At 64.4% G+C, this 115,343-nt stretch carries 100 protein-coding genes and 1 pseudogene (1 of these 101 running past the window's edge); 60 read left to right on the top strand and 41 right to left on the bottom strand.

Features of this window, described 5'->3' with window-relative positions; all coding sequences use genetic code 11:
- From U5A52_RS18030 to U5A52_RS18015, 4 genes are all read right to left on the bottom strand, one after another.
- A protein-coding gene (locus U5A52_RS18030) for an MDR family oxidoreductase (protein ID WP_321935677.1) crosses the window boundary here: on the bottom strand, positions 1-72 show its start. Its footprint begins 912 nt before the window's first position; 72 of the gene's 984 nt are visible here — the first part of the coding sequence; its start codon is at positions 70-72; the stop codon falls past the left edge of the window.
- A gap of 46 nt (positions 73-118) precedes the next feature.
- Positions 119-754 (bottom strand): TetR/AcrR family transcriptional regulator, encoded by a 636-nt coding sequence (locus U5A52_RS18025; protein WP_321910708.1) that lies wholly within the window; start codon positions 752-754, stop codon positions 119-121.
- A 55-nt stretch (positions 755-809) separates the two neighbouring features.
- On the bottom strand, positions 810-1,826 hold the full coding sequence (locus tag U5A52_RS18020) for an SLAC1 anion channel family protein (protein WP_321935676.1): 1,017 nt from the start codon (positions 1,824-1,826) through the stop codon (positions 810-812).
- 134 nt (positions 1,827-1,960) lie between these two features.
- The gene (locus U5A52_RS18015; protein WP_321910714.1) at positions 1,961-2,893 is read right to left on the bottom strand and encodes a LysR family transcriptional regulator; all 933 of its coding nucleotides are present in this window, start codon (positions 2,891-2,893) and stop codon (positions 1,961-1,963) included.
- A 127-nt stretch (positions 2,894-3,020) separates the two neighbouring features.
- Between U5A52_RS18015 and U5A52_RS18010 the strand changes: the two genes are divergently transcribed.
- Positions 3,021-3,824: a putative hydro-lyase gene (locus tag U5A52_RS18010; RefSeq protein ID WP_321935818.1), complete on the top strand. Its 804-nt coding sequence runs from the start codon at positions 3,021-3,023 to the stop codon at positions 3,822-3,824.
- Between the two features lie 48 nt (positions 3,825-3,872).
- Complete coding sequence (locus U5A52_RS18005) at positions 3,873-5,168, top strand: MFS transporter (protein ID WP_321910719.1); 1,296 nt, start codon at positions 3,873-3,875, stop codon at positions 5,166-5,168.
- Between the two features lie 14 nt (positions 5,169-5,182).
- Here U5A52_RS18005 and U5A52_RS18000 read toward each other — a convergent pair whose 3' ends face one another.
- Entirely contained in the window at positions 5,183-5,770 is a 588-nt protein-coding gene (locus U5A52_RS18000) for a flavin reductase family protein (RefSeq protein WP_321935675.1), read from the bottom strand.
- A gap of 100 nt (positions 5,771-5,870) precedes the next feature.
- Positions 5,871-6,905: a LacI family DNA-binding transcriptional regulator gene (locus U5A52_RS17995; RefSeq protein WP_321935674.1), complete on the bottom strand. Its 1,035-nt coding sequence runs from the start codon at positions 6,903-6,905 to the stop codon at positions 5,871-5,873.
- A gap of 156 nt (positions 6,906-7,061) precedes the next feature.
- Between U5A52_RS17995 and U5A52_RS17990 the strand changes: the two genes are divergently transcribed.
- A complete protein-coding gene (locus tag U5A52_RS17990) occupies positions 7,062-8,099 on the top strand; it encodes a sugar ABC transporter substrate-binding protein (RefSeq protein ID WP_415774022.1) in 1,038 nt (345 codons plus the stop codon).
- A gap of 43 nt (positions 8,100-8,142) precedes the next feature.
- Positions 8,143-9,141: a fatty acid desaturase gene (locus U5A52_RS17985; RefSeq protein WP_321910725.1), complete on the top strand. Its 999-nt coding sequence runs from the start codon at positions 8,143-8,145 to the stop codon at positions 9,139-9,141.
- 14 nt (positions 9,142-9,155) lie between these two features.
- Here the strand turns inward: U5A52_RS17985 and U5A52_RS17980 are convergent, their stop codons facing one another.
- Positions 9,156-10,106, bottom strand: a complete 951-nt coding sequence (locus U5A52_RS17980) for a DMT family transporter (RefSeq protein WP_321935673.1) — start codon at positions 10,104-10,106, stop codon at positions 9,156-9,158.
- Between the two features lie 116 nt (positions 10,107-10,222).
- Between U5A52_RS17980 and U5A52_RS17975 the strand changes: the two genes are divergently transcribed.
- Together U5A52_RS17975 and U5A52_RS17970 are read left to right on the top strand one after the other, a co-directional pair.
- Positions 10,223-11,038: a helix-turn-helix transcriptional regulator gene (locus U5A52_RS17975; protein WP_321935672.1), complete on the top strand. Its 816-nt coding sequence runs from the start codon at positions 10,223-10,225 to the stop codon at positions 11,036-11,038.
- An 87-nt stretch (positions 11,039-11,125) separates the two neighbouring features.
- Positions 11,126-11,344 (top strand): hypothetical protein, encoded by a 219-nt coding sequence (locus U5A52_RS17970; protein ID WP_321910728.1) that lies wholly within the window; start codon positions 11,126-11,128, stop codon positions 11,342-11,344.
- An 84-nt stretch (positions 11,345-11,428) separates the two neighbouring features.
- Here U5A52_RS17970 and U5A52_RS17965 read toward each other — a convergent pair whose 3' ends face one another.
- From U5A52_RS17965 to U5A52_RS17950, 4 genes are all read right to left on the bottom strand, one after another.
- Positions 11,429-12,622 (bottom strand): porin, encoded by a 1,194-nt coding sequence (locus tag U5A52_RS17965; RefSeq protein WP_321935817.1) that lies wholly within the window; start codon positions 12,620-12,622, stop codon positions 11,429-11,431.
- Between the two features lie 132 nt (positions 12,623-12,754).
- Positions 12,755-14,101: a c-type cytochrome gene (locus U5A52_RS17960; RefSeq protein WP_415774019.1), complete on the bottom strand. Its 1,347-nt coding sequence runs from the start codon at positions 14,099-14,101 to the stop codon at positions 12,755-12,757.
- Positions 14,102-14,109: 8 nt separating this feature from the next.
- The gene (locus U5A52_RS17955; protein ID WP_321935671.1) at positions 14,110-15,885 is read right to left on the bottom strand and encodes a GMC family oxidoreductase; all 1,776 of its coding nucleotides are present in this window, start codon (positions 15,883-15,885) and stop codon (positions 14,110-14,112) included.
- Positions 15,886-16,635 carry a gluconate 2-dehydrogenase subunit 3 family protein gene (locus U5A52_RS17950; protein WP_321935670.1) on the bottom strand — a complete coding sequence of 250 codons (750 nt, stop codon included), beginning with the start codon at positions 16,633-16,635 and terminating at the stop codon, positions 15,886-15,888.
- Positions 16,636-16,945: 310 nt separating this feature from the next.
- Here U5A52_RS17950 and U5A52_RS17945 point away from each other — a divergent pair, with 310 nt between their 5' ends.
- The 9 genes from U5A52_RS17945 (at position 16,946) to U5A52_RS17905 (ending at position 28,475) form a co-directional block, all read left to right on the top strand.
- Positions 16,946-17,893, top strand: a complete 948-nt coding sequence (locus U5A52_RS17945) for a dihydrodipicolinate synthase family protein (protein WP_321935669.1) — start codon at positions 16,946-16,948, stop codon at positions 17,891-17,893.
- 32 nt (positions 17,894-17,925) lie between these two features.
- A complete protein-coding gene (locus tag U5A52_RS17940) occupies positions 17,926-19,506 on the top strand; it encodes an aldehyde dehydrogenase (NADP(+)) (protein ID WP_321910733.1) in 1,581 nt (526 codons plus the stop codon).
- Between the two features lie 273 nt (positions 19,507-19,779).
- Entirely contained in the window at positions 19,780-20,880 is a 1,101-nt protein-coding gene (locus tag U5A52_RS17935; RefSeq protein WP_321935815.1) for an ABC transporter substrate-binding protein, read from the top strand.
- Between the two features lie 127 nt (positions 20,881-21,007).
- Entirely contained in the window at positions 21,008-22,087 is a 1,080-nt protein-coding gene (locus U5A52_RS17930) for an ABC transporter ATP-binding protein (protein ID WP_321935667.1), read from the top strand.
- The gene (locus tag U5A52_RS17925; protein WP_321910736.1) at positions 22,084-22,965 is read left to right on the top strand and encodes a sugar ABC transporter permease; all 882 of its coding nucleotides are present in this window, start codon (positions 22,084-22,086) and stop codon (positions 22,963-22,965) included. The genes U5A52_RS17930 and U5A52_RS17925 overlap by 4 nt, the downstream gene beginning before the upstream one ends.
- Positions 22,965-23,891, top strand: a complete 927-nt coding sequence (locus tag U5A52_RS17920) for an ABC transporter permease (protein ID WP_321910738.1) — start codon at positions 22,965-22,967, stop codon at positions 23,889-23,891. Before U5A52_RS17925 ends, U5A52_RS17920 begins: the two co-directional genes overlap by 1 nt.
- A gap of 44 nt (positions 23,892-23,935) precedes the next feature.
- Positions 23,936-25,687, top strand: coding sequence for an L-arabinonate dehydratase (gene araD, locus U5A52_RS17915; protein ID WP_158759603.1), 1,752 nt, complete (start codon positions 23,936-23,938; stop codon positions 25,685-25,687).
- Positions 25,688-25,806: 119 nt separating this feature from the next.
- Entirely contained in the window at positions 25,807-27,015 is a 1,209-nt protein-coding gene (locus U5A52_RS17910) for a porin (RefSeq protein WP_321935666.1), read from the top strand.
- 269 nt (positions 27,016-27,284) lie between these two features.
- Positions 27,285-28,475 carry an amidohydrolase family protein gene (locus tag U5A52_RS17905; RefSeq protein ID WP_321935665.1) on the top strand — a complete coding sequence of 397 codons (1,191 nt, stop codon included), beginning with the start codon at positions 27,285-27,287 and terminating at the stop codon, positions 28,473-28,475.
- 76 nt (positions 28,476-28,551) lie between these two features.
- On the opposite strand, the gene U5A52_RS17900 is transcribed toward U5A52_RS17905, so the two are convergent.
- The 4 genes from U5A52_RS17900 to U5A52_RS17885 all read right to left on the bottom strand — a co-directional run bounded on the left by U5A52_RS17900 (position 28,552) and on the right by U5A52_RS17885 (position 33,127).
- Positions 28,552-29,178, bottom strand: a complete 627-nt coding sequence (locus tag U5A52_RS17900; RefSeq protein WP_321935664.1) for a GNAT family N-acetyltransferase — start codon at positions 29,176-29,178, stop codon at positions 28,552-28,554.
- A 153-nt stretch (positions 29,179-29,331) separates the two neighbouring features.
- Positions 29,332-30,705, bottom strand: coding sequence for an NHL repeat-containing protein (locus U5A52_RS17895; RefSeq protein WP_321935663.1), 1,374 nt, complete (start codon positions 30,703-30,705; stop codon positions 29,332-29,334).
- A gap of 271 nt (positions 30,706-30,976) precedes the next feature.
- Positions 30,977-31,801, bottom strand: coding sequence for an NAD(P)-dependent oxidoreductase (locus U5A52_RS17890; RefSeq protein ID WP_321935662.1), 825 nt, complete (start codon positions 31,799-31,801; stop codon positions 30,977-30,979).
- Between the two features lie 69 nt (positions 31,802-31,870).
- Positions 31,871-33,127, bottom strand: a complete 1,257-nt coding sequence (locus tag U5A52_RS17885) for an MFS transporter (RefSeq protein ID WP_321910877.1) — start codon at positions 33,125-33,127, stop codon at positions 31,871-31,873.
- A 556-nt stretch (positions 33,128-33,683) separates the two neighbouring features.
- On the opposite strand from U5A52_RS17885, the gene U5A52_RS17880 reads away from it, so the two are divergent.
- The 5 genes from U5A52_RS17880 to U5A52_RS17860 all read left to right on the top strand — a co-directional run bounded on the left by U5A52_RS17880 (position 33,684) and on the right by U5A52_RS17860 (position 38,358).
- Positions 33,684-34,418, top strand: coding sequence for a ribonuclease activity regulator RraA (locus U5A52_RS17880; RefSeq protein WP_158759609.1), 735 nt, complete (start codon positions 33,684-33,686; stop codon positions 34,416-34,418).
- On the top strand, positions 34,415-35,377 hold the full coding sequence (locus U5A52_RS17875) for an SMP-30/gluconolactonase/LRE family protein (RefSeq protein ID WP_415774018.1): 963 nt from the start codon (positions 34,415-34,417) through the stop codon (positions 35,375-35,377). Before U5A52_RS17880 ends, U5A52_RS17875 begins: the two co-directional genes overlap by 4 nt.
- A 37-nt stretch (positions 35,378-35,414) precedes the next feature.
- Complete coding sequence (locus U5A52_RS17870; protein ID WP_321935661.1) at positions 35,415-36,329, top strand: aldose epimerase; 915 nt, start codon at positions 35,415-35,417, stop codon at positions 36,327-36,329.
- A 181-nt stretch (positions 36,330-36,510) separates the two neighbouring features.
- The gene (locus U5A52_RS17865) at positions 36,511-37,200 is read left to right on the top strand and encodes a FadR/GntR family transcriptional regulator (RefSeq protein WP_254340484.1); all 690 of its coding nucleotides are present in this window, start codon (positions 36,511-36,513) and stop codon (positions 37,198-37,200) included.
- A gap of 108 nt (positions 37,201-37,308) precedes the next feature.
- A complete protein-coding gene (locus tag U5A52_RS17860; protein WP_321935660.1) occupies positions 37,309-38,358 on the top strand; it encodes an alpha/beta hydrolase in 1,050 nt (349 codons plus the stop codon).
- Positions 38,359-38,491: 133 nt separating this feature from the next.
- Here the strand turns inward: U5A52_RS17860 and U5A52_RS17855 are convergent, their stop codons facing one another.
- Positions 38,492-39,055: a phasin family protein gene (locus tag U5A52_RS17855; protein ID WP_321935659.1), complete on the bottom strand. Its 564-nt coding sequence runs from the start codon at positions 39,053-39,055 to the stop codon at positions 38,492-38,494.
- Positions 39,056-39,655: 600 nt separating this feature from the next.
- Between U5A52_RS17855 and U5A52_RS17850 the strand changes: the two genes are divergently transcribed.
- The 8 genes from U5A52_RS17850 (at position 39,656) to U5A52_RS17815 (ending at position 50,376) form a co-directional block, all read left to right on the top strand.
- On the top strand, positions 39,656-40,273 hold the full coding sequence (locus tag U5A52_RS17850) for a cytochrome b (protein WP_321935658.1): 618 nt from the start codon (positions 39,656-39,658) through the stop codon (positions 40,271-40,273).
- 21 nt (positions 40,274-40,294) lie between these two features.
- A complete protein-coding gene (locus U5A52_RS17845) occupies positions 40,295-41,761 on the top strand; it encodes a glycosyltransferase (protein WP_321935657.1) in 1,467 nt (488 codons plus the stop codon).
- A 633-nt stretch (positions 41,762-42,394) separates the two neighbouring features.
- Positions 42,395-43,801: a circularly permuted type 2 ATP-grasp protein gene (locus U5A52_RS17840; protein WP_321910760.1), complete on the top strand. Its 1,407-nt coding sequence runs from the start codon at positions 42,395-42,397 to the stop codon at positions 43,799-43,801.
- 40 nt (positions 43,802-43,841) lie between these two features.
- A complete protein-coding gene (locus U5A52_RS17835; protein WP_321910761.1) occupies positions 43,842-44,795 on the top strand; it encodes an alpha-E domain-containing protein in 954 nt (317 codons plus the stop codon).
- 52 nt (positions 44,796-44,847) lie between these two features.
- On the top strand, positions 44,848-45,648 hold the full coding sequence (locus U5A52_RS17830) for a transglutaminase family protein (RefSeq protein WP_321910763.1): 801 nt from the start codon (positions 44,848-44,850) through the stop codon (positions 45,646-45,648).
- Positions 45,649-45,701: 53 nt separating this feature from the next.
- Entirely contained in the window at positions 45,702-46,583 is an 882-nt protein-coding gene (locus tag U5A52_RS17825; protein ID WP_321910765.1) for a proteasome-type protease, read from the top strand.
- A gap of 114 nt (positions 46,584-46,697) precedes the next feature.
- The gene (locus U5A52_RS17820) at positions 46,698-48,395 is read left to right on the top strand and encodes an acid phosphatase (protein WP_321910767.1); all 1,698 of its coding nucleotides are present in this window, start codon (positions 46,698-46,700) and stop codon (positions 48,393-48,395) included.
- 577 nt (positions 48,396-48,972) lie between these two features.
- The gene (locus tag U5A52_RS17815; protein ID WP_321935656.1) at positions 48,973-50,376 is read left to right on the top strand and encodes a sugar efflux transporter; all 1,404 of its coding nucleotides are present in this window, start codon (positions 48,973-48,975) and stop codon (positions 50,374-50,376) included.
- A gap of 70 nt (positions 50,377-50,446) precedes the next feature.
- Here the strand turns inward: U5A52_RS17815 and U5A52_RS17810 are convergent, their stop codons facing one another.
- Complete coding sequence (locus tag U5A52_RS17810; RefSeq protein WP_321935655.1) at positions 50,447-51,949, bottom strand: MFS transporter; 1,503 nt, start codon at positions 51,947-51,949, stop codon at positions 50,447-50,449.
- Between the two features lie 153 nt (positions 51,950-52,102).
- A complete protein-coding gene (locus U5A52_RS17805) occupies positions 52,103-52,582 on the bottom strand; it encodes a hypothetical protein (protein ID WP_321910773.1) in 480 nt (159 codons plus the stop codon).
- Between the two features lie 751 nt (positions 52,583-53,333).
- Here U5A52_RS17805 and U5A52_RS17800 point away from each other — a divergent pair.
- The 5 genes from U5A52_RS17800 (at position 53,334) to cyoD (ending at position 59,080) form a co-directional block, all read left to right on the top strand.
- Complete coding sequence (locus U5A52_RS17800; protein ID WP_321910775.1) at positions 53,334-54,878, top strand: NADH-quinone oxidoreductase subunit M; 1,545 nt, start codon at positions 53,334-53,336, stop codon at positions 54,876-54,878.
- Positions 54,879-55,216: 338 nt separating this feature from the next.
- Entirely contained in the window at positions 55,217-56,104 is an 888-nt protein-coding gene (gene cyoA, locus U5A52_RS17795; protein WP_321910777.1) for a ubiquinol oxidase subunit II, read from the top strand.
- Between the two features lie 7 nt (positions 56,105-56,111).
- Positions 56,112-58,139, top strand: a complete 2,028-nt coding sequence (cyoB, locus tag U5A52_RS17790; protein ID WP_321910779.1) for a cytochrome o ubiquinol oxidase subunit I — start codon at positions 56,112-56,114, stop codon at positions 58,137-58,139.
- Entirely contained in the window at positions 58,139-58,750 is a 612-nt protein-coding gene (cyoC, locus tag U5A52_RS17785) for a cytochrome o ubiquinol oxidase subunit III (RefSeq protein ID WP_158759629.1), read from the top strand. Before cyoB ends, cyoC begins: the two co-directional genes overlap by 1 nt.
- Positions 58,751-59,080 carry a cytochrome o ubiquinol oxidase subunit IV gene (gene cyoD, locus U5A52_RS17780; RefSeq protein ID WP_158759630.1) on the top strand — a complete coding sequence of 110 codons (330 nt, stop codon included), beginning with the start codon at positions 58,751-58,753 and terminating at the stop codon, positions 59,078-59,080. It begins immediately after the preceding gene.
- 113 nt (positions 59,081-59,193) lie between these two features.
- On the opposite strand, the gene U5A52_RS17775 is transcribed toward cyoD, so the two are convergent.
- Positions 59,194-59,844, bottom strand: a complete 651-nt coding sequence (locus tag U5A52_RS17775) for an SGNH/GDSL hydrolase family protein (RefSeq protein WP_321910782.1) — start codon at positions 59,842-59,844, stop codon at positions 59,194-59,196.
- A gap of 118 nt (positions 59,845-59,962) precedes the next feature.
- Here U5A52_RS17775 and U5A52_RS17770 point away from each other — a divergent pair, with 118 nt between their 5' ends.
- The 4 genes from U5A52_RS17770 to U5A52_RS17755 all read left to right on the top strand — a co-directional run bounded on the left by U5A52_RS17770 (position 59,963) and on the right by U5A52_RS17755 (position 63,025).
- The gene (locus U5A52_RS17770) at positions 59,963-60,565 is read left to right on the top strand and encodes a TetR/AcrR family transcriptional regulator (protein WP_321910784.1); all 603 of its coding nucleotides are present in this window, start codon (positions 59,963-59,965) and stop codon (positions 60,563-60,565) included.
- A gap of 154 nt (positions 60,566-60,719) precedes the next feature.
- The gene (locus U5A52_RS17765) at positions 60,720-61,403 is read left to right on the top strand and encodes a type 1 glutamine amidotransferase domain-containing protein (protein ID WP_321935654.1); all 684 of its coding nucleotides are present in this window, start codon (positions 60,720-60,722) and stop codon (positions 61,401-61,403) included.
- A 182-nt stretch (positions 61,404-61,585) separates the two neighbouring features.
- Positions 61,586-62,683, top strand: a complete 1,098-nt coding sequence (locus tag U5A52_RS17760; protein ID WP_321935653.1) for an NADH:flavin oxidoreductase/NADH oxidase — start codon at positions 61,586-61,588, stop codon at positions 62,681-62,683.
- Positions 62,684-62,725: 42 nt separating this feature from the next.
- On the top strand, positions 62,726-63,025 hold the full coding sequence (locus U5A52_RS17755) for a putative quinol monooxygenase (RefSeq protein WP_321935652.1): 300 nt from the start codon (positions 62,726-62,728) through the stop codon (positions 63,023-63,025).
- Positions 63,026-63,113: 88 nt separating this feature from the next.
- On the opposite strand, the gene adhP is transcribed toward U5A52_RS17755, so the two are convergent.
- Positions 63,114-64,142, bottom strand: a complete 1,029-nt coding sequence (adhP, locus tag U5A52_RS17750) for an alcohol dehydrogenase AdhP (RefSeq protein WP_321910791.1) — start codon at positions 64,140-64,142, stop codon at positions 63,114-63,116.
- 228 nt (positions 64,143-64,370) lie between these two features.
- On the opposite strand from adhP, the gene U5A52_RS17745 reads away from it, so the two are divergent.
- From U5A52_RS17745 to U5A52_RS17730, 4 genes are all read left to right on the top strand, one after another.
- Positions 64,371-66,725 carry a tetratricopeptide repeat protein gene (locus U5A52_RS17745; protein WP_321935651.1) on the top strand — a complete coding sequence of 785 codons (2,355 nt, stop codon included), beginning with the start codon at positions 64,371-64,373 and terminating at the stop codon, positions 66,723-66,725.
- 213 nt (positions 66,726-66,938) lie between these two features.
- The gene (gene uvrA, locus U5A52_RS17740; RefSeq protein ID WP_415774017.1) at positions 66,939-72,848 is read left to right on the top strand and encodes an excinuclease ABC subunit UvrA; all 5,910 of its coding nucleotides are present in this window, start codon (positions 66,939-66,941) and stop codon (positions 72,846-72,848) included.
- Positions 72,849-73,153: 305 nt separating this feature from the next.
- Positions 73,154-73,384, top strand: coding sequence for an H-NS histone family protein (locus tag U5A52_RS17735; protein ID WP_069267441.1), 231 nt, complete (start codon positions 73,154-73,156; stop codon positions 73,382-73,384).
- A gap of 303 nt (positions 73,385-73,687) precedes the next feature.
- A complete protein-coding gene (locus tag U5A52_RS17730; protein WP_321935649.1) occupies positions 73,688-74,266 on the top strand; it encodes an NnrU family protein in 579 nt (192 codons plus the stop codon).
- Between the two features lie 169 nt (positions 74,267-74,435).
- Here U5A52_RS17730 and pcaG read toward each other — a convergent pair whose 3' ends face one another.
- On the bottom strand, positions 74,436-75,023 hold the full coding sequence (gene pcaG / locus U5A52_RS17725) for a protocatechuate 3,4-dioxygenase subunit alpha (protein WP_321935648.1): 588 nt from the start codon (positions 75,021-75,023) through the stop codon (positions 74,436-74,438).
- A 3-nt stretch (positions 75,024-75,026) separates the two neighbouring features.
- Positions 75,027-75,731 (bottom strand): protocatechuate 3,4-dioxygenase subunit beta, encoded by a 705-nt coding sequence (pcaH, locus tag U5A52_RS17720; protein WP_112177053.1) that lies wholly within the window; start codon positions 75,729-75,731, stop codon positions 75,027-75,029.
- 140 nt (positions 75,732-75,871) lie between these two features.
- Here pcaH and pcaQ point away from each other — a divergent pair, with 140 nt between their 5' ends.
- The gene (pcaQ, locus tag U5A52_RS17715) at positions 75,872-76,888 is read left to right on the top strand and encodes a pca operon transcription factor PcaQ (protein ID WP_321910804.1); all 1,017 of its coding nucleotides are present in this window, start codon (positions 75,872-75,874) and stop codon (positions 76,886-76,888) included.
- A 37-nt stretch (positions 76,889-76,925) separates the two neighbouring features.
- Here pcaQ and U5A52_RS17710 read toward each other — a convergent pair whose 3' ends face one another.
- Entirely contained in the window at positions 76,926-77,588 is a 663-nt protein-coding gene (locus U5A52_RS17710) for an XRE family transcriptional regulator (RefSeq protein WP_321910805.1), read from the bottom strand.
- A 359-nt stretch (positions 77,589-77,947) separates the two neighbouring features.
- Here U5A52_RS17710 and U5A52_RS17705 point away from each other — a divergent pair, with 359 nt between their 5' ends.
- On the top strand, positions 77,948-78,151 hold the full coding sequence (locus tag U5A52_RS17705) for a DUF6900 domain-containing protein (protein WP_321910806.1): 204 nt from the start codon (positions 77,948-77,950) through the stop codon (positions 78,149-78,151).
- A 167-nt stretch (positions 78,152-78,318) separates the two neighbouring features.
- Here the strand turns inward: U5A52_RS17705 and U5A52_RS17700 are convergent, their stop codons facing one another.
- The 3 genes from U5A52_RS17700 to U5A52_RS17690 form a co-directional block, all read right to left on the bottom strand.
- Positions 78,319-78,825: a metal-dependent hydrolase gene (locus tag U5A52_RS17700; protein WP_321910807.1), complete on the bottom strand. Its 507-nt coding sequence runs from the start codon at positions 78,823-78,825 to the stop codon at positions 78,319-78,321.
- 142 nt (positions 78,826-78,967) lie between these two features.
- Positions 78,968-79,333: a sugar ABC transporter ATPase gene (locus tag U5A52_RS17695; protein ID WP_321910808.1), complete on the bottom strand. Its 366-nt coding sequence runs from the start codon at positions 79,331-79,333 to the stop codon at positions 78,968-78,970.
- A 184-nt stretch (positions 79,334-79,517) separates the two neighbouring features.
- Positions 79,518-80,681, bottom strand: coding sequence for a porin (locus U5A52_RS17690; protein WP_321935647.1), 1,164 nt, complete (start codon positions 80,679-80,681; stop codon positions 79,518-79,520).
- A gap of 669 nt (positions 80,682-81,350) precedes the next feature.
- Between U5A52_RS17690 and U5A52_RS17685 the strand changes: the two are divergent.
- Positions 81,351-81,868: pseudogene (locus tag U5A52_RS17685) on the top strand (hypothetical protein).
- A gap of 18 nt (positions 81,869-81,886) precedes the next feature.
- On the opposite strand, the gene U5A52_RS17680 reads toward U5A52_RS17685, so the two are convergent.
- Positions 81,887-82,321: a hypothetical protein gene (locus U5A52_RS17680; RefSeq protein ID WP_321910812.1), complete on the bottom strand. Its 435-nt coding sequence runs from the start codon at positions 82,319-82,321 to the stop codon at positions 81,887-81,889.
- 231 nt (positions 82,322-82,552) lie between these two features.
- Here U5A52_RS17680 and U5A52_RS17675 point away from each other — a divergent pair, with 231 nt between their 5' ends.
- From U5A52_RS17675 to U5A52_RS17645, 7 genes are all read left to right on the top strand, one after another.
- A complete protein-coding gene (locus U5A52_RS17675; protein WP_321935646.1) occupies positions 82,553-83,254 on the top strand; it encodes a CDP-alcohol phosphatidyltransferase family protein in 702 nt (233 codons plus the stop codon).
- A complete protein-coding gene (locus U5A52_RS17670) occupies positions 83,251-84,060 on the top strand; it encodes a 2OG-Fe(II) oxygenase (protein WP_321910814.1) in 810 nt (269 codons plus the stop codon). The genes U5A52_RS17675 and U5A52_RS17670 overlap by 4 nt, the downstream gene beginning before the upstream one ends.
- Positions 84,057-85,067, top strand: a complete 1,011-nt coding sequence (locus tag U5A52_RS17665; RefSeq protein ID WP_321910816.1) for a flippase-like domain-containing protein — start codon at positions 84,057-84,059, stop codon at positions 85,065-85,067. Before U5A52_RS17670 ends, U5A52_RS17665 begins: the two co-directional genes overlap by 4 nt.
- Before the next feature lie 28 nt (positions 85,068-85,095).
- A complete protein-coding gene (locus U5A52_RS17660) occupies positions 85,096-85,875 on the top strand; it encodes a phosphocholine cytidylyltransferase family protein (RefSeq protein ID WP_321910819.1) in 780 nt (259 codons plus the stop codon).
- Between the two features lie 236 nt (positions 85,876-86,111).
- Positions 86,112-87,515: an MFS transporter gene (locus U5A52_RS17655; protein WP_321935645.1), complete on the top strand. Its 1,404-nt coding sequence runs from the start codon at positions 86,112-86,114 to the stop codon at positions 87,513-87,515.
- Between the two features lie 133 nt (positions 87,516-87,648).
- Complete coding sequence (ggt, locus tag U5A52_RS17650) at positions 87,649-89,379, top strand: gamma-glutamyltransferase (RefSeq protein WP_321935644.1); 1,731 nt, start codon at positions 87,649-87,651, stop codon at positions 89,377-89,379.
- A 367-nt stretch (positions 89,380-89,746) separates the two neighbouring features.
- Positions 89,747-90,289, top strand: a complete 543-nt coding sequence (locus tag U5A52_RS17645) for a helix-turn-helix transcriptional regulator (protein WP_321910825.1) — start codon at positions 89,747-89,749, stop codon at positions 90,287-90,289.
- A gap of 18 nt (positions 90,290-90,307) precedes the next feature.
- Here the strand turns inward: U5A52_RS17645 and U5A52_RS17640 are convergent, their stop codons facing one another.
- From U5A52_RS17640 to U5A52_RS17630, 3 genes are all read right to left on the bottom strand, one after another.
- A complete protein-coding gene (locus U5A52_RS17640) occupies positions 90,308-90,499 on the bottom strand; it encodes a hypothetical protein (protein WP_321910827.1) in 192 nt (63 codons plus the stop codon).
- Positions 90,500-90,533: 34 nt separating this feature from the next.
- Positions 90,534-92,237 (bottom strand): FAD-dependent oxidoreductase, encoded by a 1,704-nt coding sequence (locus tag U5A52_RS17635; RefSeq protein WP_321935643.1) that lies wholly within the window; start codon positions 92,235-92,237, stop codon positions 90,534-90,536.
- Between the two features lie 156 nt (positions 92,238-92,393).
- On the bottom strand, positions 92,394-93,212 hold the full coding sequence (locus U5A52_RS17630; RefSeq protein ID WP_321910829.1) for a helix-turn-helix transcriptional regulator: 819 nt from the start codon (positions 93,210-93,212) through the stop codon (positions 92,394-92,396).
- Between the two features lie 229 nt (positions 93,213-93,441).
- On the opposite strand from U5A52_RS17630, the gene U5A52_RS17625 reads away from it, so the two are divergent.
- Positions 93,442-94,464 (top strand): VTT domain-containing protein, encoded by a 1,023-nt coding sequence (locus U5A52_RS17625; RefSeq protein WP_321910830.1) that lies wholly within the window; start codon positions 93,442-93,444, stop codon positions 94,462-94,464.
- 39 nt (positions 94,465-94,503) lie between these two features.
- Here the strand turns inward: U5A52_RS17625 and U5A52_RS17620 are convergent, their stop codons facing one another.
- A complete protein-coding gene (locus U5A52_RS17620) occupies positions 94,504-95,931 on the bottom strand; it encodes an MFS transporter (RefSeq protein ID WP_321910831.1) in 1,428 nt (475 codons plus the stop codon).
- A gap of 286 nt (positions 95,932-96,217) precedes the next feature.
- On the opposite strand from U5A52_RS17620, the gene U5A52_RS17615 reads away from it, so the two are divergent.
- A complete protein-coding gene (locus U5A52_RS17615) occupies positions 96,218-97,243 on the top strand; it encodes an aldo/keto reductase (RefSeq protein WP_321910833.1) in 1,026 nt (341 codons plus the stop codon).
- Positions 97,244-97,270: 27 nt separating this feature from the next.
- On the opposite strand, the gene U5A52_RS17610 is transcribed toward U5A52_RS17615, so the two are convergent.
- The 7 genes from U5A52_RS17610 to U5A52_RS17580 form a co-directional block, all read right to left on the bottom strand.
- The gene (locus U5A52_RS17610; protein ID WP_321910834.1) at positions 97,271-97,447 is read right to left on the bottom strand and encodes a hypothetical protein; all 177 of its coding nucleotides are present in this window, start codon (positions 97,445-97,447) and stop codon (positions 97,271-97,273) included.
- 558 nt (positions 97,448-98,005) lie between these two features.
- On the bottom strand, positions 98,006-98,707 hold the full coding sequence (locus tag U5A52_RS17605) for a carbonic anhydrase (protein WP_321910835.1): 702 nt from the start codon (positions 98,705-98,707) through the stop codon (positions 98,006-98,008).
- Between the two features lie 343 nt (positions 98,708-99,050).
- On the bottom strand, positions 99,051-99,884 hold the full coding sequence (locus U5A52_RS17600) for an ABC transporter ATP-binding protein (RefSeq protein ID WP_321935642.1): 834 nt from the start codon (positions 99,882-99,884) through the stop codon (positions 99,051-99,053).
- Positions 99,885-99,922: 38 nt separating this feature from the next.
- On the bottom strand, positions 99,923-100,699 hold the full coding sequence (locus U5A52_RS17595) for an ABC transporter permease (protein ID WP_321910883.1): 777 nt from the start codon (positions 100,697-100,699) through the stop codon (positions 99,923-99,925).
- An 89-nt stretch (positions 100,700-100,788) separates the two neighbouring features.
- Positions 100,789-101,649 carry an ABC transporter permease gene (locus tag U5A52_RS17590; RefSeq protein ID WP_321935641.1) on the bottom strand — a complete coding sequence of 287 codons (861 nt, stop codon included), beginning with the start codon at positions 101,647-101,649 and terminating at the stop codon, positions 100,789-100,791.
- Between the two features lie 21 nt (positions 101,650-101,670).
- Complete coding sequence (locus tag U5A52_RS17585; RefSeq protein ID WP_321935640.1) at positions 101,671-102,735, bottom strand: ABC transporter substrate-binding protein; 1,065 nt, start codon at positions 102,733-102,735, stop codon at positions 101,671-101,673.
- Between the two features lie 285 nt (positions 102,736-103,020).
- Complete coding sequence (locus tag U5A52_RS17580) at positions 103,021-104,268, bottom strand: MFS transporter (protein ID WP_321935639.1); 1,248 nt, start codon at positions 104,266-104,268, stop codon at positions 103,021-103,023.
- Positions 104,269-104,374: 106 nt separating this feature from the next.
- Between U5A52_RS17580 and U5A52_RS17575 the strand changes: the two genes are divergently transcribed.
- Positions 104,375-105,256, top strand: coding sequence for a LysR substrate-binding domain-containing protein (locus tag U5A52_RS17575; protein WP_321935638.1), 882 nt, complete (start codon positions 104,375-104,377; stop codon positions 105,254-105,256).
- 499 nt (positions 105,257-105,755) lie between these two features.
- On the top strand, positions 105,756-106,151 hold the full coding sequence (locus tag U5A52_RS17570; protein WP_321910844.1) for a BON domain-containing protein: 396 nt from the start codon (positions 105,756-105,758) through the stop codon (positions 106,149-106,151).
- Between the two features lie 161 nt (positions 106,152-106,312).
- On the opposite strand, the gene U5A52_RS17565 is transcribed toward U5A52_RS17570, so the two are convergent.
- Positions 106,313-107,266, bottom strand: a complete 954-nt coding sequence (locus tag U5A52_RS17565; RefSeq protein ID WP_321910845.1) for a LysR family transcriptional regulator — start codon at positions 107,264-107,266, stop codon at positions 106,313-106,315.
- Positions 107,267-107,599: 333 nt separating this feature from the next.
- On the opposite strand from U5A52_RS17565, the gene U5A52_RS17560 reads away from it, so the two are divergent.
- Positions 107,600-109,126 (top strand): CoA-acylating methylmalonate-semialdehyde dehydrogenase, encoded by a 1,527-nt coding sequence (locus U5A52_RS17560; protein WP_321935637.1) that lies wholly within the window; start codon positions 107,600-107,602, stop codon positions 109,124-109,126.
- A gap of 51 nt (positions 109,127-109,177) precedes the next feature.
- Complete coding sequence (mmsB, locus tag U5A52_RS17555) at positions 109,178-110,068, top strand: 3-hydroxyisobutyrate dehydrogenase (RefSeq protein ID WP_321935636.1); 891 nt, start codon at positions 109,178-109,180, stop codon at positions 110,066-110,068.
- A 62-nt stretch (positions 110,069-110,130) separates the two neighbouring features.
- Here mmsB and U5A52_RS17550 read toward each other — a convergent pair whose 3' ends face one another.
- A complete protein-coding gene (locus U5A52_RS17550) occupies positions 110,131-111,186 on the bottom strand; it encodes a phytoene/squalene synthase family protein (RefSeq protein WP_321935635.1) in 1,056 nt (351 codons plus the stop codon).
- Between the two features lie 71 nt (positions 111,187-111,257).
- Between U5A52_RS17550 and U5A52_RS17545 the strand changes: the two genes are divergently transcribed.
- The 3 genes from U5A52_RS17545 (at position 111,258) to bamA (ending at position 115,163) form a co-directional block, all read left to right on the top strand.
- Entirely contained in the window at positions 111,258-112,001 is a 744-nt protein-coding gene (locus U5A52_RS17545) for a hypothetical protein (RefSeq protein ID WP_321935634.1), read from the top strand.
- 312 nt (positions 112,002-112,313) lie between these two features.
- A complete protein-coding gene (locus U5A52_RS17540) occupies positions 112,314-112,712 on the top strand; it encodes a hypothetical protein (protein ID WP_028205068.1) in 399 nt (132 codons plus the stop codon).
- 135 nt (positions 112,713-112,847) lie between these two features.
- A complete protein-coding gene (bamA, locus tag U5A52_RS17535; RefSeq protein ID WP_321910856.1) occupies positions 112,848-115,163 on the top strand; it encodes an outer membrane protein assembly factor BamA in 2,316 nt (771 codons plus the stop codon).
- Here the strand turns inward: bamA and U5A52_RS17530 are convergent.
- On the bottom strand, positions 115,160-115,343 hold a 184-nt coding region (locus U5A52_RS17530; RefSeq protein ID WP_321935633.1), incomplete at its 5' end, for a hypothetical protein. The two genes, bamA and U5A52_RS17530, sit on opposite strands and share 4 nt — an antisense overlap.

The following is a 115,343-nucleotide window of genomic DNA, read 5'->3' as shown; positions in this document are numbered from 1 at the left end:
TGCGTCGTCTAGCTCGGCAATGCGTGCCTCATACGATCCGGATTCCTTATCAATGAGAATGACCTTGAACATGATGCGTCCTGCTCCTGAAACGGTGAATGGTTGGCGTTGTCTCGGCTCACGCGCGAGGCAAGCCGGCGATGAAGCCTTTGAAGAAGGTGTCGAGGGGAGCCGCGCTGCGCACGAGTCGCGCTCTCAGCACGGCGCCTTCCCAGCCAATCCAGAAGAAAGCGGCGAGGGAAGTCAGGTCGATTCGCTTCGCGAGCACCCCTTCGCGCTGGGCCTCGCGCAGGCACGCCACGATACGCGCCTGCCAGCCCTGCAGAATGCGTTCGAGCGTTTCGCGAAAGTCGTCGGGCAGGATGTCCACCTCCACGCCGAGATTGCCGACGAGGCAGCCGCGCGTGTAGTGGTGGCGGGCCATGCCTTTGCTGGCGTCTTCGACAAAGGCGCCAAGGCGCTCCAAAGCGGGGCGCGTGTCGTCCTGCAGCCAGCGGTCGAGCTTCGCGCAGAAATACGTGTCGTACGCGCTCATCAATTCGCGCCCGAACGCTTCCTTGCTCTCGAAGTAATGGTAGAACGAGCCCTTGGGAATGTTCACGCGCTTGAGTACGGCGTCCAGCCCCGTGGCCGCGAAGCTCTGTTCGGTCAGCATTTCCATGCCCGCGCGAATGAGCGTTGCGCGTGTGTCGGCATGCGCGCGCGGGTCTTTCGGCGGCCTGCCGCGGCGCGGTTTGTCGATGGTCGGTTCCATGCCGACGATATTAGACCGATCGTCTATAAAATTCAAGCGCGGTCGTGCTGGCTCGCTAGTGGGCCAGTGCTTCGAGTTCTCCGCGCAGCACGCCCCACAACGTGCGGGCGGCCAACAGGAGCAGCAGCGGCGTGACCGTTGCGAGCAAGAAGATCGCGATGCCATGCGTGACGGGGCCCGGCGCATGGTCGGCGTAGCGTTCGGCGCAACTCACGGAGCCCGCAAGCGGAAAACTCACGGCCCACCACGAGAGCCGGAAAGGGCAGGTTATCGCGATGTAACGCAAGCGGCCCACGAGCACGGTGAGCAGGAACAGCGTGAGCATGTAGAGCGCGTCGGCGAAGCGATCGACTTCGCCCGTCACGGTGACATAGGCCGAGAAGCCCACGGCGAACGGCGCGAGCAGAATGAGGAGCGTCGGCTGCAGATTGTGGGGCATCGGCTCTTCGAACATCAGGCGCGAAAAGATGAGCGTGAAGAGCGGCACAGCGAAAAAGAGGCCTACCGCGAGCGCGAGCAGCAGGACGCCATTCACCCCCGTGATCTGAATGGCCGGCGTGGCGAGTGGAATGTCGATGAGCCCGACGACCGGCACGATCCACGCGGGCGTGGCGTGCGACGGCTGCTGACGCTGACTGAGCCAGCGCGTGATGACGAACCACGCAAATACGATCATGCCGATTGTGCCGACGATCCACACCGCGCGCGCGAATGGCACGCTCAAGTCGGCAAGCGGGATGGGTAGCAGAAGCAGGCTGATGAACACGGTCCCAAAGAGATTGCCGGCAATGGGGTGGTTGAATTCGGCCTTTACGGCATGGGGGCCGGTGACCCATTTGACGGCGTAGCCAAAGCCGATCAACAAGAACGCCAGCAACGCAAGCACGCCGAAGGCCTGGGCGACCCACAGCGGCATGCCATACACGCGGTGCGCGAGCCGCCATGCGGAAGAGAGCCCGGCGAGCCCCATGACCGAACCGAACAGCGCAACGGGCAGGTAGCCGAGTCGTCCGGTCTGCGTGCTCGCCTGCGGACTGCCAAACGAGGTCGGCGTTTCGATGCTATCGCTCATGCGTGGCTCCTGGCCGTTCGAAAAACGCACCGCAGGATGTTTCTAAATGTTTGTCGTGCGAAGTATGGGTGGCTATTTCGCGCCACACGCGATCATAGCGGCCTGATGCAAATGCAAGCGCCAGGGCGCGCGACTCAAAGCCGCTCGATCAGCCGCTTTTCGCTGTGCGCGCAATAGTCGTGACACGCCGCACGCGCGGCGTTCGCCGCGCCGTGCACGAATAGCGGCGCGTCGGTGCGCCGCGACATCGAGACGACGATCGAAGGCGGCGATGGCTGCAGCGGCAATTCGACCACCTCGCCGCGTGCAATGAGATCGTCGACGAAGAGGCGCGGAATGGCGGCGACACCGAAGCCGTCGCGCACGAGCTGCACGATCACCGAGATCGAGGGCGACCCGGTAATGCGTGTGTCGGAGATGTTCACCCCGTTCGCGAGCGCGAGCTTGCTCACGATGTCTTCGAGTGCGCGATGCGGCGCCGTTCCGCGGCCGAAGGTCAGGATTGGATGCTGTAGCACGCGCCGCGCGAGCGAGCTGCGCGAGGGCGGAAAGAGGCCCGCGCGTGCGATCCAGTGCACGGGGTAGTTGGCGAGCGCGTCGCACACCACCGAGGCCTCGTCGCTGCCCTCCACGCGAATGATGAGGTCGAGCTCGCCCGCCATGAGACGCCGCTGCAACACGACGCTCACATCCACAGCAAGCTCCACTTCGAGTTGCGGATAGTCCTGGCTGAGCCGGCGCATGTAATCGGCGAGCCAGCTATGCACCACCGTTTCGATCACGCCGAGGCGCAGCTTGCCTCGCATGGTGCCTTCGGTGGACGCTGCGGCCTGCAACTGGCGCGTCGCCTCGACCACCGCTTTCGCGTAGCCGAGCAGATGTTCGCCATTGGGCGTGAGGCGGAATTCGCGGCTCTCGCGATCGACGAGCACGGTGTGCAGTTCGTCTTCGAGCGCCTTGAGACGCTGCGAAATGGCGGCGGGCGTGGCGTGCAGCGCCGTGGCCGTGGTGCGAAAGCTGCGCAGCTTCGCGAGCGTGACGAAGGTTTCGAGGAATCGCGTATTCATGGCGCGCGTGGGCGAGAGTAACGATGAAACCTCGGGAAAACCCGCGATTCCGTTAAGAAATTCTATTCGTCCGACTGAAGAAAAACTAGTTGGCGTCAATATTTTGTCTTTTCTATGCTTCGGCCTAATCCAGTCACGCCAGTCACGCCCCGAAGCCATGACCCCATACGAATTCCGGCTTGCTGTACGCACACGCGACTTTCGCGGCCCCACGGCCGGACATTGCGGCGAGTACGCGCAGGCCAATCTTGCGATCCTGCCCGAGCCGTACGCGCACGACTTTCTGCGCTTTTGTCATGCGAATCCGAAGGCGTGTCCGTTGCTTGGCGTGGGCGCGCCCGGCGATTTCCGTGTGCCGGTGCTCGGCCGCGATATCGATATCCGCACCGACGTGCCGGCGTACAACGTGTATCGCCATGGCGAACTGAGCGAACGCGTGGATTCGCTCGAAGCGCTCTGGCAGGACGATTTCGTCGTGTTCGCCATTGGCTGCTCGTTCTCGTTCGAGCACATGCTCGCGCTCGAAGGCATTCCTTTGCGTCACGTGGAAGAGGGCCGCAATGTGCCGATGTACCGCACGCGCCGCGCAAACCAGCGCGCGGGCGTGTTCGGCGGCGATCTCGTTGTCTCGATGCGCCCGATGCGCGGCGCCGACGCCATACGCGCGGTGCAGATCACGAGCCGCTTTCCAGGCGTGCACGGCGCGCCGGTGCATATCGGCGATGCGGCGGAGCTGGGCATTGCGGACCTCACGCGGCCCGAGTTCGGCGACGCGGTCACGATCCGCGCGGGCGAACTGCCGGTGTACTGGGCCTGCGGCGTGACGCCGCAAACGGCGTTGATGGACGCGAAGCTGCCGCTCGCGATTGCGCACGCGCCGGGCCACATGCTCATGACCGACATCACCAACGCATCGCTAGCGGTGTTCTGAGCCAGCCGCGCCCGTATTCATCAGCACGTCTATCAAAAGGAGCAACAGATGGACAGCAAGACACTCGCGTCGCCTGCCGCTGACTCGGCGCTATCCTCGGCGCAGGAGCGTTCCTGGTACGCGCACGCTTCGCCGCAGGCGCGTCAGGCGTTCTGGAGCTGCAAGGTCGGCTACATGCTCGACGGCATGGATACGCAAATGCTCTCGTTCGTGATTCCCACGCTGGTCGCGAGTTGGGGCATCAGCCTTGGCAATGCGGGCTTCATCGGCACGCTCACGCTGCTTTCGTCGGCGCTTGGCGGCTGGCTCGCGGGCATCCTCTCCGACCGCATTGGCCGCGTGCGCACGCTGCAGCTCACGGTGCTATGGTTCGCGGTCTTCACGGGCCTGTGCGGCCTCGCGCAGAACTACGGGCAGTTGCTGGCCGCGCGTGCGTTGATGGGCTTCGGTTTTGGCGGCGAATGGACCGCGGGCGCCGTGCTGATCGGCGAGGTGATCCGCGCGAAGGATCGAGGCAAGGCCGTGGGCCTCGTGCAAGCGGGCTGGGCGCTCGGCTGGGGGCTCGCCGCGCTGCTCTATGCGGTCCTGTTCTCGGTTTTGCCGGCCGAACTGGCGTGGCGCTCGCTATTCCTCGTGGGTCTCGTTCCGGCGCTGCTCGTGCTCGTGATTCGCCGGTATGTGAAGGAACCCGAAGTATTCCGGAGCGCCAAGGCGGCACAGGCCGAAGCGGGCGACGCGCCGCGCTTCACGGAAATCTTCGCACCGAAGCTGCGCTGGACCACCTTGCGCGCGGCGCTGCTCGCAACGGGGGCGCAAGGCGGCTATTACGCCATCACCACCTGGCTGCCCACGTTTCTCAAGACCGAGCGCCATCTCACGGTGATGGGCACGGGCGGCTATCTCGCGATGATCATCGCAGGGTCATACGTGGGGTATCTCTCGAGCGCCTGGCTCACCGACCGGATCGGCCGCAAGCCGAACTTCATCCTCTTTGCGGCGGGCTCAATGGTCATTGCGTTCGCCTACACCTCGCTGCCGCTCACGAATGCCTCGATGCTGTGGCTCGGCTTTCCACTCGGCTTCTTCGCGTCGGGCATTTTCTCGGGCATGGGCGCGTTTCTCACCGAACTCTTTCCCACGCGCGTGCGGGGCTCGGGGCAGGGCTTCTGTTACAACGTGGGCCGTGCAATCGGCGCGCTGTTTCCGTTTCTGATCGGCGCCCTCGCCAAGCAGTTCGGTCTTGGCCCGAGCATCGGCATCTTCGCGATCGCGGCCTATGGCGTACTGATCGTGGCCGCGCTCACGCTGCCTGAAACGCGTGGGCGTGAGCTTGAATCGGCGTGACGACGCTTGCGCGCTTACGCGAGTTCGCGCGCCTTGATCGTGTCGCTGGCGCGCACGAAATTGCCGGCGCCCAGATGGTGGATCGTGTGCAGGTCCGCGTTGCTGCTGTCGAGTTCCCAGTGGCCATTGCGGAAGGCGCGCGGATCGGCTGCGGCTGAAACCACTTCGGCGAAGCACGTGTCGTAGGCGTCTTCCGTGTGCCGCTCGGGAATCAGGCGGCATTCCATCCACGCGGAGCAGCCCGTTTCGAGCAAAGGCAAGCCGAGCTTCGGGCCGGTAATGGCGGCGATGTTGAAGCGCTCGAACTTGTCGGTCTCGCGGCCGCTCACACTGCCCACAGCATAGGTCAGGTCGATGGCGGCGGCGCCCGGAATGATCACGCCGAACGTGCCGCTCGCATGGATCAGTTCGCGCGTGAACGTGCGCTTGTCGATGACGATGGCAATGCGCGGCGGCGTGAATTCCACGGGCATCGACCATGCGGCGGCCATGACGTTGTGGCGCTTGCCGTCGCTGCTGGTGACGAGCACCGTGGGGCCGTGGTTGATGAGGCGGCTCGCGTGTTCGAGCGCTACCGGCGTGAAAGTGGAGTGGTTTTCCATCGGCGTTGGATTCGCTGTGAGTCGGAACCCGAGCGACTTTACCTCAGAAAGCCGAAGCTTGCGGGGCGAGGCCGTCACCGCTTTGCGCTTGAATCGCGCATTACGCCGTTGCTGGCGGTAAATTCGCCTGCAGATAAATCGACATCGGCGTTTGCAGCGGCAAGCTCGCGGCGGCGCCGCGGTTGTAGTGCGCGAGAATCACCTCGACGGCGCGTACGGCCTCGACGAACGGGCTTTGATCGAGCACCGCGTCCATCACGCCTTCGGCGAGCAGCGCACGGCTGATAGTCGTGAGTTCGTGGCCGATCAGGGTCGTTGCGTGCTCGCGCTTGAGCGCCTTGAGTGCACGCGCAATGCCTTCGTCGCCAACCGAAAGATTGTAGATGCCGCGTAATGCCGGGTATTTCTTGAAGGCGTCGCGCGTGAGGCGTTCGGTCGAGGCGGCGTCTTCGCGGCTTTCTACCGTGGTGACAACTTCGCAAGCCGGAAAGCGGCTGCGCAGCACCGAGCGGAAGGCGCCGTCGCGTTCCTCGTGCCCCAGGTAGGTGCGCAGGCCCGCGATCACCAGGACCTGGCCGCCCGTCTCGCCGAGAAAGCGGCCCATCAATTCGCCCGCCGTGCGCCCCGCGCAGCGGTTGTCGATGCCCACATAAGCAAGGCGGCCCGTGTCGGGCAGATCGCTCGCAAGGGTGACGAGCGGCATCTTGCGCGCCACGCGCGTGAGCGCATCCACGACCACGGGATGCTCATAAGCGACGACGATCATGGCGTCGGCCTTCTGCGCGGCGCGCTCGATTACGCGCGCGAGCGACTTCGGTTCGAGGTCGTCGAAAAACGTGAGCTGACACATCACGCGGTAGGTTTCGAACGACTTCTGCGCAAGCTCGAAGCCGTGCCGCAAGGCGACGTAGTAGGGCGAATCGGGCTGCTGCGTGACGATGGCAACGCGCAGCCAGCGCACGGACACTTCGTCCAGCGCGCGATCCATCTTGAGCTTGCGCGCCCATTCGAGCACGCGCGCTTCCTTGTCGCGCGCCACGCCGCCGCGCCCGTTCAACACGCGCTCGACCGTGGAATAGCTCACGCCCGAGGCCTTCGCGACGTCTTCCATCGTGGGTTTGCGTCTCGTGTTCATGCGCGCTTTCCGTGCTTTCCAGTAGACGAGTGATTCTGAGGAATTCTCCTCAAGAATCCGTTTGAGAGCGGAAATTCATTCAACTACATTTTAACCATCCAAACGGGCTGTCCGCGCGGACATCGACACGACACAAACTGGAGACACCCCATGAACATGACGAGATTTCGCGTGGGCCGCATGTGCGCGGCCGCGCTCGCGGCAATGGCGCTCTGTAGCGGATTCGCGGCGAATGCGGCGCATGCCGACGAGCGCTTCGTGATGGTGAGTCACGGCTCGGATTCGAACGTGTGGTGGAACACCGTGAAAAACGGCATGCGCGACGCGAGTGAAGACTTCGGCGTGCCGGTCGATTACCGCAATCCGCCCACGGGCGACACCGGCGACATGGTCCGCATTCTCGAACAGGCCTCGGCGCGCAACTACGCGGGCGTCATCACCACGGTGCCGAATCAGGAGATGATCCAGAAAGGCCTCGCGGGTGTGAAGGCGAAGCATATTCCGGTCATCACGATCAACGGCGGCCCGGAAGCGGGCATGAAGCTCGGTGCGATCCTGCACATCGGCCAGCCCGAATACGAAGCGGGCAAAGCCGCGGGCGAGCGCGCGAAAGCTGCCGGCATTCACGACTTTCTGTGTGTGAATCACGGTGCGGACATCCAGGCGCTGTGGGACCGCTGCAAGGGTTTTGCCGACGCCATCGGCGCCGACTACAAGAAGTCCACGATGGATAGCGGCGAAGACCCGACTGTCATCGAAAGCAAGGTGGCCGCGTATCTGCGCTCGCATCCCAACACCCAGGCGATTCTCGCGCTCGGCCCCGATCAGGCGATGGGCGTGCTGCGCGGCGTGACCGACGCGGGCAAGGCCGGCAAGCTCTATGTCGCGACGTTCGATCTTTCGCCGGATATCCTCAAGGCCGTTCAGGCAGGGCAGATCCAGTTCGCAATCGATCAGCAGCCCTATCTTCAGGGTTATCTCTCGGTGGCGGCCATGGCGATTGCGGTGCGCGACAAGACCACTGACCCGGCCCATATCGTCGCCGCGCTCAAGGACGACAAGAAGGTGGCGGCGCGTCTCGCGAAGTACGACCTCAAGCCGGTTTATACCGGTTCGACGGTGAGTTCCGGTCCGAGCTTCGTCACGCGAGACAACCTCGCGCCCGTGCAGAAGTACGCGGGTTCGTACCGGTGAAAGCAGGCATGAAAGAGACAACCTCTCGCGCGGAGCACGGCAAATGAACATCGACATGAATGCGTGGTACCGGGTGGAAATCGACCGCAAGCGTCTCAAGGCATTTTCCACGCGCACCAACGCGCGGGGGCTGATTCAGGTGGGCGGCTTCCTCGCGCTCGTCGTGGCGACCGGCGCGCTCGCGTGGTATTCGCTCGGCACGGCCTGGGCGATTCCCGCCTTCTTCCTGTACGGCACGGTGTTCGCGTTCAGCGAGGCCGCCGCGCACGAGCTGGGGCACGGGACCGCGTTCAAGACGCGCTGGATGAACGAGACCGCCTACTGGATCATTTGCTTCATGTCGTGGCGCGAACAGGTGTACAGCCGCTGGCTGCATGCGCGGCACCACACCTTCACGCATCTGACCGCCGAACCTTATCAGGACCCCGAACTGGCGTTCAAGCGGCCGCTCAGTTACGTGAAGCTCGTGACGGATTTCTTGCGCATTTCGCATGGCATCCAGTTTCTCGGCGCGATCGTGCTGCACAGCTTCGGCATCGTGACGAAGGGCGCGAAAGACGTGGTGCCGCCAGCCGAGTACCGCAAGATGTGCGCGAATTCACGCGTGCTGCTCGCGTGCTACGTGGCCGTGTTCGCGTGGGCGCTGCTCGCGCATAGCGGGCTGCCAGTCCTGTTCCTGTTCGTTTCGCGTGCCTATGGCACCTGGCTGCATGAGCTGTGCGCGCTCACGCAGCACACGGGGCTCAAGGAGAATGTGCTCGATCACCGCGTGTCGAGCCGCACGGTGCTGCTCAATCCCGTGGTGCGCCTTCTCTACTGGAACATGAACTATCACATCGAGCATCACATGTTTCCGAGCGTGCCGTTTCACGCGCTGCCCGGTTTTCATGCTGCGGTAGCTTCGCAAATGCCGAAGCCCTACGCGGGACTGTGGCCAGCGTGGCGCGAGATTCTTGGGATCTTCGCGCGCCAGCAGCGCGATCCGGAGTATGTGGTCGTGCGCGAACTGCCGATGGGCAAGCGCGGCGACGCGGTGGCGTAGCGTACGACTTCCGCTCAGGAAGCCTGCGCGCCGCGCGCGTTGGCGGCGCGGCGGCCGAATGCCTGGCGGACCCAGCTTTGCGCGTTCACCACCAGCAGACCCACCAGCACGAGCGCCGAGCCAAAGAGGAACGCGGGCTCCACGCGCTCGTGCAGCAGCACGACGCCGAACGCCACGCCGAACAGCGGCGTCATGAACGAGAGAATGCCGAGGCGCGCGGCCAGATAGCGGCGCAGCAGCCAGAACCACACGAGATAGCTGACGAACGAGACGAGCAGCGTCTGGAACGCGAGGGAGGCCAAGGCGAGCGGCGTGCCCCGAAAATGCGCCTGGCCGGTCAGAAACGCGAACGGCATCAGCACGACGAAAGCGCCCGCCAGTTGATAGAAGAGCGTTTGCGTGGCGGGCGCCTCGCTCAGGCGGCTCGTGCGCACGACAACGGTGGTGAGCCCCCACGCCGCGCCCGCGCACAGGCCCATGAAGTCGCCGAGCAGCCACAACGGCGACCCCGGTGTGCCGTCGCCCAGTAGCGCGGGTCCGAGGAACGTGATGGCGATGCCCGCGAAGGCGATCGCAATGCCGACCCATTGCAGGCGCGCGAGGCGCTCGTCGGGCAGGCGCACATGCAGGCCGATGGCCGCGAACATCGGCGCGGTATAAAGAAACACGGCCATGTGCGAGGCATTGGTCCAGCGCAGGCCCATGGCCACGAACACGAATTCGAGCGCGAACAGGCCGCCCGTGACGAGCCCGGCGCCGCGCGCCACGCCCGGCAGCCAGCGCTCGCGCGAAACGAGCCGGTTGAAGAGCCACACGAGCGCCGCCGCCACGCCCGAGCGCAGCCCGATCTGCAGCATGGGCGGGATCTCCCCGGCCACCGCCTTGATCGCGGCCTGCTGCAGACCCCATGCGAGGCATAGCGCCACCATGATGGCCACGGCCGTTGCGTCGACTTGCTTTCTCATTGCGGACTCGCTGACTTGAAGGATTCGGCTGAAGTTTGTTGGCAGTGGGCGTAGTATTGATGCGTCGGGATGCGCGCATATAGCGCAAAACTGACAATCGATAGCCCCAGACCGCCATGCCCAACCTGCCCAAAGTGCCTGAACGTGCGCGCCCGGCGCGCCATCTGCGCCTGCCGCCCTTTACCGACGTGCTGCCCACGCCCGTGTTCTTCCGCATGGAGCACATGCCTTCGCACGCCACCTATCCGCAGATGTGCCACCCGTGGGGCGAGTTCGTCTACGCGTTCAGCGGCACGACCGAGGTGAAGGCGGGCGACGAGCACTACATCACGCCGCCGCATCTCGGGCTCTGGATCGCGCCGGGCACGGAACACGTGGGCTTCAACGAGCAGGAGACGGTGCATTGCTCGGTGTACATCAGCCGCGACCTGTGTACGCGCATGCCGGCAACGAGCTGCGCGGTGATGGTGTCGCCGCTCGTGCGCGCGATTCTCGAGCATCTGCGCGTGACGCCGGTGGAAGAAGAGGGGGAAGCGCCGCGCGCGCGTCTGTTGCGCGTGCTCGTGGATCAGCTTTCGACCTGCGCGACCACGGGCAGCTTCGTGCCGCACACCGACGACGCCGATCTCAACGCGATCCTCCAGGTGCTGCGCCAGAATCCCGCCGACAATCGCTCGCTCGCCGAGCTGGCCGATGCGTTTCACATGAGCGAGCGCACGCTCATGCGCCGCGCGCAAAACGAGCTGGGCATGTCGTTGACGGAGTGGCGCCAGCGCATCCGGCTCGTGAACGCGCTGCCCATGCTGCACGCGGGGCGCAGCGTGGAGGCCGTGGCGCTGGATTTGGGGTACGCCACGTCGTCGGCTTTCATTGCAATGTTCCGACGATTGACGGGCACGAGTCCCGGGCAGTTCGTGGCGCGCACGCGTTAAGCATAGGGGCGCGCGCAACCATTACCAGACCTCACGAAACCCCACAAAACCCTAAAGATTCCCCGCGCGTGCGCCGTTAGAGCATGCATGAAAACCCTACTCACCCAGACCGACGCACGCTTCATCCTGTCGATCGCCCTCGAACTGGCCGAAAGCCAGGCCGCCGCGGCCGGGGTTCAGTTCGAATCGGCGGCAGGATCGGCAATTTGCGACGATGTGATCGCCGCCACGCTTTCGCAGTTCGCGCCTACCGTGACGATCGACGAGTTCTACGGCCTGCTGGACCGGCCCGAGGTGCTGCACTGAACGGCAGCGCCGCTGAAAAAAAGCGGGCGCTCACGCCATGAGCGCCCGCAGCTTCGTTGCATCGGCAACGAAGTCGAAGTTTGCTTAGAACTTCTGACGCAAGCCCACGCTCACGATGGCTTGCGACTGCGTGGCCGACGAGTGACCGTTGCCTTTGTCGGACACCGAAGCCGTCGCCGCGACCGGATTGCCGGCGGCGTCGAGCGTCATGCCCGATGCATGCTGGTAGCCCGCGAGCAGATACACCGTCGAGCGCGTCGAAAGATCGTAAGTCGCGCCTACCGAAACGTTGTGGTACTGCGCGTCCTCATCCACGCCTTCCACGGCGCTGCCACGGGTGTAGCTGTAGCCCGCGAACAAATGGGTGCGCGGCTGCACGTTCCACTGCGTGAAAATACCCGCGATATTGAAGATCGCGTTGCCCGAGAACAGCGAATTCGCGCCCGAGCGGTACTGCACGTTGCTGTAGTTCACGCCGACTATGGCCGGGCCGAAGTCCCACGTCGCGCCTGCCGCCACGACCTGCTGCGATTGCGCGCTCGCATAGCCTTCGTTGATTGACGAGTTGAAGGTGCCGTCGTACGTGCCCTGCCACTTGCCGTAGGTGGGATCGTCGAGGCCGGTCTTGCTGTTGTCCGAGCGCTCATAGCCCACGCCCATGCGCAGCGGTCCGTTCGCATATCCCGCGCCCACGCTCCACGTGTTCTTGCGCTTCATGCTGCCAGGCTGGCCGCCAAATCCGTACAGCGCGCCGAACGTGAAGCCCGCATAATTCGCGCTCGTGTACTTGATCGAGTTGTCCACGCGCGTGGTCTGGTCGAGGTCGTCGATGTCGCCCGGATGCGCGCCGAATCCGCCGATGAAGTTCACGGGCGCGACCGGCCCGACGAAGTCGTCGAGCGAGGTGTACTGGCGGCCCATGGTGAGCGAGCCGTAGCGCTGGTCCGCGAGCCCCACGAAGGCCTGGCGGCCGAACAGGCGCCCGCTTTGGCCCGAGGTGCCGTTCGTGATGTCGAAGCCGTCTTCGAGCAGGAAGATGGCCGCGAGCCCGTTGCCCAGATCCTCCTTGCCCTTGATGCCCCAGCGGCTGCCCGAGAGATTGCCGGTGGAGAGCGCCACGTTCGAATGGCCCGTGTACGCGCCCGTGGTGCCCGTACGCTCGTTGCTGCGATACGTGATGCCGGCGTCGGCAATGCCATAGAGCGTGACCGAACCTTGCGCCAGCGCGACGCCGGCCAGCGAGAACAAGACTGGTGCGGCGAGCAGGTGTTTTCTCATCATTTGTTGTTTCAACGTCTATAGATCGCCTCGTGAGCGATTTTCTGGTTTTGCGCGCACGCGCTCGCGGCCTCGTAGACGAGACCGCAAGCGCGAAACGCGGGGGAGGAAAAGGGGGCGGCGCTAAGTGCGTTAGCGCTTGAGCGTTGCGCCGGGCGGTGATTCCGGCGTGCTCACGGTGACGGTCTTGCGGACCTTCGCGACGTCTTCGGCGCTCACTGGCGCGCCGGCGTTGCCCCAGCTCGTGCGCACGAAGGTGGACACGTCGGCCACTTCCTGGTCGGACAGACGCCAGCCGAACGGCGGCATCGTGAACGACGAGGGCGCGGATTTCGTGCCTTCGAGCGCGCTGCCTGCGAGCAGCACGTGAATCAGCGAAGTGGGGTCCTTACCCTGCACGACCGGGTTGCCGCCGAGTGCCGGGAACACGCGCGTGTAGCCGCGTCCGTCGCTGCGGTGGCAGGCCATGCAGTTGTCGCGATAGACCGCCGCGCCGCGTGCGCTCGCATCGCCGTTTTGCAGCTTGTTCGCGGCGGCGGGATCGTAGGCGTACGACGTCTCCTTCGGGTCGCTCGTGGGCAGCGTCTTCAGGTAGCGCGCGATGGCGAGCAGGTCCGCGTCGTTCATGTGCTGCATGCTGTGCTGAACCACGTCGGTCATGCCGCCGAACGCGGCGGTATGCAGATTGCGCCCGGACTTGAGGAACTGCACGATGTCGTCCTCGCTCCAGCTGCCTAAGCCCGTGCGCGGATTGCCGCGCAGGCTCGAAGGCACCCAGCCGTCGATCGGGCCGCCGCCTGCGAGGAAGTCGTCGCCTTCAAGATCGGTGAGCGCGAGTTCCTGCATCGTGCTTGCGCGCGGCGTGTGGCACGCGCCGCAGTGGCCGAGGCCCTGCACGAGATACGCGCCGCGCGCGACGATCGCATCGTTGTAGTGCGCGCCGTCGAACGCCTGCACCTTCGGTGCGAACAGCATGCGCCAGGCGCCGAGCGGCCAGCGCATCGAGAGCGGCCAGGGAATGTCCACGGCGCGGTTCTGCACGTGTACGGGCCCGACGCCACGCATGAAGTACGCGTAAAGCGCCTTCATGTCGTCGTCGCTCAGGCGTGCGTAAGAGGGGTAGGGCATCGCGGGGTAAAGCGTTTCGCCGTTCGGCCGCACGCCTTCGCGCAAGGCTTTGGCGAAGTCGTCGTAGCGCCACTTGCCGATGCCGGTGTTCGCGTCGGGCGTGATGTTGGTCGAGTAGATCGCCCCGATGGGCGTGTCGAACTTCAGGCCGCCCGCGAACGGCTTGCCGCCCTGTGCGGTGTGGCAGGCAATGCAGTCGCCAGCGCGCGCAAGGTATTCGCCATGCGCGACGAGCGCAGCGTTCGGCAGTTCGGCCGCGTGCGCCGCGAATGATGCGAACGCCGCGACAGCCGCACCCGATACCATTGCGCGTGCAACGTTCGCCCGCGCGGAGAAAAGATTCTTCTTCATGCGGCTCTTCACACGCTCACCAGCGGACCGGGGTTCTTCAGATACTGGTTGCGAATGGCTTTCGCGCTCCAGTAGGCGAGGGCGGCGACGAGGCCGGTCGGGTTGTAGCCGATCCCCTGCGGGAACGCGGAGGCGCCCATCACGAACACGTTGTGCACGTCCCAGCTCTGCAGATAACGGTTGATGACGCTGGTGTTGGGGTCGTTGCCCATCACGGCCCCACCCACGAGGTGGGTGGTCTGGTAGCGGCGCGAGTCGAAGTGCGCGCCGAATTCGCGCGTGTACACGTTGATGGCCTTCGGGCCCATCGCCTCGGCAATCTTTTGCATCTGGCCCGTCACGTACTGCGCCATCTTGATGTCGTTGTCCTTCCAGTCGAAGGTCATGCGCAACAGCGGCTGGCCGTACGCGTCGCGATAGGTCGGGTCGAGGTCGAGGTACACGTCGCGGTACGACATGTTGGAGCCGTGCGCATCCATCGAAATGGTGTGCGCGTAGTGGTCCTTCACTGCCTTCTTCCACCCGGCGCCCCAGTTCGGTGTGCCCGCGGGCGTGGCGATGCCGCTGATCGGCTTCACGCCCGCCTGGTTCACCCACAGCGGCGAGCCGCCCACGAAGCCGAGCGGCCCGTGGTCGAAGTTGTCGGCATTGAAGTCGTCCACGGCCACGCCGTTGCCGCCCGCGCCGATGAACGGATTCGTCCAGGTGTCCTTGTCAAAGAACGCCGTGATGGTCGAGAGGTTCTGGTACGCGAAGTTGCGGCCCACCACGCCCTCGCCCGAGACCGGGTCATAAGGCTTGCCGATGCCCGAGAGCAGCAGCAGGTGTACGTTGTGATACTGGAACGCCGAGACGATCACGAGGTCGGCGGGTTGGAACACTTCCTGGCCTGCCGGATCGATGTAGGTCACGCCGGTGGCGCGCTTTTTCGTGCCGTCGAGTTCCACGCGCAGCACGTGGCACTTCGAGCGCAATTCGAAGTGCTTTTCCTGCTTGAGCGCGGGCAGAATGTTGAGATTCGGCGAAGCCTTCGAATACATGTAGCACGCGTAACCGCTGCAATAGCCGCAGAAGTTGCACGGGCCCATCTGCACGCCATACGGGTTCGTGTACGGCCCCGACGTGTTGGCCGAAGGCAGCCGGTACGGATGCAGGCCGAGCGACTTCGAGGCGTCGAAGAAGCGCTGCGCCGAATACGTATTCAGTTGCGCAGGCAACGGGAAGTTGTCGCTGCGCGCGGCTTCGAACACGTTGCCGTCGCCAACCACATTGCCTTTGACCTTGTACGCCTGGCCCGAGGTGCCGAATACCTTCTCCGCGAAGTCGAAGTGCGGCTCCAGTTCGTCGTAGCTCACGCCGTAGTCCTGGATCGTCATGCCTTCGGGGATGAACTTCTTGCCGTAGCGCTCCTCGTAGTGGCTCTTCAGGCGCAGCTCTTCGGGCGTGATGCGGAAATGCACGCCCGACCAGTGCAGGCCCGCGCCGCCCACGCCTTCGCCAGGCAGGAACGCGGCGAGCTGGCGGTAGGGCAGCGCGGTGTCGTTCACACCGTGGCGGATCGAGACGGTGGTCTTCGAAAGGTCGAGGAAGAGCTTCTTGCGGATGTTGTACGTGAGTTCGTCGATGGTGTTGGGGTACGCGCCGTCCGGGTAGGTGTCGCGATACTCGCCGCGCTCGAGCGCGACCACGGTGAGGCCCGCTTCCGTCAGTTCCTTCGAGAGGATCGCGCCGGTCCAGCCGAAGCCGACAACCACGGCATCGACGTGAGGTTTCTTGATCGCCATTTACGTACGCTCTCCGTTGATCGAGACCGGGCCGTACGGGTAAGGCTTGCCGTTCTGGTTGACGAAATCCATGAAGTCGGCGCGCGCGCCGGGGAAGCCGATCATCTTCCACGCGGCCATGTCGCGGTTGCCGCCGTGGATCGGGTCGCAGAAGTAGCCTTCGCGCGTGTTCTGCAGCAACTGGCCGAAGAACACGGAAGCCGGCACGCCGTCCAGTTCGACCTTGCCCGCTTCGAGCGCGCCGAGCACGCTGTCGCGCGTGCTGGCGTCGAGCGCGTCGAAGTCCTTGCCGTACGCCTTCGTGCAGTACGCGTTCACGGCCTGGATGCCGAGCCGGTAGATGTCGCGCGGCACGAGCTTCAACTGGTAGCCGAGTTCGGGCACGCCTTGCTGGAACGGCCCCTGCATGTACCAGAGCGCGCCGTGCGCGTAGGGCGTCTCCATCTGCCGGTCGATGAATTCGGGCACGCCGGCTTCCAGCGCGCCGGGGCCTTCGGAATCGGCGGGAATCAGGCGGTCTGCGGCGGCTTCGACAAAGGCCCACTCGCGCGCGTCGAAGAAGCGCGGCTTGTAGGCGGCGGCCTGCCCGGCTTGAGGCGCTGCGTTCGGCGCAGAGGCGGCGCTGCCCGCCGTGGCGGTTGCGCCCGACGGCGCTTTGCCGCCCTCGCAGCCCGCCAGGGCGCTGGCCGGCACGAGCACCGCTGCCGTGCGTAGGAAGCCGCGGCGTGTCGTGAGAGGAGATTCAGACATTGTGGGATTCTGTATGAGTTCGGCGCGGCGTGATTCGATCGTGTCCGCGTAGCGATCTTGCCCGCTGCGCGTGACATGCCACCGCGACGGCCAAGGAACGCAGATGTTAAATGGAACCGGTTCCACGATTGGGACGCGATTCTACAATATTCCTTTACGGGGCCTGTACCGGCCGCGCAGGGGCGGGGCGGGCCCTGCAACGGGGCTCTCCGAACAAACCCTAACAAATGCAACAAGTTGTTTGACAACTAAGGCGGGCCGATGCTACTGTGCACGGTATTGACAACCCTCCATCCCAGCACGAGGCCTCATGAACGTGTCCCCGATTGTCGAGAGCGAATTCGCCTCGACTGTGATGGCAGTGCCGCCGCTCGCACGCCGCCCCGACTTCTCCCTCGACGTTGAACAGAACGGCAAGCTGATCCGCCATATGGAAGCGGGCGGCATTCGCACGCTGCTGTACGGCGGCAATGCGAACCTGTACCACGTCGCCGTGAGCGAATTCCGTGAGTTGCTTGACATGCTCGCCGACCTCACCGCGCCCGAAACGCGCGTGATCCCGGCCATCGGTCCCGACTACGGCAAGATGCTCGACCAGGCGCGCATCCTCGCGCAAACGTCGTACAAGACGGCCATGGTGCTGCCGCTGTCCGGCTTCACCACGCCCGCAGGCGTGGAAGCGGGCCTCACGCGCATCGCCGACACCGCAGGCATTCCGCTCACGCTCTATATCAAGAGCGAAGACTATGTCGACGTGGACACGCTCGTGCGCCTGATCGACCGCGGCACGCTCATCGCCGTCAAGTACGCCATCGTGCGCCAGGACCCGGCGAACGACCCGTATCTGCGCCGCCTGCTGCAAAGCGTGCCGGCTTCGAAGGTCGTCTCGGGCATGGGCGAGCGCCCGGCGCTCGTTCACGTGCGCGACTTCGGTCTGGCCGCCTGGACCACGGGCTCGGGCTGTATCGCTTCGAACACCATCATGGCGCTCTTGAAGGCCGCGAAGGAAGGCCGTGCGGAAGAAGCGCAACGCCTCTACGATGCCTTCATGCCGCTCGAAACGCTGCGCGACGACATCTCGCTGATCCGCGTGCTGCATGACGCCGTGACGCTCTCGGGCATCGCCGACATGGGTCCGATCCTGCCGCTGCTCTCGCAGTCGCCTGCTGAAGCACTGCCGGCGATCGGCGAGGCTGCCAAGGCGCTGCTCGCATTCGAGCAGAAGCTGGCCGCTTCGGCCCAGACGGCCAACGCGTAAGCGGCGGCGAAAAGCAATTGAACGGAGCGAACATGCAGATTACTGGAGCCATGCTGCTGGGCGCGCAAGCGGTGCGCGGCGAGGCGGGCGAGATGCGCGCCTTCGCGCCGGCGCTCGGTCAGGAGATCGAGCCGTCGTTCGGCCTCGGCGGTAAGACCGAAGTCGCGCGCGCTTGCGAACTCGCGGCGCAGGCGTTCGACGCCTTCCGCGCAGCCCCGCACGAAACGCGTGCGCGCCTGCTCGAAGCGATCGCCGAACGCATTCTCGGCATTGGCGACGCGCTGATCGAGCGCGCGCATCTCGAATCGGCGCTGCCCAAGGCGCGCCTCGAAGGCGAGCGTGGCCGCACGGTTGGCCAACTGCGTCTTTTCGCATCGCTCGTGCGTGACGGTCGCTGGTGCGGCGCCGTGCTCGACTCGGCGCTGCCTGAGCGCAAGCCGCTGCCGCGCTCGGACCTGCGCGCGCATCGCATCCCGGTCGGCCCCGTGGCCGTCTTCGGCGCGAGCAACTTCCCGCTGGCGTTCTCGGTGGCGGGCGGCGATACGGCTTCGGCGCTGGCCGCCGGCTGCCCGGTCGTCGTGAAGGCGCACCTGGCACACCCCGGCACCTCGGAACTCGTGGGCCGCGCGATCCAGCAGGCCGTGGCTGACGTCGGTCTGCCCGAAGGCGTGTTTTCGCTCGTCTTCGGCGGCGGCAATGAAGCGGGCGAAACGCTCGTGGCGCATCCGGCCATCAAGGCGGTGGGCTTCACGGGTTCGCGCCGCGGCGGTCTCGCGCTTTCGCATATCGCGGCCGCGCGCCCCGAGCCGATTCCGGTCTACGCCGAAATGAGCAGCATCAACCCGATGTTCGTGCTGCCCGCGGCGCTGGCCGCGCGCGGCGAAGCGCTCGCGCAAGGCTTCGTCGATTCGCTCACGATGGGCGTGGGCCAGTTCTGCACGAACCCGGGCCTCGTGCTCGCGATCGACTCGCCGGAACTCGACCGCTTCGTGAAGGCGGCAAGCGCCGCGCTCACGCAGAAGCCCTCGCAAAGCATGCTGACGGCGGGCATCGCCTCGACGTATGGCGAAGCCGTTGCCGCGCGCAAGCAATTGCCCGGCATCGAGAACCTGGCCGAAGGCACGAAGACGGACGCGCATTGCGACGCGCTGCCGGTGCTCTTCAAAGCGAGCGCCGAGCAATTCCTCGCGCAGCACGCGTTGTCGGACGAAATCTTCGGGCCGACTTCGGTGGTCGTGGCGTGCCGCGACGAAGCCGAACTCGCGCGCGTGGCGGAGCACCTCGAAGGCCAGCTCACGGCGACCCTGCACATCGACCGCGACGACTACGCAATGGCTGCGCGCCTGATGCCGATTCTCGAGCGCAAGGCCGGCCGCATTCTCGCGAACGGTTTCCCGACGGGCGTCGAAGTCTCGTACGCGATGGTTCACGGCGGCCCGTTCCCGGCCACCTCGGACGCGCGCACGACTTCGGTGGGCGCGATGGCGATCGAGCGTTTCCTGCGTCCGGTCTGCTATCAGGACCTGCCGGCTGAACTTCTGCCGGTCACACTGCAGAACGACAATCCGCTCGCGCTGTGGCGTTTGCGCGACGGCGAGCTGGTGAAGCAGTAATCCCGCGAAGGCGGTCGGGAAAGCGCCTGCAGAAGCTTTGCAGGCGCTTTCTCCAAACGGATGCCGACAAGAGGCTCACAGTAGTCTCACAAAGAGCCTGACGTTGCTTGACAACTTGGTGCGTGGTTCGGCATCCTGTGTCCGGCTTGGGCAATACAAAAAATGGCCGCGTTAGAACAAATTCCATAACAAGTGTGAGGAGATGCGATGTTCGATGGACGCTTGAAGGCCAGCGTGCTGGCCGTGTGTGTGGCGGCCGCCACGGCGCTCGGCATGAGCGCGGCCAAGGCCGATCCCGTTTCCCTGAACATTGTCGACGTGGCCGGTAACCTGCAGCTCACGCAGAAGGCCTTCGAAGCGTTCAAGGCGAAGAACCCGAACCTCGTCTCCAATATCACTTACACCAACGCGCCCGCGCCGCAGTTGCCTGGCAAGATCAAGGCAATGCAGGCCGCCGGCCGCGCCGACATCGATCTCGTGCTGACGGGCACCGACGCGCTCGCCGCCGGCATCGAACAGAATTTGTGGATGAAGCTGCTGCCGGATCAGCAGGCAGCGCTGCCGGGCGTGCTCGACAAGTACGCGCCGGGCCCACGCAAGATGCAGGACCTCGCGCAAGGCTATGGCCTCGAAGTGTCGTACATGCCGGCCGGTCCGCTGATCGAATACAACCCGGCCAAGGTCGCCAAGCCGCCGCAAACGCCGCAGGAACTGCTGGCGTGGTGCAAGGCGAACCCCGGCAAGCTGATCTATGCGCGTCCGGCCAACTCGGGCCCGGGCCGCACGTTCCTGATGGGCCTGCCGTATCTGCTCGGCGACAAGAACCCGCAAGATCCGATCAACGGCTGGGACAAGACCTGGGCGTTCCTCAAGGAATTGAACTCGTGTGTGCCCTACTACCCGGGCGGCACCTCGGCGGTGATGAAGGAACTGGGCGAGGGTACGCGCGACATGACGGTGACCGTGACGGGCTGGGACATCAACCCGCGCGCGCTCGGCATCGTGCCGGCCGAATTCAAGGTGCAGGCGTTCAACAACATGACGTGGGTGAACGATGCCCACTTCATGGTCGTGCCGAAGGGCGTGTCGAAGGAGAAGCTCGCCGTGCTGCTCAAGCTCATGAACTTCATGCTCGAGCCGCAGCAGCAGGCCATGACGTATGACGACGGCTACTTCTACCCGGGCCCCGCGGTGAAGGACGTCACGTTGCAAATGGCGCCGAAGGAAAGCCAGGACGTGATCGCGAAGTACGGCCGCCCCGAATACGCGAAGTGGCTCACGGCTTATCCGCATGTCCAGCCGCTTTCGGCCCAGGCCATGGTCGCCGCGTTCCAGAAATGGGACCGCGAAGTCGGTTCGCAGAAGTCGCAGTAACGAGAGGACGGAAGAGGAAGACTCAGCAATGGACGGACGGTGCTTGTGTCGTTTCGCCTGGCGAGCGCCGTCCTCGATCCCTGCTCACGCAGGTTGATCTCATAGTCTTGTTGGTCAGGAACGTGTCATGAAGCATTCTTTCGATCGTCTGCGCCTCGACTCGGTATGCCGTAGCTTCACCAACGCGGAGGGGACGCAGCTCGCCGCGCTGCGTGATCTCGACCTCGACATTCGCCGCGGCGAATTCATCGCGCTGCTCGGCCCTTCGGGCTGCGGGAAATCCACGGCGCTCAATTGCATTGCCGGTCTGCAACCGCTCACGAGCGGCAGCATCTGGCTGGACGACCTGCGTATCGACGTGCTGCCGCCCGAGAAGCGCGGCTTCGGCATGGTGTTCCAGAACTACGCGTTGTTCCCGCACATGACGGTGCTGGAAAACGTCGGCTTCGGCCTGAAGATGCAGGGCGTGCCGCGCGAAGAGGCAAAGCGCCGCGCGCGCGAGGCACTGCAGCTCGTGCAACTCGTCGGTCATGAAAACAAGCTGCCCGGCCAGCTTTCGGGCGGCCAGCAGCAGCGCGTGGCGATTGCCCGCGCTATCGTGATCGAGCCACCGCTCGTGCTCATGGACGAGCCGCTTTCGAACCTCGACACCAAGCTGCGCATTGAAATGCGCGCGGAAATCCGCCGCATTCACGGCCAGCTCGAACGCGCCACCATCTACGTGACGCACGATCAGGACGAAGCGCTTTCGATGGCGGACCGCATCGTCGTGATGAAAGAGGGCGCCGTGCAGCAGGTGGCGACGCCGAAGGAAGTCTATAGCCGGCCGTCGAATTTGCATGTGGCGCGCTTCATGGGCTTTCGCAACGTGCTGCCGTTTGCGATTACGGGCGAGCAGGGCGACCATATCGCGATGTCGTCGTCGGGCATCACGCTCACTGGCGTGCCGATGGGCGAACTGAACGGCGGCGAGATCTCGGTGGCCATGCGTCCCGAAGATTTCGAGCGCGCGAACGCGGGCGACGCCAACGCGTTCGAGGTGGAAGTGGAAATGGTCGAGTACGGCGGCCGCGATTCGCTGCTGCTCGCCAACGCGCCGTTCGGCAAGTTGTGGGCGCGCGTGGAAGGCGAATTCGCAGCGGGCGAGCGCGCCACGCTGCGCGTTGCGCCTTCGCACGTGCTGGCCTATGCGGAGCGTGCGTCGTGAGCACGCTCATTGCGTCGTTGACCCGGGCGCCGCGCGATTCGCGCGGCTGGCTCATCACGCCTGCGCTCGGCTTCATCATCGCGATGTTCCTCTATCCGTTCGCCTACGGTCTCGTGCTGTCGTTCAAGCCGATGAACGGCGGCGGCATGTTCGCGAATTATCTGCAGTTCATTCACGACCTCGCGCTGTGGCCCACGGTTTTCGTCACGCTCAAGCTGGCGGTGCCCGCGACCCTCATCAACGTCGGGCTTTCGCTGCCGGTGGCCTTTGCGCTGCGCCGCAAGTCGCCGTACCAGAAGCTCGTGACCACGCTGCTCGTGATTCCCGTCACGCTCGGCACGGTGCTGATCGCCGACGGCATGCTCAGCTACTTCGGCCCGAACGGCTGGTTCCCGCAGGCGCTGCACGCGCTGCATCTGTACACGAGCGAAGAGATCCGCCTCACGCACAACTACTGGGGCGTGCTGATCTCGCTGATCGTTTCGGGTTTCCCGTTCGCGTTTCTGCTCACGCTCTCCTACGTCACCGGCATCGACCCGACGCTCGCGCGCGCGGCGGCAACGCTCGGCGCGGGCCCGTGGCAGCAGTTCCGCCAGATCTATTTGCCGCTGCTCGCGCCCGGTCTCACGATGGCCGCGTGCCTTTCGTTCGTGCAGGCGTATTCGGTGTTCCCTTCGGCGGTGCTGCTCGGTGCGCCGGCCGGCCCTACGCGCGTGATCTCCATTGCGGCTTCCGAAGCGGCGTTCGAGAGCTATGACTACTCGCTCGCCTCGACCATCGCCATCGTGATGGGCTTCGTGCAGCTGGTCGTCGTGGCCGCGATGTTGAGCGCGAAGCGCTTCTTCTACTCCGGCCCGGTGAGTGGAGGGAAAGGCTGATGACCGCACATCAACGTAACGCGGCCGGCCTCGGTTCGGGTGCGCAGGTGGGCGAGGAACGTGCCACGCCCGCCGCCAATGCCGCGCCGGCAAAGCCCGCTTCGCGCCTGCCCGATGTGCTCTGGAAAGTGTTCATCTGGGGCGGCGTGGTGTTCTTCCTGCTCAACGTGGTGCTGCTCATCGCCACCGTGGGCGTGAACTCGATCGCCACGCGCTGGTTCGGCACGCCGTTGCCGCAAGGCTTCACGCTGCACTGGTATGCGCAGGCGTGGCGCGACTTCCAGCTTTCGAGCGTGCTGTGGGTGACGTTCGAAGTGGTGGGCTCGGTCGTGCTGCTCTCCATCGCGCTGGGCGTGCCCGCCGCGTACGCTTTGGCACGCGCGCAGTTTCCCGGCAAGCGCATGGCCATGCTCGTGTTCCTGCTGCCGCTCATGGTGCCGCCCGTCACGTACGGCATTCCGATGGCGACCGCCATGTACCAGGTCGGCCTCGCGGGCACGCTGCCCGGCGTGATCCTCGCGAACCTGGTGCCCGCGCTGCCGTTCGTGATCCTCGTGATGACGCCGTTCATCGAGCAGATCGATCCGAATCTGGAATCGGCCGCGCGCATTTTCGGCGCAAACACGCTGCGCTATTTCCGTTATGTATTGCTGCCGCTTCTCGTGCCCGGGATGCTGGCGGCGGGGCTGCTCGTGCTCGTGCGCACGATCGGCATGTTTGAACTCACTTTCTTTACCGCCGGACCCGACACGCAAACGCTGGTGGTTGCGCTGTACTACGCCGTCTTTTCGACGGGCGTGCGTGCGCCGCAATCCATCGACGCCATGGCGATGATCTATATGGCCATCACGCTTGCGTGGGTGCTGGTCGCCCTGCAGTTCGTCAGCCCGACACAGCTCGTGTCGCGCGTGAAGGAGCAACGCTAGGCCAGTGCCGGCGGCTTTACTGGAAACACCTGGAGCAACGCAAGATGAGCAAGAAGCGAAAGACCCCCGAAGAACTGCGCAGCCACCGCTGGTATGGCGTGAACGACCTGCGGTCGTTCGGCCACCGCTCGCGCACCGCGCAGATGGGCTACAGCCGCGAAGAGTACGCGGGCAAACCGGTGATCGCGATCCTCAATACGTGGAGCGAGATCAACCCTTGCCATACGCACTTCAAGCAGCGCGTGGAAGAGGTCAAGCGCGGCATCTGGCAAGCGGGCGGTTTCCCGATCGAGCTGCCGGTGCAAACGCTCTCCGAGCCGTTCCAGAAGCCCACCACGATGCTCTACCGCAACTTCCTCGCCATGGAAGCGGAAGAGACGATCCGCTCGTACCCGGCCGACGGCGTCGTGCTGATGGGCGGCTGCGACAAGACCACGCCCGCACTGCTGATGGGCGCGATCTCGATGGACCTGCCCACGATCTTCCTGCCCGCGGGCCCGATGCTCAACGGCAACTGGAACGGCGTGACGCTCGGCTCGGGCTCGGACACCTGGAAGTACTGGGCCGACCTGCGCGCGGGCAAGATCACGGAAGAAGACTGGAAGGGCGTGGAAGGCGGCATCGCACGCTCGCCGGGCCACTGCATGACGATGGGCACGGCGTCGACGATGACAAGCGCCGCGGAAGCGCTCGGCTTCACGCTGCCTGGCTTCGCCTCGATCCCCGCGCCGGACTCGCGCCATGCGCAGATGTCCGCGAAAACGGGCATGCGTATCGTCGAAATGGTGTGGGAAGACCTGAAGCCTTCGGACATCATCACGCGCAAGTCGGTCGATAACGCCGTGACCACGTGTCTCGCGCTCTCGGGTTCGACCAACGCGATCGTGCACATGATCGCGCTCGCGCGCCGCGCCGGTGTCGATCTCACGCTCGCGCAGTACGACGAAATCGCACGCCACACGCCGGTGCTCGCGAATATCCGCCCGACCGGCAAGTACCTCATGGAGGACTTCTACTATGCTGGCGGCCTGCGCGCGATGCTCAAGGAACTGGGCGACCTGATCGACGGCACGCAGATGACCGTGAACGGCAAGACGCTTGGCGAGAACATTGCCGACGCCGAAATCTACAGCGAAGAGGTGATCTATCGCCGTGCGAAGCCGCTCATGCCGGATACGGGTCTCGCCGTGCTGCGCGGCAACCTCGCGCCGGACGGCGCGGTGATCAAGCCGGGCGCAGCGGAAAAGCACCTGCACGTGCATACGGGCAAGGCGGTCGTGTTCAAGGACTACAACGACATGGCCGCGCGTATCGACAGCGAAGATCTCGACTGCGACGAGAACAGCGTGATCGTGCTCCAGCACGCGGGTCCGGTGGGCGCGCCGGGCATGCCCGAGTGGGGCCAGCTGCCGATTCCGCAAAAAATTCTGCAGAAGGGCGTGCGCGACATGTTGCGTATTTCCGACGCCCGCATGAGCGGCACGAGCTACGGCGCGTGCGTGCTGCACGTGGCGCCGGAGTCGTTTATCGGCGGTCCGCTCGCACTCGTGCAGGACGGCGACCTGATCGAGCTGAACGTGCCGGAGCGCCGCCTGAACGTGCTGATCTCCGACGAAGAGATGGCGCGCCGCAAGGCCGCGTGGGTCGCGCCGGAACCGCGCTTCAAGCGCGGCTATGGCGCGATGTACCAGATGCACGTGATGCAGGCCAACAACGGCTGCGAATTCGACTTCATGCAGCGTGACGGCGTGGGCGGCGCGTGCGCCAGCGCGGGCGGCGAACCCGAGATTCACTAAGGAGACACATTCGGCAAGGAGCGCTTCAGGGGTGTCGCGCTCCCTGCTGGACAGGAGGTAATGTAGCAACCAGGGTTTTAACGAGTATCAAACCACAACGACTAAAGATAGGACTACCGATGAAAAAAACTATCCTCGCTTCCGCGCTTGGACTCGCGGCGCTGGGCGCACACGCGCAAAGCAGCGTCACGCTGTACGGTATCGTCGATACCGGTATTGGTTATCAGAGCAGCTCGGCGAAGCTCGGCAGCAACGCCGGCGGCGCTTCCGTTGTCAAGATGGTGCAGGGCGTGTGGGCCGGCTCGCGTTTCGGCTTCAAGGGTAGCGAAGATCTGGGCGGCGGCACGCGCGCGATCTTCCAGCTCGAAGAGGGCTACAACTCGGCAACCGGTGCGCAATCGACCTCGGGCCTGATGTTCAGCCGCGCGTCGTGGATCGGCGTCGCGAACGCCAACTACGGCACGCTGACGGCTGGCCGCCAGTACGCGCCGTACTACACGCTGCTCTCGCCGTACAGCCCGACCACGTGGCTGACCGGCGCATACGGCGCGCACCCGGGCGATATCGACTCGATGGACACGATCTATCGCATCAACAACTCGCTGGTCTATACGTCGCCGAACATCGCGGGCCTGACCGTGAGCGGCATGTACGCGCTGGGCGGTGTGGCGGGCGCGACCGGTGCAGGCCAGTCGTGGAGCTTGGCCGCGCAGTATCTGCATGGTCCGGCAGGCATCGCAGTGGGCTTCGAGCGCCTGAGCAACGCGGCGAACGGCGGCGGCCCGTGGGATGCGAACTCGACGGCGAACAGCGCCGGCGAGCCGGGCGTTTCGGCGCTCACCAACGGCTTCCAGTGGGCGCAGACGCAACAACGCCTCGCCGTGACGGCCGGCTACCAGTTCAGCTCGCAGTGGGACATTTCGGTGGCCTACTCGAACGTTCAGTACATCCCGGGCGTGAATTCGCACTTCGGCGACACGCAGATCTGGAACACGGGCGGCGTCGTGCTGCACTACAAGCCGATCACCGTGCTCGACCTCGCGGCCGGTTTCTCGTACACGCGCGCGACCAAGGCCAACGGCATCCAGAGCGCCGCTTCGTACGCGCAGTACAACATGTCGCAGTACTACACGCTCTCGAAGCGCACGGGTATCTATTTCGTCGAAGCGTACCAGCGCGCGGGTGGCCAGACACTCGGCACGCCTAGCGCGACCGGCGCAAGCAGCATCATCAACGCGACGGCCGACATCGGCGACGGCCAGAACAGCGCGCCGTCCTCGTCGCGCAGCCAGGTTGCGGGTGCGATCGGTATCGTTCACCGCTTCTAAGTCTTTTCACGCTCCGAAAGCAGTATCTTCGGCGGTGCCGGGTTTGCCCGGCTCCGCCGTTTTTTTTGTGGGGTGGGTCGCTGCACAGCCGCGCCGCTCATTGACGCTGCTGGCCGCCCGCTGCGTCATAAGTCAAGACGAGATATGCTGGAGCCACATGAAACTTCGCTATTGGCTAACCGTCTTCGTCGCGATCAGCGCAATTCAGCGCACACTGGGCACCCGCTTTCCTGGCTCCGTACTGGCTCCGTAGAATCGGCACGACATTCATGACTTCCTCACTTCATCTCTCCAACGTTCGCCTCGCCGATGGCCAGCGCGTTTGCGTCGCGCTCGCCAACGGCCGCATCGAGGCAATCGGACCGCACGTCGCGGCCCAGCCGGGCGTGCCGGTCGTGGACGGCGGCGCGGCCTTGCTCTTGCCGGGTTTCGTCGAAGGCCACACGCACCTCGACAAGAGCAACTGGGGCCGCCCGTGGTATCGCAACGAGGTCGGGCCGCTGCTCACCGATCGCATCTCCAACGAGCGCGAATGGCGCAAGACGTCGGGCCACGATGCCGCTGCGCAGTCGCTCGCACTGTCGCGCGCATTCGTGCAGGCGGGCACGACGCGCATGCGAACCCATGTCGATATCGACACCGACGCGCGCTTGCGTTATCTCGAAGGCGTGCTCGCCACGCGGCACACCATGCGCGATGTCCTCGACATGCAGATCGTCGCGTTTCCGCAGTCGGGCATGCTGATCCGGCCGGGTACGGTCGAACTGCTCGACAGCGCACTGGCGGCCGGCGCCGACGTGCTCGGCGCGCTCGACCCGGCGCTGATCGACGGCGATCCCGTCGCCTCGCTGAACGCCACGTTCGAACTGGCGGAGCGCCATCGCAAGCCGATCGATATTCATCTTCACGAGCCCGGCGAGGTTGGGGCGTTCACGCTTAAATTGCTGCTCGATCGCGTGCAGGCGCTCGGCATGCAAGGTCAGGTTGTCGTGAGCCACGCATTTTGTCTGGGCGCGTTGCCGGAGCGCGAGCGCGACGCATTGATCGAGCGCATCGCGCAACTGCGCGTGGCCTTGCTCACGAGCGCGCCGCCTTCGTGCCCGGTGCCGCCGCTCAAACTGTGCCGCGAAAAGGGCGTGACGGTGTTTGGCGGCAACGACGGCATTCGCGACACGTGGTCGCCATATGGCGTGCCCGACATGCTCGAGCGCGCCATGTTGATCGGCCTGCGCTACGACTTGCGGCGCGACGACGATATCGCGATCGCATTCGATTGCGTGAGCGATGCCGCCGCGCGTGGCTGCGGTTTCTCCGACTATGGCCTGCGCGCGGGCGCGCGTGCGGACCTCGTGGTCGTGGAGGCGGAGAGCGTTGCGCATGCCGTCGTCGCGCGGCCAAAGCGCAAGCTTGTCGTCGCGAACGGACGCGTCGTCGTGCGTGACGGCGAGTTGACCGTGTGAACAAGCGGCAGGACGTTCAGTATGTCGATGGGCAGATCGAGCACGGTTGCGTGATCGACGATGGCGCGCAGAACCATCAAATGCCGCGCCACTCCATCTCAACTATCTGGCGGCCATCCAGGTCGTTGGTCCGTAATCTGTCCAAAGATTGAAAGCCGTTTCGCTGATAGAACGATAGCGGCGGTCCTGTATGGCACCAGAGACGGATTCTCGCAGCATGCGAATCTGCTCTTGCCCATGTGACGACCTGTTGCACCAGCAAGCTGCCCAATCCTTTTCGTCGGTGAACCGGATCGACCCAAAGGCCCCCGACGCTATATGCGTCATCGTCCTTTTTAATGCCGAAAACGAATGCGGCAACGCTTTCAGGATGCTCGACGAGGAACATTCGGGACCCCGCCGGCGTCGTGACTATGCCGGCGCAGGTATTCCAGTACGCGTCGTCGCGAGCGCTGGCGTCTTCCACACTCTCCCAGTAAGACTGAGGGTCGCAAGCAAGCGCCCTCAAACGAAGCGCCTTCAATAAACGCCATTCGTCTCGCTGTAGGCATCTGATTGTGAACTCAGAGGGGGGCACGGCAACACCTCGCGCGGGCGTGCTTTTGGGGTCGGTCACGACGTCGGCGTATTCCACCGGCAACGTTGGAATAGTAAAACTCACAATACCAGGCTCATCAACGAAAATTCGCGAAAGCTGCGCCAAGCCTGTAAATCAATCACCGATACGACAGTGCTAGCCTGATGCGCACTTTCCGTTGACGGGCCGAGTCGTCCACGCGCGCATACCGTGGACGAATACGTCCGGAAGTCGCCAAACCGCTTCTCGAGAACGGAACCCGGCCTGGCCAACGATTCGCTACTTGGCTGCGGCCGCTGGCGTGAGGAGGCGAATTTCGCTGTTGCTGTAGTCGCTGACGTAGAGATTGCCGTTCGCATCGACGGCCACGCCGGTCGGGCCAGCAAACGAGGCAGCGGTTCCAATGCCGTTAGCTGAGCCGCGCGATCCCGAACCTGCGATCGTCGCGACGTCGCCGGTGGGCGTAATGTGGCGAATCGCATAGTTCATGGTGTCGCCAACGTACAGGTTGCCGCTCGCATCGAACGTCACCTTGTACGGCAGGTGGAATGACGCAGCGGTGCCGTTACCGTCTGCCGCGCCGGCAGTCGTGCTTCCGGCAAACGTTGTGACGACGCCTGATGCCGTGACTTTGCGGATCTCGTTGTTCGAGGAATCCGCGACATAGATGTTGCCGCTTCTATCGACCGCCAACCCAAACGGCGTGTTGAACGATGCAGCGGCACCCACGCCGTCTGCCGAACCTGCAGTTGGCGATCCCGCGATGGTCGTGACGACGCCAGCGGAGGTGACCTTGCGGATCTCGTTATTGACGGTGTCCGCGACAAAGACGTTGCCGCCCGTATCCACCGCCACCCCAAACGGGGAGTTGAACGAAGCGGCCGTGCTCGTGCCGTCGGCCGAGCCCGCAGTTGTAGACCCCGCGAGGGTGGTGACGACACCCGCAGGCGTGATCTTGCGGATCTCATGGTTGAACGTATCGGCGACATACACGTTGCCCCCAGCATCAACCGCGAGGCCGTTAGGACCATTGAACGAAGCCGCTGCACCCGTGCCGTCGGCCGCGCCTGCGGCGCCTGACCCGGCAAGCGTGGTGACGTTCCCTTCGGGCGTGATCTTGCGGATCAGATTGTTTCCTGTGTCCGCCACATAAACGTTGCCCGCGGTGTCCACCGCGACGTCGTCAGGTAAATCAAACGAAGCAGCGGCGCCTATGCCGTTGGCCGAGCCGTGCGCGCCGGAACCCGCGAATGTCGCGACATCGGCTAGAGCCGTCGCGCACACGATGTCCACGTTGGACACATTGGCTGTCGCGGTTCCGCTGCCGTTGCTCACCGCGCAATATTGCCAGAGAGGCTGCGTGCCGACAGTCACGGCGTAGGCAGCGTTCAAGGCGACCGGCGCGGTGAAGGTGAAGGCGCCGGAAGCAGCCAGCATCAGCAGATCGGTTCCGTTGTCCAGCAGAGTCAGCTTTGCGTTCGAGGACAGGCCGCTAACGGAACCGCCGATGGTATAGGAGGCAGTCACAGGGGCTGCCGCCGAGGAACCTGTTTTTGAGGCAGTCGAACCGCCCCCGCCGCAGGCGGCAAGCAGCAGGCACAAGACGGAAGAGGCGGCCGTTGCGCGCGACGTTGAAGTTGCAGGGTTGATCACAGGGTTGGATGCGTTGTTATATGTTGGGTGTACCCGATAAGGTCGCCGAGGGCGTGCGCTGTCGACGAGCGTTCGCTGTTTCCAGTCATGTGTCGACGCAGTTCCCGCGACGCTTGCCGATCGCGGCGTGATTCTCTGACTAACGGCGCAGCAGCGCAATTTCTTGAGTCGGAATCGTTCCCGTTGACGCGGTCTCCCCGAAAATCCGCGAAGAACCAAAAAAAAGCGCCCGCATGGGGCGCCAAAACGCAAACACCGGAGAAGCGGCGTTTCACGAATGCTTGCCGCGCTTGTCCACCGGCGTGAAATCGAAGCTGGCGAAACTGCCGCCTTGATAGCGCTGCGCCGTGGCGTCGAGCGGATTCTTTTGCGCGAGAATTTCAGCGGCCCAGTCTTCCGAGTTCTGCTTCGGCTCATAGCCGAGGCGCTTCGCGTCGTCGTTCGCGCCTTCCTGAATCCAGTAGCTGCGCGTGTTGTTCGACACGCCCCACACCACGGCAAAGCCGATCTCATCCACGTTGATCACGCGATCGACGAGATGGAACAGGTCCTCGTGGCCAAACCACGTGCTCAATTGACGGAACTCCGTGGGCTTCGGCAGGCAGCTGCCAATGCGCACGTTCACGGTCTCGATGCCGTGCTTGTCCCAGTACAGGCGCGCGAGCGATTCGCCCCATGCCTTGGAAAGACCGTAGAAGCCGTCCGGGCGGAACGCGCAGTCGAGCGTGAGCTTTTCTTCCACGGGGTACATGCCGATCGCGTGATTCGAGCTCGCGAACAAAATGCGTTTCGTGCCGTGGCGGCGCATGCCTTCGTAGACTTCGACGAGGCCGCGCAGGTTGTTTTCGATGATCTCGGGCAGCGGGCGCTCGACGCTCGTGCCGGCCATGTGGATCAGCACGTCCACGCCGTCGAGCAGGCGGTCGACCACGGCGGGGTCGCGCAGGTCGCCATGCATCACGTCTTCGCCCGCGACGAGCGGTTCAAGCGGTTTCGAGCCGGCCGCGCAACGCAGGTTCACGCCGCGTTCGAGCAGGCCCTTGCGCAACACGGTGCCGAGCTGGCCGGCTGCGCCGGTCAATGCAACTTTCTTCACTGTGATTGTCCTCAGGTAGAAATGCCGAAAGCCGGCACCCTCTCGGGCGCCGGCCGGTGAACAGGGCGATCAGGCCTTCACTTTATGCGAGGACTGAAGCGCCGGGTTGGCCGCGTTGTCGTTCTGCTCGTTCGAGATCAGTCGCCATGCCACGCAGGCGCCGATGATGTCGAACAGCATGAGGCACACGAACAACGGGTTATAACCGATGGTACTGGCCACGATGCCGACGATGAGCGAGAACACCGTCGCGCCGAGGTAGCCGAACATGCCCGAGAGACCCGTGGCGGTGGCGACTTCGTGCTGGCCGAACACGTCCGAAGCCAGCGTGAACAACGCGCCCGAAATGGTCTGGTGTGCGAACGTGCCGACGCAGAAGAGCGCGATGGCAGCGTACGGGCTCGCAACGAGGCCCACGCAGGCCGGTCCGATCATCAGCAGCGCGCCGGTCGTGATGACGAGCTTGCGCGAGGTGATGAGCGAGCAGCCGAACCAGCGGATGAACAGCGGTGCGAGGTAACCGCCCACCAGGCAGCCGAGGTCGGCGGCGAGGAACGGGATCCACGCGAACAGCGCGATTTCCTTCAGGTTCATGTGGCGCACAGTGACCATGTACAGCGGAATCCACGCGCCGAAGGTCTGCCATGCCGGTTCCGCGAGCATGCGCGGAATGCCGATGCCCCAGAAGCGGCGCGTCTTGAGCACTTCCTTGAACGAGGCGCGGCGGCCTTTGGTCGACTTCTGCGCTTCGGTCTGGCCTTCGCGGATGTAGTCGGCTTCTTCCTGCGAGAGCCGCGGGTGTTCGGCGGGCATCTTGAAGAACACGAGCCACAGCGCCACCCAGATGAGCGCGACGCCGCCGGTCAGCACGAACGCGAACTGCCAGTTGAACTTGAGAATGCACCACACGACGAGCGGCGGAGCGAGCATCGCGCCAATCGAGGTGCCGGTATTGAGCCAGCCGGTCGCGACCGAGCGCTCCTTGGCCGGGAACCATGCGCTGATGGACTTCATGCCGGCCGGGAAGATCGCGGCTTCGGTCATGCCGAGCATGCCGCGGAAGACTGCGAGTGCGGGCCAGCTGCCGGCGAGGCCGTGCAGCATATTGGCAATGGCCCAGCCGAACGCGAAGATCGCGAAGCCGATCTTGACGCCCACGGAGTCGAGCACGAAACCGGCGACCGGCTGCGCGAGGGCATAGCAGGCCTGGAAAGCCGTGACCACGTACGAGTACTGCTGCGTGGTCATGTGAAGCGTTTCAGTCAGCGTGGGGGCGGCCACCGCGAGCGAGCTGCGCGCGAGGTAGTTGAAGATGGTGCCGATCATGATGAGGCCGATGATCCACCACCGCACCCCCTTGATTGTCTTGCGTTGCACTGCTCGTCTCCTGCTGTTGGCGGGCTCTGGCGTGAAGCTGTGCCGGAAGGTGAGCCCGAATGGCTGTGTTTCTGTGCGTGGCGTCCGTTGGTAGCCTGGTAGCCGCGTTGCTGGTCTCCCGCTGGCCGGGATGAAGGGCGGTGCCGGTGCGCATCGGGCCCTTCATGTAAGACATCATTCTATTTGGAGCAAAGTTGTAAAGCAAATATTGATGTGCTGGGGGTTTCCCTAGTGTGAAGTCGGGGTCGGACGCCCGCGGAGGCTTCTGGGCGCGGGTTTCTTGACCTGGATCGTGTTGTCTCCCGTCGCGCGCGCCGAATTTTACGATGTATTTCGCGCCTGTCCGAAGGCTGGTCGTCATACATCCTCGTGCGGGCCGCAGGGCAATGGCGGGTTGACAATTTCCGTGTTGTATTACAACAATGCGACCCATCCGCTCGACAGTTTTTTTCGAGCCGCCGCCCGCGCCACGCGCCCCACGACACACGACAACGGACGAGACACGATGAATTCCCCCGCCATCCCCGTGAGCGACGCCGCGCTCGAACAACTGCGCCACGTTTCCAACGCCACGCTCACCACGCAGCTCTTCAAGCGCGGCCTGCGCAATGTCTTCCTGCAGGGCGTGAAGCCGCTCGCCGCACCGGCGCCCGGCGCGCCGAACCTGGTCGGCCCGGCCTTCACGATGCGCAACATCCCGGCGCGCGAGGACCTCGATCAGTTGAGCGCGTTCCAGAACCCCGAGCATCCGCAGCGCAAGGGCGTCGAGACCGTGCCCGCGGGCGCGGTGCTCGTGCAGGACTGCCGCGGCGTGACCGACGCCGCCTCGATGGGCTCGATCCTCGCTACGCGCATGAAGGTGCGCGGCGTGGCCGGCATGGTCTCGGACGGCCCGGTGCGCGACAGCGCGACCATCGCGGCGCTCGGCATTCCGGTGTTCTGCGCGGGCGCCTCGGCGCCGCTCAATCTGTGCAAGCACCACACGGTCGATCTGAACGTGCCGATCGGCTGTGGCGGCGTGGCCGTGTTTCCGGGCGACATCATCGTCGGCGACGCGGACGGCGTGGTCGTGATTCCGCGCCATCTGGCCGAGGAAGTCGCGCGCGACGCCACGGAGCAGGAAACGCTCGAACGCTTCATTACCGAGCGCATCGAGGCGGGCGCGGCGCTGCCGGGCACCTATCCGCCGAACGAGGCCACGCTTGCCGCCTACGAAGCCTGGAAGAAGGAGCAGCGTTGAGCACGCAGCAGGAAGTGACGGCAGACGCTGTGTCGACACCGCCAGTGCGTGCGCTTGAAGCGCAGGATGCGCGCCGCTCGTCGGTGGGCGAGTGCCCCGTGTGGCGCGCTAAGGAAGGCGCGCTTTACTGGGTCGATATTCCCGCGCAAACACTGGTGCGCTATGTGCTCGATACGGCGCACCGCACGGAGTGGGCGCTGCCGGAGCGCATTGGCTGCTTTGCGTTTGCGCGCGATGGCGGCGTGCTCGCGGCGCTGGAGACGGGACTTTTCGCGGTGACGCTGCACGAACCGGCCACGCACGCGCGGGCAGGCGAGGTGAGCGCGCGGCCGCTCGCGAGCGTGGCGCACGAGGCCGCGCGCATGCGTTTCAACGACGGCCGCTGCGACCGCCAGGGCCGGTTCTGGTCCGGCACGATGGTGCAGGACGCGGCGGAGCCGAACCCGGCGGGCAAGCTCTATCGCTACACGGCGCAAGAAGGCTTGTCGGCGCCGGTAGTCGAAGGCCTGTGCACGCAGAACGGCCTCGCATGGTCGCCGGACGGCCGCACGATGTATCTCTCCGATTCGCATGCGTCGAGCCGCCTGATCTGGGCGTTCGACTACGACATCGACGACGGCGTGCCCACCAATCGCCGCGTGTTCGCCGACCTGCACGACTACACGGGGCGCCCGGACGGCGCGGCCGTGGACGCCGACGGCTGCTACTGGATCTGCGCGAACGACGCGGGCCGGTTGCTGCGCTTCACGCCCGAAGGGCGGCTCGAGCGCAGCGTGGCCGTGCCGGTTGCGAAGCCTTCGATGTGCGCGTTTGGCGGTGCGAATCTCGACGTGCTTTACGTCACGACGATCTGCCCGCCGCAAACCGGCGAGCAGGATGGCCTCGTGTTCGCCATCGACGCCGGTGTGCGCGGTTTGCCCGAACCGGACTTCGCGGGCTCGTTGCGCGCGGCTGCCTGACCCTTGCCCCAGACTTTTGCTGATTAAGCGACACGATATGCCGCAATTTCAGAACCAGGACGTCGTCGAACTCGAGCGCGGCGCTTCGCGGCTGCTGCTCGCGCCGCAGGCAGGCGGGCGTCTGCTTTCGTGGACGATCGGCGGCGCGCCCATCATCCATTGGCCCGACGCGCCGGACTGGAGCAAACCGGGGCTGATCCGCGGCGGCAATCCGCTACTGTTTCCGTTTATCGCGCGGCAGTGGGTGGATGGTCAGGTGGGCCGGTGGCGCGACGCGCAGGGCGTCGTGCGGGAGATTCCGCTGCACGGCTTCGCACGTGATCTGCCGTTCGTGGCGCATATCGAGCCGCAAGGCGACGCCGTGCGCATGACGCTTGGCGACAGCGCGGCGACGCGCGTGATGTACCCGTTCGGTTTTCGCTTCGAGGCCGCCTACCGCCTTGCCGACGAAACGACGCTCGACGTGGAACTGACCACGACGAACACGGGCGACGCCCGCATGCCGTACTACGCGGGCCATCACTTCTATTTCGCGCTGCCGCACGCGCAGCGCGGTGACACGACGATCACGCTGCCGCACAACGTGCATCGGCGTCAATTGCCGGACGGCACGACGACCGCAGCCGCGCCGGGCGCGACGCAATACCGCTTCGACGACGCGCAGATCATCGACCGCTTTCACTGTCTCGACGGCGAGCCGGAGGTGCCGGTGCGTATCGAAATGCCGGCGCAACAGCGCGCGATCGAAATCGATCTGCGGCGGCCCGGATCGGCGTCGTGGTATGCGGTGACGACCTGGACGCTCGCGCCCGATTCGGACTTCTACTGCGTCGAGCCGTGGCTCGGCCTGCCCGACGCGATGCATACCGGGCTCGGCCTGCGCTGGCTGGAGCCGGGACAGACACAGAAAGCGGAGTTGCGCATCCGTGTGAGCGCGCTGCGGCAGGGCTAAGCAGTGCAAAAGCGGGACCGGCCGTAAATTGGCCACAAAGTGGTAAAGCGGGCCGCAACGGGCCCGAGCGGGCTGAAACAGCCGCAAAACGGGGCTTGCCGGGGGCGCAAGAGCGCTATCGGCCCGCCATATGACTTACAATTGACGACACTCCTGACAACCCAAAGTGCACCGTCCGATCATGTCTGAGCAGAAAGCGCCGAATATGCCGGCGCGGATTTACAGCGACATCCTCAATCGCATCATCGAAGGCGAGTACAAGGAAGGGGAGCGCCTGCCGACCGAGCACATGCTCGCGGAGCGCTTCGCGACCTCGCGCCCCACGGTGCGCGAGGCGCTCGCCCAGCTGCGCGCGGACGGTATCATCGCCACGCGCCACGGTTCGGGCACGACGGTCATGCGGCGCCCCGATCCGGACGTGCGCCGCTTCGCGCCGCTCGAAACGCTGTCGGATATTCGCCGCTGCTACGAATACCGCGTGGTGGTCGAAGCCGGGGCGGCCTCGCTCGCCGCGCAAAAGGCGGAAGACGAAGACATCGCCGCGATCCAGCGCGAGTGGGACAACCTGCAGACCATCATCGAGACCTCGGGCATTGGCGCGAAGGACGACTTCGCGTTCCATATGGCCGTCGCGCGCGCCTCGAAGAACCAGTTCTTCATCACGGCGCTCTCGGGCATCCAGGAACAGATGGTGTTCAGCATGAACCTGTCGCGCAACCTCTCGCTCGTGAAGTCGATCGAGCGGCAGCGCCTCGTGCAGCAGGAACACCTCGAAGTGCTCGAAGCCATTCAGGCGCGCGACGCCGAGCGCGCAGCGACCGCCATGCGCGCGCATCTCGAGCGCGCCGTGAACCGGATGTTCGGCTCCTGAGCTTTTTGCCGGCTTGTCAGGGCGGCGCGCGTGCCGCCCGTACGCGCTCGCGCGCTTCTCCTCTCGCGCGCAGCTTCCCTTGGGCTGAACTTCGCGGCGAGTGCCTTCATGCGTTCAAACGTTGTGCGGCGACTGGCAGTGGCGCTCGCGGCGAGCGCGTTCGCCGTTGCATCAGCACTCGCGCAGGCGCGTCCCGTGCGCCCCGTCAGCGTGATCGCCGACGCGCGCATGCCCGTCGATACCCCGCAAGGCCACGCGCAATTTCCGCTGTATGTGAGCGCCGACTGGAACACGCCGCAGCCCGCCGTGCAGCGCGCGGTGATCATCGTCCATGGGCGGCTGCGTAACGCCGATACCTACTTTCGCACCGCACAGCATGCGCGCGAGCGAGCGGGCGTCGATCCCGCTAGCACGCTGCTCGTTGCGCCGCAGTTTCTCGCCACCGACGACGTGAGCGCGCACCACGCGCCCAGCGATCTCCTGAGCTGGCGCGGCAACGCGTGGATGGCCGGGTCGAACGCCAGGAGCGGGGCGCCGGTGAGTTCATACGCCGTGCTCGACGACATTGCGCGGCATCTCGCCGACCGGCGTCTCTTTCCCAATCTGAAAACGATCGTGTTCGCGGGGCATTCGGGCGGCGCCCAGGTGTTGCAGCGCTACGCGATCGCCTCTCGCGCGGACGCGCTTGCCGCCAGGGGGATCGACGTGCGTTTCGTGGTGGCGAGTCCGTCGTCGTACGCGTATTTCGATGCGCAGCGGCCCGACGCGAACGGCGCGCCAGCGGCATTCGACGCTTCGCGCTGCGCGGCCTTCGACCACTGGAAATACGGTATGGAGAACCGGCCCGCGTTCATCGGCGACCGCACGCCCGCGCAGCTCGAAGCGGACTACGTGAAGCGGCGCATCGTTTATCTCGTGGGCGGCAATGACGACGACCCAGCCTCGGTCTCACTCGACAAGCGTTGCGCCGCGCAGGCGCAGGGCGCGCAACGCGTGGCGCGCGCGCAGGGGTTCTATCGCTACCTGCAATCCCGTCACACGGACGGCTTGAACCAGACGTTTCACGTCGTCCCTGGCGTGGGGCACGACGGCGCGCGCATGCTCACGTCGAGTTGCGCACTCGCGACGATGTTCGATACGGCAGGCTGCGCGCCTTGACGGCTCACGCGGCGTCGCGCGGAGCCGAATAAACAAACGGGCGTGAACCTCGCATTGCACGAGGTTCACGCCCGTTTTCAGTCCAGCCGGCGGCAGGTGTTGCCGCTCGCCAGCGGAAAGCGAAGCGTAACGCTTAAGCAGCTTGCTTGGTGGCGCGTGCCGACGCTTGGGCGACGGCCTTCGTTGCGGCCTTGCCGGCGGAGTCGAAGTTGCTTTCCGCGAATTCCACAGCCTGCTTCGCAGCCTTGTTCACCGACGAGTACGCGTTGTTGGCGGCGCTCAGTGCCGACTTGATCGCGGCGACAGCGGCTTCCGAGCCGGCCGGCGCATTCTTCGCGGCGTTGTCCACGAGCGTTTCGAGCGCGCGCTGCTGCGTTTCGTACTGCGACTGGGCGGCGGTAGCGAATTCGGCTTGCGCGGCCGAGACGATGCCGTAGACGCTGCGGCCATAGGCGAGCGCCTTTTCAGCGGCGGGCTGGGCAAAGCCGGCTTGCACGGCGAAGAAGCCTTGCGGGTCCTTGGCCGAAAGCGCGCGCTGGGCGTGTTCCTGACCTTCGGCGAACGCCGAGCGGGCCGTTTCGATGTTGAGTTCGGCGAGCTTGATCGCGCCTTCGAATGCCTTGCTCGTCAGGCCGAAGAGGGCCTCGAGACCGGCTTTCTGGTTGGCGGCGAATTGTTCGGGGGTCGGCAGGTTCATGTCTCTTTCCTTTAGATGGACGCTACGCGTCGGTTTCGGTTACGAAAATGCGAAAACTTTCGGTTCGATCACCGGTTCGCGCAGAGAAGGTTTTGTGCGATGCAGCAATCGACTTCATGGTAACCCATCCATAAATCGTGTCAAGAAGTTTTTGTGCGTCGCAACAATTATGTAAACGCCTGATTTTGGGTGGAAATTTCCAACAGGGTGGCTCGCAACGTCTGCAACGACAAGCAGCGCGCCTGAATGGTGTGGGCAGGCCTGTGCGCGAGCGCGTGTTTGGCAGCTGGAAGACGATCGACACCGAAGTGGGGGCGGCCAGATCGAAGCTCGGGCTGCGAACGAACCGGAGCCGACTTCACGACCGATCCGGCTTCTCCTGTGCGCCACGTCATTTCACCGGCGCTACATGACGGTCGACCACCGCCAAACTGGCAGAACCGCCATCTAGCGGATTCTGCAGCGTCAGGGACGAGGGGGCATAATGCGCGGGTCGCTGTGTGGGCAGCATTGCGCAACCCCGCCGGCGTGCCACGCGCGGCCGGAATAAATCTGCCGCGCCGTGCGTTATCCGTACTGATCCGCAACGGCCAAGCCCACGTGAAAACCTCCCTTTCCGCCGAATCCCCGTTTGTCGATGCCGCCACCCGCGCGCAGAAGTACACGCGCGTTGCCGTGCTATTGCACTGGTTGATCGCGCTACTGATTCTCACGAACGTCGCGCTGGGCCTGAGCGCCGCGCTGCTGCCCGACGGCGCGTTATCGGATACAGCCATCCGCTTCGTGATCGACACGCACAAGTCGATCGGCATTACCGTGCTCGGGCTGGCGATCCTGCGCGTGCTGTGGCGTTTCACCCATCGCCCGCCGCCGCTGCCCGCCGAGTTTCCAGGCTGGGAGCGCGCGTCGGCCCACGCCGCGCACGTCGCGCTCTACGTGCTGATCTTCGCGATGCCGCTCTCGGGGTGGCTGCACGACTCCGCCTGGGTCGCCGCCGCCTCGCATCCCATGTATCTGTTCGGCCTCGTGCAATGGCCGCGCATCGGCTTCATCATGAATCTCGATGCGGCCACGAAGGAACAGTTGCACAGCCAGTTCGGCGCGCTGCACACGGCGTGCAGCTACGCGCTTTATGGCGTGCTCGCGCTGCATATTGCGGGCGCGCTCAAGCATCAATGGATCGATCGTCATTCGGTGCTGCGCCGGATGATGCCGTGAGCAACACGAGAAGGGTACGACTTGAAAAACACGCTTGAAGAGGCGCTCGCCCGCACGTCGCCGCGCCTCGTGCCGCCTCGCACGCCATTCGCGAGCATTGCGATTCATCTGGGCGTCATGGCGCTCTGGTTCGTGCTGTTCGCGCGCGCGTTCTTCCTGCAAGGCGTGGTGGCGTGGTCCACCGGCATTGCCTATGTCGTCTATGACACGGTGCTGCTGCTGTTCGTCGCCTGGAAGGCGCGCGTGCTGCTTGCGCCTGCGGCCACGCCGGCCGCCGCGGGCGAGGCGAAGCTGCCGACGCTCGGCGTGATCGTTGCCGCGCACAACGAAGCGGCCGTGCTGCCGATCACGCTCGACGCGCTGTTCGCGCAAACCCGCGCCCCGCAGCAGATCGTGATTGCCGACGACGGCTCGAGCGACGGCACGGCTGCCTTGCTCGCGCAGCGCTATGGACTGGCCGATCCAGGCGTTGGACAGATGAGCGCGCCTTCGCCCCAGTATCCGAACCTGCGCTGGCTGAAGCTCGCGCACGGCGGCAAGGCGCGCGCGCTCAACGCGGCGTTGCTTGCAATCGCAACGGAAACGGTCATGACCGTGGACGCCGACACGCTGCTCGAACCCGACGCCTGCGCGGCGATGGCGAGCGCATTTGGCCGCGAGCCGGCGCTGGTCGCAGCGGCGGGCCTGCTCACGCCGGTTTGCGACCATACCCTCAGCGGCCGCTTTTTCCAGTGGTTCCAGACCTACGAGTACATCCGCAATTTCATCTCGCGCTTCGCGTGGATGCGCGCCGATAGCTTGTTGCTGATCTCGGGCGCGTTTGCCGGCTTTCGCCGCGATGCCGTGATGGCCGTGGGCGGCTTCGATGCGGATTGTCTCGTGGAGGACTACGAACTGATTCACCGCTTGCGCCGTTACTCGGCGCGCAAGGGCCTGGGCTGGGACGTGCGTGTGCTCGGCACGGCCCGCGCGCGCACCGACGCGCCCGGCACGCTCACGACCTTCCTGCGTCAGCGCCGCCGCTGGTTCGCGGGCTTCCTGCAGACGCAGTACTGGTATCGCGACATGACCGGCAATCGCCTGTATGGCAAGCTCGGTCTCATGATGCTGCCCGTGAAGGCGTTCGACACCGTACAGCCCATCTATGGACTGACCGCGTTCGCGCTGTTGATCGGCTTCTTGTTCGACGGCCGCTTTACGATCGTGCTGCCGGTGCTCGGCGTGATCGTCGGCAAGATCGCGATCGACCTCGCGTTTCACATGTACTCGGTCCATCTTTACCGGCGCTGGAGCGGCGACCGCACTCACTCGAGCTTCGGCATGGCGTTCCTTGCCGCCATCTTCGAGCCGTTCTCGTTCCAGTTGATGCGCCACAGCGGCGCGGCGCTCGGCTGGCTGCATTTCCTGCTCGGGCGGCGCAAGTGGGGCGTGCAAAACCGCACGGGCCTCGCGGCTGCGCGCAACCGCGAGAGCGCGGCGTCGCAATGATCTGATTTCCGCGGCGTTCGGATTGCTGCTACGCAAGTTCCCACGTTAGCCGGCCGCGCCAGGCGCGCGGCGGCGTTCCACCACGTACTGCTGTTCCCCAAAGCCGAAGCACAGAACCGTGGCGCCATCGAGGCCGCTCGCAAGGTCGGCGACCCGGCATCGACGTCGCGCGCACGCAAGCGTACGGGCGCGCTGGGCCATCGGCCACAGGGGCGATCGCGGCGGACAAGGGGCCGCCCACATTCGTGCATGCGCCGAGCATGAGCACGAACACGATCGCGCCAAACGCTTGCCACGCAGCGATTTTCGTAGGACGCTCGTTCACGCAGGTCGCTTCGGTCATGGGGGACCAGGGCGCGTTCAGTTGCCCGTCGTTCCTGCATATACCGTGCCGCGTAAGTGCGCTGCACCAGCGTGAAGCGCAAATGTGACACGGCATTGACATGCCCTGTTTCGATACTGCCGATCATGCCCGAGTTGCACCAATCGAGCGCATGAAACAAGGCCCGATCGCGATGGCATACGCCTTGCTTTTTAGCCTGTACCGCAGCGCGCAATGCCTCTCGCGTCAATCATGAGACGAAACGAGGCAGCGCCGCTGACGCAGTTGCACTCACGCGCGAGAACGAACCGATGCAAGTCCATGACGAAATGCGCGACGAGGGCGCGGTGCGCCCGCACTACGAACGCTTCCAGCAATGGCTGGAGAGGCAGACTGGCGAGACGATGGCGCGCAAGCGCGCCGAGGCGGATCTGTTGTTCAGGCGGGTCGGTATTACGTTCGCGGTGAATGGCGACCTCTCCGGCACCGAGCGTCTGATTCCTTTCGACCTCATTCCACGCATCATTCCTGCAGACGAATGGGCGCTGCTCGAGCGCGGATTGCGCCAGCGCGTGCAGGCGCTGAACCTGTTCCTGCACGATGTCTATCACGAGCGCGATATCGTGCGCGCCGGCGTGATTCCGGCCGAGCAGGTCTACACCAATGCGCAGTACCGGCCGGAGATGCAGGGCATCGACTTGCCGCTCGGCGTGTATGCGCATATCGCGGGCATCGACATCGTGCGCGATGGGCGCGACGGTGCGTTCTACGTGCTCGAAGACAATTTGCGCGTGCCCTCCGGCGTCTCGTACATGCTCGAAAACCGCAAGATGATGATGCGGCTCTTTCCCGAGTTGTTCGTCCAGCACAAGGTGGCGCCGGTCGCGCACTATCCCGATCTGCTGCTCGACACGCTGCGCTCGGTGGCGCCCGAAGGCGTGGACGATCCGACCGTGGTGCTGCTCACGCCCGGCATGTACAACTCCGCGTATTTCGAGCATACGTTCCTCGCGCAGCAAATGGGCGTCGAGCTGGTGGAGGGCAAGGATCTCTTCGTAGAGGATAACTACGTATTCATGCGCACGACGCAGGGGCCGCGTCGCGTGGATGTGATCTATCGGCGCGTGGACGACGATTTTCTCGATCCGCTGGCGTTTCGTCCCGACTCCGCGCTCGGCGTGCCGGGGCTGCTCACGGCGTATCGCGCGGGCCGCGTCGTCCTCGCGAATGCCATGGGCACGGGCGTGGCCGACGACAAATCGATCTACCCGTATGTGCCCGACATGATCGAGTTCTATCTCGGCGAAAAGCCGATCCTGAAGAACGTGCCGACGTGGCAATGCCGCCGGCCTGACGATCTCGCATGGACGCTCGAACATCTGCCGGACCTCGTCGTGAAGGAGGTGCACGGTGCAGGCGGCTACGGCATGCTCGTCGGGCCCGCTTCCACGCGCGACGAAATCGAGGCGTTTCGCGCGCGGTTGCTCGCGCGGCCAGGCAACTACATCGCGCAGCCCACGCTGTCGCTTTCCGCTTGCCCGACTTTCGTCGAGGCGGGCATCGCCCCACGTCACATCGATCTGCGGCCCTTCGTGCTCTCCGGCAAGACGATCCAGATGGCGGCCGGCGGCCTCACGCGCGTGGCGCTCAAGGAAGGTTCGCTCGTCGTCAACTCGTCGCAGGGCGGCGGGACCAAGGACACCTGGGTGCTCGAATGATTTCCATTGCCATGATGCACGTACAAGAAGAGGTTCGATCATGCTGAGCCGCACCGCCGATCATCTGTTCTGGATGGCCCGCTACATGGAGCGCGCGGAGAATACCGCGCGCATGCTGGACATCAACCTGAAGGCGCTCCTGCTGCCTGGCAGCGCGGACGCGGAGGCGCGCACGCATCGCGCGATGCTGCGCATCTCGGAGCTCGAGCCCGCCTTCGACGCCCGCCACGAGGAAACGACCAGCAGCAATGTGCTCAAGTTTCTCGTTGCGGACCCAACGAATCCGTCGAGCATTTACTCGTGCCTGCAGGCGACCCGCGAGAACGCGCGCGCGGTGCGCGGCACGCTCACGACGGAATGGTGGGAAACGATCAACGACACGTGGCTGCAGTTCGTCGAACTGTTGCGCGGGAGCGAACTGGAGTCCCGTCCCGATGCGCTGTTCGAGTGGGTGAAGTTCCGCTCGCATCTTTCGCGCGGCGTGCGCCTCGGCACGGCGTTGCAGGACGACGCGCTGTTCTTCACGCAGCTCGGCACGTTCCTCGAACGCGCGGACAACACGGCGCGCATTCTCGATGTGCGTTTCGTCGACGTGGAGAACGCCGACTCGCGCTCGGCCGCGCGTCAGCTCGAAGACTTCTATTACTGGACTTCGATTCTCAGCTCGGTTTCGGCGCTCGAAATCTATCGCAAGGTGTACCGCGACGTGGTGACGCCCGCGCGCGTGGTCGAGCTGCTCATACTCAACCAGCAAATGCCGCGCTCGCTGCTGGCGTCGCTGGACGGTGTCTGCACGAATCTCGCGATGCTGCGCACGGATAGCTCGCGCGAAGTCGAGCGCACCGCGGGCAAGTTGCGCGCCGAGCTGCTTTACGCGGACCTGCGGCAGATTTTCTCGATGGGCGTGCATACGTTTCTCACGCAGTTTCTCGCGCGCGTGTACGAGCTGGGCAACCAGGTTGCGCGCACCTATTTGATGTTGCCGGTTGGTTAGCGCGATTGCGCGCTCATCGATATCCAGAACGTCTCGATGGAGGATTCACCTCATGCAGCTCGCAATCCGGCACGACACGGTGTACCGCTACGAAGCGCCTGTACACTATTCGATCCAGCAGTTGCGGCTTTCGCCGCTTACCACGCCCACGCAGATCGTCAAGCAGTGGCATGTCGAGGCGCCGGGTAAGGTCGACGCGGGCCGCGACGCCTATGGCAATGCACTGATGACGCTCGTGCTCACGCGACCCCATCGGGAGATTCGCCTGAGCGTGCGCGGCGAAGTCGAGACGGTGGCGCTGCCCGATGGCCGCTTGCCCGAAGGCGAGGGCACGGTGCCGATGCACCATTTCACGTCGCCCACGCGTCTTACCGAGGCCGACGCGGCCCTCACGGAATTCGCGTTCAGCCTGCCGCCGCTGGACGACACAGCGGCGATTCTCCACGCGGCTTCGCGCATTACGGAACGCGTGCGCTACGAGTCCGGTGTCACGGATGTGACGCACAGTGCGGCGGACGCGCTGGCGCTAGGGCGTGGCGTGTGCCAGGATCATGCCCATGTGATGCTCGCGGTCTGCCGCGCGCGCGGCGTGCCGGCGCGTTATGTGAGCGGCTATATCGACCCTGGCGACGTGCCCGAGATGGCGAGCCACGCGTGGGTAGACGTGTGGCTAGACAACGGTTGGGTGACGGTGGACGTCACGCACGCGTGCTTCGCCAGCGAAAAATATTGCCGGATCGCGGTGGGGCGCGACTACGACGCGGCCGCGCCGGTTCGCGGCCGTCGCGTTGGCGGTGCGGGGGAAACGCTCGATGTCAGCGTGCAAGTGAGCGCGCAGCAGTCGCAGCAGTAGTTTTCCCGCTATAACAAATACAGCGGCGAAGACAGGGACGGGCAAGGAGGCGCATGACGTACTGTGTGGCAATGGCGGTGGAAGAGGGGCTCGTGTTTCTTTCGGACACGCGCACGAATGCGGGTGTCGATCACATCAGCACGTCGCGCAAGATGGCCGTGTTCGAAGAACCCGGCGAGCGCGTGCTGGTGTTGCTCGTCGCGGGCAATCTGGCCATTACTCAGGCTACGCTCCAGGTGTTGACCGAGCCGCAGGAAGCGGGGCGCGCCACGCTCTGGAACGCGCCAACCATGGTCGAGGCTGCGCGCGTGGTGGGCGAAGCCGTGCGCGAAGTGCACCGGCGCGACGCGGAGGCGCTCAAGACGTTCAACGTCGACTTCAACTGCAGTTTCATCCTCGGCGGCCAGATCGGCGGCCATGCCATGCGGCTGTTCCAGATCTACGCGGCCGGCAATTTCATCGAGACGTCGAGCGTCAATCCGTATTTCCAGATCGGCGAGTCGAAGTACGGCAAGCCGATCATCGACCGCGTGCTGACGCCGTACACGCCGCTCGACGAGGCTGCAAAGTGTGCGCTCATCTCCATGGACTCGACGCTGCGCTCGAACCTTTCGGTCGGCCTGCCGCTCGACCTGCTCGTGTACGAGCGCGACGCGCTGCGTGTCACGCGATACGCGTCGATCGACCAGTCGAATGCGTATTTCCAGATGATTCATTCGACCTGGGGCGAGCGGCTGCGCCAGGTGTTCGGCGAGATTCCCGATCCGCTGTGGACCGACGAAGGCAACGTGCCGCGCCACGAGCGCACGACGCTGCCGAGCGCGCCGCGCCCCGCGCATGACGGGCACGTGAACGAACCGCGGCCCGCGCAAACGCTCGCGCAAGCCCAGCCGCAAGGTGCTTCGACCACGCCGCGCATGCCGCGCGACGGTTAAAAGGACGGCTTCCGTTCCCTTTTGCCGCGCTCACTGCCGAACCGGTATCCTCCTGCGTAATATTCGCGGTATGCCGCGCGTCATGCGCGTCCCCTCGACCATGGAGGCAGGCTGATGAAGCAGAACGACGACCCAAAGAACGGGCGCCCCGAAGAACCTTCCATTCCCGCTGGTCCGGACGACCCCGCGCGCCGCCGTGTGCTCGGCGGGCTGGCGGCGGTTGGCGTGGGCCTCGCGCTCGGCGGCTGCGAGACGCCGGTGCAGAGCGCGGCGAGCGCGCCGCGCAGCGCCGCCGACGCGCGTGTCGATGCGGCGCTGCGCGACCAGGTGCGCCAGATCGTGGTGATCTACGCGGAGAATCGCAGCTTCGTCAATCTGTACGGCAACTATCCTGGCGTGCAAACGCCGCTGGCGGGCGTGAGCGCCGAGCGCTACGCGCAGCTCGATCGCGACGGCAAGACACCGCTGCCGCAACTGCCGAAGATCTGGGGCGGCCTCGTGCCCCAGGCGCAGGAGCTGGATGGCAAGCGCTACATGATTGCGGAGCATCAGATCACGGGCCTCTCGAACGGTCCGTTTCTGATCGTGGATACGCACGGCAATCCGTTGCCGAACGGCATCATCACGCGCGATCTGGTTCATCGCTTCTATCAGAACCAGATGCAGATCAACGCGGGGCGCAACAACCAGTTCGCCGCGTGGGGCGATTCGGGCGGCCTTGTCATGGGCTACTACGAGAATTCCGCGCAGACGCTGCGACTCTGGAATATTGCGCAGCAATACACGCTCTGCGACAACTTCTTCATGGCCGCGTTTGGCGGCTCGTGGCTCAACCACATCTTCCTGATCTCGGCGCAGGTGCCGCAATACGCCGATATCCAAACGAGCGCCGCAAAGCATCTCGCCTCGGTCGTGGAGGGCGACGATCCCACCGGCACGCGCCTGAAGGTCGCGGCGAAGTCGCCGGCGTCGGCGCTCGACGGCCCGCCGAAGTTCGTGAACGATGGTCTTTTCACGCCCGACGGCTACGCCGTCAATACGATGGCGCCGCCGTATCAGCCGAGCAACGTGCGCCCGGCGCAAGACGGCAATCCCGCGCTCGCCGATCCGTCCAATCCGCGCGTGCTGCGCCCGCAGACCTACGCGACGATCGGCGACAGGCTCTCGGCGAAGGGCGTCGACTGGGCCTGGTACAGCGGGGCCTGGCAGTACGCGCTGGATCATCAGGACACGGGCGCGGTGCCCGACTTCCAGTACCACCATCAGCCGTTCAACTACTTCGCCAACTTCGCGCCCGGCACGGCCGCGCGCTCGCGCCACCTGCGCGATGCAGGCGTGGGCGACGATCCGTCGACCAACCGCCTGATTGCGGACATCGACGCAGGGCGGCTGCCTGCCGTCACGTTCTACAAGCCGCAGGGCAACCTGAACATGCACGCGGGCTATGCGGACGTCGAATCGGGCGACCGCCACATCACGGCCGTGATCGAGCACATTCAGCGCGGGCCGCAATGGGCGAACACGATGATCGTGGTGACGCACGACGAGAACGGCGGCTGGTGGGATCCGGTCGCGCCGCCCGTGGGCGACCGCTGGGGCCCGGGCTCGCGCATTCCGGCGCTCGTGATCGCGCCGTTCGCGAAGAAGGGCTATGTCGATCACACGTTCTACGACACGGTCTCGGTCCTGCGCTTCATCAGCCGCGTGCATGGGCTCGCGCCGCTCGACGGCGTGGCCGCGCGCGATCAGGCGTTCGTCTCGCGAGAGCAGACGCCGCCAGGCGATCTTACGGCGGCGCTCGATCTGGCCTGAGTGCTGCGCGCATCGATGGGGAAGGGGCGGTGGCTGCCGCGAAACGTTTGCGCCGCCGCCCCCGGTTGCCCATCGGAAACGCAAATTGATGCAAGCGCGACACAAGCGACGAACTTTCCATCCGATCAATGAGTTGGCGCGCTCTCCAGGCGGTTATCAACAGGTTTGTCACCAAAAACTGTGGACAACTTTGCTGCGCAAAAAACATGCATTTTCTGTGTCGTTTGCGAGCTTTCCGTTTCTAATCAGGGGGTTGGTGCGGATGTCCAGAAGTTGCCCACAGGGCTGTCAACGGAATCTGTGGACAACGCCCCAGCGCGATTTTTCGCGCTGCGCCGTCAGTGCCGCAATCGGCAACTTTGCGGACAAACCGAATCGCGTCAAGCACTTGGCGTAGTCGTCCAAAGGTTACACACAACCCTGTCCACGAAACCTGTGGATAGCGCACCCAAATGTTGATCGTTGCCCAATCAACCTTGCACAGTGTGGGAGTTCGCCCCGATAATCTTCGTCGATATGGCCGTCGCGTGACCGCGCGTGCACGGGCAACTTTCTCCTCGCCACTACCCGCCGCGCCGTGCTCAAAAACTCGCGCTTTGCCGGTCTTCTGCATATTCCTGGTTTCCTGCCGCTCGCCGGCGCCACCCTGATGCTGGGCGTGGCGATGTCCTTCACCGCGCCTTATCTCTCGCTATTCGGCGTCGAGCGCGCCGGCATGACGCCGTTCCGGCTCGGCGTGTTCATGACCGCCATTGCCACGAGCGGCGTCATCGCGAGCACCGCCGCGGGTCGCTGGAGCGACGCCACCGGCAAGCATCGAACCCTGCTGCTCGTCTCGCTGTGCGCCGCGACGCTCGGCTATCTCTGCCTGTGCGTCGTGCGCGACTACCGGCTTCTGCTCCTGGTGGGCGTTGCGTTCATCGGCGCGGGCGGTTGCGCGCTTTCGCTCGTGTTCTCGTTCAGCCGCGCGGCGCTGCCTGCAAGAGACGACGCCGAGCGGACCTTCGCGAGCGCGACGCTGCGCACGATTCTCTCCGCTGCCTGGGTCTTCGGGCCAGCGGTTGGCGCGCTCGTGCTCGCGGCCACGAACTTCTACGGGCTTTTCCTGTTTGCGGCGGCGAGCTTCGCGGCGTGCGGCACGATTGTCTGGCGCATGCGCGAGCCGCGCCACGACGAACACGCCACGCAGCATTTGATGGCGCGTCCCACCGCCACCGAAGTCGCGCAGGAGATGAGCGCCGAAGGCGCTGCGCAGTACGAGGGCCAGCCGCTGACCCAGGCCGAAGTGCAGCCGGGTGCGCCACGTGACTCTGCAACGCTTGCAACAGCGGCGGGCACGCCAAAAGCGAAGGCCAAGGCCGCGCCCGCCGCGGAGGGCTCGCAGAAAGACATCATGCGCGCGATCGTTGCGCTCACACTCATCGGCCTCGCGGCCAATGCGACGATGATCGTGCTGCCGCTCTACATCGTGCATGGCCTGCACGGCACGCGCATCGATGTGTCGATCATGCTCGGCCTCGGCGCGTTCATGGAGATCCCGATGATGCTCGCGCTCGGCGCGCGCGCCTCGGTGCTGAACAAGACATGGTGGCTGGCCGCGTGCGCCGTGGTGCATGCGGTCTACTTCGTCGCGATGTCGCTGGCGCCCGGCGTGCAAGCGTTGATCCCGATGCAGATTCTCAACGCCTTCGTGGTGGCCGTCACGTCGTGCCTCGGTATGACCTTCGTGCAGGATCTGATGCCCTCGTCGCCGGGGCGGGCGACGGCGCTCTTCTTCAATGCGTCGCGGCTTGGCTCGATTCTTTCGGGCGTGCTTTCCGGCATGCTCGTGCAGGCGTTCGGTTATCGCGGCACGTTTGTTTTTTGCAGCCTGCTCGCGCTCTGTGCGCTCGTGTTGTTCGCCGTGCCCGGCGAGCAGTATCCGAAAATGGCGCGCGCCGTGCGGCGTTATCTGCGCGAGCGGCGGAGCAAGCGGAACTAGCGCCTGGCAAGTGCCGCTCGGTCAAACAAAAAAAAGGCGGTGCTCCACATGCACCGCCCTTCATCCACCTTCACTGCACCGTTTCTACGTCCCGCCCGGCTAGCGCTTGCGCGGGCGTTGCGGCGTCGAAGTCTTCCGCGTCGACGTCGTAGCCCGAAGGCTCCCAGCGAATCGACATTAGCGCCGCGAGTCCCGCGAGCGGCGCGACCGCGATGATCCAGAACACGCGCGTGCCGAGCGCGGCGGCGAGCACAGGGAACAGGAACAGCGAGACCGTGGAGCTGGCGCGCATCAGCGTCTGGTTGAAGCCGACGCCCACGCCGCGCAGCGAGGTCGGGTAGCCGAGCGAGGCGAACGTCATGCTGTGCGATCCGGGGCCGACGCCCTGGCCGAACAGAAAGGCGGCGAGCAGGGCGACTGCGCTGACGACTTCGGGCGTCGTCGCCGGCTTGCCGACGATCGCCAGGCCGACGAGTGCCGCGAACTGGATCGCGTAGCCCCAGACGGTAAGCTTCCACGCGCCGAAGCGCGGCACGATCCGCACGGCGATCAGCCCGCCGACGAAGGCGAAGCCGAGATTGAGCACGAGCGAGGCGAGGATCGTCGTGAGCATGGACTGCGCGAGGAAGCTCGAGATGATCACAGGCAGGCCGAACGCGACCGCGTTGTACGCAAACGAAGAGGCCACGCCGATAACGGTGGCGAGCACCGTGCGCCGTGTGTAGACGCCGCGCAGCAGCGCGCCGTAGTTCTTCCACGACGCCACGCGCGCCGGTTTGGCAGCGGTGCCAGCGGCGGCTTCGGGCGCGACCTGCGCGTCGATGCCGTAGGAGCGCTTGAGGATGCGCGCCGCACCCGCGAGATCGCCCTGGTTCGCGGCCCATACCGGCGACTCGCTGATATAGCGGCTGCGGATCGCGATGATGACGAGCGCCGGCACGGCGCCGAAGCCGAGCGTGAGGCGCCAAAGCAGGTGCGAGTGCGAGGCGGGCAAGCCTGCATAGAACGCGAGCACGAGCAGATACGACACGCTGATCGCGGCATACCAGACGGGACACCACATCGCCACGCGCGCGGCCTTGTTGCCGCGGCCCTTGAGCCGTGAGAACTCGGCGAGAAAGGCCATGGCCACGGGCAGGTCGATGCCGACGCCCAGTCCCATCACGAAGCGCGCGCCGCCGAGCACCCAGGCGTTGGGCGCGAGTGCGCAGGCAATCGCGGCCACGACGAAGAAGAACATGTCGGCCATGAATACGCGATAGCGCCCGATGCGATCGGTGAGGAAGCCGCCGAGAAACGCGCCGACGATGGCGCCGAACGTGATGGCCGAAGCGACGAAGCCGGTGCCCGCCGGCGTGAGCGAGAACTCGCGCGCCACGTCCTTGAGGCCGAAGGCGAGGGCGCCGAGATCGTAGGCATCGAGGAACACACCGCCCAGCGCGATGGCCACGACGATGCGCGCGTTGCTGCCAGTGGCGGCCCCCGCGTTGACGAGCTGTGAGACGTCGGCTGCGCTGCGGATCACCGGGCGGCCGGAAGGGCTGAACGAAGCGGGGGAAGCTGAGGCAGACATGCGAGGCGGCGCGAGCGGGCGCGCGATTAGCGGCAAAGCGCGTGATGCTAACCCCCGCGCGGTTCGCGCCCAAATCGTTTTTGGTTATGAGCTCATGCCGTGCCGCGGGTGTCCTGCAACCTTGTGCAAGTTTTCGTGCATGCCAGTGTCCAGTCAGTGCATGTAGGTGACGCGGCGCGAGCGGTCGCTCAACTGCAATCCCGCGTCGAGCAGCGCGATGGCGAACCAGCGCGCGGTCTTGAGCATGCCGCTTACGCTTTGCATCGGCAGCCAGTCGTTGAGGAGTTGCACGGCGGCTTCGCTGCGCGTGGACTGCAAAAGCGCGATTACCTGCAGCAGCGAGCCTTCGTCCTTCGCCAGTTCGGAGGCGCAGCGGCAGCGCGTGTCCAACGGGCGGCACGAGGCGCGGCACAGCGTGCCCATCAGCAGATCGAAATAGCCGAAGCCTTCTGCGCCGAGCCCGGCGTCGGCGAGCACGCCGCGCCAGCTTTCGGCCTTGGCGTAGGCGTCGCAATGCGGGCGCAGCCAGGTGCGCACTGCGCGCAGCACGGTTTGCTCGGCGGTGTCGGGGTGATGGACGAAGGTGTCGTCGATCAGCGTGTCATTTCTTGCGAAAGGGGCGGTGTAGTTCATGGAGCCTCCGGTCCCGCACAAATCATTCGGGTGGCGCCGGGTCGTCCGGCATGAGCGCTATTCTGGGACAAATTTCCAGTAAATGCAAATGATTCTCATTTGTGAAAAGAGATCGAGTGCGGTGAAAACACGGCCTGCCAGAACCGGGAAGGGACTGTTCCAGCCCGCGCCCTTAATGACAGGGACACAAGCCGCTAAAGTGCCGGCCATGCGTGTTCCAGTGTTCTGGCGCAACGTGAGAGTTGGCCCCGGCCCCATGAAGGCCGGGGCTTTTTTTTGCACCGCGCAAGGGCACGCGGGGCGGACCTGGCACGCGTCCTGAAGGCCGAAGGGGGCCACACCCCGATGCATAAGTCATTGAACCGAAAGAAACAAGTAAGGTATTATTCGGGCCGCGCAGCGCGACAGCCTGCCGCGCGTCATCGCGCCCCGGCGGTCGAAAGCGCTGTTTTCGCGATCAAAAATGGGCTGTAACGGCCTGTTTGTTGTTTTTTCTCTTAGTATGTTTCTGAATAAAAACAATGACTTGCGTCAATCATCGATCCGGCCCGTGTTGTTGCGCTGCAAAACTTCCGTATTCCGTTTACCCTCGTTAACCCTTGAACGTGTGTTGCATTTCGCCTCGTCGCTGACAAATACATTACAGCCAGCCTGGTTCGATTTTCACCCCGCGTCAATCTTTCAAGTTGCTTGCGCACCTGAACGTGCGCCGTGGAAGCTATTTGCTCCGCATTTTTGAGGTCCTGTTGAAATGCAATCCGTTCCATTCCTGAGTCTGGCGATCTGGATTCCCATCCTGTTCGGCGTGGCCGTGCTGCGCGTCGGGTCGGATCGTCATCCGCAGCGCGCCCGCTGGCTGGCGCTCGTTGGCGCCGTCGTCGGCCTGCTGCTGACCCTCCCGCTCATTACCGGCTTCGACAACCACGCGGCCGGCATGCAGTTCGTCGAGTTCCGCGAATGGCTGCCTGAGTTCGGCGTGGCATGGCGTCTCGGGATCGATGGTATTTCGATGTGGCTCGTGGTGCTCACCGCGTTCACGACGCTCGTGATCGTGATCGCCTCGTGGGAATCGATCACGGTGCGCGTCGCCCAGTACTTCGGCGCGTTCCTGATTCTCTCGGGCCTGATGGTCGGCACCTTCGCGGCGACCGACGGCATGCTGTTCTTCGTGTTCTTCGAAGCGACGCTGATTCCGCTGTATCTGCTGATCGGCTCGTGGGGCAACGCACGCCGCACCTACGCCGCGGTCAAGTTCTTCTTCTTCTCGTTCGGCGGCTCGCTGATGATGCTGGTGTCGATGCTGTACCTGTACAGCCAGTCGCACACCTTCGACATGTCGGTGTGGCACAACCTCACGCTCGGCTTCATCCCGCAGATCCTGGTATTCATCGGCTTCTTCGCGGCGTTCGCGGTGAAGGTCCCGATGTGGCCGTTCCACACCTGGCTACCCGACGTCCACCTCGAAGCGCCGACCGGCGCGACGGTGATGCTGGCCATGCTGAAGCTGGGCGGCTACGGTTTCCTGCGCTTCACGCTGCCGATCACGCCTGACGCCGCGCACTTCTTCGCGCCGGCCATCATCACGCTCTCGCTCGTGGCCGTGGTCTACTCGAGCCTGCTCGCGCTCGCGCAGACCGACATGACCAAGCTGCTCGCGTACTCGACGGTCGCCCACATGGGGCTCGTCACGCTCGGCCTGTTCCTCTTCAACCAGATCGGCACCGAAGGCGCGATCGTGCAGATGATCTCGTACGGCTTCGTGTCGGGCGCGATGCTGCTCTCGATCGGCGTGCTGTTCGACCGCACCAAGACGCGCACGATCTCGGCTTACGGCGGCGTCGTCAACGTGATGCCGCGCTACGCCGCCTTCATGATGCTGTTCTGCATGGCCAACCTCGGCCTGCCGGGCACGTCGGGCTTCGTGGGCGAGTTCATGGTCATCATGGGCGCGATCCGCGTGAACTTCTGGGTCGGCGCGATCGCCGCGACGACCGTCATTCTGAGCGCTGCGTACACCCTGTGGATGTACAAGCGCGTGATCTTTGGCGCTGTGGCGAACAAGGGCGTTGCGAAGCTGGCCGACATCGGCCGCCGCGAAACGCTGATCTTCGCTTCGCTCGCAGCGTTCGTGCTCGCGATCGGCCTCTACCCGAAGCCGATGACCGACGCGATCGAGCTCTCGGCGGCGAACCTCGTCACCCAGGCCGGTCGCAGCAAGCAACCTGTCGACGAAGCAGCGCCTGCCGACGCAGTGCGCGCGGGCACGGACGTTCGTGCTCAGCACTCGCCGACGTGATCGCTAAAGATTGACGGCGCAACCAACGCGCCGCACCGCCTTTCGGGCGGCGCGGCGCGTTTGTGCGTCCAGATGGTTTCGAATTTCGGTTCGAAAAATAGCCGCGGCGGACTGCTGTCAAGGGCGGAGAAGGGCGCGATGTGCGTGTGTTTCCGAGGCGCGACAAACCTCGCGAACACATGCGACAAAGTGTCTCAATCTTCTTTTGACAAAGGTCATTTTCCACATTCATTGATTGCGAAATATCAAAGCGGCTGTATGATGCGGGCGCGCTTCCTTTGTCGGATGTCAGGGGACGCGTCCGGAACTATTCAATGAATGAAATTCAGGCAAACGTGATGAAAAGAACGACCTTTCAAAGGTTACTGCTTCCCGTAAGCGCCGGATTGGCCTTGTGTCTTTCCGGATGCAACATGGAGCTCCTCGACCCCAAGGGCAGTGTGGGCGTGGCGGAAAAGCAGCTGATCGCAACCTCCACATGGGCCATGCTGATTGTTGTGATCCCTGTGATCGTCCTGACGCTCTGGTTCGCGTACCGCTATCGCGCGTCGAACCGTAGCGCCACCTATGCGCCGAAGTGGTCGCACTCGACGGCGATCGAAGTCGTCGTCTGGACCATCCCGACGCTGATCATTCTGTTCCTCGGCGTACTCACGTGGAACACCACGCACGAGCTCGACCCGTACAAGCCGCTCGAATCCAACGTCAAGCCGATCAACGTCGAAGTTGTGGCGCTCGACTGGAAGTGGCTGTTCATCTATCCGGATCTCGGCATCGCGACGGTGAACCAGCTGGCCGTGCCCGTTGGCACGCCGGTGAACTTCAGCATCACGTCGGACTCGGTGATGAACTCGTTCTTCATCCCGCAGCTTGGCACCCAGGTTTATGCGATGGCTGGCATGCAGACGCGTCTGCACCTGATCGCCGACCACGCTGGCGACTACGCCGGCCTCTCGGCGAACTTCAGCGGCGCGGGCTTCTCGGACATGAAGTTCCGCACGCTCGCCACGAGCCAGCAAGACTTCGACGCGTGGGTCCAGAAGGTGAAGGCGTCGCAGACGCAGCTTTCGATGGATCAATACGCGACGGTCGCAAAGCCGAGCGAAAAGGCTCCGGTTGAGTACTTCTCGACGGTCGACCCGAAGCTCTTCAACAACATCATCGCGAAGTACAACAACGGCCACGTCACGAATTTCAGTGACCCGTCGTGCGTGACCAAGGGGTAAACCAGGCATGTTCGGAAAACTTACACTGGACGCCATTCCGTATCACGAGCCGATTATCGTCGGCACGATGATCGGCATGGCAGTCATCGGCGCATTGGTGCTCGGTGCCATCACTTACCTCGGTAAGTGGAAGTATCTGTGGACGGAGTGGCTGACGAGCGTCGACCACAAGCGTCTGGGCGTGATGTACATCGTCCTCGCCTTCGTCATGCTGCTGCGCGGCTTCGCCGACGCCATCATGATGCGTACCCAGCTTGCGCTCGCGTACAACGCGCCGGGCTTTCTGCCGCCGCACCACTACGACCAGATCTTCACGGCGCACGGCGTGATCATGATTTTCTTCATGGCCATGGCCTTCATGGTCGGCCTGATGAACATCATCGTGCCGCTGCAGATCGGCGCACGCGACGTCGCGTTCCCGTTCCTGAACTCGCTGTCGTTCTGGATGACCGCAGTCGGCGCCATCCTGCTGATGATCTCGCTCGTCGTGGGTGAATTCGCGATGACCGGCTGGCTCGCGTATCCGCCGCTTTCGGAGCTTGCGTACAGTCCCGGGGTAGGGGTGGATTACTACCTGTGGGCGCTGCAGATCTCCGGCGTCGGCACGCTGCTGACCGGCGTGAACTTCTTCGTCACGATCATCAAGATGCGTGCCCCCGGCATGACGATGATGAAGATGCCGGTGTTCACGTGGACGGCGCTGTGCACGAACGTGCTGATCATGGCCGCGTTCCCGATCCTGACCGTGACGCTCGCGCTGCTCGGCCTCGACCGCTACATCGGCACGCACTTCTTCACGAATGACGGCGGCGGCAACGCCATGCTGTATCTGAACCTGATCTGGGCCTGGGGTCACCCCGAGGTGTACATCCTGATCCTGCCGGCGTTCGGTATTTTCTCGGAAGTCGTCGCGACCTACGCGAAGAAGCCGCTGTTCGGCTACAAGACCATGGTCTACGCGACCTGCTCGATCATGGTGCTCTCGTTCCTCGTGTGGCTGCACCACTTCTTCACGATGGGTTCGGGCGCGAACGTCAACGCGTTCTTCGGCATCATGACGATGATCATCGCGATCCCGACGGGCGTGAAGATCTTCAACTGGCTGTTCACGATCTACCGCGGCCGCCTCGAGTTCACCTCGCCGGTGCTCTGGACGATCGGCTTCATGGTTACCTTCACCATCGGCGGCATGACCGGCGTGATGATGGCGATCCCGGGCGCGGACTTCGTGCTGCACAACTCGCTGTTCCTGATTGCTCACTTCCACAACGTGATCATCGGCGGCGTGCTGTTCGGCTACCTCGCCGGCTTCAACTACTGGTTCCCGAAGGCGTTCGGCTTCAAGCTCAACGAAAAGCTCGGCAAGCGCGCGTTCTGGTTCTGGCTTTCGGGCTTCTATGTCGCCTTCACGCCGCTGTACGTGCTCGGCTTCATGGGCGCAACGCGCCGTCTGAACCACTACGACAATCCGGCATGGCATCCGTGGATGGTCATCGCATGGGTTGGCGCCGTGCTCGTGGCAATCGGTATCGCGCATCAGCTGCTGCAGCTGTACGTGTCGATCCGCGACCGCAACCTGCCGGAAAACCGCGACCTGACGGGCGATCCGTGGGGTGGCCGTACGCTGGAGTGGGCGATGTCGTCGCCGCCGCCGTCGTACAACTTCGCGATCATCCCGCATGTGTCGGAACTCGATGAGTTCCAGCACCTGAAGGAAACCGGCCGCGAAACCGTGGACGTCGCGAACACGAAGTACACCGACATTCACATGCCCTCGAACACGAGCGCAGGTCTGTTTATCGGTTTCTTCAGCCTGGTGCTCGGCTTTGCTGGCATCTGGCACATCTGGTGGCTCATGATCGTTGGCTTCGTCGGCATTCTCGGCACGGCCATCGCCTACAGCTTCCAGAAGAACGAAGGCTATTACATCCCGGCCGCCAAGGTCCGGGCAGACGAAGAAGCGCGTAGCCGCGCACTGGTCAAGGCGTTCGCTGAACGCGGTGGCAAGGTTGAAGAAGCACTGGAGGCCAACTGATGTTGACGAAAACTAGTGCGGCCGCACTCGCGGAGCACGATCACCACGATCACCCGCCGTCACACTCGGTGTTCGGCTTCTGGCTGTACCTGATGACGGACTGTATTCTGTTCGGCTCGCTGTTCGCAGTGTTCGCCGTGATGCAGAACCAGTTTGCAGGCGGCCCGACGGGCAAGGACCTGTTCGACATTCAGGGCGTCGCGATGGAAACGGCAGTGCTGCTGCTGTCGTCCATTACGTACGGCTTCGCGATGATCGGCGCGCACAAGCAGCGCAAGGGTCAAGTGCTGGTCTGGCTGGCGATCACTTTCCTGCTGGGCGCAACGTTCCTGTACTTCGAACTGCATGAATTCGCGAACATGATCGCCGAGGGCAACGGCCCGAGCCGCAGCGCGTTCCTCTCGTCGTTCTTCACGCTGGTTGCCACCCACGGTATCCACGTGACGATGGGCATGATCTGGATGATCGTCCTGATGGTTCAGGCCGTGAAGGCCCCGACCTTGGGCGAGCGTGAAATCCGCCGCCTGACGTGCCTGAGCCTCTTCTGGCACTTTCTGGACATCGTCTGGATCTGCGTGTTCTCCTTTGTTTATCTTGCGAGCGTGATCTAAATGAGTGCTCATTCCATCCATGAAGAAGAAAGCCACGGCAGCGTAGGCAGCTACCTGGCCGGTTTCGTCCTGGCGGTGGTGCTCACGGCCGCTTCGTTCTGGCTCGTGCTGCACGGCGGCTTCCCGCGCGAAACCGCGCTGCTCGGCCTCGCCGTGCTGGCTGTGGTGCAGATCGTGGTCCACCTCGTGTTCTTCCTGCACATGAACACGTCGTCGGGCCAGCGCTGGAACGTGACGGCATTTGGCTTTACGGTGCTGACGGTCCTGATCGTGGTCGTCGGTACGCTGTGGGTCATGCACAACGTCAGCATGAACATGATGTCGCGTTAAGCGCGCATCGTTGCTGGACGTGCGCTTCGCTCGCTGCGAGTGAAGCGCAAACGAAAAACGCCGCCAGGCCTTCGGGCCGGCGGCGTTTTTCTTTTTGGCGGCTTGGTGCGCGGTTAGGCGTTAAAGCGCTGGCGTACGACTTCCGCGACGGCCTTGCCGAGGCGATGGTGCTGAGAGGCTTCGTAGTGAATGCCGTCTGTCGTGCTGACCGTGGCGAACTCGCCGGCATCGAGGAACGCCGAGCCGTACTTCACGGCCACGCGCTCGTAGAGCGGCGCAAGCAGGCGCGACCTGGCCGCGCCGCCCGTGAAGATATCGCCGAGGAAGCCGATCTCTTCGATCGGCACCGGCGACATGAGCAGTACGTGTGGCGTGGCGCCGCCCGGACCCGCGCGGCACGCCACCAGCGTTTCGAGCAGCACGTCCACCGAGTTCGCGATGTCGGTGGGCGTGACGGAAAAGCGCGCCTTGAGGTCGTTGGTGCCGAGCATCAGTGCGACCACGTCCACCGGCAACTGGCTTTCGAGGCATGGGCGCAGATAAGCGTGCCCGTTCTTGTGGCGGCCTTCGATGGGGTCGTCGTGAACCGTGGTGCGCGCGGGCAGGCCTTCCTCGATGATCGTCCAGCCCGGGCCCAGCGCTTCGCGCAGCACGCCGGGCCAGCGGTCGGCGGGGCCGAATCGCTCGGACACGCCGGGCACGGTCAGCGGCTTCGTGCCGTGCGTATTGGAGTCGCCGTAACAGAGCAGGGTGCGTGACGTCATGGATTGCCTCTCTCTGGGTTGATGTGACCGGTTGCGATGCGATGCCCGCTGTAATGCCATTACTCGTCATGGGAGATTACTAGACGACTGGTCTAATCGCTCTGTAACATCTCACCTCATGAATGCAGCGGCAGCCGTTGAAGTGCGGCAACACATCCTCGATACCGCCATGCCCATTCTGCTGGGCAAGGGGTTTTCCGCGGTCGGTCTCAATGAGATCCTCGCGGCCGCTGGCGTGCCCAAAGGGTCGTTCTATCACTATTTCGGCTCGAAGGAAGCGTTCGGCGAAGCGTTGCTCACGTCGTATTTCGCCGAGTATGCGGAGCGTCTCGACGACATGCTTCTGCGCGCGCCGGGCACCGCGGCCGAAAAGCTGATGCGCTACTGGGACGACTGGCGCCTGATCCAGTGCGCCGACGACCCCGTAGGCAAGTGTCTCGCGGTCAAGTTGGGCGCGGAGGTGAGCGACCTGTCCGAAGCCATGCGCGAGGCGCTGCGTCTCGGTACCGACGCGACGATCTCGCGCATTGCCGCGTGTATCGAGGCAGGGCGCGCGGACGGTTCGCTCGCGGGGGTGAACAACGCCGCGACGATGGCAGTGACGCTCTACGAACTGTGGCTCGGCGCGACGCTGCTCGAAAAGATCCATCGCGACCGCAAGCCGCTCGATGCGGCCATGGCGACCACACGAATTCTGCTGAACCTGCCTCCGGGCGGTTAATCGAACGCAAAGCGACGGCAGTGCGCAGCGCGTGAACTGCGCGCGATTGTCGCGTATTGTGCGGAAGTGCTAGACGACCGGTCTAATAGCGTATGAAGAGGCCGGTATCCGAAGGGTGCGCGAGCGCCCGAACCTCACCGATAAAGGAACGCCGATGAAGGTACTGATCGTTTTGACCTCGCATGAGGACCTCGGCAACACGGGCAAGAAAACGGGCTTCTGGCTCGAAGAATTCGCCGCGCCGTACTACGCGCTGCGCGACGCCGGCGCCGAACTCGTGCTCGCATCGCCCAAGGGCGGCCAGCCGCCGCTCGATCCGAAGAGCAGCGATCCTTCCGCGCAAACCGATGCGACGCGACGTTTCGCAACCGATACCGAGGCGCAAACGGCGCTTGCCAATACGAAACGTCTCGCCGATATCGACGCGAGCGCATTCGACGCCGTGTTCTACCCGGGCGGCCATGGCCCGCTTTGGGATCTGGCCGAAGATCCGGTTTCGATCGCGCTGATCGAAAAGACCATCGCCGCAGGCAAGCCTGTCGCCGCCGTCTGCCATGCGCCGGGCGTGCTGCGCCACGTGAAGGGTGCGGATGGCAAGCCGCTCGTGGCCGGCAAGTCGGTCACCGGTTTTTCGAATGACGAAGAAGCGGCGGTGCAACTGACCGATGTCGTGCCGTTCCTCGTCGAGGACATGTTGAAGGCGAGCGGCGGCCAGTATTCGAAGGCCGCCGACTGGCAGCCGCACGTCGCAACCGACGGCCTGCTGATCACGGGCCAGAACCCGGCTTCGTCCGAGCCGGTTGCCGAGGCTTTGCTCGCGGCGCTGCGCCGCGGTTGATGCCGCGCGAACGCGGTCGCATGTCTGCGAGCGCGTTCGCTTCCCTCTATTTCCTTTCGGCAACGCTGCGAGCCGTTCTCGCAGCGCGTGTCCGCCTGCGCGTTGCCGCAAGGAAATGCCCATTTTGCCAACCGGCGCAGGCGCCGCGCGACGCGCGACCTGCGCCAAGAAAGGAGCTGTAGATGTCCGCATTGTTTGAACCGTTCAAGCTCAAGGGCGTGACCCTGCGCAACCGCATCGCCGTGCCGCCGATGTGCCAGTACATGGCCGTCGATGGCATGATCAACGACTGGCACCACGTTCACTATGCGCAGATCGCGCGCGGCGGCGCGGGCCTCGTGATCGTCGAGGCGACGGCGGTTTCGCCTGAAGGCCGCATCACGCCGGCTTGCACGGGCCTGTGGAACGACGCGCAGATGGAGGCGTTCAAGCCGACCGTCGCCGCAATCAAGGCGGCGGGCGCCGTGCCCGGCATCCAGATTGCGCACGCGGGCCGCAAGGCAAGCGCGAACCGCCCGTGGGAAGGCGACGACCACATTGCCGAAGGCGACGCGCGCGGCTGGCAGACCATCGCGCCTTCCGCGACTGCGTTTGGCGCGCATCTGCCGAAAGTGCCGAAGGCGATGACGCTCGACGACATCGCGCGCGTGCGCGAGGACTTCGTGGCCGCGGCGAAACGCGCGCTCGAAGCCGGCTTCGAATGGCTCGAACTGCACTTTGCGCACGGCTATCTCGGCCAGAGCTTTTTCTCGACGCACTCGAACCATCGCGACGACGCGTATGGCGGCAGCCTCGAAAACCGCAGCCGTTTCCTGCTGGAAACGCTGGCCGCGGTGCGCAAGGTCTGGCCGGAGCATCTGCCGCTGACGGCGCGCTTTGGCGTGATCGAGTACGACGGCCGCGACGAGGAAACGCTGGCCGAATCGATCGAACTGGCGAAGGGTTTCAAGCGCGAAGGCCTCGATATGCTGGGCGTGAGCGTCGGCTTCTCGACGCCCGCCGCGCAGATTCCGTGGGCGCCCGCGTTCCTCGCGCCGATCGCGCAGAAGGTGCGTCGTGCAGCCGGTCTGCCGGTGTCGTCGGCGTGGGGTATCGGCACGCCGGAACTCGCCGAGCGCTCGGTAGCGAAGGAACAGCTCGACGTCGTGATGGTCGGCCGCGCGCATCTCGCCAACCCGCACTGGCCGTACTACGCTGCGCAGGAACTGGGCGTCGAACGCGCTGCGTGGACCTTGCCCGCGCCGTACGCACACTGGCTCGAGCGCTACAAGGTCGGCTGAAATTTACCTGACGGCAAGACCGTTGATGATGAGGGAGTTCCGATGACTATCTATCTGATTGCAAGCATCACACCCAAGCCCGAGCATGTCGCCGAAGTGGAAGCGTTGACGCGCGACATGGTCGCGCAGACGCGCAAGGAGCCAGGCAATCTGCGCTACGACCTGCTGCGCCGCGCGGACGGCGCGCCGGGCTTTTACCTCTACGAAGCCTATGTCGATGAAGCCGCGGTGCAGGCGCATCGCGACAGCGCCCACTATGCGGCGTACCGCGCGAAGATCGGTGCGTTGGTGGCGCAGCCGCCCGAGGTGAAGACGTTGACGGGCGTGGACGTGGCGGACTGACGCCGCATTCGTCTTCGTGACCGGCTGGCGCCGGACAGCGCGACGTAGCGCTGTCCGGCGCTTTTTTCATTGGGCCGCCGTGCGCGGCCTAGCCTGCCATATCGAGCACGACGCGGCCTTCGATCGCGCCGCGTTCCATGCGCGCGAACACGTCGTTGATGTTCTCCAGCTTGTCGGTGGAGACGGTCGCCTTGACCTTGCCTTCCTGCGCAAACATCAGCGACTCTTCGAGGTCGAGACGCGTGCCGACGATCGAACCGCGCACCGTCACGCCGCTCAACACCATGTCGAAGATCGGCAGCGGGAAGTCGCCGGGCGGCAGCCCGTTCAGCGACACCGTGCCGCCCCGGCGCACCATGCCGAGCGCCTGCGAAAACGCAATGGGCGAGACCGCGGTGACGAGCACGCCGTGCGCGCCGCCAATTTCCTTCTTTAGATACGCAGCCGGATCGGTGGTTTTCGCGTTGACCGTTACGGTCGCGCCAAGACGTTTCGCCAGTTCGAGTTTCGTATCGTCGACATCGACGGCGGCGACATTGAGCCCCATTGCGCGTGCGTATTGCACGGCCATGTGGCCGAGGCCGCCCACGCCGGAAATCACGACCCAGTTGCCCGGGCGCGTGTCCGTCACCTTCAGGCCCTTGTAGACCGTGACGCCGGCGCAAAGCACGGGCGCAATTTCGATGAAATCGATATCTTTCGGCAGCAGCCCCACGTAATTCGCGTCGGCTTTCGCGTATTGAGCGAAGCCGCCGTTGACCGAATAGCCGGTATTTTGCTGCTGCTCGCACAGCGTTTCCCAACCGCCGAGGCAATGTTCGCAATGGCCACATGCCGAGTAGAGCCACGGAATGCCTACGCGATCGCCTTCCTTCACGTGCGTGACGCCCGCGCCTACGCCCACGACATAACCCACGCCCTCGTGACCGGGAATGAACGGCGGCTGCGGCTTCACGGGCCAGTCGCCGTGTGCGGCGTGCAGGTCCGTGTGGCACACGCCGCACGCTTCGATTTTCACGAGCAGTTCGCCGGGTCCCGGGGTGGGAACGGCCACTTCCTCCAGCACGAGGGGTTTGCCAAATGCGCGGACTACTGCGGCTTGCATCGTCTTGCTCATCGTCGGGCTCCTGTCGAAGCGAAATGGCGGCGCGCGGCCGGATGCGTTGCGCATCGCGGTGTCGCCGCACGCCCGCCTGCCTTTCAAGTTTGAAGGAAAGGGTTTTCGCGTGCGATGAACGTGCTCAATGGTCGGTAATAAAAATGAGCAGAAGTTTTCGAAAGAAACTGCCGTTAATATTGGGTAAGGTTTGGTAACGCCCTCTGTTGCACGAATTCAGTGAGCCCGATGCACAACGAGTCCCTCTACGAGCGCGCCAGCGAGAGCCATTTCGCAGGCGACCTGCCGCGTGCGCGTCAGTTGTACGTGCAACTGCTTGCCGTCGATGCAACGCACGCGAGTGCGATGTTTCGCCTCGGCGTGATCGGCTTGCAGGAAGGTGCGCCGGCCGCTGCGATTGGTTGGCTGCAGCGTGCGCTCGACGCAAACCCCGGCGAGCGGCGCTACCGCGAAGCGTTGGGGCAGGCCTATGCCATGGCCGCGCGTCATGCCGAAGCGGCGCAGACCTATCGCGGCCTGTTGACGGAAGACGCTTCGTCCGCCGATCTCTGGTGCGGGCTCGGCTCGGCGTTGCAGGCGCTGGGTGCGCACGCGGAGGCGGTGAAGGCGTGGCGAGGGGCGCTTGAGCGAGAAGTGAACCGGGCCGACATCTGGAACAACTTCGGTAATTGCCTGCGTTTGCTGGGCGACTCCGGCGAGGCTCAGGCGGCGTATCGTCGCGCGCTCGACTTGCAACCGGGCGATGTCAATGCCTTGACGAACCTCGGCACGCTGCTGCAGGAAGAGGGACGGGACGACGAGGCGCTCGAACGTTTGCGGGCGGCGCTTGCTGTCGCACCGGACAGCGCAGTCGCGATGATCAACCTCGGTGTGCTCCTGACACGCCTCGCGCGTCTGGACGAAGCCGTGCCCTTGCTCGAACGTGCGGTGGCCATCGAACCGCAAATCGCGCATGCGGCCTACAACTATGGCGTCGCGCTTCAGGCATGTGGCCGTTTGCGCGAGGCCGAAGCGCAGTATCGCCGCGCGCTCGCGCTCGACCCCGCGCACGCGGAAGCGGCCAATAACCTCGGAAATGTTTGCCGCGATCTCGGCGAACATCGGGCCGCCCAGGCGGCGTACGAAACGGCCATGCGCGCGCGGCCCGATTTCGTCGACGCGTTCAATAACGCGGCCAACCTGATGCGCACGCTCGGCGGCCTCGACGAAGCGCAAGCGCTATTGCGCCAGGCCCTCGACCTCGATCCATCGCGCTCGGCCACGCTCAACAATCTCGGCAATGTGCTCAAGGACAGCGGGGGGCTGGACGAAGGCATCGAATGTTTTCGCCGGGCTGTGGCGAGCGAGCCCGGCAACCTCATCGCGCACAGCAACCTGCTCTATGCGTTGTCGTTTCAGGCTACAGATCCGCAGGTGATTCTCGATGAGGCGAGACGCTGGTCTGCGCATCACGAAGCGCCGCTCAGCGCGGAACGCATGCACGCGCGGGTCGAACCCGCGGCGGGAAGGCGCTTGCGCATCGGCTACGTATCAGGCGATTTTCGTGAGCATTGCCAGGCATTGTTCATGACGCCGCTCTTGACACATCACGACGCTGAGCGCTACGAGATTCACGCGTATTCGAGCGTGGTGCGGCCCGATGCGACGACGGCACGTCTCGCCGCACACGTCGAAAAGTGGCACGACGTACGCACGTTGAGCGATACGGCGCTGGCGGAACAGATCCGCGCGGACGGCATCGATATCCTCGTCGATCTGACGATGCACATGTCCGATGGCCGGCCTCTGCTGTTCGCACGCACGCCGGCGCCGGTGCAGGTCGCCTGGCTCGCGTATCCCGGCACGACCGGGATCGGCGCGATGGACTGGCGGCTCACCGATCCGTGGCTCGATCCGCCCGCGCACGACAGCCACTACAGCGAAAAGTCGTGGCGCTTGCCGCATACGTTCTGGTGTTATGACGCGCTGGCTTCGGAGCCCGAAGTGAATGCGCTGCCTGCATCGAGTACGGGACACGTCACGTTCGGCAGCCTGAACAACCCTTGCAAGCTCACCGATTCGACGCTGAATGTGTGGTCTCGTGTATTCGCCCGCTTGCCAGATGCGCGCCTCGTGCTCATGGCCGCCGAGGGTGAAGCGCGGCGCCGCCTCGTGCAACGGCTCGCTCAGGCAGGCATCGACGCGGCGCGTGTGCGCTTCCTGCCGTTCAGGCCGCGCGCGGATTATCTGCGCAGCTATCACGAGATCGATATCGGCCTCGACACGTTGCCGTACAACGGCCATACCACGTCGCTCGACGCGCTGTGGATGGGCGTGCCCGTCGTCACGCGCATCGGGCCGACGGTGGCGGGGCGCGCGGGTTTGAGCCAGCTGGCGAACCTTGACCTGACCGAACTGGCCGCCGATTCCGACGACGCGTTCGTGGAGACGGCGGTGAGTCTCGCGAACGACCTGCCGCGCCTCGCGAATCTGCGCTCGACGCTGCGCGAGCGCATGACGGCCTCGCCGCTGATGGACGGCGAGCGTTTCGCGCGCGGCGTCGAAGCGGCGTACGAAGGTATGTGGCGCGCCGCGGCAAATTAGGGCGATCTGGCCCGTAGATACGGGGCCTCTGGCGTCCTGTCCTCGGCCAGATGGCCATCCAGCGTCCTGTATAAATATACAGTAGAATCCTAGCCTGACAGCCAGGGCCGCGCGCCGATTTTCCGCGCGCGCCGCGCTGCAAGTTTCCGGGCCGCGCCGGCATTTGCCCCAATTCGCGCGCCGCCCGGCCCCACGCGTGTGATCCCAGCCGGAATGCCAGCGCAAGTGAGCGAAAACCGATCTATCCGAATCCGTGGTGCCCGCCAGCACAACCTCAAGAACCTCGACCTTGACCTGCACACCGGTGAAATGACGGTCGTCACCGGGCCATCGGGCTCGGGCAAGTCGAGCCTCGTCTTCGACACGCTTTACGCGGAAGGCCAGCGCCGCTACGTTGAAACGTTCAGCGCCTATGCGCGCCAGTTCCTCGACCGCATGGACCGGCCGCAGGTCGACCGCGTGGACGGCGTGCCGCCCGCCATCGCCATCGACCAGACCAACCCGGTGCGGAGTTCGCGCTCCACGGTCGGGACGATGACCGAGCTGAACGACCACCTGAAGCTGCTCTACGCGCGCGCCGCGAATCTGTTCGACCGCGTCACGGCGCAGCCCGTGCGGCACGACACGCCTGAGACGATCTACGCCGAACTGATGGCGCGCACGGCCGCGGGCGACCCGCGTCTCGTCGTCACATTCCCGGTCGAGTTGCCCGACACGACCACCGAGGAGGAAGTCGCGCAGTGGCTTTCCGCGAGCGGCTATACGCGCGTGCAGGCGCAGCGCGAGGTGAAGACCGCCGAAGGCACGCGCAAGCTGCTCGATGTGGTCGCCGACCGTTTCCGCATGCAGAACGTGGAGAAGAGCCGCGCGATCGAGGCGATCGAAGCCTCGCTCAAGCGCGGCAGCGGGCGCGTCAACATCTACGTGCTGGAAAGCGGCGACGCCGAAACGGCGGCCGAGCCGCAGATCTGGCGCTTCTCGACCGGCCTGCATTGCCCGGACAGCGATTTGCGCTACGCCGATCCGCAGCCCGCGCTGTTCTCGTTCAACTCGGCCTACGGCGCCTGTGACGCGTGCCGCGGCTTCGGCCGCGTGATTGGCGTGGACTGGGGCCTCGTGATCCCCGACGAGCGCAAGACGCTGCGTGGCGGCGCGATCAAGCCGCTGCAAACGCCGGCGTGGAAGGAATGCCAGGACGACCTGATGCGCTATGCCGCAAAGGCGGGCATTCCGCGCGATACCGCATGGTCCGAGCTTACTCAGGCACAGCGCGACTGGGTCATCAACGGCGCGCCGGACTGGAAGGGAAGCTGGCAAACGCAGTGGTACGGCGTGAAACGCTTCTTCCAGTATCTGGAGTCGAAGGCCTACAAGATGCACATTCGCGTGCTGCTGTCGAAGTACCGCAGCTACACGCCGTGCGAAACCTGCGGCGGCGCGCGCCTGAAAACCGAGGCCTTGCAGTGGCGTCTCGGCACGCAGCAGAACGCCGACGAAGTCCTGGCGCCATCGGGGCGCTTCCTGCCGCACGGCGTGGACTGGACGCGCGCGCAGCTCGAGGCGCTGCCGGGCCTCACCGTGCACGACGTGATGCTGCTGCCGATCGAGCGCATTCGCCGCTTCTTCGACAATCTTTCGCTTTCCTCAGCATTGCTCGACGATGCGCTCAAGCTGCTGCTAGAGGAAGTGCGCACGCGTCTGAAGTATCTCTGCGATGTGGGCCTGGGCTATCTCACGCTCGACCGCCAGAGCCGCACGCTGTCGGGCGGCGAAGTCCAGCGTATCAATCTGACCACGGCGCTCGGCACGTCGCTCACAAAAACGCTGTTCGTGCTCGACGAGCCGAGCATCGGCCTGCATCCGCGCGACCTCAACCGCATTGTCGAGGCGATGCAGCGTCTGCGCGACGCCGGCAATACGCTCGTGGTGGTCGAGCACGATCCGTCCGTGATGCTCGCGGCCGACCGTCTCATCGACATGGGCCCCGGTCCCGGCGAGCGCGGCGGCACGATCGTCTACGACGGTACGCCGAACGATATCCGCTCCTCGGGCACCTTGACGGGCGAGTATCTGGGCGGCCACCGCGCCGTTGCCGACGCTTCGCACTGGGAGCGCCGCCCGGTCGACGCGTCCACGCCGCATCTTCTGCTCGAAGGCGCGAGCGAGCACAACCTGCGCGACGTGACCGTGCAAATCCCGCTGCAGCGGCTCGTTTGCGTGACGGGTGTCTCGGGCTCGGGCAAATCGACGCTCGTGCAGGACGTGCTGTATCCCGCGCTCGCGCGGCATCTGGGCAAGGCGACGGAAGCGCCGGGCACGTTCCGCAAGCTGGGCGGCGCGGAGCAGATCACCGACGCCGTGTTCGTCGACCAGTCGCCGATCGGCAAAACGGCGCGCTCGAATCCGGCCAGCTACGTGGGCGCGTTCGACGAGATCCGCAAGCTGTTCGCCAAGGCGACGCTCGCGAAGCAGCGCGGTTATACGGCGGGCATGTTCAGCTTCAACTCGGGCGAAGGCCGTTGCCCGACTTGCGGCGGCTCGGGCTTCGAGCACATCGAAATGCAGTTCCTGAGCGACGTGTATCTGCGTTGCCCCGATTGCGACGGCAGCCGTTATCGCCCGGAAGTGCTCGAAGTGAAGATCGAGCGCGCGGGCCGCTCGCTTTCGGTGGCGGACGTACTCGACCTTACGGTGAGCGAAGCGGTGCAATGCTTCGCTGAGGATGCCGAAGTATTGCGCGTGCTCCAGCCTATCGTGGACGTGGGCCTCGAATACGTGAAGCTCGGCCAGCCGGTGCCGACGCTGTCGGGCGGCGAAGCGCAGCGTCTCAAGCTCGCGGGCTATCTCGCGGAAACCGCGCAGTCGCGCGGCAAGGACGCAGGCGGCCGGCTCTTCATGTTCGACGAGCCGACCACGGGCCTGCATTTCGACGACATCGCCAAGCTGATGCGCGCCTTCGGCAAGCTGCTCGCAGGCGGTCATTCGCTGCTCGTGATCGAGCATAACCTCGACGTGATCCGCGCCGCCGACTGGCTGATCGATCTCGGCCCCGAAGGCGGCGACGCGGGCGGCGAAGTGGTGTGCGTCGGTACGCCCGCGGATGTGATCGCGTGCCCGCGCTCGCATACGGGCGCGGCGCTCGAACGCTACGAAGCGGCGCTCGGCAGCGGCGCCGAACTGCTCGCCGAAGAAGAGGGTGTGGCGCTGCAAACCGCGTTGCGCGCCGCGCAGGCGCGCCGTGAAGTGCAGGGCGAGGATGTGGTGCGCATCGTGAATGCGCGCGAGCACAACCTCAAGGCGCTCGACGTCGATATTCCGCATGGCCGCTTCAACGTCATTACGGGCGTGTCGGGCTCGGGCAAGTCCACGCTCGCGTTCGATATCCTCTTTCACGAAGGCCAGCGGCGCTACCTGGAATCGCTCAATGCCTACGCGCGTTCGATCGTGCAGCCCGCGGGCCGTCCCGAAGTCGATGCCGTGTACGGCATTCCGCCGACCGTCGCGATCGAGCAGCGCCTGTCGCGCGGCGGACGCAAGAGTACCGTCGCCACGACCTCCGAGGTGTGGCACTTCCTGCGTCTGCTTTATGTGAAGCTCGGCGTGCAGCACTGCGTGCATGACGGCACGCCCGTTACGTCGCAAAGCGTCGATGCGATCGTCGCACAACTGCTGCGCGAACATCGCGGCCAGCATGTCGGCTTGCTCGCGCCGCTCGTCGTCAATCGCAAGGGCGTCTACACCGATCTCGCGAAGTGGGCGAAGGCGCGCGGCAACACGCATCTGCGAGTGGACGGCGAATTCGTGCCGGTCGCGCCGTGGCCCAAGCTCGACCGCTTCCGCGAACACACGATCGAGCTGCCCGTGGGCGATCTCGTAATCGAGCCTGAAAACGAGGCGCAATTGCGCGCCATGCTCGGCACGACGCTAGAAGCGGGCAAGGGCATCGTGCATTTGCTCGCGCCGCTCGACGGTCTCGATCATGTGATTGGCAATGGTGGTTCGACGGCGGGCATCGGCGAGGTGAAGGTGCTGTCCACGCGTCGCGCGTGCCCGGTGTGCGGCACGAGCTATCCCGAACTCGATCCGCGCATGTTCTCGTACAACAGCAAGCACGGCTGGTGCACGACCTGTGTGGGCACGGGCCTCGCGCTCACGCGCGAGCAGCGCGCCGCCTACGACGATACGATCGTGGCCGAAGACGGCCGTGGCCGCGAGCAAACCTTGCCTTCGGAGGAGCAGGAGCCCGAAGGCGTGGTCGACGAGCCGTGCCACGATTGCGGCGGCACGCGCCTGAATCCCGTGGCGCGCGCTGTGACGTTCGACGCGCATCCTATCGTCGACGTCGCGCAGTGGACCGTGGCGGACACGCGCCGCTGGATCGATACGCTGAAGCTTAACGGCCGCGATGCGCAAATCGCCCGTGACGTGGTGAGCGAAATCCGCAGCCGTCTGCAGTTCCTGGAGGAAGTGGGGCTCGGCTATCTGAGCCTCGATCGCGCCGCGCCGAGCCTTTCGGGTGGCGAGGCGCAGCGCATTCGTCTCGCGGCGCAGCTGGGCAGCAATTTGCAGGGCGTGTGCTACGTGCTCGACGAGCCGACCATCGGCCTGCATCCGCGCGACAACAAGATCTTGCTGGACGCGTTGCGCAGCCTCGGCGAGAAGGGCAACACGCTCGTCGTGGTCGAGCACGACGAGGACACGATCCGGCGTGCCGACCACATCATCGACATCGGCCCGAGCGCGGGCAAGCGCGGCGGCCGCGTGGTGGCGCAAGGCAGTGTCGCCGATCTCGCGGCGCAGGCCGATTCGCTCACCGGGCGCTATCTTGCACAGCCGATCCAGCATCCGCTGCAACCGCGCCGCGAAGTGCGCCCTGCGCGCGCCGGGCGTGAAGCGGTGCCGGGACAATGGCTCACCGTCCACGGCGGCAAGTTGCACAACCTGCGCAACGTGACCGCGCAAATTCCGCTGGGCCGCCTCGTGGCGATTACGGGCGTGAGCGGTTCGGGCAAGTCCACACTCGCGCGCGACGTGCTGCTTTCCAATCTGCTCGACGCCGTGGGGCGCTCGGTGCTGTCCTCGCCCGCCGAGCGCCGCGCGCGCAAAGCGGTGAAGGAGAAGGCGCCGAGCGCGGCGGAGCGCCGTTCGAGCGTGCTCGCGCGCACGAGCGCCAAGCCGAAGCTCGAGGTTGCGCATGCGTGGCAGGGCTGCGATTCGATTAGCGGATGGGAAAGCATCGACCGCGTGCTCGAAGTGGACCAGACGCCGATCGGAAAAACGCCGCGCTCGTGTCCCGCGACCTATATCGGCGTGTGGGACGCGATCCGCCGCCTGTTCGCCGATACGCTCGAGGCGCGTGCCCGCGGCTATAGCGCGTCGCGTTTCTCCTTCAATACCGGCGACGGACGCTGCCCCGCGTGCGAAGGCCAGGGCGTGCGCACCATCGGCATGAGCTTCCTGCCCGACGTGAAGGTGCCGTGCGACGTGTGCCACGGCCAGCGCTTCAATCCGGAAACGCTGGCTGTGACGTGGCGCGGCCGGAACATCGGCGAAGTGCTGACGATGGAAATCGACGAGGCCGTGGAGTTCTTCGGCTCGATCACGAGTATTTCGCACCCGCTGCAACTGATGAAGGACGTGGGTCTGGGCTACCTCACGCTCGGCCAGCCTTCGCCCACGCTCTCGGGCGGCGAGGCGCAGCGCATCAAGCTCGTGACCGAGCTTTCCAAGGTGCGCGACGACATCACGCGTCGCGGGCAGAAGGCGCCGCACACGCTCTACGTGCTCGACGAGCCCACCGTGGGCCTGCATATGGCCGACGTGGCGCGCCTCATCAGCGTGCTGCACCGGCTCGCGGACGCGGGGCATAGCGTCGTCGTGATCGAGCACGACCTCGACGTGATCGCCGAGGCCGACTGGATCATCGACCTCGGCCCGGAAGGCGGTGTGGGCGGCGGCACCATCGTCGCCGCTGCCGATCCCGAAGCGCTCGCGAAGGTGCGCTCGAGCCATACCGGCGCGGCGCTCGCGCCCGTGCTGGCGCGTGGCCAGGGCGACGCGAACGGTGCCGAAAGGAAACCTGCACCAGAGCGGCGCGCAAGGGATGCAGCGGGTTCGCGCTAAGAAAACGGAGTGGGCCGCAGAGGCCCGCTCCGCCTTGAAACCGCTTGATCTGTGCCGCGAGCGCAAGGTATCATGGGTTCCGCTTGCAGCAAACGTTCGCTCACCTGTAGCGGCGTCACCTGAGAGCGGAGCAGCGGACTGCAGATCCCCTCCGAACCGGTCGCGGGCTCCACACCCAGACCAACTCATCAGTGCAGCAAGGCTTCGCAGTCTGTTCGCGAAGCCTTTGTCTTTTCAGGGAAGACGATTCTTTGCCGATTGTTGAATCGGTGCCTTGCCCCAGATGAAGCGAGAGGAATTAATCGATGTTCGACCTCGATGGAGAGGCGCGCGAACGGCTCATCGTGTGGATTCGACGCCGCATGGAAGAGTACGGCATTACGTTCGAAGAGCTTGAAGCGTCTATTGCCGAAAGCGAAAAACTACCCAAGTACCGCGACGCATACGGGAATACATGGAATGGCGAGGGCGATATGCCGGCCTGGCTGTTGCGTTATAAGCACGCGGGACAGGATATCGAGCATTTTCGCTGCTAGCCGTGACGGTGCGTGAATGCGCGCCGGTGTTGCCGTTCGACCGCCAGACCGTACGCGGCGCATGCCGCAAAGCCCGCGCATTGGCGCGGCGCCCAGTATTATTCAGCATAGTTTTAAATTGCCTTTCGGTGCGAGCCGGGGATTAATTGCGCCCGCTAATGTGCAGCGCCGGTTTAGGCATTGTTTTTGTTGGCATTTGCACGCGCGTAATTAGTCAGTTTTTTTGAAAACTCGGGTTGGCCACGCGATCAACCTGCGCGACAATCTCGCCCATTCCGTTCTTGCTGCGGCAGGGAGGTTGTCATGGCGATACTCGTGCTGGGCCTCGTGATTTTCATTGGCGTCCATTCGATCCGCATCATGGCGGCGCCCTGGCGCGCCGCGCAGATCGAGCATTTCGGTCCGCGTGCCTGGCGAGGCGCGTTCGCGCTGCTCTCCATTCTGGGTTTCGTGCTGATCGTGTATGGCTACGGGCTGTCACGCCGCTACCCCGTGCCGATCTGGCTGCCGCCGTTCTGGATGGCCCACGTTGCGGCGCTTCTCACCGCCATTGCCTTCATCATGATCGTCGCGGCCTATGTGCCGGGCAATCACTTCAAGCGCGCGCTCGGCCAGCCCTTCGTGAGCGGTGTTGCACTTTGGGCGTTCGCGCATCTGCTCGCCAACGGCACGCTCAACGCCATCATTCTCTTCGCGGTTTTCCTCGTCTGGGCGCTGTTCGAGCTTAGAGGAGAGAATCGCCGCGATCGCGAGGCCGGTGTCGTCTATCCCGAGGGGCAGGCGTCGCGCGATGTGATCGTCGTCGTGGTCGGGCTCGTGGCCTGGGCCGTGTTCGCCTTCTGGCTACACGGCGTGCTGATTGGCGTGCGGCCGCTCGGCTGAGCGCGCCGCAGACCGCACACGCGCTGCAAAAAAAGAAGCCTGCGCATGGCAGGCTTCGCAAGGTACAGCTCGGAGTTCCGCGATCAGATCGCAGCGGCACGATCATAGGGTCAGTTCGTGAAAGCCCCGTGAAAGTCCGCGCGATTCGGCGCGTCTATCAGTCGATGCATTACAGATCGAAGAACACCGTTTCCTGTTCGCCCTGCATGCGGATGTCGAACGTGTAGACGATGCTGCCGGCCTGCTCGCTGCGGCGCGCGATGAGCGTGTCGCGGCGCGCCGCCGGTACGGCTGAGAGCACCGGGTCCGTGGCGTTGGCGGCGGCTTCGTCTTCGAAGTAGATGCGCGTGAAGGTGTGCGTGAGCATCCCGCGCATCATCACGATCACATTCAGATGCGGCGCTTCGCCAGCGTTCTCGACGCCCGGTTTCACGGTGTGCACGACGAAGCGGCGGTGCGCATCCGTGCCGGTGCCTACGCGCGCAAAACCGCGGAAGCCGTCTTTCGCGATTTCCTCGCGCGAAGCCGGATAGCGGCCGTTTGCGTCGACCTGCGAAAACTCGAGCATTGCGTCGAACACGGCGTTGCCGTCGCCGTCGATCACGCGGCCCATCAGCGTGATGTGCTCGCCCGGCGTTTCAGGCCCGACGACGTCGGCGGTGAAGAGGCTCTTCAGATCGAAATCGTATTGCTGCGGACACAGGCCGTAGGCGAAGTACGGGCCGACGGTTTGCGAGGGCGTTTCCTTGAGTGCCATGGTTCAACGCTCCGTAGGGGTTTGGTTCGGGCCGCGCAGCACGATGTCGAATTCGTAGCCGAGTGCGAAGCCTTCTTCGGTGGTGTCGAGCGAGAAGCGCGAAATCATGCGTTCGCGTGCGTCCTCGGGCGTGCCCTGATAGATCGGGTCGAACGCGAGCAGCGGGTCGCCGGGGAAATACATCTGCGTGACAAGACGCGAGCCGAAGTAGTCGCCGAACAGCGAGAAGTGGATGTGATTCGGTCGCCACGCGTTCGGGTGATTGCCCCAGGGATACGCGCCCGGCTTGATCGTCAGGAAGCGATAGCGGCCGTCGTTATCGGTGATCGCACGGCCTGCGCCGAGGAAGTTGGGGTCGAGCGGCGCGTCGTGCTGGTCCTGCTTGTGCACATAGCGGCCGGCAGCGTTGGCCTGCCAGATTTCCACGAGCGTGTTGCGCACCGGCTTGCCGCCTTCGTCGAGCACGCGGCCCGTCACGATGATGCGCTCGCCGAGCGGCGCACCGTTTTTCGCGGCGTTGCGCGTGAGATCGTGATCGAGCGCGCCGAGGTCGTCGGTGCCGTACACGGGCGCATGCTGGTTGCGCAGCTTTTCCTTCAGGGGAATGAGCGGGAGCGTGGGGCCGCGTTTGACCGACGAACGATACGGCGGATAAACATACGCGGGATGCGAGTCGAAGTCGCGCGGCGACAGGATGGACTCGTCCATGGGGTGTCTCCTGGAGTGGATTATTGGGGGAAGGACTCGCCGCCGGAAGCGGTTAGCGCGGCGAGCCGATGCATGCACTTTATCCAAAGCGAAAAGTTATGCAAAATGATGTTTTTTCGCATCTCGTATAACGAACCGTTATGCAAAACCGGCTCGCGGACGGACGCGTCAAATTCCGCCATCTACAGTGTTTCCTTGCCGTGGCCCAGATGGGCAGCGTGCAGCAGGCCGCCGAGAGTCTTTCGGTCACGCAGCCTGCCGTGTCGAAGACGATCGCCGAGCTGGAGCTGGTGCTGGGTGTGAAGCTGTTCGAGCGCGGCCGGCACGGCGCCGTGCCCACGCGCGAGGGGCAGCTTTTCATGCCGCACGCGAGCGCCTGCGTGAGCGCGCTGCGCCAGGGCGTGGCTTTGCTTGCGCGCGACGAGGGTGCGGTGACCGCGACGCTCGATATCGGCGTGCTGCCGACGGTGGCGACGGCGCTGCTGCCCGGCGCGTTGCGACATTTCGGCGAGGAATGGCCGCGCGTGAGCGTGCGGCTCGTGACGGGAGCCAACACCGAGTTGCTCGAGCGGTTGAAGACCGGGGCGATCAGCTTTGCGGTGGGGCGGCTTGCCGACCCCGAACGGATGGTGGGCCTGAGCTTCGAGCAGTTGTATAACGAGCCGCTCGCCGTAGTGGTGCGCGCGGGGCACCCGCTTGCGCAGGGGGCGGGCCTGCCGGCGCAACTCGCATCGTTTCCGCTCGTGATGCCGCCGTTCGGCACGTTGATCCGCCAGGCGGCGGATAGCCTGCTCGCGGCGTGGGGCGCGCCGCCGCTGTCCGCGTTCGTCGAGTTGCTTTCGGTTTCGGTGGGGCGCGCGCTTGCGCTCCAGAACGACGCGGTGTGGTTCGTGCCCGCCGGCGCCGTTGAATACGACCTGCGGCGCGGCACGCTGGTGCAACTGCCGTTGCCTGCGGCTGGCGGCGAAGAGCCGGTAGGTGTGATTCAGCGGACCGATACGCAGCCTACGCCTGCCGGTCGCGCGTTGATCGAGGCCGTTCGGCGCGCGGCGCGCGAGCGTGAAGCGCGGCCGGATGGCTCCGCCGCGCCGCGCAAGCGGCGTGCGCGTGCCGCGAATGCTTCCGCTGACAAGGATTCACCCGGCGCGAAACGTTGAGGCTTCCTGTTCCTGCAGACGCGAAACCGCGCCAGATTCAGCCGGTAGAGAGCTTCGCCTTGGCGCGCGGCTTCGACGTAGCCGATGCTTCCGGCGCGACACCGGGCAGGCGCGCGCTCGTGGCCATCCACAGCACTTCGGCGTCTTCCGCGCTCGTCGAAATGGCTGCGTGGCCGGTGCGGCTGTCGAAGTAGAGGCTGTCGCCGGTCTCGAGGTAGGTGGGTGCGTAAAGCTCCGAATACAGGCACACGCTGCCGCTGATCACATACAGAAACTCTTCGCCTTCGTGGCGGCCCCAGTCGTCGAATGCGTCGAGCGAATGCGCGGTGATGCGGATGCGAAACGGCAGCATCGCCTTGTGTGCGAGATCGGTGGCGAGCAATTCCATTTGATAGCCGCGATAGGCGTGGCGCTGGCCCGCGCCGTTGCGCGTGAGCGCGCGGCGGCCGCCGGCATTGAGCTTGGGCGGGGTACCGAACAGCTCGGCCAGGTCGATCCTGAGCCCGCCGACGATCTTTTGCAGCACGTCGAAGGTGGGCGACATCAGCCCGTTTTCGACCTTCGACAAGGTCGAGCGTGAGACGCCGCACAGGCGGCTGGCCGAATCGAGTGTAAGGTCCTGGGCGACCCGCGCGGCACGCACGCGGCGGCCGAGGTCGGTGGTCGCCGTGCTGGCGGATGGGGTGAGCGTGGAGTCCATGGGCTGCGTTCGGAAACTGACGAAAAGCCCTGGTTGGGCCGCGCAATGTGTTACCGATCATATCAAACGCTTGCCCGCGTGAAAGCCATGTCTGCATCGCACGGTCCGGCCGGAGCCTCGGCGCCGGTGGGCGGCAGACGCTAGCCCGTCGCTCATTAATGCCCTAATTAATTGTGAATTGAAACGACTCGATTTAAAGATTTTTAAAACTTAATCCGCCGCTAATTTGACAAATTTTAAAGATTTATTGAGTTTGATATTAGAGCGGCACTTCAAAATGCGTCCATGCGTCGCGGCTCACACGGAAATTGATATTTATCATTGTAATCAGATGATGTAGATCAAGTGGAGAGAGCAAAATGCATGACGAACGACTCGAATTGTTGCTAGCCATCTCGCGAAGAACGCTTGGGATCGAAAGTTTCGAGCTGACCGGGAAGCCGACGGCCGACGTCCACCTCGTGAGCGTGGAGGACATTGGCCGCGCGCTGGAGTCGGCGTATGACGCCGGGCTGATCGTCGGCTACCGCATGGGCCGCGCGGAGTGCGAAGAGAACGCCTGAATACCGCGTGAAGCGATTTAGGGGGCGGCGTCCTTTAAACGGGACGCCGTTTTTCATTTCCGCCGGTATTCACTCGTTAATAAACCTGGTGCCGAATAGCACATCGGCGTGACTCAATCGCGAATGCGATTGTGCGTTCGCGGCGATTACCTGGGAAACCTGATCAATTAAACGAGCCGGCGCAACGGCGCGAGCGACCAGTCGTGCGGCACGCCATGCACAGCGAAAAACCACGCGGCAATCCACGATGCGGCGACGACGATCAGGTCGCAACTTCCGCTGCGCCACCAGTTCAACGAGTGCCGCTGATAGATCCACGGCACACCGAGCGGATTGGGCCAGTCAGCGAACAGGTGGATCATGCCGCCGCAAGCGAAGCCGAACGCGGGCGCTGCGAGCGGCATGTGCCCGAGCTTGTGATACGACCATACGAGCAATGCAATCCAGCCAATGCCCCAGTGCGTGAGCGTGCGATGCGTGATCCAGAGGCGTCGCTTCTTGCGCCACCAGGCGACTTCCAGCCAGTCGGGAGCCGAACCGCCCGCGACACCGGCCGCGAATGCGAGCGCAGCGTAAAGATGCCAGGCGCTATCGGCGCCCTGATGCGTGACGATTGCGGCGGCGATGACGCCGGCGGCCCAACCCGTGGCGTGATGTGCGGTGCCTGATGCCATGAAGCGGTGTATTGCGAAGTCGAAGGGGGCGCAATCTTCGCAGATGTGTCGCCGTTATGACAGGGGTGAAACGCGGATGACATGCAGGCGACACGCGGTACGTCGTGCGGCGCGGGCGGTGCCCGCGCCTGCTACTTGCGCGTCAGGTCGTGCAGCGCGCTACGTCGAAGCGCAGTTCTTCTTCAGGCGGATCATTCGACGCGGAAGCGCCATGCGTTACGCGAATGACCGAGCCGTGGCCGTTCGGCGTGAGCGTGACGAAGTACGATGCATCCGAGCGCGAGCCCACGCTCAGCTCGGTTGTCGTGCCGTCTCGCGAAGCGTGAACGTGCGGCAAGCGGCCTTCGAGGCAACTCGCGATCGACGACGCCGAACGCGCCGACGAAGCATAGATCATTGGTTCGCCGTTGGAGGCCGTGCCGGACGGCGGTGTCGAACCGCAAGCGGCGATGAATGCGAGCGGGGTAGCGGCAAGAAGTCGTAGCGTGAGCGTTTTCATAAGCGGCATGACAGGATCGAAGCAGCGGATTATGCCAATGAGTATACGCACCCTGATCTGAATCAAGGTCCACGCAGACGTAAAAAGATGCAACAACAAGCAAGAAAAAAACACATGCGCTTGTGGCGCATGTGCGTTTCGCGAAGGAAGGGCAGCGCGGCGGGTCGCGCCGCGTTTGACCGAATCCCGGCGATCAGAAGCGGTGGCGCAAACCGACCGTTGCGGCCACCTGGTTGTTCGTCGAGGAAGGCGAGAGCGTATTGATCGCAGCCACGTTCGCGATGCCCGAGCCGTCGGCGTTGTAGCCGAGCGAGCCCGAAGCGTGCTGGTAGACGCCGGCGAGATAGACGTCCGTGCGCTTGCTCAACGAGTAGTCGGTGCCAAGCACGACGGTGTGCCACTTCGGGCTGTTGTTGTTGCCGTTGCCCGTGACCGTGCCGTCGGTGAACGTGTAGGAGCCGACGAACGCGAGTGCGGGCGTCAGATGGTAAGCGCCGTTGATCTCATAGTTGTCGACGTGCAGGTTCAGGCCGGAGAGGCCCGGCAGCGGCGCGCTGCCGCCACTCGAGAGACTCTGCATGCCGTCGATTTGCGAGTGCGTCCACACGAAGCCAACCTGTGCCGGGCCGTAGGCGTAGTTCACGCCCGCGCCGAACGAGCGCTGCAGCCGTGCCGAGATGTTCTGGTCAGCAGAAGCCGCGCTGTTCGCCGCGCCCAGGCCGCCCGAGTTGTTTTGCTGCGAATAGGCGGCTGCGAAGTTCAGCGGGCCGTTGCCGTACGACGCGCCGACGCTCCATGCGCGGCCATTCGCAAAGCCGTTTGCGTCGTTGCTGAAGCCGTACAGGCCGCCGAACTGGAAGCCCGCGTAATTGGCGCTGGCGTACTTGACCGAGTTCTTGATCGAATCGCTCTGCGCGAGGTTGTCGTTGTCGAACGGGTGGCCCGCGAGGTTGTTGCCGAAGCCCGCGCCGGCTTCCGAGAGCGGCGAGAGGTAATCGACCATCGAGTCGTATTGCCGGCCGAGCGTGAGCGTGCCGAACTGGTCGCTCTTCAGGCCGACGTAGGCCTGGCGGTTGAAACCGTTGTCGCCGTTCTTGTAGCCGCCGTTATTGAGATTGAAGCCGCTTTCCAGAGTGAAGATCGCCTTCAGGCCGCCGCCCAGATCTTCGGCGCCGCGAAAGCCGAAGTAGTTGTTGGAGAGAGCGCCGCTGCCCTGAGCCCAAAGGCTGTGGCCGCCTGCGTTATTCGCGTAGACGATGCCGGCGTCGAGGGAGCCGTAAAGGGTGACGCTGCTTTGCGCATGGGCGCTGATGGCGAAGGCGCTGAGGACGCCTGCAAGAATGAGTGCTTTTTTCATGTTTTTCTCCGGTCAGAACCTGGGAAATCAAAGGCCGAATATTCTGAAAATCGATTTCGTGCCCGGTTGATTCGCAACGAAGTGTAGGCCTGGTAATCGGAGTATTTGCGTGGATTGACGCAACAATGCATTCACCTCATTTCTCGAATGGCATTAATCGTCGTAAGTCGTTGCATTTAAAGAGATTTATAAAACGGATATTCGGTGCGGCAAAATGATCCTCGGGAATAATCCGTTGCGCATTTGCGACGATGCGGCAAAGCCGCGCAGGAGCGGGCTTAGCGCGAATGCACTTCTTTTTCAAGCGTGATTCTCGTCGTTTGGTGAAAGGTACTGTTCCAGATCCTGGGCTGAACACATGCATCGCGCGGCGCTACAATTTCTTCAGCCCTCGACCAAGGGTGGTCTTTTTTCATCTGTTTTGCGCGGCTCTCGGGCCGCGTTTTTTTTGCCTGCGGAAAATCATTTTCAATTAATGCGCGCAACGGAATGATGCGTTGCGGAAAGCGGAATGATTAAAATCGCGGCAGATATTCTGCTTCGGTGGCGGGATAATCGGAACTTTGCACGGGGAAGACTTGGCGTTCGACGCGCGGCGCGATGCGGGTAGAATCCTGCCCTTGCCCCGCGACGGGCAAGTCCCGCGCAGAACCCGATGAAAGCCCCGCCATGACCGATTCCTCTCCCGCAGCCGAACCCGATTTTCCCGCCGATGACACCGCCGCCGAGGCCGAGGTGATCCAGGAAGCGCGCCGCGCAAGGACGGCTGGACCGCGCGCGTGATCAAGAATGAGGACGACGATGGCTGGGCCGTCGAAATGATCAAGGACGGCGAGCCGGAGCCTGCGCTCGTCGGGCCCTGGACCATGGGCCGTGACAAGAAGAATCCCAAGCCGCTCGACACGTCGGCATTCAACACACTCGTGAAGACCGCTTCCGAGGTATTGCGCAGGCACGAGCAGCAATTGCGCGCGCTGCTGCACAAGCGCGTGAGCGTGCAGACCGCTGATGGCGATGTGGACGTGACGCTCGATATCGTTCCCGACGAGTACGAGCCTTATGCGCTCGTCAGCGCGATCGACGCGTTCGGCGAGCAACTCGCGCAGGCGCGCGTCGCGCCGAATTTCAAGCTGACGAAGGCGCGCGCCGAGGCCTGGGCTGAAGGCGGCTTCGGGCGTATCGAGTAACTATCGGAGGCTGCCCGCTCAGTCCTGCTGGCAGAAGATCGCGGTCAATAGCGGCCCCGCATGGTGGACGATGGCGGTATTGCCTGCCGCTGCGAGCGCCGCCTGCACCTTTGCCTGGGTGCCAACCACGACGGCCCCGTAGGCGGAAGGGGCGATGGGCTTGCCGTTGCCGGTCTTGAAGAGCGGGTCGTCTTTCTGGAAACCCACCACGGCGAACACACTGAAACCGTAGGCGGTCATGTGCTGGCCGTGCGCGGGCCAGAACGCGTTGATCGAATTGCTTTCGACCTTCATGGGTTTCGGATCGATCAGGTTTTGCGTGATCAGTCCCGAGATGAAGTCGTGGGCGGACTCGCTGCAGGTCAGTGAATCATCGATGACAGCGGCGCGGGCGGTGCCGGCGAGAAGCGTCAGCGCAGCGAGAAAAAGGGCGGCAAACGTAAAGCGTTTCATTGCATGGTTGGCGAAAGTGCGTGCGCGGGGCCGGATGCGGCAGGCGCACAACGCCCGGGCTGGCGCGAAAGGGTTGCACTCTACGCGTGTTCGGGAGATCTCGCTTGCGGCGCTGCGCGAGCCAACCTGGCCGGGCCGATCTGGCGCTTTGGCTTACAAAACGAAAAGTTAATGTGGCGCGAACGTCGGAATACCTGCAAGTTTTCTGGAAGGCGTATATATTGCGCGGTTATGACCGAAAAAGATAAACCTGCAAAAACGGCTCCGCGAGAGGTGCCACTACCGCGCACGTGGGATGCTCGCGCGGCGCGTTGGCTCGTCACTCCGCTCGTACCCACGCGCGTTACCCCGAATCACCTGACCACGCTGCGACTGCTGATTGGCGTTGCCGGCGGGTTCTATCTGGCGCGCGGCGGCTTTCTGCACGTCAATATTGGCGCATTTCTGATCGTATTGTCGAATTTTGTTGATCATACCGACGGCGAACTGGCGCGTATCAGCGGCAAAGCCAGCCGTATCGGACATTTCTACGATCTCGCAGCGGACGCGCTCGTCACCGTCCTGCTGTTCTTCGGCATGGGCTATGGCCTTGGCGCCGTGGCCGGCCACACGGGCGCCGAATGGCGTGTGCCGCCGGCCGTGCTCGGCGGTATCGCGGGCGTTGCAGTCGCCGTGATTTTTTTCCTGCGCATGCGCATCGAGGAAATGGCCGGCAAGGCGGGCACGCAGCAGGCGTTCGCCGGCGGTTTCGAGACTGAAGACGTGCTGTATCTGCTACCCCTTGTCACGCTGACGGGCGTGGTGTCGCCGTTCATTATCGCGGCTTCGATCGGGGCGCCGTTGTTCGCCATCTGGGTGGTGCTCGACTACGTGCGCGTGACGCGCCGTCAGCGCCCCGCCAAGGAAACCCCTCAGGTGTGGAGCAGCAGATGAGCTTGCAAGCAGAACAAGAACCGGTCGTAGCGCCTCCCGTCCCCGTTTCGGCCCGCGCCACACGCGCCGCGGCCGGCGAGCCGGACGGCGCGATCGGCCGCGCGCTGCAACCGTTGAACACCGCGCGCCTGCGCGCCGACTACGAGAGCCAGGGCTCGTTCCTGTATCTCTCCGATTTCCTGCCCGCCGACGCCACGCAACAGTTGATCGACGCGGCCAACGCGCTGCTCCCCGAAGTCAACCGCAACTATCTGCCGGGCCACAAGGCGGGCGGCAGCGTGAGCCGTCACACGATCGACCGCCTCGCGCCTTACATCGCCGAGCTTTACCGCTCGCCGCAACTGATCGCGTGGCTCGAAAAGATCACGGGCGACCGCTTGCAGCTTTCGCCCGAAGACGACCCGCACGCGTACGCGCTGTATTACTACACGCGCGCCGGCGACCATATCGGCTGGCATTACGACACGTCGTACTACGACGGCCGCCGCTATACGGTGTTGCTCGGCGTGATCGACGAGTCGTCCTGCAAGCTCGATTACGAGCTGCACACGAAAGATTCGAACAAGGCCGACGAACCGGGCTCGGTGCAGTACCCGCCGGGCGCGCTCATCGTGTTCGACGGCGACAAGCTTCGTCATCGCGTCACGCCGAGCCTCGAAGGCGAAGTGCGCGTGTCGCTCACGCTCGAATACGTGACGAACCCGAACATGCGGCCGTGGCGGCGTTTCATCTCGAACATGAAGGACGCCATTGCGTACTTCGGTTTCCGCCAGGTGTTCCGCAAGGCGTTTGGAGGCAAGGCGTGAGCCGTGCTGCCATCCTGCTGCTGTCGGTCGGCACGGCACTCTTCATTGCGCTGCTCGCCTGGCAGGGCCTCGGCTCGGTAACGGGCGCGCTCGCGGCCGCAGGCTGGGGGCTCGTGCTCGTTGCCGCGTTCCACGTTGTGCCGCTCGCGCTCGACGCGGGTGCGATCGCCGTGCTTTTTGGCAAAGACGCACGCGTCGACCAGCGTGATGCGCTGCTCGCGCGCTGGACCGGCGAATCGGTCAACAGCCTGTTGCCGGCCGGCCAGATCGGCGGCCCCGTGGCGATGGTGCGCCAGCTTGCCCAACGCGGCATGTCGATGCGCGACGCGGCGGCGGCCATCACCGTGAGCACGACGCTGCAGGCCGTGGCGCAGATTGTGTTTGCCGTATTCGGCATCGTGCTTTTTTCGGCCTATGCCGCGAACGGCGCGCCGCGTGATCTCGGCGTCGCGGCGCTGATCGCGACCGCCGTGCTTGGCGGCCTGATCGCGCTGTTCTATGTCGCGCAGCGCCGTGGTCTGTTCGGCCGCCTGCTGCGTCTGGCTTCAAAGGTATTCGGCAAGCGCGACTGGTCGGCGCTTGCCACGCGTGCCGATGCTGTCGACGAGGCCGTGAAGTCGCTTTACGCCGAGCGTGGCCGCGTGGCGGCCAGCTTCGCGCTGAGCCTCGCGGGCTGGCTCGTGGGCACGGTGGAAGTGTGGCTCGCGCTGCGCTTTCTCGGCCATCCCGTAGGCTGGATCGATGCGCTGCTGCTCGAGAGCATCGGTCAGGCCATTCGCGGTGCCGCTTTCGCCATTCCTGGCTCGCTGGGCGTGCAAGAGGGCGGTTACCTGCTGCTCGCGCCGCTCGTCGGCCTGCCGCCCGAGGCGGCGCTCGCGCTCTCGCTCGCCAAGCGCGCGCGCGAAATCCTGCTCGGCTTGCCGGGCCTGCTGTATCTGCATTTCAGCGAACGTAGCTGGCAACGCCGGCGCGCCTCGCGCGTCTGTGCTGTCGAAGTCGCCGATTGACCTTTTTTCTCCCAAGGAACGTTTGCGCATGCGCGCCATCATTCTCGCGGCAGGCCTTGGCCTGCGCCTTCAGCAACCGGCTGGAGATCAGTTTCCGAAATGTCTGCTGCAGTTCGAGGGCGTGACGCTGCTCGAACGCCATTTGCAATTCCTGGAAGAGGCGGGCGTCACGGAAGTCGTGCTCGCGCTCGGTTTCCAGCCTGAGCTGGTCGAGGCCGAACTCAAGCGCATCAGCTGGCCGCACAAGGTCGAGGTCGTGATGAATCCGCGCTTCGACCTGGGCAGCGTGCTCACGGTGCATCGCACGGCCGAGGCGCTCACGCGCGGCGGCGATGTGCTGCTCATGGACGCCGACGTGCTCTACGACGAGCGCGTGTTCGCGCCGCTCGTGGCAGGGGACGCGTCGGCCAACCGTCTGCTGATCGACCGCGACTTCGAAGCCGGCGACGAGCCCGTGAAGCTGTGCCTGCGCAACGGCGTGCCCGTCGAACTGCGCAAGCAACTGGCGGTCGGTCTGCAATACGACACGATCGGCGAGTCGGTGGGTTTCTTCCGCCTGAACGAAGCAACGGCGCGCCGCTTTGCGCAGATCGTCGAAGGTTATGTCGATACGGGCCGCGCGAACCTGCCGCACGAAGAAGCGCTGCGCGACCTGCTGCTCGAGCGCGGCAGCGAGTTCGAGACCGCGGACGTGACCGGCGCGCCGTGGATCGAGATCGACTTCCCCAACGACGTGACGCGCGCCGCGGAGCAGGTGCTGCCGCAACTGCGTCCGGTGGTGAGCCGCGTGAAGCAGACGGCTGTCTGAAGCGCATCGGCGCGGATTGCTCGACGCTCGACGCTTGATGTCTGATTAGGCCGCGAGGTCTGTCGCCGCTTGAAAGCGGCGGTGGGCTTCGCGGCTTTTGCTTTTGCGCGCGTGATTGCATCGTGTCGCATCGGCAAAAGCGCGCCGCTTCATCTGTTGCAGGGTTCCCGTTTTCCGCAACAAGGGCCATAATGGCAGCTTTACGCCATCAGCCACGCTGATCGTCGTTCCTGCCCATGCCATTAGCCCTAGGCACATTCATCGTTCCGCTCATTGTCGCGTGCTCGATGTTCATGGAGAACGTGGACGGGACGGTCATCGTCACCTCGCTCCCCGCACTGGCCCGCGATCTCGGCCAGGACCCCATCACACTCAAGCTGGCCGTCACGAGCTACGTGATCGGCCTCGGCGTGTTCATTCCGATTTGCGGCTGGGTGGCCGATCGCTTCGGCTCGCGCAACGTGTTTCGCACGGCCATTGGCATCTTCATGGCGGGGTCGCTGCTGTGTGCGGCTTCGCGGTCGCTCGAGATGTTCGTGGCCGCCCGCTTCGTGCAGGGCATTGGCGGCGCGATGATGGTGCCGGTGGGCCGCATTATCATCTTCCGCTCGCTGCCCAAGTCGGACTTCATTCGCGCGGTCAACTATCTCACGGTGCCCGCGTTGCTCGGACCGGTCGTGGGGCCGCCGCTTGGCGGGTTCATCACCACGTATCTGCATTGGCGGCTGATCTTCTTCATCAACATTCCGATTGGCGTGCTCGGCATCTGGCTCGCGAACCGGCATATCGCGAACATGCACGAGGAGCACCCGGGCCGGCTCGACTGGGCGGGTTTCGTGCTCTCCGCGGGTGGGGCGTCGCTCTTCATGCTCGGCCTTTCGCTGGTGGGCGGCGAGCTTGTCGCCACCGGCACGGCAGTGACGATGTGTGTGATCGGCGCGTTGCTGCTGGCCGCCTATTGGTTGTATGCGCAACGTGTCGAGCGGCCCGTGCTCGATCTGAAGTTTCTGCGTATCCCCACGTTCAACGCGAGCGTGGCGGGCGGATCGCTGTTTCGCATCGGGCTCGGCGCCGTGCCTTTTTTGTTACCGCTCACGCTGCAGGAAGGGCTTGGCATGACGGCGTTCGCTTCAGGCGCCATCACGTGTGCTTCGGCGTTCGGCTCGATCTTCATGAAAGCGATCGTTTCGCGCGTGCTCGGGCGCTTTGGCTTTCGCCGCACGCTCATGGTCAACGCGGTGCTCGCGGGAACAGCCATCGCAATATGCGGCTCGTTTTCGCCTGGCATGCCGGTGTGGCTCATCTGGGTCATCGTGCTCGCGGGCGGGATCTTTCCTTCGCTGCAATTTACCGGCCTTAATTCGCTCGCCTATGCCGATATTCCAACGCGCGACATCGGTCGCGCCACGAGCGTGGCAAGCGTGATCCAGCAGGTGTCGCTCGGCCTCGGCGTGACGATTGCGGGCCTCGTGCTGCAGATTTCGCATCGCGTGCAAGGCCATCCGACCATCGTCTGGTCCGACTTCTGGCCCGCGTTTCTCGTGGTCGGGCTCTTTTCTGTGGCGTCGATTCCGGTGACGATGCGTTTGCCCGCGAATGCGGGAGAGGAAATTGCGCGCGGCCGGCGCGGCAAGGCGTGATGCAGGCTGGGGCGTTCGCTTTGCACAACTGTGGAATCAGCGGATCGCCGGATCGCAATCGTTTTCCTGGCGTGCTATAAGGCCAAGGCAGGTATCCGGTAGGCCCTACAAACCGAATCATGGGGTGCACTCAATGAAGCTGGTTGAAAAAACGAAAATTTCCGCTGCCACTATCGCACTGCTTTCGCTATCCGCTTTGTCCACGGGCTTCCTCGAAGCCACACCGGCCTTTGCGAAGGACACGGCGCAACGCCCTGCGGTCCTCAACGCAGCGGCGGTGGCCGTTGCCGACAAGTACGCGGCCGACGCCGCCGAGCAGATCTTCAAGGAGGGCGGCAACGCCGTCGACGCGGCGGTCGCCATCGCCTTCTCGCTCGCCGTGACGTACCCGGAAGCCGGCAACATCGGCGGCGGCGGGTTCATGACGCTCTACGTGAACGGCAAACCGTACTTCCTCGACTATCGCGAGCGCGCGCCGCTCGCCGCCACGCGCACGATGTACCTCGACGACAAGGGCAACGTGATCGAGGGCAAGAGTCTGTATGGCTACGACGCCGTGGGCGTGCCGGGCACCGTGGAGGGCATGTGGGAAGCGCAGAAGCGCTTCGGCAGGTTGCCATGGAAGCAGGTGCTCGCGCCCGCAATCAAGTACGCACGCGACGGCTTTGTCGTGGATGAGCAGCTTGCCAAGCGCCGCGAGGCCGCAGAGAAGGACTTTGCCGGCAAGACCAACTTCGACGAATACTTCGGCGACCTGAAGGAGGGCGTGACGTTCAAGCAGCCCGATCTCGCCAATGTGCTCACGCGCATTGCGAACCAGGGCGCGAAGGACTTCTACGACGGCAAGACCGCCGACCTGATCGCCGCCTCGATGAAGGGTCATGGCCTCATCACGAAGCGCGATCTGCAGGAGTACAAGGCCGTGTGGCGTCAGCCGGTCGAGGCGAAGTGGAACGGCTATGAAATCATCACCGCGCCGCCCCCGAGTTCGGGTGGCGTGGGCCTCGTGCAGCTGCTCAAGATGAAGGCGATGCTCGCGCCGCAGTTCAAGGACGTGCCGCTCAATTCGCCGCAGTACATCCACCTGATCTCGGAGATCGAGAAACGCGTGTTCGCGGATCGCGCGCAATATCTCGGCGACCCCGACTTCTACAAGGTGCCGGTCGCGCAGCTCACCGACGACGCGTACCTCGCGAAGCGCGCCGCCGAAGTCGATCCGGACAAGCCTTCCGACACCAAGAGCGTGCAGCCGGGACTCGGCACCTCGATGCCGGAAAAGGCGGAAACGACGCACTTCTCGGTGGTCGACAAGTGGGGCAATGCCGTTTCGAACACGTACACGATCAACGGCTACTTCGGTTCAGGCGTGGTCGTGCCGGGCGCCGGCATCGTGCTCAACGACGAGATGGACGATTTCGCATCCAAGCCGGGCGTGCCGAACATGTTCGGCGTGGTGGGCAGCGACGCGAACGCGATCCAGCCGAAGAAGCGTCCGCTGTCGTCGATGACGCCGACCATTCTCACGAAGGACGGCAAGGTGGCGCTCGTGATCGGCACGCCGGGCGGTTCGCGCATCTTCACGTCGATCTTCCAGGTGATCAACAACAACTACGACTTCGACATGCCGTTGAAGGACGCGGTGGCGGCGATGCGCTTCCACCACCAGTTGCTGCCGCCCAACACGATTTTCTGGGAGCCGTACCAGCCCATCGACGGTGAGCTCGCCAAGCAGGTCGAGGCGAAGGGCTACGTGCTGAAGGGCCAGAGCTTCAATGGCGACATTCAGGCGATCCGTATCAACGGCGATACGCCCGACGCGGTTTCCGATCCGCGCGGCCGTGGCGTGTCGCGTTTGATCCAGTAAAACCGCGATGCCGATGCGAAACCATGCGCCGCGCATGAAAGCTAACCATTTCGCATCGGCAACCTGGCATGGGGTGGTAAAAGTTTGCATGACGTGAGCGTTTGTCCTCAAATTTGGGGATGCCGCGCGGTTATTCATCGCGTACTATGCAACCTCCGGCGGAAGACAGCCCTTTGCCGGCGTGTGTTTTTCTTGGGGCGGCGTTTGCCGCCCCATTTTCTTTTCGGCACTTCCGTTCCACAGCTACACGGCTGTACAGCTTCACAGTCAGACCGCATATTGAATTCGTCAGGCGAGGTTCGTTTGGTTCTGACGTTTGCGCCGCCATGCAAGTGAGGCGCGCGCCCACTTCTCGTTGTACCTGAGCATGGACCTGACGAGCCGCGAACTCGCGTTGATCGCCGATGTCTTCAAGCTGCTGGCCGACCATATCCTGCCGGAGGGCGCGTTGCGCCTCGAGGTGGGGCGGCGTCTGCTCGAACTGCTGCGCGCCGATGGCCTGCATGCGAGCGCGGATCTGTTCATCTGGTCGGGCGAAGAGAATCTCGATCATCTGCGCGTTCGGCGCGGCAAGCGGAGCGAGCCTTTTTCCGATCGGGAACGGGTGCTGTTCGATCTGTTGCGTCCGGCCTTCATCGCTGCACTGGCGCGCTCGCGCGCGCAGGCGGCGCACGCTCAGCCGACGCAAGGCGAGACATCCGCCGCAGATAACGAAGCGATCAGCCGCTTGACGCGGCGCGAGCGCGACGTGGTCGCGCTCGTGGTGGAAGGGCTGCTCGACAAGGAGATCGCCGAGCGGCTAGGCATTTCTTATACGACCGTGCGCACGCATCTCGATCGTTCGTTTCAGAAGCTCGGCGTCACCAACCGCTCGCGCCTCGCGCGCCTCGTGCAGTCGGCGCAGCGCTAAGGCGCGCTGCGTTTTCCTTTATTTCGGCGCGGCCGCCGAAACGTTCTCACCCGCCGCATCGATCAAGCCGACGCAGGTTTGCGCGTTGCCGATCCGCTCGATCGCGAGCAGCGCAAAGCGCGCGAGAAAGAGCGAGCCGTTGGCTTCGCCCAGATTGGTCATGGTCTTGCACAAGTGCGTGTAGACGGTGTCGAGTTCGCTGTCGGTCATGGCTATCTCCATCTGTACTTGATTGCGCCAGCGCTCAGGCGCACAGCGCATGGTCGAGGGCGGCGAATGCTTGCGCGGCGACCGTGCCGGCGTCGCCGTGCCAGCGGCCGAGCACGTGGCCGTCCGGGCGCACGAGGTAGAGCGTGCCGGGCTGCGCGCCGTACATCGGGAACAGGCGTCCCGTGTGGTCCCAGCCGCTGCGGCATGGCGTATCGGCGCGCTGGCGCTGCGCGAGCGGCACCAGCGCGAACGGCAGCGCGCGTGCGGCCAGCGTCGTTTCGAGCGCGGCGATCGGGGCGGGCGTTGCGCCATCCTCGCTGAAGTAGAACGCCGTGAAGCACGGCGCGATCAAGTCGGTCACGTGGCCTGCGCGCGCGCCTGCCTGATCGACGATCGTGAGCGGGCATTCGGGCAGCACCGTGCCCGGCGCGGGACCGTTTGCGAAGGCGTCGGAGGCCGCATTGAGCGGCGAGGCCGTGTAGGCGATGGCCGAAGTCTGGCGCGGATTGATCAGCGAGCGCACGGCGGCGTGCTCGCGCGCGAGGCTCAGCACGGCGGTGCGCATCAGATCGAAGGCGAACGACGGCGGCGCCATGAATTCCGTGCTCTTCGTGCCGTAGCTCAAGTTTTCGTGCGCGGCGTAGACGCGCTCGTCGGAGTAGCTGTCGAGCAATGCGTCGCTCGCGAGCCCCTTCACGACATAGGCGAGTTTCCACGCCAGATTGTCGGCGTCGTCGATGCCCGAGTTCGCGCCGCGCACGCCGAAGATCGGCACGAGGTGCGCCGCGTCGCCCGCGAACAGCACGCGGCCATGCCGATAGCGCTCGAGCGTGAGTGCGTTGGCCTTGTAGATCGTGATCCAGACCGGCGACCACGACGCCTTCTCGCCCATCATGTCGAGCAGGCTCTGCACGCGCGGCATGACGTTTTCGGGCTTGATCGCTTCGTCGGCGTCTTCGCCGTCGCGCAGTTGATAGTCGATGCGCCACACGTTGTCGGGCTGCTTGTGGACGAGCACGGTCGAGCCGGGATTCGACGCCGGATCGAAATACGCGAGGCGCTCCGTAGGCCGCGCGCTGTCGAGCAGGATGTCGACGATCACATAGCGACCCTCGTAGCTCGTGCCCTGGAGCTTCAGGCCGAGCGCTTCGCGCACCGTGCTGCGGCCGCCGTCCGCGGCGATTAGCCAGTCGGTCTGCGCGGTGTAGTCGCCTGCGGGCGAGGAGAGCGAGAGCGTGGCGCCGTGCGCGTCTTCCTGCAGGGCCGTGACTCTCGTTTGCCAGCGAATGTCGATCAGGTCGGCGTGCTGTTCGGCAGCGTCGAGCAGGAACTGCTCGATGTGGTACTGCGCGAGGTTGACCATCGGCGGCAGCTTCTGGTTTTCGTCCTGCGGCATCGTGAAGTGCAGCACTTCGTCGTTGCGATAGAAGCTGCGCCCACCCGTCCACGGCAGGCCTTTGGCGAGGAAACCGTCGAGCGCGCCAAGGCGTTCGATGATTTCGAGGCTGCGGCGCGAGATGCAGATCGCGCGGCTGCCGTAGCAGACCGACTCGTCAGCTTCGATCAGCACCGAGTGCACGCCGTGCTTCGCGAGACCGAGCGCGATGGCGAGGCCTACCGGGCCGCCGCCGACGATCGTCACGGCGTGGCGCTGGGCTTTACGGCCGCCTTCGAGTATGGGCAGGCGCGCGGCGTACTGCTTCGCCTCGAACGGATAAGGTTTGAATTCGGCGCTCATGGGGAATGCGTCTCCATACGTAAGTCTTGTGCTTGCCGGCTTGCCCCGAGCGGAGGCGCTGGCGATGAAGGCAGTATGGAGCGCGAGGCGCGGCCCGCTGTCCTCAATTTGGGTACAGGAGGCTTACGGCAGGAGACGAGGGTTTGCGGCGGTGAACTAGCTCTGATCCGTCGCCAGACATAGAGCAAAGAGCTGGCGCTGGCTCGAAATCCCCAGCCGCTGGTACGCGCGTTTCTGATAAGTCACGACGCTGCTGGGCTTCACGCCCATGCATTCGGCGATTTCAACGGCGCTGCGTCCTTCGAGCACGCCGCGCAGGGCGTCGAGTTCGCGTTTGGACAGCGTGGGGCAGAGCCCGCGCAGGCGCGCAAGCATCATCTGAGGAATGCCGAGCTGGCTCTGGCCGCGAATCGTGTAGTGATGCCGCGCCGACTCGCCGATCAGCGGCGCGAGCGATTCGACCAGTTCGACTTCGGCCGGCTGAAAATTGCCGGCATCGCTTTCGCGGTACAGGTTCACGGAAAGCCAGATATCGGCGGCCGGCTGCAGCAGCAGGGAGAGCCGGTCGGATACGTTGGGCGTGGCGTAGCAGGCGGTGCGGTAACCGTCGTGCGCGATGTCGGCGCTGCTTTGCCAGTGCAGAACGAGTGACGAGCCCGGCTTGTCGGCCGAACCGCCGTTGACGATCTGCTGATTGCCGTCGAGCGCGTAGAAGAGGCGCGCGTAAGTGTCGGCGACGTCGCGCAGGAAGCGCCCGCCGCGATGATCGGCCACGGAAACCGTGCGCGGGCGGTTGCCGAATTCGTACGCGAACACCGTGCATTGCGTGACCGACGTCGCCGGCCCGAGCATGTTCAGCACTTCGGCGGCGAGCGCGTTGGCGTCGTCGCGGCCGATGGCCGAAACGAGGCTGGTGACGCGCGAGAGGTCGAATTGACCTGCCTGCCTCGGTCGATCGAGATGCCAGTAACGCATGTTTCTTAACGGAAAACGGCTAAAAAGGCGACTTTTACGAGATTAGCATCGTTTCGCACCAGCGCGAAAGCGCCTGCAGCGGGGTCGGATCGGCCTGCGGGGCGCCCTCGTAAGCTTTGCGTCAACGTAAGCAGGGAACGGCACGTTGGGGTAATCTCCACCCTCGGCCGGCGCGGTATTCGCGTCATGTTTCCTTACCTGAACATCCCTGCGCGCAGGTTATCTCCAAATGTTGACGCTCCCCACCGCGATTCCACCCGATTTCGGCGCCGGAGCGGTCTTTCTCAGCGTACTCGTCACGCAACTGGGCGTGCCCGTGCCGGCCGCGCCGGTGCTGATTCTCGCGGGCACGATGGCAGCGGGCGGCGAGACATCCTACACAAGCCTGTTGCTGGCGGCCGTAATCGCGACGCTGCTGGCCGATTCGCTGTGGTTCGCCGCGGGCCGCAAGCGTGGGCGGCGTCTGCTCAATGGGCTCGTGCGCTTTTCGCTGTCGCTGGACACCACCATCCGCATCGCGCGCAATGTATTCGAGCGCTACGGCGCGCCCATTCTCGCGGTGGCGAAGTTCGTGCCGGGGCTCGGCCTGATTTCCGCGCCGCTGCTCGGTACGACAACGGTGGCCGTGCACGTCTTCCTGCTTTGGGACACGGTTGGCGCGGCGTTGTGGGCGGGCACCTGGTTGCTCGGCGGCGCGGCGCTGCATGCCGAAATCGTGCGTTTCGCGGCGTTCGTGCGTGCGAACGGCATGACGATCTTCGACGTGCTCGCCGTGGCGGGCGTGCTGTTCCTTGGCTGGCGCTGGCTGCGGCGCATGCAGTTCCGCCACTGGCTTGCCACGCATCGTATTTCGCCCGATCAGCTCGACGAGATGATGAAGTCGAGCGCGCCGCCCATCGTGCTCGACGCGCGCCCGCAAACCGTGCGCGAGAAAGAGGCCTACCGGATTCCAGGCGCGCGGCCGCTGAATCTCGAATCGAGCGAAGAACTGTCGCCCGAGTTGCTCGGGCGTCCGATCGTCGTGTACTGCGTGTGCCCGAACGAAGCGACGGCCAAGCGCATCGTCGATCAGTTGCGCAACAAGCACATCTACCATGCGCGCGCGCTCAGGGGCGGCCTCGACGCCTGGGAGCGCCACGGTTATCCGGTCGAGCCGCTGTCCAACGAGTTCCACGCCGCGCATGAACATGCCGATGAACTCGAAGCGGGCGAGGAACCGGAATACACCGTGCGGGCAAGCCTTTCCAAATAACGGTCGTTCCGCCGCGCGCCGCCCGGCGCGCGGTGCTCCCTAGGCGCGCTGCCTGCGCGAGCCGCCGCCCACGTTCTGTCCCGCGTCGCGCGCCATCTGCGCGTACCCCCACACCGAAATCAGCGTGAGCACGCCGGCGCCGAGAAAGGCGAGCCGGAAGTCGTCGAGCGTGAACACATGGCCGGTCGTTTCGCCGTTGACGTGTGCGGCCACCCGCAGCGCGAGCGCGCCAAATGCAATGCCAAGGCCAATGGTCATCTGCGCCGCCGCGCTCCAGAGCGTGCTGGCCGCGCTCATCTGCGGCTGCGCGACATCGGCGTAGGCGAGCGTTGCGAGGGTGGAAAACTGCATCGAGCGCGTCACGCCGTACACGAACACGACGATCAGCACGATGGCGAGCGGCGTGCCGGGCGTGAGCAGGCCGCACGCGATCAACGAGACGCCCGCCACGCTCACGTCCACAACCGAAACGAGCCGGAAGCCCCAGCGTTCCAGAATGCGCGTGGTGAGCGCCTTCATGCCGAGATTGCCGAGCGCGCTCGCGAGCAGCAGCAGGCCGGACTTGAACGCGGAGAGACCGAAGCCGATCTGGAACATCAGCGGCATCAGATAAGGCGCCGCGCCGATGCCGATACGCGTGATCGAGCCGGTCACGATCGTGACGGAAAACGTCGGGACCTTCAGCGTGGAAACATCGACGAGCGGATGCGGATGACGCTTCGCATGCACGAACGCGACGACGCCGATCGCGACGCCCGCCGCAACGATCGCCACCGCGCGCCACGGATTCTGGCCAACCTGACTCGCGAGTTCCGCGCCGTAGAGAATGGCGGTCAGCGACGCCCCGCTCAGCACGAGGCCCGTAACATCGAGCGGCCGGCGCTGCTCGCCGCGCAGGTTCGGCACGATCGCGGCGATGGCCGCGAGCACGGCAATGCCGAACGGCACGTTCAGCAGAAAGATCCAGCGCCACGACGCGTAGGTCGTAATGAAGCCGCCGATCGGCGGTCCCACCACGGGTGCGGCGATGGCGGGCCAGGTGATCGTCGAGATCGCCTGCATGAGCTTGCTTTTCTCGGTGCTGCGTACGACGACCATGCGCCCGACCGGCACCATCATCGCGCCGCCGATGCCTTGCAGAATGCGCGCGGCCACGAACTCGTCGACGTTCTGCGAGATCCCGCACAGCACGGACGCGACCGTGAAGGTGACCACGGCGCCGAAGAACACGGTGCGCGCGCCGCAGCGGTCCGCCACCCAGCCGCTGGCCGGAATGAAGATGGCGAGCGCGAGCATATAGGCGGTCACGCCGAGGCTCAGGCTATTCGGACCGATGCCGAACGAGCGCGCCATCTGCGGCAGCGCCGTGGCGATGACGGTCGTGTCCAGATACTCCATGAAGAACGTGGCGGCGACGAGGTACGGCAGCCAGCCGACGCCGGAAGAACGTTGCGCGGGAGCGGTCATTGCGCCTCCGCGCAGGAGAGGGGAATCAACGTCATCGTGGTGCGGGTCCTGTGCGGTCTGCGGGCGAATTGGGGCGACTCGTGCCGATCGGAATCGTGCGGACCGGGTCGTGAAGCCAAAAGCCCGTAGCGAAAGGCGACAGTTTCCAATACGCAAAAGCATCTGTACAGCCGCGCGGCGGGCGGCGGCGCTGTGAGACCTTCGCGGCAAGCCCAAATCGAAGCGCGTAGACTCGTGCGCTGTCGGCATCTCATCGTCAACTCCCTTGATCAATGGAGGATCGGAAATGGAATACCGTTTTCTGGGTGCGTCTGGAATGAAGGTGCCGGTGCTGAGTTTCGGCACCGGCACGTTCGGCGGCAAAGGCGAGTTCTTCGAGGCCTGGGGCGCAACCGACGTTGCCGAAGCGCGAAAGCTCATCGACATTTGCCTCGACGCCGGCGTGACGATGTTCGATACCGCGGATATCTATTCGAGCGGCGCGTCGGAGTCGGTGCTCGGCGAAGCGCTCAAGGGGCGCCGCGACAAGGCGATCATCTCGACCAAGGCGACCTTCCGCTTCGACGACGAACCCAATAACGTGGGCTCGTCGCGCTTTCACCTGAAGCGCGCGGTTGACGCGGCGCTCAAACGTCTGCAGACCGACCATATCGACCTGTTCCAGTTGCATGGTTTCGATGCGCGCACACCGGCCGAGGAAGTGCTGTCCACGCTCGATGAACTCGTGCGCGCGGGCAAGATTCTCTATACGGGCGTGTCGAACTTCTCGGGCTGGCACCTGATGAAATCGCTGGCGGTGGCCGATCGCTACGGCTACCCGCGGTACGTCGCGAACCAGACGTACTACTCGCTGATCGGCCGCGACTACGAGTGGGAATTGATGCCGCTCGGGCTCGATCAGGGCGTGGGCGCCGTGGTGTGGAGCCCGCTGGGCTGGGGGCGTTTGACGGGCAAGATCCGGCGCGGCCAGCCGCTGCCGGAGAAGAGCCGTCTGCATAAAACGGCGGAGCAGGGTCCGCCGGTGCCGGACGAATACCTCTTTCGCGTGCTCGACGCCATCGACGAGATCGCGAAGGAAACCGGCAAGACCGTGCCGCAGATTGCATTGAACTGGCTGCTGCAGCGCCCGACGGTCGCGACGGTGCTGATCGGCGCGCGCGACGAGGCGCAGTTGCGCCAGAACCTCGGTGCGGTCGGCTGGAATCTCACGCCCGAACAGGTCGCGAAGCTCGACGCCGCGAGCGCCGTGCGCCCTGTTTATCCCTACTGGCACCAGGAGGGGTTCGCCGAGCGCAATCCGTCGCCGGTTTGACGAGAGTCTTCGCTGAGCGAGGTTGCCTCAAGCCGCTTCGGCCTGGCGCAGGATCTGGGTCGCGCCCAGATGCAGCGCCAGGGCGAAGAACTCGCGTTCCGCGAGATTGAGTGTCTTCGCGGCGGCCATTGCGCGGTAATGGTCTTCGGGGTGCAGGAACAGCTTGACTTCGACTTTCGACTGACAGTTCTGCGCGGACTCCACGGATGCTTCTCCTTCGGTAACCGGGCGCTCGGCCCGTGACGGGTGCGAAGCCCATTACCGGGCGTCCATACGCGCAAAGGCGCGCGCCGTGTACCGCGATGTAAGCAGCGGTATGAAACGGCGATGACGCGGAGTGGGCCTTGAAAGTTCGCCTGCCTGGGCGCGTGCGCGACGGCAGGACACGCGCGCTGAACTAGCGAAGCGTGGGACGACGCAATGCGCCGGTAGTGCGATTGAAGCCGGGATGAGACAGGTGATGCGACGGCGGGGCAACGTGCTGCATAAGCGACCAACCTCCGGAATTCTTCTTCTTGTGCGGCAGGGCGCCGCATGTAGTACGGGCGCCAGTGTAGTCGCGTTTCGGCCTAGGGTAAACCCCTAATTCGAAAAGAATTATTGCGTAGATTGAGATAGTTGCCGGACAAGATCCGAAATGCTTGGTGGGCGCACTTCAGTTCATGCGGAATGGATAAGGGGAATGAATGGGGCGGCGAGAACCGCCGCCCCGGCGCCAGCCTGAGAGCGGGCGTGAAGCTTGGGCGCGTCAGCGCCCGGCCATTATTCCTCGACGCGCTTGCGCAGGCGCGAGCGCGCCTCGGCGAGCGACAGGAACTTGCCATGTGCTTCGTCCAGCACGGTGACCTTGCCGTGGCCGATGTCATAGACCCAGCCCTGCAGTTCGAGCTGGCCCTGGGCCACGCGCGCCGCCACCGCGGGGTGCGTGCGAAGGTGCGTGAGTTGCAGGCGGACGTTTTCTTCGACGAGCGCCTGGACGATGTGGTCGTCGTCCAGACCGCGCGTCTTCACCACGCTGCGTGCGGCTTCCGCGTTGCGCAGCCATGCCTGCACCGTGGGCATGTTGGCCGTGGCTTCCGCGCCCGAGGCGAGGCCCTTCATCGCGCCGCAGTCGGTATGGCCGCACAGCACGATCTGCTTCACGTTGAGCGCGAGCACCGCAAATTCCACGACGGCCGACACGCCGCCGAGCATTTCGCCATAGGCCGGCACGATATTGCCGATGTTGCGGCAAACGAACAGATCACCGGGCTTGGCCTGCGTGATCATTTCCGGCGAAACGCGCGAGTCGGCGCAGGTGATGAACAGCGTGTGCGGCGCCTGGCTATGGGCGAGGCTGTGGAACAGCTCCTTGTTGCCCGGGAAAACGTGATGAGTGAATTCGTCCACGCCGTCGAGCAGGTGTAACAGATCGCAGCCGCACGAATCGGAGTGATCGTCGTGCGAGTGGGTGTTGTCTGGCATGGATGTTTCTCTCTTTATCATGAATCGACACTATCGAATGGCAACAGCGGGAGTTTACGCTGAGCCGACCCCTGGCGGATCGGAAAACTTCGCGTCACGCTGCGCGAGACAGCAGCCTTCCCGGTATCGAGGTGTCGAACCGGCGGGATATGTCGATAAACCGGCCGAAAAGACAGCTAAGTGCGGGAAAGTGGGCTTGCCGAGTGGGGCGCCTGCGCGGCGTGCGTTTCCGTTCGAAACGAGATTTTCTCACGCCGCGCGCAATTGGCCCATCCGGGGTGTCGCCGGGAGTGTCGGGATCAAGAAGAGAGAGGGAACGCGACCGACCAGTCGGTCGGCGCGTTCACCATGCCATGCGCCATTGACCTGAAGAATGGGCAGGGGCGTCGGCCAGCAACGTGTCGCCGGGCGGTGTCGTTCCATCGGAGAAGTCTGCGAGGATTTCGTCGCGCAGCCGCACGAAGCGCGGATCGGCGCGCTCGCGCGGGCGCGGCAATGCCACGTCGACGATGCGACGGATGCGGCCGGGGCGCGGCGCCATCGTCACGACGCGGTCACCGAGGTAGATCGCCTCGTCCACATCGTGGGTGACGAGGATCATCGTGATGCGTTCGCTTTCCCAGATGCGCAGCAATTCGTTTTGCAGGCGGCTGCGCGTGAGGGCGTCGAGCGCGCCGAACGGTTCGTCGAGCAGCAGCACGCGCGGACGATTGACCAGGCCGCGCGCGATCGCTACGCGCTGCGCCATGCCACCCGAGAGTTGATGCGGATACGCCCGCTCGAAACCCTTGAGGCCCACGAGTGCGATGTGCTCAGCCACGGCCTCGTGCTTCTTGCGCGCCGAAAGCGGGGCATTGCGCAGCGCCGCCAGAATGTTTTGTTCGGCGGTGAGCCACGGAAACAGCCGATGATCCTGGAACACGATGCCGCGCTCGAGCGACGTGTCGCCTACGCGCTCGCCGCGCATCATGATTGCGCCGCTATAGCCCGCGTCGAGGCCGGCGATGAGGCGCAGCAACGTGGATTTGCCGCATCCGCTCGCGCCGAGCACGCTCACGAATTCACCGGGACGCACATGCAGCGTCACATCGTCGAGCACGGCGAGCGCGGACTCGCCTGCGCCGTAACGCTTGCTCACGTGCAGAATGTCGAGTCCCTCGGGTTCAATGGTGCTCATCGGGTTTTCTCTCAGGTTCATTTGATTGGCAATGCGAATCATTGGGCGGTGATATGCAACCGTGCCAGCACCGTTCGCTCCACGCGGCGTGCGAGCGCATTGAGCGCCCAGCCAATCGCACCCACGACGATGATGCCGAACAGCACGAGGTCCATGCGGAATTGTTCGCTGCCGTCGATCAGCAGATTGCCGATGCCGCTGCCGGCAACGAGCAGATACTCCGCGCCGAGCGTGGCGAGCCACGAATAGATGAGCGCGAGATAGAGGCCCGTGAAAATCGAGGGCAGTGCGGCCGGCAACAGGACGTGGCGGACAAGCTGCAGACGCGAATAGCGCAGCGCCTGCGCGAGTTCGACGTATTGGCGCGGAACGGCGTGAATGCCGTCGCACGTGTGGGCGGCAACGGGGAGCAACGCCGCCAGCGAAAGAAAGACGACCTTGGCGGCGTCGCCGAGCCCGAACCACACGGAAATGAGCGGAATCCACGCGAACAGCGAGATCTGCTTGAACGTGTCGAAGCTCGGCCCCACGACGCGCGCGGCGATGCGCGAGAGCCCCAGCGCGCCGCCCAGCAGAAGGCCCGCCGTGGCGCCGATCGCGAAGCCGCAGGCTTCGCGTGCGAGCGATGCTGAAAGCGCTCGGGCCAACGCGCCGCTCTCGATCTGTTCGTGAGCGGTGCGAACCACATCGGCGGGACTCACTAGCAGGCCGCTCTTCACGAGATGCGAGGCGCTCAAGGCCCACCACAGCGCAATGGCGACGAGGGGCAGGGCTGCTCCGCGTAGATCGAGAGTTCGTCGCGGTTTGGTCTCCATGGTTGCTTCGCAGGCGCAAGCGGGGCGCACGGATTTGCGTGCGAGCGATAATTTCATGGCGAACGTTCCTCTGGGGTGATTGGCTGCCATCAAGCGCGAAACGCCGACGGCGTACCGCGCCGCAAACGCCGCTCGAGCGCATCGAGCAGCCGGTTGATGACGAGGCCGACCGCGCCCACCACAACCACGGAAGCCATCACGAGATCGAGCTGAAAGAGCTGCCGCCCATACACGATCAGATAGCCGAGCCCTTCTGAGGACGCCACGAGCTCGACTACGACGAGCGCGAGCCACGCCTTGGTGAAGGCGAGGCGCACGCCGGTGGCGAGCGTGGGCACCGCCGCGGGCAGCACGAGCCTCACGATGCGTTGCCAGCGTGTGTAGCCGAATACGCGCGCGACTTCGTCCAGTGCCGCCGGTGTCTGCCGAAAGCCCTGTATGGTGCTGAGCGTGACCGGCACGAGCGCCGCGTGAGCGATGAGCAGATACTTGAGCGGTTCGCCCACGCCGACGAGCAGCAACAAGAACGGCAGCCAGCCGAGCACCGGAATCTGCACGATCGCGTTGAAGCTCGGCAGCACCCAGGCTTCGAGCGTGCGGGAGAGCCCGAGCGCGCCGCCGATCAGCAAGCCAAGCACGGTCCCGCCGGCGAAGCCCAGCAGTACGCGTTGCAGGCTGATCAGCGTATTGCGTGCAAGCTCCCCGCTCTGGGCGAGATCGACGAACGTTTCATAAACACGCTGCGGTGCAGGCAGGATTTGCGGTGCGATCCAGCCATGCGCGCTGCCCACGCTCCACAGCAGGAAGAGCAGCGCGGGCAGCAGCCAGGGCGCGAGATGCCACGCGCCCGCGCGCAGCGCGGCGCGCCAGCGTGTGTGTGTCGTTGCCGTGTCGATAAGCGGTGCCGCACGCGGCGTGTCGCTGGCAATCGTGATCGCGGTTTCCGTCATGATGCGGCTCCTCTCGTGCGCTCAGCCAAGCGGCTTGCCGGCGGCGTCGTAGCGGGTCCAGTAGTGTTCGAGCTTTTGCGTGCGCAGCGCGTTGTCGAGATAGCGCGGCTCGAACCACGAATCGACGTCCACGGGCTGGCGAATCAGCTTCAGGCGCAGCGCGTCCTGCGCAACGGCCTTGTAGCGGGCCACGATGAACGGATCGATCAGCGGCGAATTGCGGTACTTCAGAGGCTGTTCGCCGAATTCGGCTTGCCAGGACGTGTAGCTCACGCCGCTCTTTGCCCACAGCTTGAAGAGCGCGTCGCGGTTTGCCTCGTCGGACGACCATTGCGCCGCTTGCACGAAGACGTTGACTACACGCTGCACGATATCGGGGTGCGCCTTCTCGAAGTTGTCGAGCACGAGCAAATGCGCCTGGCGCGTCAACTGCGGCCCGTCATGCTGCGAGTCGTAGACGATGCGGGCCAGCCCCTGGTCGCGCAGCCGGTAAAGCGTGTAATCGCTCACCGAGGCGTCGATGCCTTTCGATGCGAGCGCGGCGAGCGAGCTTGCGGTATCCAGGTTGATCACGTGCAGCGCGTGTTCGTCGAGCTGGTTCTCGGCGAGTGCGTTGTCGGCCACGAGTTGCAGGTTCGTACCGCGAAAAATGGCGACCCGCCGGTCCTTGAGGTCCTTGATCGATTTGATATCCGAATCGGCCGGCACGCCCACCTTCACGCCGGAGCGCACGCCCGATTCCAGCAGGATGCGGGTCTTGAGACCGTTGGCGCGCGCGAGCACCGAGGGCAAGTCGCCTTGATACGCGAAGTCGAGCGCATTGTTGGCAATGGCCTCATTCACAGCCGGGCCCGCGCCCTTGAAGAAAAGCCACTCGACCTTGATGCCGTCGGCGGCGAACTCCTTTTCGAGCAACTGCTGGCTGCGCACCGTTGCCGCGGTCGAACCGCCGAAGGTAGGCGGATCGCCCGAGCCTTGCTGCGCGACGCCGATACGGATCACGGTGGGCTTTTCGGCTGCGGCATGCAGGGAGACGAACGAGAGCGCTGCGCAAAGCAGGTACTGCAGAACACGATATGAACGCATGGGCAGGTCGGATCTGGGTGACGAAACGGGGTGCGCAGACTGGCGAGCTTGCGTCGCCGTCGTTGCCGTTGGGTCATTCTTTTCCGTGCGTGCCGATCAGGACAACCAATGAATCGAGATTTGCATTTCTCGACAGAAGCGCTGCATGTGATGGGGAAAGCGAACGGCAGGGCGCCTTCATGATAGTGGCGCGCCGGCCGCGCCGAAGGAAGAAATCGTGCTATCGATGTGAGCAGAAACGCAAAGCCGCACAGCATGCAATGCGGCTTTGCGCGATAGCGCGCCTTATTGCGTTTCGACTGCGTGGCGCGGCGCGGCGGCGCGCCGCGACGGCATGAAATACCACACGGCGCAGAGCACTTGCAGCACGACGAGGACCGCCCACACGGTCTGATGCGCGACCGCCGGGTAGTGGCCGTCGAGTGCCGGCCAGTGCGCGAGCGCGGCGCCGATCGCGATCTGCAGGATGAAGATGCCGATGAAGATGACGAGCGTGAAAGTGGTGTTCACGCGGCCAATCAGGCGCGGCGGAAAATATTCGGCGAGCACCGCGTAAGTGAGGATGCCGGTGCCGCCGAACGCGCCGTAGGCGGCCCAAAGCAAGGATGCGGGCAGCGGCACACGTGCTGCGAGCAAGGCCTGCACGAGCACGAAAGCGAGCATCGTGACGCCGGAAAAGAGCTGCACGCTTACGCCGCGCCGCTCGAAGCTGCGTGCGAGCGCGCCAAAGCCGATGTTGCCGACAATGAATGCGCCGCCCAGCACGGAAACGAGCGAAGCCGCGCGTGCACCGGCATCGGCGGTGCCGGCCGGCACGACGTCGCGCAGGAACGCGCCGACCCACAGCGACTGCATGGCGTAGAACACGGCCTGGGTCAGCGACGAGAACGTCGCCGTCTTCCAGAACGCATGGCTGCGCAGGATGTGCGCGGTGCCCTTGAACTGTTCGAGCACGCTTGCCTGATGGTGGGTGTCGCGCGTGCGCGGCCCGCCCATCCAGATGATGGCGGCCACGAGCACCGTGAGCGCCGCGAGGCCGAGACTGACCGCGCGCCACGGCGCGATCGAGAGCAGCCACGAGAGCGGCGCGCCCACAGCCACGCCGCCTAGTCCCCCCACAGCCATGACGAGGCCGTTCACGAGCGTGAGCTGCGCGACGGGGAAGTGCTGCGCCGTGGCCTTGAACGCGCCGCCGAGGCACACCGACACGCCCACGCCGATCAGCAACCGGCCCACCATCATCGCGGCCATGTTGTGCGAGACGCCGAAGATTAGCGCGCCCGCCGCGGCCACGAGCATGACGCACGCGGTCACGCGTCGCGGGCCGTAATGGTCGAGCAGCACGCCGCCGGGGATCTGCGCGCCGGCGAAGCCGAGGAAATAGAGGCTCGTGAGCGTGCCGAGATCGGTCGCCGTGAAGCCCATCTCACGCGAAAGAAACGGCGCGAAGCCGAGATTGACGCCGCGAAACAGGTATGAAATGAAATAGCCGAGCGCGAATACGGCGAATACGCGCAGTCTGAGTGAGGTCATGTTTGGGGCGAAAGCGGATTGAATGCCTGGCTGTCGATTATTGGCGATTGACGTACGCGAGGCCAGCGAGAGATTTCAGACGGCATTGTGAGTAGAATTTGACGTCATGGCCCGATCTCTCCCACCATTGCAGGCGCTGCGCGCCCTTGAAGCCGCCGCGCGGCGGCGCAGTTTCAGCCGCGCAGCGGAAGAATTGCATTTGACGCACAGCGCCGTGAGCCATCACCTGCGCGCGCTCGAAACGGAACTGGGCGTCGAGCTGTTCCGCCGCGCGGGCAGCCGCATGATCCCGACGGCCGCGGGCGCGCAGCTGGCGGAGCGCGTGCGCCGCAGTCTCGACGACCTGCGCGACGCGCTCGACGCCACGCGCCCCGGCGTGAGCGGCGTGACGCGACTCGAGTTGAGCGTGATGTCCGACTTCGCCTCCGTCTGGCTGATTCCGCGCCTGGGCGACTTTTACGACCGCCATCCCATGGTCGACCTCTCGCTGCGCATGCATGCCGACGTTACGCCGCCCGACCCGTTTCCCTTCGACGTCGGCATCTGGCATCGGCGGGTGGACGAACCCGGTTTCCAGATCCGCAAGTTGCTGGACGACCAGGTCGTTGCGGTATGCAGTCCGGCCTTGCTCGCGCGCCACCCCGGCTTTCGCATCGAAGATCTCGCGAGCATGCCGCTCCTGCGTTTTTCGCGCCGCTCGTGGCGCGACTTCTTCGAGGCCGCGGGCGTGGCCGGCGACGAACCGGAGCGCGGACCGGTCTTCGACGACGCGGGCCTGCTGCTGCAGGCCACCGTGGCCGGGCAAGGGGCGGCCACGGCGCGCCTGCAACTCGCGCGTGGCTTTATCGAGCGCGGCGAACTGGTGCAGTTGGGACAGGTTCGCATTCCAGCCTCACTCGACTATTACTTCACATGGCGCGAAGGGCATCCGCGCGAGGCGGCGATCCAGCAGTTCTATCGATGGATAAAGGCGCAATTGGCCAATTGATGTCGGCCCCTCGTATTGCGCAATGGGTATTCGGGTTAACCGCTGTCCGGATTGTCAACGCCGCTTGTGTGATGTGCGTTGCTGTTTGATTAAAGCGGCTCAATCCCGCTCTGGAATACGCGATTAGCGATTGTATTCATATCGCATGCACCAAAACGGATCACGGCTGAAGGCATTGCAGCGGCGTTTAAAGCGGCAATGAAGCGGCAATGAAGCGGCAATGAAGCGGTAATGGATCGTAAAGCGGGCGGGTGAAGCCATTTCAATTGCATTGTTGTGTAGTGGCTTCACTATTTGGACAGTCAACGTATTCGTCTGTGGAAAGCAACAGGAAAGTGTGGCGTGGAATCACAGATTGGGCACGCTTCGTGTCAAGAATGAAATAGTTGCGGTATTGTTACTTCCCATCGCCGTTCGGCGCGCGAATGTTTTGTAGTCAATGGTGTAGTTAACGGCCCATTCCTGGGCCTGCAATAAGACTGACAACAGGAGAAACTGCATGAAGGCTATTCAGATGTTCAAGCTGGCCGCAGCCACGGCGCTCGTGGCGGCCTCGTTCCAGGTCTATGCGCAGGACGCTTCGGCGCCTGCCGCAGCGGCCCCCGCCAGCGGTCCGACGGCCGCTGCCCAGCACAACGTCAATCAATCGAAGGCAGCACTGCGTCAGGCACGCGCAGCGAACCGTGCGCTCGGCCGCAAGGTCCGTGCGGCCCTCGCGCGTGACCGGAACATCAGCGTCTCCAACATCACCGTGCGTGCGAAAGACGGCGCCGTCATTCTGCAAGGCACCGTACCCGAGTCGTCGCAAATCCAGCGCGCCGGCGATGTCGCCAAGGGCGTGGAAGGCGTGACGTCGGTGCGTAACGCGCTGACGATCCGCCCGGTTGGGACCTGAGCATCGGCTAGCCGGCGTGTGCCGATCGCGCGTGGAGGCGCGGACGGCGACGCCGGAGCGGATGCATTCAGCTGCTTCCTGAAGGCCGCACATGCAGTCCCTTTCGCGGACTGCATGTGCGGCTTTTTTATTGCCTGTCGAGACTGTAGTGCGAGCCGCGCTCAGGCATCGACGTAATGCATTTCCGGCGATTCGCCCATCAGCAGAGGGCGATTGGCGTCGGCGGCCGCGCGCAGATAGTCCCAGAGCGACGTGATGCGCCGCAGCTTGCGCAGGTCCTCGCGGCTGCACAGCCAGAAGCGCCGCGTCACCACGACTTCGTCGGGCAGGATTGGCACGAGGCGCGGGTCGGGCTCGGCCATGAAGCAAGGCAGGATGGCGAGCGCGCTGCCCTGCAGCGCAGCATGGTATTGCGCAATCACGCTGGTGCTGCACAGGTTGGCGGTCACGTTAGGCGCCGTTCGTTCGAGGTACAGCAGTTCATGGCTGAACGCCAGATCGGCGACATAGCTGATGAAGGCATGATTGCGCAGGTCGGCGGCTGTGCGAACGCGCGGGTGGCGCTCGAGATAGGCGGGCGTGCCGTACAGGCGCAACCGGTAGTCGCACAGCTTCGTGTACACATACTGTCCACGCTCGGGGCGCTCCAGCATGATCGCGAGGTCGGCCTCACGCTTCGAAAGGCTCACGAAATGCGGCACCGGCAACAGGTCGATCGACATGTCGGGATGCTGGCCCGTGAAGCGCGCCAGCTGCGGCGCAAGAAAGAAGCAACCGAAACCTTCCGTCGAGCCCACGCGAACATGGCCCGAAAGCGACTGCGCGCCAAGCGCGAACTGCTCGCTGGCCGATTGCACCGTGGTTTCCACGGCATCCGCATAGGCCAGCAGGCGCTGGCCTTCGGCCGTCAGCACGAAGCCGCCCGAGCGCGATTTATCGAATAGAACCGTGCCTAGCGCCGCCTCCAGCTCACGCACGCGGCGCGCGACCGTGGTGTGGTCGACGCCCAGGCGCTTTGCGGCACCGCTCGCGCGCTGCGTGCGTGCGACTTCCAGGAAGTAGCGCAGATCGTCCCAGTTCAATGTCTCCATGCCGGTCGTTGTGTTTTTTTGCATATCGGATGGGCTTTTTCGTCTCTATGCCGTGGATATTCGAATAACTATACTCGCTGCAGAAGGCGACTGAAACAGACGCGGTCGCACGACAACAAAGACGGAGACAGACGATGCAAACGCAGTCGTTCCCCACGCGCTCGCCGCAGGCGCGCCCGTGTTCAGCAGGACTCTCCTTGACTTCGCCCGGCTCCGTTCCCGGCACGCTCGACGTGAGCGCATGCGTTTGCGCTGCGTCCTTGCGCGCGTGCTGCGGCTGAAGGTTTCGCGTACTCCGCATATTCCGCTATATCCGGCCACGGCCGGCCCGTTCGAATCCAACAGGGAGAGTTCACGATGAACGCAGTGACCCAGGCATCCAACGCGCACGTTTCGACCGTCAAGCTGCTCATCGACGGCGAATTCGTCGAATCGAAAACGACTGAATGGCGCGATATCGTCAATCCGGCCACGCAGGAAGTGCTGGCGCGCGTGCCGTTCGCGACCGTCGAGGAAGTGGACCAGGCCGTGAAGGCCGCGCATGCCGCGTTCGCCACGTGGAAGACCACGCCGGTCGGCACGCGTTTGCGCATCATGCTCAAACTGCAGGCGCTGATTCGCGAGCACATGCCGCGCATCGCGCAAACGCTCACCGCCGAACAGGGCAAGACGCTGCCCGACGCCGAGGGCGATATTTTCCGCGGCCTCGAAGTGGTCGAGCACGCGTGCTCGATCGGCACGCTGCAGCAAGGCGGTTTCGCCGAGAACGTGGCGGGTGGTGTGGACACCTACACGTTGCAGCAGCCGCTAGGCGTATGCGCCGGCATCACGCCCTTCAACTTCCCCGCGATGATTCCGCTATGGATGTTCCCGATGGCGATCGTTTGCGGCAATACGTTCGTGCTCAAGCCTTCGGAGCAGGACCCGCTTTCGACCATGCAGCTCGTCGAACTCGCGATCGAAGCGGGCATTCCGAAGGGCGTGCTCAACGTCGTGCACGGCGGCAAGGAAGTCGTCGATGCGATCTGCACGCACGAACTCGTGAAGGCGATTTCGTTCGTCGGCTCGACGGCCGTGGGCACGCACGTCTATCGTCTGGGCAGCGAGCACGGCAAGCGCGTGCAGTCGATGATGGGCGCGAAGAATCACGCTGTCGTGCTGCCCGATGCGAATCGCGAGCAGGCGCTCAATGCACTGGTCGGCGCGGCGTTCGGCGCGGCGGGCCAGCGCTGCATGGCGACCTCGGTGGCCGTGTTCGTGGGCGCGGCGCAGCAATGGGTGGACGAACTGGTGGAAAAGGCGAAAACCCTCAAGGTCAACGCGGGCCATGAGCCCAAGACCGACGTCGGGCCGGTCGTGTCGCGCGCCGCGAAAACGCGCATTCTCGGGCTGATCGACGCGGGCGTGAAGCAGGGCGCGACGCTCGCACTGGACGGCCGCGACGTGAAGGTGCCGGGCTACGAGAGCGGCAACTTCGTCGGGCCCACGGTGTTCACGGACGTGAAGACCGACATGGACATCTACACGAACGAGATTTTCGGGCCCGTGCTCGTAGTGCTCACGGCGAAGACGCTCGACGAAGCGATCGCCATCGTCAACGCGAATCCGTTCGGCAACGGCGTGGGCCTGTTCACGCAAAGCGGCGCGGCGGCGCGCAAGTTCCAGAGCGAGATCGACATTGGCCAGGTGGGCATCAATATTCCGATTCCGGTGCCGGTGCCGTATTTCAGCTTCACGGGCTCGCGCGGCTCGAAGCTCGGCGACCTGGGCCCGTATGGCAAGCAGGTCGTGCAGTTCTACACGCAAACCAAGACGGTCACCGCACGCTGGTTCGACGACGCGACCGTGAGCGACGGCGTGAACACGACGATCAGCCTGCGCTGATACGCCGCCCGGCATCAACACGGAGTACTGAACAATAACGGAGACAGGCTCATGAAAATCGGATTTGTCGGGCTGGGCCACATGGGCGCGCCGATGGCGCTCAACCTGCTCAAGGCGGGGCATGCGGTAGCCGTGTTCGACCTGAGTGCGAGCGCGATGCAAACGCTCGCCGAAGCTGGCGCGCAGAAGGCCGCATCGGCGAAGGCAGCGGCAAGCGGCGCGGAGTGCGTCATCACGATGCTGCCCGCGGCGGCGCACGTGCGCAGCGTGCTTACGGCGGAGGACGGTGTGCTGGCGGGTATCGCGAAGGGCGTGACGATCATCGATTCGAGCACGATCGATCCGGCGAGCGTCAAGGAGTTCGCGAAGCTCGCCGCCGCGCAGGGGAACGCGTTTGTCGATGCGCCAGTCTCGGGCGGCACGGGCGGTGCGGCCGCAGGCACGCTGACCTTCATGGTGGGCGGCAGCGCCGAGCACTATGAGAGCGTGAAGCCGGTGCTTTCGGGCATGGGCAAGAACATTGTCCATTGCGGCGAGACCGGCACGGGGCAGGTGGCGAAGATCTGCAACAACCTCGTGCTCGGCATCACGATGGCCGGCGTGGCCGAAGCGATGGCGCTCGGCGAGGCGCTCGGCATCGACCCGAAAGTGCTAGGCGGGATCATGAACACGTCCACGGGCCGCTGCTGGAGTTCGGACACGTACAACCCGTACCCGGGCGTGATCGAGACGGCGCCTTCCTCGCGCGGCTACACGGGCGGTTTCGGCACGGACCTCATGCTCAAGGACCTGGGTCTGGCCACCGACGCCGCAAAAGGCGTGCATCAACCCGCGTATATGGGTGCGCTCGCGCAGCAGCTCTATCAGGCCATGAGCAGCCACGGCGACGGCAAGCTCGACTTCTCGGCGATCATCAAGCTGTATCGCGCCGACAAAGGCTGAGTCACGTCGTTTCGAGTCGCGAAAGGCGCGCTGCGAAGCGCGCCTTTTTTACGCCCGTATCGTCAGCGCTTGATACGCGCTTCGACACGCGCAAAGAGCCGCTTGAACCAGACGCCGAGCAGCGCATTCGAAGGCGCGAGCGCGGTGGAGCAGGCGAGAATGCGATAGACGTCGTTGCGCGTGACCTTCGAGGTCTTCGCGGGATCGAGCCAGTCGTCGTTGTCGACGAGGCGCTCGAGCGTTTCGAGGCCGATGAGAATGGGCCACAGGCACGCGAGCCGCAGGCGCACCGAAAGGCGCGGCAGCGCGAACGTATAGTCGATGGCCGCGCGAAAATGGTCGAGCGCGATGCGCACGAGTTCGAGCATGATCGGCCGCGCGTGCGCCGAGGCGCCGGGCTTGAGCAGGTCCTGCGCGGTGAGCCCGGCCTGGGCCAGCATCGAAGCGGGCAGATAGCAGCGGCCGATGCGCAGATCCTTGCCGCAGTCGCGCAGCACGTTCACCATCTGCAAGGCCTTGCCGAAGCGAATGCCGCGCGCGTACATGGCAGGTTCCAGCGAGGGCGCAAGGGTGCCCGGCAAGTGCATGTACGTCATCTTCGTCCAGAACTCGCCCACGCAGCCCGCCACGAGATACGTGTAGCGATCGAGTTCGTCCCACGTGTTCAGCGCGGCCACCTGGCCCGAGCGCTCGTCGGGGAACGTGCGCAGATCGAATTCCATGCCTTCGGTGAGCGTCGTGACGATCTCGCGCACGGCCCGGCGATCGGCGTCGTCGAGTTGCGCGAGCACGTCGAGCGCGCCGCCTAGTGACTCCAGCAGCAGCTTCTCGTCCGATTGCGTTTGCTGGCCCGCCACTTCGCCCGCGAGATCGGCGAGCAGGGTGTCATCGTTGGTCGCGCCGTTCACGCGTTCGCGCAGCGCGAGCAGCAGGGCGAGCCGCCGCTCGGGCGGAATCAGCGCGGTATCGGCGATGGTGTCGGCGGCGCGCGCGAGCAGATAGGCTTCGCCCACGGGGTCGCGCATGCCGGCGGGCAGCACGCGCATCGTGAGGTAGAACGAACGGGAAACGCCTTTGAGCAACGGGCCCAACAGGAAGGCCCGGGTAGAATTCTGCATGTCGGATAGGGGCAGCAAGGGACGGATCGGACGCAGCCGCATTGTATCGTGGACGAAGGAGACAAGGCCCGATGAGCCCCGAACGCGCGTTTTATGACCTCCAGGTGCGCTTCGCGCGCACGGCGGCGCGCCTCGCCGGTATGCCGCTCGCGGCGGCGTTGCTCGACTGCACGAACCTTTACGTGCGCTTTGGCGCGGGGCGGGCTTTCGATCGCACGCATCCCCTTTGGGCAGCTTACGTGTATGGCCTCGATGAGTGCGCAAGCGTGAGCGAGCAGTGCGAGTGGACGTGGCGCTATTTGCAGCGCTGCCCGACGCATCAGGCGGCGCCCGCGGTCGTCGCGACGGTTGGCTGCTTCTCGTACGCGCGTGAACCGCACGGCGGAGTGCGTTTGCACTTCAACGCTCAAACGGATAACGGCATGTCGCCGCTCGATTCCCGGCAACGCGCCGCACGGTACGTTGAGTTGCGGGCGTTAATTGGGCACCTGCGCAGCCATCTCGGCGAAAGCGGTTGCGCGCCGGGTGATGTGCTCATTCATGGCACGTCCTGGCTCTACAACGTGCCTGCCTACCGGCGGCTTTTTCCTGCGGCCTATGTGGCGAGCGCGCAGCCTGTGGCGCGCCTGCGTGCAGTTTCGCTTTGGGGCCAATTTCTCGACCGTCACGGCGGCGTGCGCAACGACGCGGCCGCGATGCTGCTCGAGCGCGTCGACCGAGTTAGCACATTTGCCAATTTGTTGTCTTGCTTTCCCTTACAGGCGCTCGCGGTGCATGCGAGCTTTGCAGCGTTTCAGGATTATTTTGATAAGTGACGGCATGCGGTCGTCGCGAAGCGGGCCACGCTGCGCGCGGTAAAACGCCTGTTTGCCTATCGAAAGCGAACGTAATCGCTACGGTTACCAAAAATTTTTCAAGATAACCGCGGCGTCGTGCAGTCGAGAGCAGATTGAAAGCCGCTATACGCACGAAGGGGGTTGGCCTCGCGCGGAAATGGGTGCGCGCGAAACGAACTCAACGAGGCCCATGCAATATTGATGAAAGTAATTCCTGTAATCACAAGGTAACGCGCATGCCGCGCCCAACGCACTAGACTCCGCCGATGCTTTCGAAACGGAGCGTCGCTCATGCCCTCGTCCCCGGCTCTTGCCATTCATTCCCTGCGCGATTTCGAGCTGACTGCGGACGGCCAGTACCTGATGGTGAACGGCAATCAGCCGGACAGCGTCGCATTGCATTGCTCGGTGATGCATGAACTGCTCGCCGCACTTTCCAACGCGATTGGCCGCTCCGAGCGCATTCGCCACAAAACCGCGAGCGTGAAATTCACCATGCCTTGCGAGGCCTGGGAGGTCGGCCGCGAGTCGGGCGACGTGCAGCATCTCGTCGTGAGCTTTCGCTTGCCCGGGGGCGCCGAACTGTCGTTCCGTCTGCAGCCTGCGCAAGCCGTGCACATGACCGAGGTGCTCTCGCTCGCAACGGGGCTCGCGAAGATGCGCCTGCCTGGCCGCGCGAGCATGCAATAGGCGCGGCGCAGGCCCGGTTTGCCGCACTCGTTGTACACCCTGCATCCGTGGATGCCGGCCGCGCGCGTCTCGCGCCGGTCATGGAGCATTCGGCACTTTCACGGCTCTTTCGTTGCTTCACATTCGACCTCCCGCATGACGGCATCAACTACCACGGCGCGCTATGCACGCGCACTGACTCTCGCCGGCTTCGGCATCGGCGTGACTGCTGCGGCGCACGCCACCGAGCCCTTCGTGGTCCAGGACATCCGCATCGACGGGCTCACGCGCATCGAACCGGGCACCGTATTCGCCTATCTGCCGATCAAGCAGGGCGAGACCTTCACGGACGACAAAGCCTCCGACGCCATTCGCGCGCTCTACGCGACGAGCCTCTTCAGCGACGTGCGCATCTCTGCGCAAGGCGGCACGGTGATCGTGCAGGTGCAGGAGCGTCCCGCTATCGGCACGATCGATTTCGCGGGCATCAAGGAGTTCGATAAGGATAACTTGACGAAGGCGCTCAAGTCGGTCGGGCTCTCGCCGGGCCAGAGCTACGACAAGGCGCTCGTGGACAAGGCGGAGCAGGAACTCAAGCGCCAGTACCTCACGCGCGGCTACTACGCGGCAGAGGTCACGACCACGGTCACGCCGATCGACCGCAATCGCGTGGGCCTGCTGTTTTCCGTGGTCGAAGGGCCGAGCGCGAAGATCCGCCAGATCAACTTCATCGGCAACAAGACGTTCAGCGACAGCACGCTGCTCGATGAAATGCAACTCTCCACGCCGAACTGGTTCTCGTGGTACACGAAGAACGACCTGTACTCGAAGGAAAAGCTCACGGGCGACCTCGACAATGTGCGCTCGTACTATCTGGACCGTGGCTATCTGGAGTTCAATATCGATTCGACGCAGGTCTCGCTGTCGCCCGACAAGAAGGACATGTACCTCACGATCGGGATTCACGAGGGCGAGCCTTACACGATTTCGAGCGTCAAGATGGCCGGCAATCTGCTCGACCGCGAGGCGGAGTTGAGCAAGCTCGTCGGTGTCAAGCCGGGGCAGCGTTTTTCGGCGCAAAAGCTCAAGGACACGACCAAGGCGATCGTCGACAAGCTCGGCGAATATGGCTACGCATTTGCGACCGTGAACGCGTTGCCCGAAATCGACCAGAAAGACCACACTGTCGCGCTCACGCTGCAGGTGGACCCGAGCCGCCGTGTGTATGTGCGCCGCGTGAACGTCACCGGCAATACACGCACGCGCGACGAAGTCGTGCGCCGCGAAATGCGCCAGCTCGAAAGCTCGTGGTTCGATTCGAACCGTCTCGCGCTTTCGAAGGACCGCATCAACCGCCTTGGCTACTTTACCGACGTGGACGTGACCACGGTGCCGGTGGAAGGCACGCAGGACGAAGTCGACGTGAACGTGAAAGTGACCGAGAAGCCCACCGGCACGCTTTCGCTGGGCCTCGGCTATGGCTCTGGCGAAGGGCCGATCATCTCGGCGGGTATTTCGCAGGACAACGTGTTCGGCTCCGGCAACAGCCTTTCGCTGAACGTGAATACGGCCACGACGTACCGCACGCTTTCGGTCACGCAGGTCGATCCGTATTTCACGGTGGACGGCATCAAGCGCATTACCGATGTCTACTACCGCACGACCGAGCCGCTTTACTACTCGAGCACGAACGACACGAGCTTTCGCATCGTCTCGTACGGTGCGGACATGAAGTTCGGCATTCCGTTCTCCGAGACCGACATGGTGTATTTCGGCCTCGGCATCGAGCAGGACCGCCTCGACGTCGATTCCAGCACGCCGCAGACCTATATCGACTACGTGAACGATTTCGGCCGCGTTTCGAACACGGTGCCGCTCACCGTGGGCTGGTCGCGCGACAACCGCGACAGCGCGCTGGTGCCGAGCCGCGGCTACTACGCGCAGGCCAATGCCGAATACGGCACGCCGGCCGGCACGCAGTACTACAAGGGCGATGCGCAAATGCAGTACTACTACTCATTCGCGCGCGGCTTCGTGCTGGGGCTGAACTTCCAGGGCGGCTACGGCAACGGCCTGGGCGGCAAACCGTATCCGATCTTCAAGAACTACTATGCGGGCGGTATCGGGTCTGTGCGCGGCTACGAGTCGGGCTCGCTCGGCCCGCGCGACACCACGACGAACGACCCGATCGGCGGCTCGAAGATGGTGGTCGGCAATATCGAGCTGACGTTCCCGCTGCCCGGCACGGGCTATGACCGCACGCTGCGCGTGTTCACGTTCGTGGACGGCGGTAACGTGTGGGGCACGGAAGGCAGCAGCACCGGCGCGAACGGTCTGCGTTACAGCTATGGCGCGGGCCTCGAATGGATCTCGCCGATCGGGCCGCTCAAGCTCGATCTGGGCTTTCCTATCGTCAAGCATGCTGGCGATCAGTACCAGAAGTTTCAGTTTCAGATTGGTACGTCGTTTTAATTGTATGGTTGTTTGGTCGTGCCTCGCGCTTTGGCTTTTTCTTGTGTTCGTGTCGGTATGCAGGCGTTGCCCCTGTGCGGGGCGGCACCTACTTTTCTTTGCAGCGGCAAAGAAAAGTAGGCAAAAGAAAGCCGCTCAAACCGCCAGCGCCTGCCACAGTTCACATCGCGCCACCACACT

This window comes from Paraburkholderia sp. J8-2 (assembly GCF_905220195.1).
GTDB lineage: Bacteria > Pseudomonadota > Gammaproteobacteria > Burkholderiales > Burkholderiaceae > Paraburkholderia.
This window is presented reverse-complemented; position numbering and strand designations above follow the sequence as displayed.

What these genes read in the sequence shown, in the direction of transcription:
- U5A52_RS18025 (WP_321910708.1), bottom strand. Translation starts at nt 754, where the DNA reads ATGGAACCGACCATCGACAAACCGCGCCGCGGCAGGCCGCCGAAAGAC.
- U5A52_RS18020 (WP_321935676.1), bottom strand. Translation starts at nt 1,826, where the DNA reads ATGAGCGATAGCATCGAAACGCCGACCTCGTTTGGCAGTCCGCAGGCG.
- U5A52_RS18015 (WP_321910714.1), bottom strand. Translation starts at nt 2,893, where the DNA reads ATGAATACGCGATTCCTCGAAACCTTCGTCACGCTCGCGAAGCTGCGC.
- U5A52_RS18005 (WP_321910719.1), top strand. Translation starts at nt 3,873, where the DNA reads ATGGACAGCAAGACACTCGCGTCGCCTGCCGCTGACTCGGCGCTATCC.
- U5A52_RS18000 (WP_321935675.1), bottom strand. Translation starts at nt 5,770, where the DNA reads ATGGAAAACCACTCCACTTTCACGCCGGTAGCGCTCGAACACGCGAGC.
- U5A52_RS17995 (WP_321935674.1), bottom strand. Translation starts at nt 6,905, where the DNA reads ATGAACACGAGACGCAAACCCACGATGGAAGACGTCGCGAAGGCCTCG.
- U5A52_RS17990 (WP_415774022.1), top strand. Translation starts at nt 7,062, where the DNA reads ATGACGAGATTTCGCGTGGGCCGCATGTGCGCGGCCGCGCTCGCGGCA.
- U5A52_RS17985 (WP_321910725.1), top strand. Translation starts at nt 8,143, where the DNA reads ATGAACATCGACATGAATGCGTGGTACCGGGTGGAAATCGACCGCAAG.
- U5A52_RS17980 (WP_321935673.1), bottom strand. Translation starts at nt 10,106, where the DNA reads ATGAGAAAGCAAGTCGACGCAACGGCCGTGGCCATCATGGTGGCGCTA.
- U5A52_RS17975 (WP_321935672.1), top strand. Translation starts at nt 10,223, where the DNA reads ATGCCCAACCTGCCCAAAGTGCCTGAACGTGCGCGCCCGGCGCGCCAT.
- U5A52_RS17970 (WP_321910728.1), top strand. Translation starts at nt 11,126, where the DNA reads ATGAAAACCCTACTCACCCAGACCGACGCACGCTTCATCCTGTCGATC.
- U5A52_RS17965 (WP_321935817.1), bottom strand. Translation starts at nt 12,622, where the DNA reads ATGAGAAAACACCTGCTCGCCGCACCAGTCTTGTTCTCGCTGGCCGGC.
- U5A52_RS17960 (WP_415774019.1), bottom strand. Translation starts at nt 14,101, where the DNA reads ATGAAGAAGAATCTTTTCTCCGCGCGGGCGAACGTTGCACGCGCAATG.
- U5A52_RS17955 (WP_321935671.1), bottom strand. Translation starts at nt 15,885, where the DNA reads ATGGCGATCAAGAAACCTCACGTCGATGCCGTGGTTGTCGGCTTCGGC.
- U5A52_RS17950 (WP_321935670.1), bottom strand. Translation starts at nt 16,635, where the DNA reads ATGTCTGAATCTCCTCTCACGACACGCCGCGGCTTCCTACGCACGGCA.
- U5A52_RS17945 (WP_321935669.1), top strand. Translation starts at nt 16,946, where the DNA reads ATGAACGTGTCCCCGATTGTCGAGAGCGAATTCGCCTCGACTGTGATG.
- U5A52_RS17940 (WP_321910733.1), top strand. Translation starts at nt 17,926, where the DNA reads ATGCAGATTACTGGAGCCATGCTGCTGGGCGCGCAAGCGGTGCGCGGC.
- U5A52_RS17935 (WP_321935815.1), top strand. Translation starts at nt 19,780, where the DNA reads ATGAGCGCGGCCAAGGCCGATCCCGTTTCCCTGAACATTGTCGACGTG.
- U5A52_RS17930 (WP_321935667.1), top strand. Translation starts at nt 21,008, where the DNA reads ATGAAGCATTCTTTCGATCGTCTGCGCCTCGACTCGGTATGCCGTAGC.
- U5A52_RS17920 (WP_321910738.1), top strand. Translation starts at nt 22,965, where the DNA reads ATGACCGCACATCAACGTAACGCGGCCGGCCTCGGTTCGGGTGCGCAG.
- araD (WP_158759603.1), top strand. Translation starts at nt 23,936, where the DNA reads ATGAGCAAGAAGCGAAAGACCCCCGAAGAACTGCGCAGCCACCGCTGG.
- U5A52_RS17910 (WP_321935666.1), top strand. Translation starts at nt 25,807, where the DNA reads ATGAAAAAAACTATCCTCGCTTCCGCGCTTGGACTCGCGGCGCTGGGC.
- U5A52_RS17905 (WP_321935665.1), top strand. Translation starts at nt 27,285, where the DNA reads ATGACTTCCTCACTTCATCTCTCCAACGTTCGCCTCGCCGATGGCCAG.
- U5A52_RS17885 (WP_321910877.1), bottom strand. Translation starts at nt 33,127, where the DNA reads ATGATCGGCACCATCTTCAACTACCTCGCGCGCAGCTCGCTCGCGGTG.
- U5A52_RS17880 (WP_158759609.1), top strand. Translation starts at nt 33,684, where the DNA reads ATGAATTCCCCCGCCATCCCCGTGAGCGACGCCGCGCTCGAACAACTG.
- U5A52_RS17870 (WP_321935661.1), top strand. Translation starts at nt 35,415, where the DNA reads ATGCCGCAATTTCAGAACCAGGACGTCGTCGAACTCGAGCGCGGCGCT.
- U5A52_RS17865 (WP_254340484.1), top strand. Translation starts at nt 36,511, where the DNA reads ATGTCTGAGCAGAAAGCGCCGAATATGCCGGCGCGGATTTACAGCGAC.
- U5A52_RS17860 (WP_321935660.1), top strand. Translation starts at nt 37,309, where the DNA reads ATGCGTTCAAACGTTGTGCGGCGACTGGCAGTGGCGCTCGCGGCGAGC.
- U5A52_RS17855 (WP_321935659.1), bottom strand. Translation starts at nt 39,055, where the DNA reads ATGAACCTGCCGACCCCCGAACAATTCGCCGCCAACCAGAAAGCCGGT.
- U5A52_RS17840 (WP_321910760.1), top strand. Translation starts at nt 42,395, where the DNA reads ATGCAAGTCCATGACGAAATGCGCGACGAGGGCGCGGTGCGCCCGCAC.
- U5A52_RS17835 (WP_321910761.1), top strand. Translation starts at nt 43,842, where the DNA reads ATGCTGAGCCGCACCGCCGATCATCTGTTCTGGATGGCCCGCTACATG.
- U5A52_RS17830 (WP_321910763.1), top strand. Translation starts at nt 44,848, where the DNA reads ATGCAGCTCGCAATCCGGCACGACACGGTGTACCGCTACGAAGCGCCT.
- U5A52_RS17825 (WP_321910765.1), top strand. Translation starts at nt 45,702, where the DNA reads ATGACGTACTGTGTGGCAATGGCGGTGGAAGAGGGGCTCGTGTTTCTT.
- U5A52_RS17820 (WP_321910767.1), top strand. Translation starts at nt 46,698, where the DNA reads ATGAAGCAGAACGACGACCCAAAGAACGGGCGCCCCGAAGAACCTTCC.
- U5A52_RS17810 (WP_321935655.1), bottom strand. Translation starts at nt 51,949, where the DNA reads ATGTCTGCCTCAGCTTCCCCCGCTTCGTTCAGCCCTTCCGGCCGCCCG.
- U5A52_RS17805 (WP_321910773.1), bottom strand. Translation starts at nt 52,582, where the DNA reads ATGAACTACACCGCCCCTTTCGCAAGAAATGACACGCTGATCGACGAC.
- U5A52_RS17800 (WP_321910775.1), top strand. Translation starts at nt 53,334, where the DNA reads ATGCAATCCGTTCCATTCCTGAGTCTGGCGATCTGGATTCCCATCCTG.
- cyoA (WP_321910777.1), top strand. Translation starts at nt 55,217, where the DNA reads ATGAAAAGAACGACCTTTCAAAGGTTACTGCTTCCCGTAAGCGCCGGA.
- cyoB (WP_321910779.1), top strand. Translation starts at nt 56,112, where the DNA reads ATGTTCGGAAAACTTACACTGGACGCCATTCCGTATCACGAGCCGATT.
- cyoC (WP_158759629.1), top strand. Translation starts at nt 58,139, where the DNA reads ATGTTGACGAAAACTAGTGCGGCCGCACTCGCGGAGCACGATCACCAC.
- cyoD (WP_158759630.1), top strand. Translation starts at nt 58,751, where the DNA reads ATGAGTGCTCATTCCATCCATGAAGAAGAAAGCCACGGCAGCGTAGGC.
- U5A52_RS17775 (WP_321910782.1), bottom strand. Translation starts at nt 59,844, where the DNA reads ATGACGTCACGCACCCTGCTCTGTTACGGCGACTCCAATACGCACGGC.
- U5A52_RS17770 (WP_321910784.1), top strand. Translation starts at nt 59,963, where the DNA reads ATGAATGCAGCGGCAGCCGTTGAAGTGCGGCAACACATCCTCGATACC.
- U5A52_RS17765 (WP_321935654.1), top strand. Translation starts at nt 60,720, where the DNA reads ATGAAGGTACTGATCGTTTTGACCTCGCATGAGGACCTCGGCAACACG.
- U5A52_RS17760 (WP_321935653.1), top strand. Translation starts at nt 61,586, where the DNA reads ATGTCCGCATTGTTTGAACCGTTCAAGCTCAAGGGCGTGACCCTGCGC.
- U5A52_RS17755 (WP_321935652.1), top strand. Translation starts at nt 62,726, where the DNA reads ATGACTATCTATCTGATTGCAAGCATCACACCCAAGCCCGAGCATGTC.
- adhP (WP_321910791.1), bottom strand. Translation starts at nt 64,142, where the DNA reads ATGAGCAAGACGATGCAAGCCGCAGTAGTCCGCGCATTTGGCAAACCC.
- U5A52_RS17745 (WP_321935651.1), top strand. Translation starts at nt 64,371, where the DNA reads ATGCACAACGAGTCCCTCTACGAGCGCGCCAGCGAGAGCCATTTCGCA.
- uvrA (WP_415774017.1), top strand. Translation starts at nt 66,939, where the DNA reads ATGCCAGCGCAAGTGAGCGAAAACCGATCTATCCGAATCCGTGGTGCC.
- U5A52_RS17735 (WP_069267441.1), top strand. Translation starts at nt 73,154, where the DNA reads ATGTTCGACCTCGATGGAGAGGCGCGCGAACGGCTCATCGTGTGGATT.
- U5A52_RS17730 (WP_321935649.1), top strand. Translation starts at nt 73,688, where the DNA reads ATGGCGATACTCGTGCTGGGCCTCGTGATTTTCATTGGCGTCCATTCG.
- pcaG (WP_321935648.1), bottom strand. Translation starts at nt 75,023, where the DNA reads ATGGCACTCAAGGAAACGCCCTCGCAAACCGTCGGCCCGTACTTCGCC.
- pcaH (WP_112177053.1), bottom strand. Translation starts at nt 75,731, where the DNA reads ATGGACGAGTCCATCCTGTCGCCGCGCGACTTCGACTCGCATCCCGCG.
- pcaQ (WP_321910804.1), top strand. Translation starts at nt 75,872, where the DNA reads ATGCAAAACCGGCTCGCGGACGGACGCGTCAAATTCCGCCATCTACAG.
- U5A52_RS17710 (WP_321910805.1), bottom strand. Translation starts at nt 77,588, where the DNA reads ATGGACTCCACGCTCACCCCATCCGCCAGCACGGCGACCACCGACCTC.
- U5A52_RS17705 (WP_321910806.1), top strand. Translation starts at nt 77,948, where the DNA reads ATGCATGACGAACGACTCGAATTGTTGCTAGCCATCTCGCGAAGAACG.
- U5A52_RS17700 (WP_321910807.1), bottom strand. Translation starts at nt 78,825, where the DNA reads ATGGCATCAGGCACCGCACATCACGCCACGGGTTGGGCCGCCGGCGTC.
- U5A52_RS17695 (WP_321910808.1), bottom strand. Translation starts at nt 79,333, where the DNA reads ATGCCGCTTATGAAAACGCTCACGCTACGACTTCTTGCCGCTACCCCG.
- U5A52_RS17690 (WP_321935647.1), bottom strand. Translation starts at nt 80,681, where the DNA reads ATGAAAAAAGCACTCATTCTTGCAGGCGTCCTCAGCGCCTTCGCCATC.
- U5A52_RS17680 (WP_321910812.1), bottom strand. Translation starts at nt 82,321, where the DNA reads ATGAAACGCTTTACGTTTGCCGCCCTTTTTCTCGCTGCGCTGACGCTT.
- U5A52_RS17675 (WP_321935646.1), top strand. Translation starts at nt 82,553, where the DNA reads ATGACCGAAAAAGATAAACCTGCAAAAACGGCTCCGCGAGAGGTGCCA.
- U5A52_RS17670 (WP_321910814.1), top strand. Translation starts at nt 83,251, where the DNA reads ATGAGCTTGCAAGCAGAACAAGAACCGGTCGTAGCGCCTCCCGTCCCC.
- U5A52_RS17660 (WP_321910819.1), top strand. Translation starts at nt 85,096, where the DNA reads ATGCGCGCCATCATTCTCGCGGCAGGCCTTGGCCTGCGCCTTCAGCAA.
- U5A52_RS17655 (WP_321935645.1), top strand. Translation starts at nt 86,112, where the DNA reads ATGCCATTAGCCCTAGGCACATTCATCGTTCCGCTCATTGTCGCGTGC.
- ggt (WP_321935644.1), top strand. Translation starts at nt 87,649, where the DNA reads ATGAAGCTGGTTGAAAAAACGAAAATTTCCGCTGCCACTATCGCACTG.
- U5A52_RS17645 (WP_321910825.1), top strand. Translation starts at nt 89,747, where the DNA reads ATGGACCTGACGAGCCGCGAACTCGCGTTGATCGCCGATGTCTTCAAG.
- U5A52_RS17640 (WP_321910827.1), bottom strand. Translation starts at nt 90,499, where the DNA reads ATGACCGACAGCGAACTCGACACCGTCTACACGCACTTGTGCAAGACC.
- U5A52_RS17635 (WP_321935643.1), bottom strand. Translation starts at nt 92,237, where the DNA reads ATGAGCGCCGAATTCAAACCTTATCCGTTCGAGGCGAAGCAGTACGCC.
- U5A52_RS17630 (WP_321910829.1), bottom strand. Translation starts at nt 93,212, where the DNA reads ATGCGTTACTGGCATCTCGATCGACCGAGGCAGGCAGGTCAATTCGAC.
- U5A52_RS17625 (WP_321910830.1), top strand. Translation starts at nt 93,442, where the DNA reads ATGTTGACGCTCCCCACCGCGATTCCACCCGATTTCGGCGCCGGAGCG.
- U5A52_RS17620 (WP_321910831.1), bottom strand. Translation starts at nt 95,931, where the DNA reads ATGACCGCTCCCGCGCAACGTTCTTCCGGCGTCGGCTGGCTGCCGTAC.
- U5A52_RS17615 (WP_321910833.1), top strand. Translation starts at nt 96,218, where the DNA reads ATGGAATACCGTTTTCTGGGTGCGTCTGGAATGAAGGTGCCGGTGCTG.
- U5A52_RS17605 (WP_321910835.1), bottom strand. Translation starts at nt 98,707, where the DNA reads ATGCCAGACAACACCCACTCGCACGACGATCACTCCGATTCGTGCGGC.
- U5A52_RS17600 (WP_321935642.1), bottom strand. Translation starts at nt 99,884, where the DNA reads ATGAGCACCATTGAACCCGAGGGACTCGACATTCTGCACGTGAGCAAG.
- U5A52_RS17595 (WP_321910883.1), bottom strand. Translation starts at nt 100,699, where the DNA reads ATGGAGACCAAACCGCGACGAACTCTCGATCTACGCGGAGCAGCCCTG.
- U5A52_RS17590 (WP_321935641.1), bottom strand. Translation starts at nt 101,649, where the DNA reads ATGACGGAAACCGCGATCACGATTGCCAGCGACACGCCGCGTGCGGCA.
- U5A52_RS17585 (WP_321935640.1), bottom strand. Translation starts at nt 102,735, where the DNA reads ATGCGTTCATATCGTGTTCTGCAGTACCTGCTTTGCGCAGCGCTCTCG.
- U5A52_RS17580 (WP_321935639.1), bottom strand. Translation starts at nt 104,268, where the DNA reads ATGACCTCACTCAGACTGCGCGTATTCGCCGTATTCGCGCTCGGCTAT.
- U5A52_RS17575 (WP_321935638.1), top strand. Translation starts at nt 104,375, where the DNA reads ATGGCCCGATCTCTCCCACCATTGCAGGCGCTGCGCGCCCTTGAAGCC.
- U5A52_RS17570 (WP_321910844.1), top strand. Translation starts at nt 105,756, where the DNA reads ATGAAGGCTATTCAGATGTTCAAGCTGGCCGCAGCCACGGCGCTCGTG.
- U5A52_RS17565 (WP_321910845.1), bottom strand. Translation starts at nt 107,266, where the DNA reads ATGCAAAAAAACACAACGACCGGCATGGAGACATTGAACTGGGACGAT.
- U5A52_RS17560 (WP_321935637.1), top strand. Translation starts at nt 107,600, where the DNA reads ATGAACGCAGTGACCCAGGCATCCAACGCGCACGTTTCGACCGTCAAG.
- mmsB (WP_321935636.1), top strand. Translation starts at nt 109,178, where the DNA reads ATGAAAATCGGATTTGTCGGGCTGGGCCACATGGGCGCGCCGATGGCG.
- U5A52_RS17550 (WP_321935635.1), bottom strand. Translation starts at nt 111,186, where the DNA reads ATGCAGAATTCTACCCGGGCCTTCCTGTTGGGCCCGTTGCTCAAAGGC.
- U5A52_RS17545 (WP_321935634.1), top strand. Translation starts at nt 111,258, where the DNA reads ATGAGCCCCGAACGCGCGTTTTATGACCTCCAGGTGCGCTTCGCGCGC.
- U5A52_RS17540 (WP_028205068.1), top strand. Translation starts at nt 112,314, where the DNA reads ATGCCCTCGTCCCCGGCTCTTGCCATTCATTCCCTGCGCGATTTCGAG.
- bamA (WP_321910856.1), top strand. Translation starts at nt 112,848, where the DNA reads ATGACGGCATCAACTACCACGGCGCGCTATGCACGCGCACTGACTCTC.